This window comes from Brevibacillus sp. NPDC058079, assembly GCF_042885155.1.
In the GTDB taxonomy this organism is placed as follows: Bacteria; Bacillota; Bacilli; order Brevibacillales; family Brevibacillaceae; genus Brevibacillus.
Window position 1 is genome coordinate 282,733 of record NZ_JBHVSO010000007.1, and the last position, 97,858, is coordinate 380,590.

At 37.6% G+C, this 97,858-nt stretch carries 103 protein-coding genes and 6 tRNA genes (1 of these 109 cut by a window edge); 69 read left to right on the forward strand and 40 right to left on the reverse strand.

Annotated elements, in window-relative coordinates; genetic code table 11:
• From ACFVS2_RS21730 to ACFVS2_RS21790, 13 genes are all read right to left on the reverse strand, one after another.
• Nucleotides 1–110: the 5' end (the start) of a hypothetical protein gene (locus ACFVS2_RS21730; protein ID WP_390237577.1), read on the reverse strand. Its footprint begins 280 nt before the window's first position; the window shows 110 of its 390 coding nt (coding positions 1–110); the start codon lies at nucleotides 108–110; its stop codon lies off the left edge, out of view.
• A gap of 30 nt (nucleotides 111–140) precedes the next feature.
• A complete protein-coding gene (locus ACFVS2_RS21735; RefSeq protein WP_390237579.1) occupies nucleotides 141–347 on the reverse strand; it encodes a DNA translocase FtsK in 207 nt (68 codons plus the stop codon).
• A 303-nt stretch (nucleotides 348–650) separates the two neighbouring features.
• Nucleotides 651–947 (reverse strand): hypothetical protein, encoded by a 297-nt coding sequence (locus tag ACFVS2_RS21740; RefSeq protein WP_390237582.1) that lies wholly within the window; start codon nucleotides 945–947, stop codon nucleotides 651–653.
• 45 nt (nucleotides 948–992) lie between these two features.
• Entirely contained in the window at nucleotides 993–1,493 is a 501-nt protein-coding gene (locus ACFVS2_RS21745) for a hypothetical protein (protein ID WP_390237585.1), read from the reverse strand.
• A 40-nt stretch (nucleotides 1,494–1,533) separates the two neighbouring features.
• On the reverse strand, nucleotides 1,534–1,698 hold the full coding sequence (locus ACFVS2_RS21750) for a hypothetical protein (RefSeq protein WP_390237587.1): 165 nt from the start codon (nucleotides 1,696–1,698) through the stop codon (nucleotides 1,534–1,536).
• 48 nt (nucleotides 1,699–1,746) lie between these two features.
• Nucleotides 1,747–2,136 (reverse strand): hypothetical protein, encoded by a 390-nt coding sequence (locus ACFVS2_RS21755; RefSeq protein ID WP_390237588.1) that lies wholly within the window; start codon nucleotides 2,134–2,136, stop codon nucleotides 1,747–1,749.
• A gap of 38 nt (nucleotides 2,137–2,174) precedes the next feature.
• Nucleotides 2,175–2,336, reverse strand: a complete 162-nt coding sequence (locus tag ACFVS2_RS21760; protein WP_390237590.1) for a hypothetical protein — start codon at nucleotides 2,334–2,336, stop codon at nucleotides 2,175–2,177.
• A gap of 110 nt (nucleotides 2,337–2,446) precedes the next feature.
• Nucleotides 2,447–2,713, reverse strand: a complete 267-nt coding sequence (locus tag ACFVS2_RS21765) for a hypothetical protein (protein WP_390237592.1) — start codon at nucleotides 2,711–2,713, stop codon at nucleotides 2,447–2,449.
• 217 nt (nucleotides 2,714–2,930) lie between these two features.
• Complete coding sequence (locus ACFVS2_RS21770) at nucleotides 2,931–3,434, reverse strand: BC1872 family protein (RefSeq protein WP_390237594.1); 504 nt, start codon at nucleotides 3,432–3,434, stop codon at nucleotides 2,931–2,933.
• A 32-nt stretch (nucleotides 3,435–3,466) separates the two neighbouring features.
• Complete coding sequence (locus ACFVS2_RS21775) at nucleotides 3,467–3,844, reverse strand: nucleoside triphosphate pyrophosphohydrolase family protein (RefSeq protein WP_390237597.1); 378 nt, start codon at nucleotides 3,842–3,844, stop codon at nucleotides 3,467–3,469.
• Nucleotides 3,845–3,874: 30 nt separating this feature from the next.
• Nucleotides 3,875–4,066, reverse strand: coding sequence for a hypothetical protein (locus ACFVS2_RS21780; protein ID WP_390237600.1), 192 nt, complete (start codon nucleotides 4,064–4,066; stop codon nucleotides 3,875–3,877).
• A 119-nt stretch (nucleotides 4,067–4,185) separates the two neighbouring features.
• Nucleotides 4,186–4,641: a hypothetical protein gene (locus tag ACFVS2_RS21785; RefSeq protein ID WP_390237603.1), complete on the reverse strand. Its 456-nt coding sequence runs from the start codon at nucleotides 4,639–4,641 to the stop codon at nucleotides 4,186–4,188.
• A gap of 17 nt (nucleotides 4,642–4,658) precedes the next feature.
• Nucleotides 4,659–5,189, reverse strand: a complete 531-nt coding sequence (locus ACFVS2_RS21790) for a hypothetical protein (protein WP_390237605.1) — start codon at nucleotides 5,187–5,189, stop codon at nucleotides 4,659–4,661.
• Between the two features lie 210 nt (nucleotides 5,190–5,399).
• On the opposite strand from ACFVS2_RS21790, the gene ACFVS2_RS21795 reads away from it, so the two are divergent.
• Entirely contained in the window at nucleotides 5,400–5,864 is a 465-nt protein-coding gene (locus tag ACFVS2_RS21795) for a hypothetical protein (protein ID WP_390237608.1), read from the forward strand.
• Between the two features lie 82 nt (nucleotides 5,865–5,946).
• Here ACFVS2_RS21795 and ACFVS2_RS21800 read toward each other — a convergent pair whose 3' ends face one another.
• The 3 genes from ACFVS2_RS21800 to ACFVS2_RS21810 all read right to left on the reverse strand — a co-directional run bounded on the left by ACFVS2_RS21800 (nucleotide 5,947) and on the right by ACFVS2_RS21810 (nucleotide 8,820).
• A complete protein-coding gene (locus ACFVS2_RS21800) occupies nucleotides 5,947–6,318 on the reverse strand; it encodes a hypothetical protein (RefSeq protein WP_390237610.1) in 372 nt (123 codons plus the stop codon).
• A gap of 58 nt (nucleotides 6,319–6,376) precedes the next feature.
• Nucleotides 6,377–8,119: a single-stranded-DNA-specific exonuclease RecJ gene (recJ, locus tag ACFVS2_RS21805; RefSeq protein WP_390237613.1), complete on the reverse strand. Its 1,743-nt coding sequence runs from the start codon at nucleotides 8,117–8,119 to the stop codon at nucleotides 6,377–6,379.
• Nucleotides 8,120–8,253: 134 nt separating this feature from the next.
• Nucleotides 8,254–8,820, reverse strand: coding sequence for a metal-dependent hydrolase (locus ACFVS2_RS21810; protein ID WP_390237616.1), 567 nt, complete (start codon nucleotides 8,818–8,820; stop codon nucleotides 8,254–8,256).
• Nucleotides 8,821–9,270: 450 nt separating this feature from the next.
• Between ACFVS2_RS21810 and ACFVS2_RS21815 the strand changes: the two genes are divergently transcribed.
• Complete coding sequence (locus tag ACFVS2_RS21815; RefSeq protein WP_390237618.1) at nucleotides 9,271–9,600, forward strand: DUF2085 domain-containing protein; 330 nt, start codon at nucleotides 9,271–9,273, stop codon at nucleotides 9,598–9,600.
• Nucleotides 9,601–9,730: 130 nt separating this feature from the next.
• On the opposite strand, the gene ACFVS2_RS21820 is transcribed toward ACFVS2_RS21815, so the two are convergent.
• The 3 genes from ACFVS2_RS21820 to ACFVS2_RS21830 all read right to left on the reverse strand — a co-directional run bounded on the left by ACFVS2_RS21820 (nucleotide 9,731) and on the right by ACFVS2_RS21830 (nucleotide 11,698).
• Nucleotides 9,731–9,862, reverse strand: a complete 132-nt coding sequence (locus ACFVS2_RS21820; protein ID WP_390237620.1) for a hypothetical protein — start codon at nucleotides 9,860–9,862, stop codon at nucleotides 9,731–9,733.
• A gap of 5 nt (nucleotides 9,863–9,867) precedes the next feature.
• Nucleotides 9,868–10,551: a helix-turn-helix transcriptional regulator gene (locus ACFVS2_RS21825; protein ID WP_390237622.1), complete on the reverse strand. Its 684-nt coding sequence runs from the start codon at nucleotides 10,549–10,551 to the stop codon at nucleotides 9,868–9,870.
• A gap of 463 nt (nucleotides 10,552–11,014) precedes the next feature.
• Nucleotides 11,015–11,698, reverse strand: a complete 684-nt coding sequence (locus tag ACFVS2_RS21830) for a dTMP kinase (RefSeq protein ID WP_390237624.1) — start codon at nucleotides 11,696–11,698, stop codon at nucleotides 11,015–11,017.
• Nucleotides 11,699–11,976: 278 nt separating this feature from the next.
• On the opposite strand from ACFVS2_RS21830, the gene ACFVS2_RS21835 reads away from it, so the two are divergent.
• Nucleotides 11,977–12,321 (forward strand): hypothetical protein, encoded by a 345-nt coding sequence (locus tag ACFVS2_RS21835; protein WP_390237626.1) that lies wholly within the window; start codon nucleotides 11,977–11,979, stop codon nucleotides 12,319–12,321.
• A 39-nt stretch (nucleotides 12,322–12,360) separates the two neighbouring features.
• Here the strand turns inward: ACFVS2_RS21835 and ACFVS2_RS21840 are convergent, their stop codons facing one another.
• The 4 genes from ACFVS2_RS21840 to ACFVS2_RS21855 all read right to left on the reverse strand — a co-directional run bounded on the left by ACFVS2_RS21840 (nucleotide 12,361) and on the right by ACFVS2_RS21855 (nucleotide 15,468).
• Nucleotides 12,361–12,690, reverse strand: coding sequence for a helix-turn-helix domain-containing protein (locus tag ACFVS2_RS21840; protein WP_390237628.1), 330 nt, complete (start codon nucleotides 12,688–12,690; stop codon nucleotides 12,361–12,363).
• Between the two features lie 13 nt (nucleotides 12,691–12,703).
• Nucleotides 12,704–13,624, reverse strand: coding sequence for a hypothetical protein (locus ACFVS2_RS21845; RefSeq protein WP_390237631.1), 921 nt, complete (start codon nucleotides 13,622–13,624; stop codon nucleotides 12,704–12,706).
• An 86-nt stretch (nucleotides 13,625–13,710) separates the two neighbouring features.
• Nucleotides 13,711–14,463 (reverse strand): S1 RNA-binding domain-containing protein, encoded by a 753-nt coding sequence (locus ACFVS2_RS21850; RefSeq protein WP_390237633.1) that lies wholly within the window; start codon nucleotides 14,461–14,463, stop codon nucleotides 13,711–13,713.
• Nucleotides 14,464–14,487: 24 nt separating this feature from the next.
• The gene (locus ACFVS2_RS21855; RefSeq protein WP_390237636.1) at nucleotides 14,488–15,468 is read right to left on the reverse strand and encodes a response regulator; all 981 of its coding nucleotides are present in this window, start codon (nucleotides 15,466–15,468) and stop codon (nucleotides 14,488–14,490) included.
• 264 nt (nucleotides 15,469–15,732) lie between these two features.
• On the opposite strand from ACFVS2_RS21855, the gene ACFVS2_RS21860 reads away from it, so the two are divergent.
• From ACFVS2_RS21860 to ACFVS2_RS21885, 6 genes are all read left to right on the forward strand, one after another.
• Nucleotides 15,733–16,224 carry a hypothetical protein gene (locus tag ACFVS2_RS21860; RefSeq protein WP_390237639.1) on the forward strand — a complete coding sequence of 164 codons (492 nt, stop codon included), beginning with the start codon at nucleotides 15,733–15,735 and terminating at the stop codon, nucleotides 16,222–16,224.
• 17 nt (nucleotides 16,225–16,241) lie between these two features.
• Nucleotides 16,242–18,710 (forward strand): SF1B family DNA helicase RecD2, encoded by a 2,469-nt coding sequence (gene recD2 / locus ACFVS2_RS21865; protein ID WP_390237642.1) that lies wholly within the window; start codon nucleotides 16,242–16,244, stop codon nucleotides 18,708–18,710.
• A gap of 95 nt (nucleotides 18,711–18,805) precedes the next feature.
• The gene (gene lepB / locus ACFVS2_RS21870) at nucleotides 18,806–19,369 is read left to right on the forward strand and encodes a signal peptidase I (protein ID WP_390237645.1); all 564 of its coding nucleotides are present in this window, start codon (nucleotides 18,806–18,808) and stop codon (nucleotides 19,367–19,369) included.
• A 218-nt stretch (nucleotides 19,370–19,587) separates the two neighbouring features.
• Nucleotides 19,588–21,954, forward strand: coding sequence for a DNA topoisomerase (locus ACFVS2_RS21875; protein ID WP_390237647.1), 2,367 nt, complete (start codon nucleotides 19,588–19,590; stop codon nucleotides 21,952–21,954).
• Nucleotides 21,955–22,130: 176 nt separating this feature from the next.
• Complete coding sequence (locus ACFVS2_RS21880) at nucleotides 22,131–22,991, forward strand: hypothetical protein (protein ID WP_390237650.1); 861 nt, start codon at nucleotides 22,131–22,133, stop codon at nucleotides 22,989–22,991.
• Nucleotides 22,992–23,006: 15 nt separating this feature from the next.
• Complete coding sequence (locus tag ACFVS2_RS21885) at nucleotides 23,007–25,157, forward strand: type IV secretory system conjugative DNA transfer family protein (RefSeq protein ID WP_390237653.1); 2,151 nt, start codon at nucleotides 23,007–23,009, stop codon at nucleotides 25,155–25,157.
• Nucleotides 25,158–25,249: 92 nt separating this feature from the next.
• On the opposite strand, the gene ACFVS2_RS21890 is transcribed toward ACFVS2_RS21885, so the two are convergent.
• Complete coding sequence (locus ACFVS2_RS21890; RefSeq protein ID WP_390237655.1) at nucleotides 25,250–26,014, reverse strand: P-loop NTPase family protein; 765 nt, start codon at nucleotides 26,012–26,014, stop codon at nucleotides 25,250–25,252.
• Between the two features lie 143 nt (nucleotides 26,015–26,157).
• Entirely contained in the window at nucleotides 26,158–26,694 is a 537-nt protein-coding gene (gene hpf, locus ACFVS2_RS21895) for a ribosome hibernation-promoting factor, HPF/YfiA family (protein WP_390237658.1), read from the reverse strand.
• A 161-nt stretch (nucleotides 26,695–26,855) separates the two neighbouring features.
• Between hpf and ACFVS2_RS21900 the strand changes: the two genes are divergently transcribed.
• Genes ACFVS2_RS21900 through ACFVS2_RS21910 form a run of 3 tightly spaced genes read left to right on the forward strand, consistent with a single transcriptional unit; the run spans nucleotide 26,856 to nucleotide 28,127 of the window.
• Nucleotides 26,856–27,128 carry a hypothetical protein gene (locus ACFVS2_RS21900; protein ID WP_390237660.1) on the forward strand — a complete coding sequence of 91 codons (273 nt, stop codon included), beginning with the start codon at nucleotides 26,856–26,858 and terminating at the stop codon, nucleotides 27,126–27,128.
• Entirely contained in the window at nucleotides 27,121–27,864 is a 744-nt protein-coding gene (locus ACFVS2_RS21905; protein ID WP_390237662.1) for a cation diffusion facilitator family transporter, read from the forward strand. The genes ACFVS2_RS21900 and ACFVS2_RS21905 overlap by 8 nt, the downstream gene beginning before the upstream one ends.
• Nucleotides 27,858–28,127 (forward strand): hypothetical protein, encoded by a 270-nt coding sequence (locus ACFVS2_RS21910; protein ID WP_390237664.1) that lies wholly within the window; start codon nucleotides 27,858–27,860, stop codon nucleotides 28,125–28,127. Before ACFVS2_RS21905 ends, ACFVS2_RS21910 begins: the two co-directional genes overlap by 7 nt.
• Before the next feature lie 15 nt (nucleotides 28,128–28,142).
• On the opposite strand, the gene ACFVS2_RS21915 is transcribed toward ACFVS2_RS21910, so the two are convergent.
• A complete protein-coding gene (locus ACFVS2_RS21915) occupies nucleotides 28,143–29,459 on the reverse strand; it encodes a replication-relaxation family protein (RefSeq protein ID WP_390237667.1) in 1,317 nt (438 codons plus the stop codon).
• 400 nt (nucleotides 29,460–29,859) lie between these two features.
• Complete coding sequence (locus ACFVS2_RS21920) at nucleotides 29,860–30,099, reverse strand: hypothetical protein (protein ID WP_390237669.1); 240 nt, start codon at nucleotides 30,097–30,099, stop codon at nucleotides 29,860–29,862.
• 431 nt (nucleotides 30,100–30,530) lie between these two features.
• On the opposite strand from ACFVS2_RS21920, the gene ACFVS2_RS21925 reads away from it, so the two are divergent.
• From ACFVS2_RS21925 to ACFVS2_RS21975, 11 genes are all read left to right on the forward strand, one after another.
• Nucleotides 30,531–31,439, forward strand: coding sequence for a helix-turn-helix domain-containing protein (locus tag ACFVS2_RS21925; protein WP_390237671.1), 909 nt, complete (start codon nucleotides 30,531–30,533; stop codon nucleotides 31,437–31,439).
• Nucleotides 31,440–31,681: 242 nt separating this feature from the next.
• A complete protein-coding gene (locus tag ACFVS2_RS21930) occupies nucleotides 31,682–33,247 on the forward strand; it encodes a CpaE/TadZ family protein (protein WP_390237672.1) in 1,566 nt (521 codons plus the stop codon).
• Between the two features lie 13 nt (nucleotides 33,248–33,260).
• Nucleotides 33,261–34,079: a Flp pilus assembly protein CpaB gene (gene cpaB, locus ACFVS2_RS21935; protein ID WP_390237675.1), complete on the forward strand. Its 819-nt coding sequence runs from the start codon at nucleotides 33,261–33,263 to the stop codon at nucleotides 34,077–34,079.
• A gap of 94 nt (nucleotides 34,080–34,173) precedes the next feature.
• Nucleotides 34,174–35,583 carry a CpaE/TadZ family protein gene (locus ACFVS2_RS21940; RefSeq protein ID WP_390237678.1) on the forward strand — a complete coding sequence of 470 codons (1,410 nt, stop codon included), beginning with the start codon at nucleotides 34,174–34,176 and terminating at the stop codon, nucleotides 35,581–35,583.
• 53 nt (nucleotides 35,584–35,636) lie between these two features.
• The gene (locus tag ACFVS2_RS21945) at nucleotides 35,637–37,022 is read left to right on the forward strand and encodes a TadA family conjugal transfer-associated ATPase (RefSeq protein ID WP_390237679.1); all 1,386 of its coding nucleotides are present in this window, start codon (nucleotides 35,637–35,639) and stop codon (nucleotides 37,020–37,022) included.
• Between the two features lie 126 nt (nucleotides 37,023–37,148).
• Nucleotides 37,149–38,090 carry a type II secretion system F family protein gene (locus tag ACFVS2_RS21950; protein WP_390237682.1) on the forward strand — a complete coding sequence of 314 codons (942 nt, stop codon included), beginning with the start codon at nucleotides 37,149–37,151 and terminating at the stop codon, nucleotides 38,088–38,090.
• 16 nt (nucleotides 38,091–38,106) lie between these two features.
• Nucleotides 38,107–38,985 (forward strand): type II secretion system F family protein, encoded by an 879-nt coding sequence (locus tag ACFVS2_RS21955; RefSeq protein WP_390237684.1) that lies wholly within the window; start codon nucleotides 38,107–38,109, stop codon nucleotides 38,983–38,985.
• A gap of 127 nt (nucleotides 38,986–39,112) precedes the next feature.
• Nucleotides 39,113–39,298, forward strand: coding sequence for a hypothetical protein (locus ACFVS2_RS21960; RefSeq protein WP_390237686.1), 186 nt, complete (start codon nucleotides 39,113–39,115; stop codon nucleotides 39,296–39,298).
• A gap of 85 nt (nucleotides 39,299–39,383) precedes the next feature.
• Complete coding sequence (locus tag ACFVS2_RS21965; RefSeq protein ID WP_390237688.1) at nucleotides 39,384–39,920, forward strand: TadE/TadG family type IV pilus assembly protein; 537 nt, start codon at nucleotides 39,384–39,386, stop codon at nucleotides 39,918–39,920.
• A 5-nt stretch (nucleotides 39,921–39,925) separates the two neighbouring features.
• The gene (locus tag ACFVS2_RS21970) at nucleotides 39,926–40,489 is read left to right on the forward strand and encodes a hypothetical protein (protein WP_390237690.1); all 564 of its coding nucleotides are present in this window, start codon (nucleotides 39,926–39,928) and stop codon (nucleotides 40,487–40,489) included.
• Complete coding sequence (locus ACFVS2_RS21975; RefSeq protein ID WP_390237692.1) at nucleotides 40,476–40,937, forward strand: prepilin peptidase; 462 nt, start codon at nucleotides 40,476–40,478, stop codon at nucleotides 40,935–40,937. Before ACFVS2_RS21970 ends, ACFVS2_RS21975 begins: the two co-directional genes overlap by 14 nt.
• Before the next feature lie 103 nt (nucleotides 40,938–41,040).
• Here ACFVS2_RS21975 and ACFVS2_RS21980 read toward each other — a convergent pair whose 3' ends face one another.
• The 4 genes from ACFVS2_RS21980 to ACFVS2_RS21995 form a co-directional block, all read right to left on the reverse strand.
• Entirely contained in the window at nucleotides 41,041–41,346 is a 306-nt protein-coding gene (locus ACFVS2_RS21980; protein ID WP_390237695.1) for a YopX family protein, read from the reverse strand.
• A 104-nt stretch (nucleotides 41,347–41,450) separates the two neighbouring features.
• Nucleotides 41,451–42,122: a TlpA family protein disulfide reductase gene (locus ACFVS2_RS21985; protein WP_390237697.1), complete on the reverse strand. Its 672-nt coding sequence runs from the start codon at nucleotides 42,120–42,122 to the stop codon at nucleotides 41,451–41,453.
• A gap of 118 nt (nucleotides 42,123–42,240) precedes the next feature.
• Nucleotides 42,241–42,435, reverse strand: coding sequence for a hypothetical protein (locus ACFVS2_RS21990; RefSeq protein ID WP_390237699.1), 195 nt, complete (start codon nucleotides 42,433–42,435; stop codon nucleotides 42,241–42,243).
• Nucleotides 42,436–42,439: 4 nt separating this feature from the next.
• Nucleotides 42,440–42,685 carry a hypothetical protein gene (locus ACFVS2_RS21995; RefSeq protein ID WP_390237701.1) on the reverse strand — a complete coding sequence of 82 codons (246 nt, stop codon included), beginning with the start codon at nucleotides 42,683–42,685 and terminating at the stop codon, nucleotides 42,440–42,442.
• Nucleotides 42,686–43,053: 368 nt separating this feature from the next.
• Here ACFVS2_RS21995 and ACFVS2_RS22000 point away from each other — a divergent pair, with 368 nt between their 5' ends.
• The 12 genes from ACFVS2_RS22000 (at nucleotide 43,054) to ACFVS2_RS22055 (ending at nucleotide 59,972) form a co-directional block, all read left to right on the forward strand.
• Nucleotides 43,054–43,584 carry a hypothetical protein gene (locus ACFVS2_RS22000; RefSeq protein WP_390237703.1) on the forward strand — a complete coding sequence of 177 codons (531 nt, stop codon included), beginning with the start codon at nucleotides 43,054–43,056 and terminating at the stop codon, nucleotides 43,582–43,584.
• A 223-nt stretch (nucleotides 43,585–43,807) separates the two neighbouring features.
• Nucleotides 43,808–44,542 carry a sigma-70 family RNA polymerase sigma factor gene (locus ACFVS2_RS22005; RefSeq protein ID WP_390237706.1) on the forward strand — a complete coding sequence of 245 codons (735 nt, stop codon included), beginning with the start codon at nucleotides 43,808–43,810 and terminating at the stop codon, nucleotides 44,540–44,542.
• 126 nt (nucleotides 44,543–44,668) lie between these two features.
• Nucleotides 44,669–45,856, forward strand: a complete 1,188-nt coding sequence (gene clpX, locus ACFVS2_RS22010) for an ATP-dependent Clp protease ATP-binding subunit ClpX (protein ID WP_390237708.1) — start codon at nucleotides 44,669–44,671, stop codon at nucleotides 45,854–45,856.
• A 339-nt stretch (nucleotides 45,857–46,195) separates the two neighbouring features.
• Nucleotides 46,196–46,612: a hypothetical protein gene (locus ACFVS2_RS22015; protein WP_390237710.1), complete on the forward strand. Its 417-nt coding sequence runs from the start codon at nucleotides 46,196–46,198 to the stop codon at nucleotides 46,610–46,612.
• A 114-nt stretch (nucleotides 46,613–46,726) separates the two neighbouring features.
• A complete protein-coding gene (locus tag ACFVS2_RS22020) occupies nucleotides 46,727–47,035 on the forward strand; it encodes a PrgI family protein (protein ID WP_390237712.1) in 309 nt (102 codons plus the stop codon).
• Nucleotides 47,035–48,033 (forward strand): hypothetical protein, encoded by a 999-nt coding sequence (locus ACFVS2_RS22025; RefSeq protein ID WP_390237714.1) that lies wholly within the window; start codon nucleotides 47,035–47,037, stop codon nucleotides 48,031–48,033. The genes ACFVS2_RS22020 and ACFVS2_RS22025 overlap by 1 nt, the downstream gene beginning before the upstream one ends.
• An 18-nt stretch (nucleotides 48,034–48,051) precedes the next feature.
• Nucleotides 48,052–49,977 carry a VirB4 family type IV secretion system protein gene (locus ACFVS2_RS22030; RefSeq protein WP_390237716.1) on the forward strand — a complete coding sequence of 642 codons (1,926 nt, stop codon included), beginning with the start codon at nucleotides 48,052–48,054 and terminating at the stop codon, nucleotides 49,975–49,977.
• 25 nt (nucleotides 49,978–50,002) lie between these two features.
• Complete coding sequence (locus tag ACFVS2_RS22035) at nucleotides 50,003–52,966, forward strand: hypothetical protein (protein WP_390237719.1); 2,964 nt, start codon at nucleotides 50,003–50,005, stop codon at nucleotides 52,964–52,966.
• Nucleotides 52,967–53,165: 199 nt separating this feature from the next.
• Nucleotides 53,166–55,742: a peptidoglycan DD-metalloendopeptidase family protein gene (locus tag ACFVS2_RS22040; protein ID WP_390237722.1), complete on the forward strand. Its 2,577-nt coding sequence runs from the start codon at nucleotides 53,166–53,168 to the stop codon at nucleotides 55,740–55,742.
• A gap of 104 nt (nucleotides 55,743–55,846) precedes the next feature.
• Entirely contained in the window at nucleotides 55,847–56,320 is a 474-nt protein-coding gene (locus ACFVS2_RS22045) for a hypothetical protein (protein WP_390237725.1), read from the forward strand.
• A gap of 147 nt (nucleotides 56,321–56,467) precedes the next feature.
• Nucleotides 56,468–57,193, forward strand: a complete 726-nt coding sequence (locus tag ACFVS2_RS22050) for a hypothetical protein (protein WP_390237727.1) — start codon at nucleotides 56,468–56,470, stop codon at nucleotides 57,191–57,193.
• Between the two features lie 286 nt (nucleotides 57,194–57,479).
• On the forward strand, nucleotides 57,480–59,972 hold the full coding sequence (locus ACFVS2_RS22055; protein ID WP_390237729.1) for a transglycosylase domain-containing protein: 2,493 nt from the start codon (nucleotides 57,480–57,482) through the stop codon (nucleotides 59,970–59,972).
• A gap of 62 nt (nucleotides 59,973–60,034) precedes the next feature.
• Here the strand turns inward: ACFVS2_RS22055 and ACFVS2_RS22060 are convergent, their stop codons facing one another.
• Both ACFVS2_RS22060 and ACFVS2_RS22065 read right to left on the reverse strand, forming a co-directional pair.
• Nucleotides 60,035–60,484 (reverse strand): hypothetical protein, encoded by a 450-nt coding sequence (locus ACFVS2_RS22060; protein ID WP_390237734.1) that lies wholly within the window; start codon nucleotides 60,482–60,484, stop codon nucleotides 60,035–60,037.
• Nucleotides 60,485–60,577: 93 nt separating this feature from the next.
• On the reverse strand, nucleotides 60,578–60,805 hold the full coding sequence (locus ACFVS2_RS22065) for a hypothetical protein (protein WP_390237736.1): 228 nt from the start codon (nucleotides 60,803–60,805) through the stop codon (nucleotides 60,578–60,580).
• A gap of 1,993 nt (nucleotides 60,806–62,798) precedes the next feature.
• Here ACFVS2_RS22065 and ACFVS2_RS22070 point away from each other — a divergent pair.
• The 16 genes from ACFVS2_RS22070 to ACFVS2_RS22145 all read left to right on the forward strand — a co-directional run bounded on the left by ACFVS2_RS22070 (nucleotide 62,799) and on the right by ACFVS2_RS22145 (nucleotide 74,220).
• Nucleotides 62,799–62,883: transfer RNA gene (locus ACFVS2_RS22070), tRNA-Leu, on the forward strand.
• 79 nt (nucleotides 62,884–62,962) lie between these two features.
• Nucleotides 62,963–63,154, forward strand: coding sequence for a hypothetical protein (locus ACFVS2_RS22075; protein ID WP_390237739.1), 192 nt, complete (start codon nucleotides 62,963–62,965; stop codon nucleotides 63,152–63,154).
• A 2-nt stretch (nucleotides 63,155–63,156) separates the two neighbouring features.
• Nucleotides 63,157–63,230 (forward strand) — tRNA-Gly (locus ACFVS2_RS22080).
• Between the two features lie 292 nt (nucleotides 63,231–63,522).
• A complete protein-coding gene (locus ACFVS2_RS22085; protein WP_390237742.1) occupies nucleotides 63,523–63,876 on the forward strand; it encodes a hypothetical protein in 354 nt (117 codons plus the stop codon).
• A gap of 48 nt (nucleotides 63,877–63,924) precedes the next feature.
• Nucleotides 63,925–64,320, forward strand: coding sequence for a hypothetical protein (locus ACFVS2_RS22090; protein ID WP_390237744.1), 396 nt, complete (start codon nucleotides 63,925–63,927; stop codon nucleotides 64,318–64,320).
• Between the two features lie 25 nt (nucleotides 64,321–64,345).
• A complete protein-coding gene (locus ACFVS2_RS22095; RefSeq protein ID WP_390237745.1) occupies nucleotides 64,346–64,813 on the forward strand; it encodes a hypothetical protein in 468 nt (155 codons plus the stop codon).
• A gap of 51 nt (nucleotides 64,814–64,864) precedes the next feature.
• Nucleotides 64,865–65,086, forward strand: coding sequence for a hypothetical protein (locus ACFVS2_RS22100; protein ID WP_390237747.1), 222 nt, complete (start codon nucleotides 64,865–64,867; stop codon nucleotides 65,084–65,086).
• Nucleotides 65,087–65,114: 28 nt separating this feature from the next.
• On the forward strand, nucleotides 65,115–65,279 hold the full coding sequence (locus tag ACFVS2_RS22105; RefSeq protein ID WP_390237749.1) for a hypothetical protein: 165 nt from the start codon (nucleotides 65,115–65,117) through the stop codon (nucleotides 65,277–65,279).
• Nucleotides 65,280–65,413: 134 nt separating this feature from the next.
• Nucleotides 65,414–65,489: transfer RNA gene (locus ACFVS2_RS22110), tRNA-Thr, on the forward strand.
• A 660-nt stretch (nucleotides 65,490–66,149) separates the two neighbouring features.
• Nucleotides 66,150–66,223: transfer RNA gene (locus tag ACFVS2_RS22115), tRNA-Gly, on the forward strand.
• 1,052 nt (nucleotides 66,224–67,275) lie between these two features.
• A complete protein-coding gene (locus ACFVS2_RS22120; RefSeq protein WP_390237751.1) occupies nucleotides 67,276–67,590 on the forward strand; it encodes a hypothetical protein in 315 nt (104 codons plus the stop codon).
• Nucleotides 67,591–67,934: 344 nt separating this feature from the next.
• Entirely contained in the window at nucleotides 67,935–69,275 is a 1,341-nt protein-coding gene (locus tag ACFVS2_RS22125) for an RNA-guided endonuclease TnpB family protein (protein WP_390237753.1), read from the forward strand.
• Nucleotides 69,276–70,436: 1,161 nt separating this feature from the next.
• Nucleotides 70,437–71,102 carry an adenylate kinase gene (locus ACFVS2_RS22130; protein WP_390237754.1) on the forward strand — a complete coding sequence of 222 codons (666 nt, stop codon included), beginning with the start codon at nucleotides 70,437–70,439 and terminating at the stop codon, nucleotides 71,100–71,102.
• 393 nt (nucleotides 71,103–71,495) lie between these two features.
• Nucleotides 71,496–72,161, forward strand: a complete 666-nt coding sequence (locus ACFVS2_RS22135) for a hypothetical protein (protein ID WP_390237756.1) — start codon at nucleotides 71,496–71,498, stop codon at nucleotides 72,159–72,161.
• 49 nt (nucleotides 72,162–72,210) lie between these two features.
• Nucleotides 72,211–73,071 carry a TIGR02452 family protein gene (locus ACFVS2_RS22140; RefSeq protein ID WP_390237758.1) on the forward strand — a complete coding sequence of 287 codons (861 nt, stop codon included), beginning with the start codon at nucleotides 72,211–72,213 and terminating at the stop codon, nucleotides 73,069–73,071.
• Nucleotides 73,072–73,239: 168 nt separating this feature from the next.
• A complete protein-coding gene (locus ACFVS2_RS22145; protein ID WP_390237816.1) occupies nucleotides 73,240–74,220 on the forward strand; it encodes a stalk domain-containing protein in 981 nt (326 codons plus the stop codon).
• Nucleotides 74,221–74,374: 154 nt separating this feature from the next.
• On the opposite strand, the gene ACFVS2_RS22150 is transcribed toward ACFVS2_RS22145, so the two are convergent.
• The gene (locus ACFVS2_RS22150) at nucleotides 74,375–76,036 is read right to left on the reverse strand and encodes a nicotinate phosphoribosyltransferase (protein WP_390237760.1); all 1,662 of its coding nucleotides are present in this window, start codon (nucleotides 76,034–76,036) and stop codon (nucleotides 74,375–74,377) included.
• Nucleotides 76,011–76,826: a ribose-phosphate pyrophosphokinase gene (locus ACFVS2_RS22155; RefSeq protein ID WP_390237762.1), complete on the reverse strand. Its 816-nt coding sequence runs from the start codon at nucleotides 76,824–76,826 to the stop codon at nucleotides 76,011–76,013. The genes ACFVS2_RS22150 and ACFVS2_RS22155 overlap by 26 nt, the downstream gene beginning before the upstream one ends.
• A 98-nt stretch (nucleotides 76,827–76,924) precedes the next feature.
• Between ACFVS2_RS22155 and ACFVS2_RS22160 the strand changes: the two genes are divergently transcribed.
• The 6 genes from ACFVS2_RS22160 (at nucleotide 76,925) to ACFVS2_RS22185 (ending at nucleotide 83,555) form a co-directional block, all read left to right on the forward strand.
• A complete protein-coding gene (locus tag ACFVS2_RS22160) occupies nucleotides 76,925–77,218 on the forward strand; it encodes a hypothetical protein (protein ID WP_390237764.1) in 294 nt (97 codons plus the stop codon).
• 34 nt (nucleotides 77,219–77,252) lie between these two features.
• Nucleotides 77,253–78,308, forward strand: coding sequence for a ketoacyl-ACP synthase III (locus ACFVS2_RS22165; RefSeq protein ID WP_390237767.1), 1,056 nt, complete (start codon nucleotides 77,253–77,255; stop codon nucleotides 78,306–78,308).
• Nucleotides 78,309–78,554: 246 nt separating this feature from the next.
• Nucleotides 78,555–78,627: transfer RNA gene (locus ACFVS2_RS22170), tRNA-Met, on the forward strand.
• Between the two features lie 1,042 nt (nucleotides 78,628–79,669).
• Nucleotides 79,670–79,742 (forward strand) — tRNA-Ile (locus ACFVS2_RS22175).
• A gap of 1,173 nt (nucleotides 79,743–80,915) precedes the next feature.
• The gene (locus tag ACFVS2_RS22180; protein WP_390237768.1) at nucleotides 80,916–82,532 is read left to right on the forward strand and encodes an RNA-binding protein; all 1,617 of its coding nucleotides are present in this window, start codon (nucleotides 80,916–80,918) and stop codon (nucleotides 82,530–82,532) included.
• Between the two features lie 237 nt (nucleotides 82,533–82,769).
• Complete coding sequence (locus tag ACFVS2_RS22185) at nucleotides 82,770–83,555, forward strand: S1 family peptidase (RefSeq protein ID WP_390237769.1); 786 nt, start codon at nucleotides 82,770–82,772, stop codon at nucleotides 83,553–83,555.
• Between the two features lie 329 nt (nucleotides 83,556–83,884).
• Here the strand turns inward: ACFVS2_RS22185 and ACFVS2_RS22190 are convergent, their stop codons facing one another.
• Complete coding sequence (locus ACFVS2_RS22190) at nucleotides 83,885–84,304, reverse strand: hypothetical protein (protein WP_390237770.1); 420 nt, start codon at nucleotides 84,302–84,304, stop codon at nucleotides 83,885–83,887.
• Nucleotides 84,305–84,436: 132 nt separating this feature from the next.
• Here ACFVS2_RS22190 and ACFVS2_RS22195 point away from each other — a divergent pair, with 132 nt between their 5' ends.
• From ACFVS2_RS22195 to ACFVS2_RS22245, 11 genes are all read left to right on the forward strand, one after another.
• Nucleotides 84,437–84,763 (forward strand): hypothetical protein, encoded by a 327-nt coding sequence (locus ACFVS2_RS22195; protein ID WP_390237773.1) that lies wholly within the window; start codon nucleotides 84,437–84,439, stop codon nucleotides 84,761–84,763.
• A 465-nt stretch (nucleotides 84,764–85,228) separates the two neighbouring features.
• On the forward strand, nucleotides 85,229–85,780 hold the full coding sequence (locus ACFVS2_RS22200; protein WP_390237775.1) for a DUF3267 domain-containing protein: 552 nt from the start codon (nucleotides 85,229–85,231) through the stop codon (nucleotides 85,778–85,780).
• Between the two features lie 107 nt (nucleotides 85,781–85,887).
• On the forward strand, nucleotides 85,888–86,676 hold the full coding sequence (locus tag ACFVS2_RS22205) for a vWA domain-containing protein (RefSeq protein ID WP_390237778.1): 789 nt from the start codon (nucleotides 85,888–85,890) through the stop codon (nucleotides 86,674–86,676).
• 15 nt (nucleotides 86,677–86,691) lie between these two features.
• Nucleotides 86,692–87,180 carry a hypothetical protein gene (locus tag ACFVS2_RS22210; RefSeq protein WP_390237780.1) on the forward strand — a complete coding sequence of 163 codons (489 nt, stop codon included), beginning with the start codon at nucleotides 86,692–86,694 and terminating at the stop codon, nucleotides 87,178–87,180.
• Between the two features lie 123 nt (nucleotides 87,181–87,303).
• Nucleotides 87,304–87,663, forward strand: a complete 360-nt coding sequence (locus ACFVS2_RS22215) for a DUF6075 family protein (protein ID WP_390237783.1) — start codon at nucleotides 87,304–87,306, stop codon at nucleotides 87,661–87,663.
• Between the two features lie 10 nt (nucleotides 87,664–87,673).
• Nucleotides 87,674–88,024 (forward strand): BC1872 family protein, encoded by a 351-nt coding sequence (locus ACFVS2_RS22220; protein ID WP_390237785.1) that lies wholly within the window; start codon nucleotides 87,674–87,676, stop codon nucleotides 88,022–88,024.
• Nucleotides 88,025–88,051: 27 nt separating this feature from the next.
• Complete coding sequence (locus tag ACFVS2_RS22225; protein WP_390237787.1) at nucleotides 88,052–88,630, forward strand: hypothetical protein; 579 nt, start codon at nucleotides 88,052–88,054, stop codon at nucleotides 88,628–88,630.
• Between the two features lie 136 nt (nucleotides 88,631–88,766).
• Nucleotides 88,767–89,111: a hypothetical protein gene (locus tag ACFVS2_RS22230; protein ID WP_390237789.1), complete on the forward strand. Its 345-nt coding sequence runs from the start codon at nucleotides 88,767–88,769 to the stop codon at nucleotides 89,109–89,111.
• Nucleotides 89,112–89,598: 487 nt separating this feature from the next.
• Nucleotides 89,599–90,942, forward strand: a complete 1,344-nt coding sequence (locus ACFVS2_RS22235; RefSeq protein WP_390237791.1) for a hypothetical protein — start codon at nucleotides 89,599–89,601, stop codon at nucleotides 90,940–90,942.
• 142 nt (nucleotides 90,943–91,084) lie between these two features.
• Entirely contained in the window at nucleotides 91,085–91,912 is an 828-nt protein-coding gene (locus tag ACFVS2_RS22240) for a hypothetical protein (RefSeq protein ID WP_390237794.1), read from the forward strand.
• Nucleotides 91,905–93,002, forward strand: coding sequence for a hypothetical protein (locus tag ACFVS2_RS22245; protein ID WP_390237797.1), 1,098 nt, complete (start codon nucleotides 91,905–91,907; stop codon nucleotides 93,000–93,002). Before ACFVS2_RS22240 ends, ACFVS2_RS22245 begins: the two co-directional genes overlap by 8 nt.
• Before the next feature lie 35 nt (nucleotides 93,003–93,037).
• On the opposite strand, the gene ACFVS2_RS22250 is transcribed toward ACFVS2_RS22245, so the two are convergent.
• On the reverse strand, nucleotides 93,038–93,652 hold the full coding sequence (locus tag ACFVS2_RS22250; RefSeq protein ID WP_390237799.1) for a hypothetical protein: 615 nt from the start codon (nucleotides 93,650–93,652) through the stop codon (nucleotides 93,038–93,040).
• A 137-nt stretch (nucleotides 93,653–93,789) separates the two neighbouring features.
• Nucleotides 93,790–94,665 carry an ADP-ribosylglycohydrolase family protein gene (locus tag ACFVS2_RS22255; protein WP_390237802.1) on the reverse strand — a complete coding sequence of 292 codons (876 nt, stop codon included), beginning with the start codon at nucleotides 94,663–94,665 and terminating at the stop codon, nucleotides 93,790–93,792.
• A 182-nt stretch (nucleotides 94,666–94,847) separates the two neighbouring features.
• Between ACFVS2_RS22255 and dcd the strand changes: the two genes are divergently transcribed.
• Complete coding sequence (dcd, locus tag ACFVS2_RS22260; protein WP_390237805.1) at nucleotides 94,848–95,369, forward strand: dCTP deaminase; 522 nt, start codon at nucleotides 94,848–94,850, stop codon at nucleotides 95,367–95,369.
• Between the two features lie 210 nt (nucleotides 95,370–95,579).
• Here the strand turns inward: dcd and ACFVS2_RS22265 are convergent, their stop codons facing one another.
• On the reverse strand, nucleotides 95,580–96,236 hold the full coding sequence (locus tag ACFVS2_RS22265; RefSeq protein WP_390237807.1) for a hypothetical protein: 657 nt from the start codon (nucleotides 96,234–96,236) through the stop codon (nucleotides 95,580–95,582).
• Nucleotides 96,237–97,380: 1,144 nt separating this feature from the next.
• The coding region (locus ACFVS2_RS22270; protein WP_390237810.1) for a hypothetical protein at nucleotides 97,381–97,858 on the reverse strand (478 nt) is incomplete at its 5' end.

Consider the following 97,858-nt stretch of genomic DNA (forward strand, 5'->3'; position numbering starts at 1 on the left):
TGTAATTCGTTAAAAACTTCCATATCTCCAATGGCACTATTGACATCAAGGTGGGTATAGTTATGCTCGTCAACATCAATTTCAACCGCTAAAAGCGCCCTAATTTTCATGAGGATTCCTCCTATTAATCGATTGTAGACTTAAATATAGACTTCTCTTGGCTTCGACCCAAGGTACGGAGAAACTAATCCCTCTTTTTCCATGCGATCAACAATACGAGCACTGTTGATATAGCCAATTCTCAATCTTCTTTGCATCATGGTAACTGAGCATTGCTTTGTTTTTTTTACGATCTCAACAGCTTCTTGATACCGCTCTTCAAAATCCGAATACAAATCGCTGTTCATACTTGATTCCTCCTTAAAGTTTCAGTTGTGTGAAGTTAATTCACGCATGATTTTGAATCCTTTTTATAAGAGAGTTAACTGCCTGTTGTGTTCGTTTTTGCTGTTTAAGAATCGCACGAAATATCAATCGATTCATCCAGTTGTGCCTGTTCTCAGGACTATGTTCCTTACCATGGTTTACGATAGCATGAGTAGTAAATCCGACTCCTTGGAACATGACTCGTGATTGATTCATATCCATACACCTTCCTATTTATCAAATCGATTCTTTGTTAAGATCCATGTTTGATTCTTTGATATAACTCAAGAAATAGATGTTCTGATTGTTGCTGCCATCACAAATGGTTTGCCGTTCGGACCGTATTTCATTGCAGCAGCAACGTATTTCATATGCTCGTGGACTTTTTCGTTCATTTCGGACTTTGCGGGAATAATCGTTGTTGTGCAGTACATTGGCTGGCCTTCGGACTCAACATCTTGCCGCTCTTCCTGGAGATAAAATTGAGCAGTCATAGGCAGTTGCTCTCGCTTGCAAATCTCAATAATTTTCTTCATGAGAGGAGCAATTTCTTCGTCATAAACATTTTCTTTGTCGTACATGCTTTTTACCCTCCCATTTATCTAATCGAGTGTTGTGTGCAATGATTAACCTTTTTGCTGTTCCATTTTATCTATAACGTCAGATAGTTCTTTAGCATATGTGATAAAGGCGTTAGCAAAATCGCATTCTTCTTGTGTAATTTCCTCTTTATCCCTGATTTGTCGAACTAATGCCATTGCAGTATTAATCATTCCGTCGAATACATCCTGTTTTACAATCATACTTGGAGGAGTGCCTTCCGTAATATTCACTCCATACGAAACATCTGCATAATGAATGGAGTTTGAACCGTCACTGTATGCCAACGAATCAATGAAGGTTTCAAGTTTCTTTCGCTGCTTATCTGCGTCATCTGACTCCTTCCAACCTTCCTTGCTTCCGTCTGGTGCAACAAAAAAGGAGTGGAATCCATTTAAACGACTTTCTATAATCGGAGACACCAGCGACCCGAATAGCGCCAGAGCTGTACCATGAACGATTTCCAGTTGACTGATCGCGTATCGTGAGCCTGTCACAACAATAGCGTTATGTTTGATATCACCCACATTCAAACCTCCCATCTTACAAAGTGATTGTTAAATTTACTCAAACCTTGTCCAACTTAATAATGTTTTGCCAGTCATCGGGTAGTTGTGCAATTGTCATTTTTATACCAAGCGTTCTTTGCAATGTCGTTAAAGCTGACATTAAAGCCTCTTCTTCTAAAGGGTGCAACTCCTTTGAATCGAGGACAACAACAAAACCAACCATTTTGTCTCACCTATTTATTTAATCGATAGATTCGTTTAACAATTCATTCTACTCACCTATTAACATGTCGTCCTTAATCCGCCTGCCGTTATTTCCGTATACCCCTGCGGCCCATCTTGCCTTTTTTGTTGCGCTAAATGGTGCTCCAACCCGAATACACTCTTTTACAAACTCTTCTGCATCATCGTCATACGGCTTTCCATTGGAGTATAGATACCAATGTACTAACTCATGGAGTAGAAACTGCTTTATTTTCTCAGAACCCATTCTTTCATTAACTGACCTACTCATCCGAATGATCGGAATCTTACCAAGGATTACTTTTGCGCCAGTTCGCTTCCACCTGGCATCAACCAGCTCAATCTTTCCGGTGTATGGAATGTTCCAATGTATTTGAGCAAGCTCATTAGCTGTAGAGTACAGCTCGTCCAGTTCCAATCTTTCAGTCCTCCCATTTGAATAAATCGATTGATGTGTTAACTCAAGTCTGCATTATCGATCAATTTTTGCGCTTCCATCATCGCTTCTTCTTTAGTCTCATAGCTTGTTTGGTGCCAGAGCGAGTTATACCTGATATCCTTTTTCTCGTGATGCATGTAGTAATACCACTTGCTGTCAGTGTTTTGGTAAACAATCACTTCAAAATTCCTTCTTTTTCCGACCCAGTGCGGCTTACTACATCTATCGGATCGCTTTTCTGTAAACCTCACTTCATCACCCCATTTAACAAATCGATTGTTTTGTGATATCACTCAGAACGAATTGTCATTGCCATAAACGACGACCTTCTGTATATGATGTTTTTGCATTCAACATACTTAGTAGGGGAGTGGTCTTTAGGTAAGATATAACTGGTGCAAAGCATTTCACCGTTTTCTTCGGTTTCATCTTTTAGCTTGAAGGATGCAATCATCGGAATATCTTCCTCTTGGCAAATCTTCAAAATCTGAGAAATCAATGGAGCAATTTTTTCGTCATATACCCTTTCTTTATCGAAAAACTCTTTGTTATCCATTGAAGGCACTCCCATTTATCAAATCGATAGTTCGGAGAGAGTAGCAACAGCTGCTCTCTCAAAATTCGTGGATTCAAATTCTTCATGATTTATGACCAGTTGCATATTTCAACATTGTTGAAGTGTCGTTTTTATGAAGGGGAGTGGGGGAGAGATTGAACGTAATATCTATCCGTGCCAATAGTTATTCACGCACCTTCCCATAACGACAGTGTTGTTAAGCCACCATTCTTAATGCAACTTGACATATTGCTATTTGAGCTGTTCCTGCGAACACCTCAATCTTAGGACTGAGTGGATCATTATCTACATATGCAAGGAACCGCATATCCTCTGGTGAGTTTGGGGACTGAGGGACAACTGCAATGAATAGCTTTTCCACGACCATCCATGCATCTGCTATGTTTTTGAGTGGGTTCCAGTCAGAAGATGCTTTCCAGAAGTGATTTTCTACATCGATAAAGTAATCGCCGACATCAAAGAGATTTACTCTATCCATCCACTTTGTAAGTTCTTTCTGCCGAGTTGTCTCTTCATCCGTGCCCGTGTAATCAACATGGATAAACTCCCATCCCATCACCTCTGTTGCAAGCACTTTAATGATTTGCTGCTCGGTCATTGGTGCTCTTTCTCCGCAAGTCGAACAGTAAGCGCCGCCTTCATCCATATCTGTGAAACGAACCCCTTCGCAGTCTGGACAATCTATTCGATCATTCTTCATGAATTCTCATCCTTTCCTGAATTACCATATTGCTAAATTTTCTTGCCCCCATGACGCTGTGGGCGAGATGCGTTATAAGTCATCTTCTCCACGATTGCTTGCTCCAGATCGATTCCGTACCAACCACATACATCCATGACGCGGATCACAATGTCTGCCATTTCTGATGGGATACCGCATGGCTTCCAATCAGCAGTAAGTTGGTTTTCGCCAAACACAATTCCTAACTCGTCCTTCTTTTCGTACCAAACTTCTGTTGGTTTCTTATTGGCTCGATAATCTTCCAGAGCCTCGGAAGCCTCTGAGTGTATCAGCGCGATGCTTTCTCCAAATGAACGTTCCTTGTCCCACCATCCTTTTGACACCGCGTTTCCGTGTGCTTCTTGCACAAGTTCGTTTATAGATTTCATCGGATATGCCTCCAAAGCTAAAATGGTTAATCAGTCTTCAAACTCCGCAATAAAAGTCTGTGCTTCCTTGTCATGAGGATTCCTTGCAGATGCACCATAAGCACAACATTTGTGAACGGAAGTTTTGCGCGCAACAGAGAAAACCAAGTCGTCACCGTCTTTTCCGCCACAATACCAACATCCGAAACCTTTTTGGATCGCCTCATCAATCAAACGTGCCACGCCCTTCACTCCTAAACTCTCTGAAAAATGCGAAACAAATTGAGTTTTAACGTTCTTTGCTGGATTATGATTTACTCTTTACTATGCACTTTTGATACTTTCTTTCGTTTGAGTGCCTTTTAAGATCGCGCATAATTTACGATTCCTCGTTTGTAAAGTGACTGGCAATGTTCAGATGCCTTCCAGAAAAATCTTTTCTGAGACTCGACATGTTTCGAAAACATACCATAATGCTTTGCACGAAGTTTCGCGTGTTGAATCCGATTTTCTAATTGCTCACTTGGTTCAGCTATTTTTTCATGGGCATAGAGCCAATCTGCTTCAAGAGTCCATTCTTCTTTTTTGAAATCAAGAACCGCCTGAATTTCACCGAAGTAGTTATACCACAAGTTGCACTCAATCATGAGTTCATGTGTTTCAGCAATGTCGTTGTCATGAACGCGGAAGTAACGTTTTAAAGCTTCTCGAAAACCTCGCAAATCCAGTCCCCAGCCTTCTTCAAGCAAATATCCATGAACAACTTTGGCGAGTGCTTCAAAAGATAAATCCTCGTATTTCTTTTTCCTCTTCAACATCGTCACCACCAATTCGTTTAGCTAACTGTAGAGAAGGGGCGTTGTTGGTTTGTAGGTGTTGACTTGGTTTGAGAATCGTATGTGGCTTTGCAGTGATAGTGCGCTCTTTCTAAGAACTTCACTTTCGCCTCCAATTCTTCATGGAAGGATTTCAAGGTATTCCGTTTCTTTCGAGCATTCACAACCTTTGGATCTTTGTTTGATAAGCGATCACCATTGGCGACCTTTTTATCATCTGCTTCAATAGATGCGAGTGATTTCACTTCGTTCTTTTCAGCCTCCGCATCGAGGTAAAGCTTTTGAATTAGGTTTGCTATGCTGGAGAAGTATTCCGCCCATGTATTTAGTTCTTTGGCTAAATTCCAAGCTTTTTGTAAATCCGTTTCATTTAGATTGGAATATGCCACCAAGGTTTCTTCGTACCCTTTAAAATTCAGTTGTATGCCATCTTTTTTGACATATTCGCTTGCCCAATGAGCCAACAACTGAAAGTAACTGAGTTCCTTACCATCAGTAGTTGTCAGTGGATGCAAAGGAGGTTTTGCCATCCGATTCACTCCTTTCTCGTAACATATAATTCATTCTATCACCACGGATGACTATAGTCAACGCGAAAAAGGTAAAAAATAATTTACTATTTCTTAGTCCGATGCGGTTGGAGTGTTGCCATTATTTGCAAAGAAACCGGAATACATAGAATAGGGTATTGTTTGAAATTTCAATGCTTCAAATTGATAAAAAGGAGGGATGAATTCAATATGAATCAAAACAAAGAAACTGGGGTTAAGAGGATGTTGTTTTCTATGTTATCGCTTTATTCTACGATTATTTACGCTGTAGCTCTTACGGTTGTCTTGTATTTGATCAGGGCTTGTACAAATCTTGATATGAAAATGGATTCGGTGTTCGGGGCATTCGTGTTTGTTTCTGTCGTAACGATTCTAAATCCACTCACATTTCTCATCGATATTTTCTTTTCGATCATAAGTGAGATGGTATCGTTTTTACCAAAAACGTTTTTTTTGTTCACAAGTAAACTCGTAGAATGTTTGTTCTTAATTTGGGTGATTAGTAAAGTGGATATGGCAATCGATGCTGTACAATTTTCTTTGTATGCTCAAATCGTTTTTGCCTTTGCTGTTCACTTTTTAACATCATTGATGACAGGACAAAAAGATCTGACATCACATCAGACCAAAGATCATGAGAATAATCAAGACTGAAAAAAGAGCCAAAAAGGAAAATCCTTTGGCTCTTTTCATTTACCTTCGCTATGGTTTTAATCAGGAAAGGGGAGAGGTTTCATTATTCGTTTTCATAAAGAGCTTTTAAACGCTCATATTCTTGTCGTTCCTGTTCTTTAACGCGCTTTTCCTGTTCTTGCAAATAACGTTCTGACTCACGACGTTTCTCTTCTTCAAACTTGGAAATATCCTCTTCGGTAATAATTCCTTTTTCATGTAATTCTTTGCGCAAATAGGTGTGTTCAAGTACATATCTCCTTGCCAGTGTGTCGTTATACACAATGATTTCTTTATCGTCAGAACAGCCATCCTGTTCAAATACAAAGATGCCTTTATCACTTGTCACAATGGTAATTGCATCGGCAAACTGTGCCATATGTGTGAAAGCAATTGTTTTTCCTATGAGTTCTTCTTCTTTTGATATGAAATACATAATTATCTCTTCCTTTCAAGTAGGGGGAGTAGGGCAAAGATTTCTTACGTGGATGAAGTTAAGATGCAGATCGAAGATTATCATCGTTGACAACGAACTGTACCGTTACCTTGTTGTTCCAAACATTTAATTCAGGATAGCCAATGGCTTTAACGACAGATGGTTCACCCATTTTTCGATACTGTTCAGACATACTCCACATGACGAGATCCAAATCTCCACTTTTAAGTTTTACATGTTGTTTCATATCACCCATGAAGAACTGTTTCTCAACCTTAAAATTATTGATTGCAAGAACGGGTTTTGGAAAGGCTTCTCCAAATGGTTCAAGTTCTTTGAGATTCTCCACAACATCAACAGTTAGTTCGTTTGGTTCAAATACAAGCTCGATTCGATGGATTTTTTCGAAATCTTCTTCTGTAAGAACTGCCTCAGCAAGTTTATTCATTTCTTCTTCAAATGGGTTTAAATTTTCTTCTTCCAGAGAAAGACCGCAGGCTTTCGCGTGACCACCATATCCTTTCAGAAGATACTTGATTTTATCCATCGCTTGTTTCAAGTGAAACCCATCAATTCCACGTCCCGAACCTTTAATAAAGCCATGTTCTTTCGTAAAGACGTAAACAGGTCTGTTATATCTCTCTTTAAGACGACCAGCTATAAGTCCAACAATACCTTCATGAAAGTCTGGATGATAGACAACGTTTATGTATCGAAGTCCTTTTCCACCTGGGTTACGCAATCCAGTTGATTCATCAAGTTCACCTTCAATCATGGCTATGGCAATATCAGTTTGCTCAACCGTCATTTGCTTTCGTCTTTCGTTGACTTCTCGCAGGTATCGAACAGTATCCTCGATTTTTTGGTCATCATCTTCGAAAAACATTTCGATAGCTCGGCGTGGATCACCATCTAAACGTCCGATTGCATTCACCATAGGAGCATAAATCATCCCAATCGTGTAATGCGCATTGATGACTTTTACTTCTGTAACGCTACGGAAAATGCGGAAAACAGACCGTTCTTCTGCCGAAATCTTTTCTAAGCCTTTAGCGACAATGATACGATTCTCATCGATTAGTGGTACAACGTCAGCAACCGTTGAGAGAGCTACAATGTCCAAGGTTTTGTATACAGTTTCAAGTTCAAGCCCCATATTCCAATACAGAAGTAGCATGAGTTTAAAGGCTACACCAGCTCCGCACAAACCTTTAAAAGGGTATTCACAATCGAGTCGTTTTGGATTAACAACAGCATCAGCGAGAGGGATCGTCTCCCCTTGATCGTGGTGATCAGTAACAACGACTTTCAAGCCTTTTTCTTTCGCGTAATCAACACCAGCAAAGGCAGAAATCCCATTGTCGACCGTAACAACGAGTTTTGTTTCAGGATACATCGCAAGCATGTCGTCAACACCAGTGGGGCACATTCCATATCCATGTACAAAACGATTGTTTGTGAAAAAGGAAACCTTTGCTCCTGCTTCTTTGAGAAGCATGGTCATAGTTGCGGTACTTCCTACACCATCACAGTCATAATCACCATATACGGTTATATGTTCTCCATTTCGAATTGAATCTTCAATGATAGTAACAGCGAGTTCCGCATCTTTCATTTTTCTGGGATCATGCAAGTCTTTGATGCCACCATACATAAATTTCTCAATGTCTTCTGGTGTATGAATGCCTCTACTGGCAAGTATTTTTAGCGAAGTGTCATTGATTCCCGATAGTGCGGGATGTGTTTTCAAATGAGCGATGTCAATGGGTCGTTTTCTAAACCACTTGACCGTATTGACCATAGTATCCCTCCTGACGTATATTGACTATAGTATATATTATAAGATAAAGACGAATTTATGTAAAATATGTTTTACCCAATACAAAAAGAATGATTGCTATCCGCAAATCATTCCTTTCCCTTCGTTTATATAGATTATTGAAGAAGACTTTTTAGTCCTGTAGAGAAGTTGCCTGTACTAATCAAGACTGCAATGAGAATCATTAGAAATGTTACGAGTATTTCACCAATGCCACCCGTTTTAAGAGAAGCCAGTCGATAATGCTTTTTGCTCAAAGGAAAGAGAAGCGGAACACCGCTTTTAGTAAGGCTATCCAAGAAAATATGACTCAGGGCACCAATCATGCAACCTGCTAATAGAGTGAGACAAAACAATAGAGCGATGCCATCTAAGAAGTAATGGGTAGCAAGTGCGCATAACGTTGTGAGAGCAACAGTAATAAAAGGTGCGTGAGTCGCTCCTCGATGCCCCATTGTGGCATTCGCTAAGAAAGAGAGAACTGGTAGTCGTCTTCCGAGGTAGCTACCACGATGGTCAATATCAGGCAAAAGTGAACCAAAAACAGATCCAGCGATGAATAAGCCTGAAATCATGATAGGTGAAAGTTGCTGGTGCTCAATAATCGGTAGATGCTGAATAATGTACTGGTTGGCGGCGATACCGAAAGTTAAACCACCAACAACGTGAGCAGGATACTTCAATGAGGAACCCCCTTTACCGTAAGTTTTCATACACTATATGCAAAAGGGATTCGAGTTATAGAGAGGGTAGAACAGTCAGACAAAATTGAGTGCAAAGCAGATATATTTCATCATGAACGATATATAAGATGAAAAATAAAATAGAGGGGAGAGGGGAGTCTTGTTTTTTATTGGATTAACAGCGTGCATGATTGCCTGGATTGCAGGAGGAGTATTTCTGTATAAAGGGGATTACCTATTAGGAGGAAGTATAGTCGGGTTTGGAATTCTTTTGTTTATAGGAATGGTCATTTATTATCAAAGATCGATAAAGAAGAATAAAACAAACAATGTGGTTTGTGATTGTTTACCCATTGATATTCCTAAGCCCGATTGTGATTTTATTCCTGACTGCGACAAGTCACCTGATTGCGATTGCAGTCCAGATTGTTCTACGTGAGGTGATTCCATGTGAAAATAGATTTGAATTGGATTCCCTGTCATCGACGTCCTGATCGCTCGTTTTACTTAGGTGGCAAAAAGATGCCATTGTGTGCAAGATGTGCATCAATTTTAGCTGGATATACACTCGCACCGATTCTTGTAGGGTTTCATGTCATGACATCTTATTATTTGATCGGATTCCTTTTGTTGCCGATGTTGATCGATGGATTTACGCAATTATGGAAGTGGAGGACAAGTAATAATGCGCTTCGTTTTCTAACGGGGTTGAGTTTTGGGGTCAGTCAAGCTCTATTAATTTCAAATGTGGTATGGCTATTACTCGATACTCCCAGGTGAATCGAGTGAAGAAAACGGGAGACATAAATTAGAGAAAGAGGAACGAAAAAAGTAAGATTCCAAGTGTGAATAGACAAAAAAAGAGGCTTTGCTTTTAGCAAGCCTCTTTTTATATAGACAAATACAAGTGTTAGAACAACATCGTTTTGATATAGTAAGCGACAATAATACCCATTGCAAGCATGAGCAAATCAGCTACTACTTCAATGACGATGTTTTGGACGAAATTCTTTTGCTTAAACTTTACCAACAACCCTCTCATTGAAGTCACCACCTTTTAGAAGTATTCAGCGTATAAGGCTCAAACCTTTCGCCAATTTTTTTATAAATCTTACTGTAGTCGTTGTTGAATTCCTGTTTTAGTTCTTCTACAGCATGGGAATTAATTGTATTTCGAGATAGTTTGGGTTCCTTTTTGCTGATTTCTTTTTCTTTTTCTTCCACATGTTGCTCAACATACGTTTTAATCATTTGTTCATACTCTTTTTTTGAGAATGTTTCTTTTGTATTTTTGTGGAAGTATTCTTTTCCAGTTGATTTAATAGCTTGACGTTTCATCGAGTTATCGACGACTTCTAAATGAAGCACATCAACGAATACAGAGGAGTCTCGACCAATCTTAAATGGCTTGACCCATGCGTTCTCTCTGAGTTTGAATAGCTTATCAATCGGTTCACCGAGCACATGACTTACCTTCAATACAAAGTCAACACCTGGCTTCATAGCGTTGCGGATGACGGCGTTTATATTCTGTCTGGAGATACCTGTTAGCTTTGCCAGATCAGAAATGAGCAACCCCTTTTCTTTTAGCACTTGTGGTAGGAGCATCTCAACCACAATTTCATCATCTTCTATGATATACAAGCCCTTTTCTTTCAATTCTTCTAAATTCGCAATCTTTTGCTTTCCGTTCGTTTTCAGTTCTGCGAAGTAATCGTTTTGTTCTCTCATGTTTTTCCATCCTCCAGATGCGTTAAAAATCATATATAGAATACCGTTTTGGTAATATCGTTTAGATACAAGTAGAATTGGTAGTCTTAGACCTACATACAAGCTACCACGCATTATTGAATGTGTCAAGTATTTTTTACCAAACTAATTCCAATAAATTGGCAAAAAAAAGAAGCCTAACAATTTAGGCTTGTACAGAAGAATCAGATTCGTTTTTAGGGTTGTTGAAATAGGAAGTAAAGAGTGAATCCAAGAACAAAAAAAATCGTTCTTCGAATTATCTTTTGTTTGCTGAGTATCTTTTTTGATAAAGATATGAGTTGTATAGATTTTTCAAGCATTTTGATAGATTCCTCCTCAAACCATTTCTTATAAAACTTATCACTTTTTCTCTTTAGTGTCAATTTTATTTTACAATTTAAGATTGCCATTCAGTAATAAAAACGCATGGGTTCATGCGTTTTTATAAGAGGTGGGGGATGAGGTTTTTGTAGATCTCCTCATGAATGGATTCAATGCTACGCATAACAATAGATTCTGTGCATGCGATACGTGTCCATCCATAGTGATTCGCAATCTCAGAGGCGTTATCGTAACATTTTCGCAAATACTCGAAATTGGATTCGTGTATATCTTTGCTTTCGCTATTGTCAATTTTGTTTAGACGATTCCTCATCAACTCAAAGGAGACATCAACAGGCACATCCAGTAAGAATACTTGATCGGGAATAGGAAGTTGGCATTTGATATATTCCAGATCATACAACCAATCTAAATAAGCTTTTCGCTCCTTGGTGTCTTCGATCTTTACTGCTTGATGAATCATGTTTGACGTTGTATATCGGTCTGCCAAAATAATACCGCCAGATTCATAAAAATCTTTCCAGTCTGCATGAAATGAAGCACATCGATCTACAGCATAAAAAGTAGACGCCATATATGGATTAACTGATCCTGGATCTAAACCAAACGCACCCTTTAAATACATTTTGACTAAAGAGGACGATTCGCTCTTGTAATTAGGATAGTCAACTTTCCTTACTGTATAGCCTTCTTTTGATAGTCGGTCATGTAGTAGTTCTGTTTGTGTTGCTTTACCACTTCCATCAGACCGAGAGTCAATGACAAATACCTTTCCTTTTTTCACAATGATCCTCCTATGAGAAATAATAAAGGGTTGTCTTATAGTAAGACTTCCTGTCCTTTATTTTCTTGTTTATATTGTAGGGTAAGAAAAAATGAAATGATGAGACGTAAATTCAATATCATATTGCATATAGTCAATATACCATATTTTTTGTTTATAGTAAATTTGATTACCTGTAGGATGAGGTCAATAATTCAAATTGAATAATCAAGCTGTCTTTTCCTTATGATGTAAGAACATTTTTGAAACAAACATCGAGGGAAAGGAGAGGAAAGGTGATGAAAAAAACATGGTGGAAACCAGTTATTATGTTCTTTTTTATTGGATTAATCATTTGCTTAAATACAACGCAGTCTTTTGCAGGTGAGAATGAGAAGTTAGTAAATGCATGGAATGCATTCATAGTAGAATATCGCCTCATTTTGGCTTACTTTTCGGGATTTGGTGTATTGACAAGTATCCTTATTTTCATTTATCACATGATTCAATTAGGTAATTTGTCATCAAATCCAGTTAAACGCAAAGAAGCCATGGGAAATATTATGATATCGTTAATATGCACATCTCTGTTGGGAGGACTTGCGATAATTACAACACTGTTTTATGAAATATTGCTTGTATAAGAAAAAGGACTGAATCTACAAAAGATCAGTCCTTTTTCTTTAAGCAATAGATCGAAGAAGATGATTGCGTAATTGATCATCAATTATTTGACCTTTAAAAAATAGCTTAGGATGATTCAATACATCTTCCAAATGGATCACCTGCTTTTCTTTCTTTTCTAACAGATTTGCAACTTCGAGAAGTTTGACGTACTCAATTTGAAGATACGGAGCAAGTTTTTCAAGCGTTTCTGGAGAAGGTCTACGATTTGCTCTCTCAATACGCGAGATGTGAGAAGCCGATACGCCGCTCATCTTGGAAAGCACTTGGATAGACAGTTTTTGTTCAATTCTGCATTGCTGAATATATTCATGGATGTTCATTTCCATATTTGTGCTCCTTTTACGGCGCAAACGTAGCTGCTTTAATTTCTTGCAGAACGTCTTTTTCTTCAATGTATTTTAAAAATGCTCCTGTTTCATACAATTCTCTTCCAATACGTTCGTCAGTCGAAACTCGAAAATTCTTGATTTCTGTTGTTTGATAAATGAGTTGACTTGTTTCAAGCGCTGTTAGATCACTATCCGCAAATACAAAGAGAATTGGCTCAGAGCCAGAATCATAATAGTATTTTTTCCAGGCATTAGTCGCCAGTAAGCTTTCTAATTTCTGAGCTTTTTCACGAAGATAAACAGGAAAATCATATTCTCGAACGACTTCCCCAATGAAATATTTGGTTTGTCCATTAACTTTCATGCACATCTCAAAAGAAGGAACTACATTTTTCTTACCTACCCGCAATTCTGGTTCAGGCTTGAAGTGAGAAATCTTTGAACCACATGTTTCCATTACACGCAGATAGAATTCTGTCGTCAGTAAGTTTTTACTGATAATCTCCGAAGATTTCATATTAATGATGCTATACCAATCTGACGTATCTTCATTAGAGTAGTGCGATAGGAGGTAGCGACCTCCCAAATCCAAACAATAAATTTCGAAAGCATCTGGTGCAATTCGTTCTTCTTCATGGTCAGAGAGCATGAACTTGTTTAGGACTCGGTATTTTACGAGTTTGTCCAAACGATTCTTGAGATTCACCTTAGAGGATTCTTCTCCAAGAAGCTTGTAAATTTGTTCCACAGTCGCAAATTTGAATTGAAACAGAAATTTAGCAATAATAAGGTCGCGATCTCTTATTACGTTGTTGTTTTTCAACTTAATGATCTCGATTTTGCTAATATTCGGGGTAAACTTATTTTCAAATGTTTGTTTTAGGTCAGCAGGGATGATAACAATTTCCCCATCCTTTTGTTGTAGATACATTTCAGAACGCTCCTTTCGTTTTGGATTTTTTTTAGAGAGAGTGGGCAGAAAGACAAATCTTCCTGCCCACTATTTTCCTGCTATAATTACAGGACTCTGACAATTTTTCCACGAACACGTTTTTCATCTGGACGAACTTGAGTGACGCGGAAGGACACCTTCATGCCTTCTTCAATTTCACCCGTACCAGGGATCGGGCAGAGGGCATCAATTCCTGGAGCGATCATCACATAAACGCCCCAAGGCTTTACGTTGCGAACGACGCCAAGAACAACTTGATCACGTTCAAACATTTCAAATTCCATAATGGTTGGATTTTTGTATTTTTCAACAGCTTCGAAAATCAATCGATTGTTTGTAGAAACTTTCTTCAATTTCACGTTAACGGTATCGCCAATTTTCAGAACTTCACCGACAGTTGTATAATCGTCAGCAAAGTCTACATTTTTCAATAGACCTGAAACGCCTTCAATCTCAACATAAGCAGCATATTTGAGAATATTGATGACTTGTGCATTAAACACTTCTCCTTCTTTCAGGCGATCGATTATCGAATCTTTTAGAATTTCTTGTGCAGCTTTACGTGAGCAAATGACTACGCCACTATCTTTATCAATTTCTTTGACTACGAAGCTTACTTCTCGTCCCAAGAAACCTACGAGAGACTTCCAGTTGACTTCAAGATCAACCTCATCCCGAACAATGATTCCTTTTACACCATCCAGGTCAAGAATCAAGACATCTGTCCCCAGCTCTTGATTGTGTTGAACGACCTTTACCAGACCTTTCATAACTGTTTTTTCTTGCATAGCTTTTTCAAATTGAACGAATTTCTTCATAATGTAATCCTCCTTTAATTGGGTTTATTTTTTTGAAAACAGGTTTACAAGTTTGGCTATAAAGCCTTTTTTTTGCGATGGAACACTTGAGTCACCATCGTTGTCATTAATAACTGGCTCTACCAATTCCTCATCTATTTCATAAGAACGGTAAATCGGTTGAGTCAAAACTTTTCCTCTTGGTGGTTTAATCTGCATGTAAGAGTTTGGCTCATCACTTTGATGAGGTGAAAATGGTGGGGGAGCAGGTTCTTCCGATGTAGAGATTGCTGATTCGTCTTTTGTCTCTTCATTCGCATCCTGACGCATAGGTGTTACAAGAACAGGTTCTTGTTGAATGGTTTCCTCAATGAAATCCTCATGTGGTTGAATAGGTGACTCGTATGATTGCTCATCTTGATGAATCTCTTTATCCGCAGGACTTGCTTTTTGTGTAAGAGCGTTTTTTTCTCTTTCTTCAGCAATAAACTCTTCTGGAAATTCAATGAGATCTTCACTGTTTTCAATTACAAGCAGACGTTCACGACTTTCATCAGGCTTATCAGCCAAATGAAATTTCGTATTAGCGAAAAAGTCTTCTTCTAATCCGTTTGGTTCTACGGTAGTCAGTTCCGTTTCTGGCATCTGACTTGCAGACTCTTTTGAAAACATGTTCTCAATGGAAGTTAATAGAAATGCTGGCTGGAAAGGTTTTTTTAGATAATCCTTTGCACCTGCCGCCATCATCTCAGCCATGATTTCGTCATCATTACAACCCGTCACAGCGATGATTCGAGCATCTGGGTCTTTCGATAAGATTTGGCGTGTTGCCTCAATTCCAGAGATTCCGTCCATTTTGATATCCATCGTCACGAAGTCAGGTTTTAACTCAAAATAGAGAGTAATTCCTTCTTTTCCGTTTTTAGCTTCACCGACAACTACATATCCACCCGCTTCTTCCAACTTATTTTTAATGAGTTTTCGCATGAAATACGCATCATCAACTATTAGAACTCGTTTATCCACGACGATCTCCCTCCCTTCTTCCTTACTTCGCTTACTGTTTTAGTTTCTTGACTATTGTCAATGATTGTTTTATGTGATTTTGAAATCAATTATTCCGTAACTGTGTTTTACCTTGAACGATCAATTATGTAAAAAATAATTGACGAAATACAGTCGCTTTGTTACTATAAAATTACCTTTGTAATAGGATGAAATAAGAGTTGTAAATATAGTAAAAAACCAATAAAACAGGGGATATATAAGGGATAGATAGGAGTGATTATCTTGATTGGGAAAATGTATCGACCAACCAAAATAACAGTTTTGCATTCGAAAAGAGGGTTTCATTTTCAGCACAAATACAAATCCAACTTTGCAGGTATTCATGAATTTGAACATGACGTCTATCTGCATTTTGAGAATGGTGAAGAAGTAATCCATATGGAGTTAAATAATTTAATTGTTCCAGTCGTTATGGATAGGGAAGCGTTTGTAGCAGAATCCGCTGATGAAGTGAGGAGTCGCGTAACGAAGAAAAAGGTTGAGACTTTAAGGGAAATTACAAGACCAGCAAAAGAACAGATGAGTTCAAGCAATGATCGGCTCAAGGTTCAAATGTTGATTAAATCGGAACGAAACCCCGATGAAAATGAATTGCTTGAAGTTGTCATGAAGCCCGTTGTCATTGATAATCAAGAGTTTTTCTTACTTGAGGCTACCGCCGATACGCAAATCAACGTCGTGGTAAATACAACAGTGAAGCTCATCGAGCGATAGGAGGAGAAGTTAGGAGTATGGAAGGAGACAAAACGAATGCGGGGAAACCTATAAATCCAATAATTGCAACGTTAAGTGAAATTAAGCGAAAATCCATGCATGCAATGCTAACCCATGAAGAATTGGATAAATTGAAACAGCAATTATCCTCTTTGAGAAATAAAGCAAAAGAGTATGAAGATTCATCAGAACGAAGCAATCTATTAAGTAAAATTGATTATCTTGAAGCAGAAGTTATCCCACAAACGGTTAGGTTTGAAGTGAAGAAAGTAAGGAAACATTTTGAAGATACAGGGTATACAATTGCGGAAGCTCGTTTTACTCGCTATAAGTCTTCATTTGCTCCTGCATCTGAACTCATCATTGTTGGAAACTTTGTATCTATTTATGACGGTGATGAATTTGAAGCTGATGGTAGATGGATCAATCACAATGTATTTGGCTATCAATTTAAGGTGGATCTTGCAAAACGAATTGTCCCACAGACGAAGAAGGGTATTGAAACTTTTATTCGGCGCTATGTGAAAGGAATTGGAAAGAAAACTGCTCAAAAAATCGTAAACTATTTTGGGGAAGAAACATTGACCAAAATTGAGGAAAATCATCTGAATTTATTGCAAGTCGGAGGAATCAGCGAGGCAAGGGCAAAGGCAATTCATGAAAAGCTGTTTAAGCACAAAAAGTTTGAAGAAATTGCGATGTTCACTCTTACCTATGGTGGGGGGTATAAAACAGCTCTTCGAGTGTATGAAGAATTTGGAGAAGCGGCAATCTTAAAGATTCGGGAAAACCCATACGTTCTATGTTCAATTGATAAAATTGGTTTCTCTATTGCAGATAAGTTTGGATACAATTTAGGGTTCTCTTATCAAAATAAAGATCGAGTAAAAGAAGCGGTTGTCTCTTTTTTACAGTGGTGTTCAACTGCCAGAGGAGATTTATATGTTTCAAGTCAAGAGATTAAGAAAGTTCTCCCTGGGTTCTTGTTAAAAAGAGGTTCATATGAAGGGGAGCAATACCGTTTAGATAGCAACGACATCGAGACAGCCCTTAATGGATTAAAAGAACAAGATCGAATTGTCATCGAACGAAATGAAAAAGGAGAGTCATGTGTATACCTTCAAAATAACTTTTTCATGGAAAATCGCATTGTTACCCTGTTGAAAAAGTTAGTAGAGGAGCCGAAACCTGCTATTTGTTCTGAATCGGACATCAAAACCTTTATCGAGTATTATGAAAGAACGTATAACTTCACCTTTGCGGAGAAGCAAAAGTCTGCTATCTATATGGCGTTGACGAGTGGAATTAGTATTTTAACGGGTGGTCCAGGAACGGGTAAAACACAGACGATTAACTCTATTATCCAATGTGTCAAATTCGTTCATCAGTTGTTACAAAAGCCCGAAGCGATTATTCATTTGTTTGCACCAACAGGAAAGGCTTCAAAGCGTATGTCCGAACTAACAGGGATGGATGCGATGACTATCCATCGAGGAATTGGATTGGGACATGATGAAGATACAGATCGAGTAGTAATAGTAGAAGGAGATCTCCTTGTTGTTGATGAAACTTCTATGATGGATGCTTATGTATGTTATCGATTACTTGCTTCGGTTCATGAAAATACTCGTATCTTGTTTGTTGGAGACTATGAGCAGTTGCCATCAGTAGGTCCTGGCTTGATTCTTCGAGATCTTATCAATTCAGGAAAGATTCCAACGACTCGTTTGACTGAAATTTTTAGACAAGCGCAAGATAGTCAAATTGTAATGAATTCACATAGAATCATTTCGGGTCGCACAGATCAAATTACATTTGATAAAAGCAAAGATGATTTCTATTTCATTCAAAAACAAGATCGTATTACTGCACAAAGAGCGATCATTGAATGTGTGGAACGTTTTACCAAGAATCATGGTTACAAGTTGGATGATATCATGATTCTTTCTCCGATTCGCAAAGGTGATTTGGGAGTGTGGAGCTTGAATCGTCTGATGCAAGACAAGTTCAATCCTCAATCTGAACAAAAAGTTGAAATCAAACTGGATGAATTGAATGTTCTCCGAGAAGGAGATCGTGTCATTCACACAGTTAACAATAAAGATCTTAAAGTATTTAACGGTGAGGTTGGAAAAATCGAAAAAATTTGGGAAGATGTTGATGACGGTCTGCAAGTGAAGATCGAGTATGATGAAAAGAGTGTCATCTACGATCAACTTTCAATAGAAGAGGTTGAACTGGCGTATGTGTTGACGATTCATAAAAGCCAAGGCAGCGAATATCCAATCGTTATTATGCCAATCCACTCTTCCCAAGAGGATATGCTAACAAAGAACCTCATTTATACTGGTTGGACAAGAGCTAAGAAGAAAGTAGTGAATGTAGGGATGATATCCTCCCTTGAAGTTGCTATGAAAAATAACAACACTACTCGAAACTCATTAATAGAAGAAAAAGTAAGAAAAGAAGTGAATCCTGCCGCCTAATAGCCGTAATAACGGCTATTTTCTTATTTTTCTTTTACATGTTGGTTTTGTGGCATAGAATGAAGGAGCAAAGAGCCAAAAGGCAGGTGTTTGTCATGCAAACAGAAAATGAAAAGGAAGTTCTGACGCAAGAAGAACAATGGACATGGAAAGATTTATTTGGTAGGGAATTCTTCATAGGTGTCTGGAAAAAAAGTTATCGTTTTATGCGAGCGGCAATCATGTTGGGTATTTTATTTCATTTCTTTTCCCTTGGCATTGTACCAAGCGAGAGTATGTCTCCTACCTTAGAAAGAGATGATTTCATCTTGTATGCAAATACAAAAAATGTGGATAGGGGAGATATTGTCTACTTTGTCTATCCACTGGATGAGAAGCTGATGTACGTGAAAAGGATCATCGGTATGCCAGGAGATGAGGTCGAAGTAAGAGACGGAAGTGTTTATGTGAATGGCGAGTCGTTGCAGGAAGATTATTTACTGGAGAAGCCATTGTACAAATTTGAAAAAGTCCTTGTTCCACAAGGTCACTATTTTGTATTAGGAGATAATCGTAATAACTCAGAAGACTCTTCGCATTGGGGATTCTTAAAAGAAGAGAATGTAAAGGGGAAAGCACTTGTTTTGCTACTACCTATCACGAGGTTGAACATCTTCTAATAGAAGGGTAATCGATGTTGAAAAATAGCATCGCTTACACCTTCTTTTTTTATGGTTTAATTTCATTTCGAATAATGTTTAATATGAAAATAGATTAAGAAAATCATGCTGATTATTGGTTGAAGTATACCCTTTAATGTGAAAGAATTTTTTACAATCAATATTGACTATAGTATAATATAAATAACAATATTGACTAAAGGGGATGAAATCATAAAATGAAAGCATTACTAATTGCTGAGAAACCTTCATTGATGAAGGAAATAAAAGAGGCTTACAACAAATTTGGACATAAAGATCAAATTACTTTTAAAACATTCGCTGGACATACGATGACTCTTGTTGAACCACATGAATATAAGCCTGAGTGGGAAAAATGGAATTTGGCTGTATTACCCATGATTCCAGATGTATTTCGGTACAAACCTACCAAAGATAAACTTACAATGTACAAAGAGATTAAAGACGAAGTATTAAACGGTGGATATGATTATGTAATTAATGCGTGTGACCCTGGTAGAGAAGGTCAACACATCTTTTTTAGTTTCTATGATGCGATTGGAGCGAAACTTCCTGTAAAACGTATTTGGTTCTCGGATTTGACAGAAAACGAATTAAGCAGAGCATTGAATAACTTGCGTGACGAATCTGAGCCATCATTAAAAAACATGACCATAGCCTCCAAATATCGTGCGTATTTTGATTGGTTGATTGGATTAAATGGGACAAGGGCTGTAACAATGGTTGCAAACAAGAAAATTAACGTTGGGCGAGTAATGACTCCTGTTCTGAAACTAATTGTGGATAGGGAGATTGACATTCGGAATTTCGTTCCCAGGGATTTCTGGGAAATTGAAGCTAATTTTGGTGGAAAGTATAAAGGGATTTACTTCGATCACAAAAATGAAAATGAAACAAGATTTTTTGATGAAGCAAAAGCAAGGGCAATGTGTGGTAACTTCGCCGAGAATGGCACTGTGCTACATGTAGAAAAGAAAAAAGAAACGAAATATGCACCTGGACTGCATTCGCTACAGGAATTATCCAATGAGGCTAACCGATCGTTTGGTTACACGATGGCGGAAACACTTGAAATTGCTCAATCATTGTATGAGAAGCACAAAATCATAAGTTATCCTCGTACCAATTCACAATATATTACGAAGTCGATAGCGCAGGAATTCAAAAAGCATTTAAAACCACTATTGACCGTTTCGGAATTGAAGGATCTTGTTTCAGAAGTTATGAATGATGCATCGGTTCTGGATACTACTTCAAAAAACAAAAAGTACGTAGACAATAGTAAAGTAACGGATCACTATGCGATCATTCCAACGGATGTTACTCCAGACTTGTCAAAACTTAATACCAAAGAAAAGAATGTCTATTTATTGGTTGCCAAACGATTCCTTGCGATTTTCTTGCCTCCGATGGTGACAAACAAGACAAACGTTGTCACGGAAAGCAATGGTCATCGTTTTAAAACGACAGGTAGCGTTCTACAAGATCTTGGGTTTATGAAGTTGTACGACTTCAAAGGCTCAGACAACATTCTTCCAGATGTGAAAAAGGGAGAAGTTTTTGAGATTAAAGAAACCAAATTGATTGCAAAGAAAACAACAGCTCCAAATCGTTATAACGATGAGACTTTGGGTAAAGCAATGGAGAACCCAGGAAAGTTTATCGAAGACGAAGAACTGTCAAGTGTATTTAAGGACGAAAAAGGTCTTGGAACACCTGCAACAAGAGGTGAAATTGTCAAAAAAATTATCAAGTTGGAAATGGTAGAGTTAAAGGGATCGGGGAAAGTGAAGTCTTACTATGCAACGGACTTTGGCATTGAGATCATCCAAAGTCTACAAGGTAAAGACATTACGAAGCCTGAGCTTACGGCTACATGGGAACAAAAGTTGTCCCATATTGAAGAAGGCACCTATGATCCGAAAGATTTCTACACAGAAATGGTTAACTATACAAAATCGATGATTGATGATTTTAAGAATACGAAAGTGGCTGTCAGTCAAAATTCGGACAAAGAGATTTTGGGTAAATGCCCGAAATGTAGCTCAAATGTCGTTGAAGGTAAGTCTTATTATCTTTGCACAAAATACAAAGATACGTGTGACTTTCTAATTGGGAAAGAAATCGGAGGTGTGAAAATCTCTAAAACGGAGGCGAAGAAACTCATTACCGGAAAAGAAACCAAGGAATTCGAATTGACCTATAAATCGGGAGCAAAAAAGAAAGCTCGACTTGTGTTAAATTCTGAGTGCAAAGTTGTTCCTGTGGGAGCGGGAAGTTCTTCTACAGGTAGCTCAAGTGGGGGAGCATCTAAGGTAATCGGAAAATGTCCAAAATGTTCGAAGAACGTAGTCGTTAAAACAAACTTTTATTTGTGTGAGAATTATAAAAATCCTTGTGATTTCATCCAAAAGAAAGTCATTAGCAATATCGATATCACCGAAAAGGATATGAAAGATATCCTAAGTGGAAAACAGACGAGTGAGAAAGAGTTTCCATTTGGAAAAGCAAAACTTGAATGGAAAGACAATAAAATTAGCTTTGTCTTTCCACCAAGAGGATAATGAAGAACGAACTCTGCTACTTCGTAGCGGGGTTCTTTTTTGTGTTCGTTATGCTTCCTACAAATGTTGCTTATAAACAGAAGAGTTGAAATCTATCTTATATAAACGAGCCATACCCATATTGCAGCGGAGGGGTGGTTCACATTTCATCAATAATTCAAAAAGGGGGGAAATAAATGAAGAAGAAAATTCTCTTGGGTTTATTAACGGGTGGGATTATATGTGGAATTTCATTGAGTTTGTATATGTCATTTTCGGATAAAACATCTGTCGTTGATAATCCAGAACCATCAAAAGAGCAACCATCAAAGCCAACTCAAACAGGTAATAACTCTGAAACACCTGATGTGACGGAAAAACCAAAGCCACCAAACAAGGAAGATATTTACGAAAAGCCACCAGAGAAGCAGTTGAGAAGCATTGGATCAAGCGAAGCGGTTGGTTATGAAAATGAAGCAAGGAAAGCGTTTCGGAACTTTGAGTTTTTAAAAGGTGTTGAGGATCTGAAATCAATTGTAGATCAAGTAGAGAACAAGGAACCAGGTGAAAAACTGCATCAATTTTATTTTGAAGGATCTATGATTGCTAATCTTGTTCCGCCAACTGAAGAGCAAGAAATGACTGGCGATCATGGTGAAATGATTGAGTTTGATGGAATGGTAGGTATTTTAAATTCAATTAAAGATCCTGAGAATGCATTGCTTGGAACATTGGTATTAAATGATCGCTATCGAGCGGAAATCATTTTGGAGCAAGGCAGTCTTAATCCAATTTTTAGTGGTGGCGTTCGGATTCTCAATAAATCAACGGAAGCAACAGGAGATATTTATGTAGATGTTATCAACATGTATCCAAATGTGAAAACTCTTCACAAACTTGATTTTGAAATCGAAGGTCATCATCTGGTTAGCTATGTAATTGAATTTGCAGATGGGTATTCGAGGGTTTATACCGTTCTACCCGTAGAGGGAGTGAAGACTCCATACAAAACGATTCTACAATGGAAAAAGATATATTCATTAATTGAAAAGAAATAGAAAAGGGGGAAAAAGATGGACGAGAAACAACAAAAAATAGAAAAGTTCTTTGAAGTGACAGGAAAGAATTTTTTAACGATAATGGTTGCTACCTTTATGCTGCAATTGGCAAACTTTATTGCTGGATATGTATTCTTTAGCAGTAATTTTACTGTCATCCTCGTGACATTTGTTTTTGTCGTGATGGGGTTCTTGTTTTTCAAGGATAAAGCGTCTGAAGATCAAAAAAAGATTGGATTTTGGATCTTCAAAATAGCCTTACTTGTGTTCGCATGTTCTGTCGTGAATCATTTATTCTTGGGTATGGCGAATACATTAGGTTCTCAAAATACAGCAAAAGCATTATCGCTATTTCGAATGAGCTTTTTCGTAAACATCGGATTGTTAGTGGGGAGCGTTGCGTTCTTTCGCAGTGAAGCTGTAAAAGAAACTCTGAACAATGTTTATGAACAGTCAGTTTTAGAAAAATTGAAAATTGCTGGATTTTCAACTGAGGAAAAAAAGATGGGCGATGTTCAAATCGCGATTAATATGGAAACAAAGAAACCAGTCTTTCTCAAATATAAAGATCGTTTTTTGCACATGCTTATCCTTGGTCCTACGGGTTCAGGTAAGACCAGTCAAACGATCATACCAATGATTAACCAAGATATGCAAAATCTTGATTGTGGGATTACAGTGTTGGAGCCAAAGTCTGATCTTGCGGAAAAAATATATTCTATGGCAGAACATTATGGAAGGAAAGCTGTTTATTTCAACCCGATTTTGCCAAATTGTCCATATTTTAATCCACTGTATGGAAAAGAAGAGGACGTAATTGAAAATATGGCAACGACATTCAAAATGTTGAATCCTGACTCTCCACAATTCTTCTTAGATATGAATGAAGGACTCATCAGAAATGCTTTGAAAGTATTAAAGAGGTTATATGGTAATAAAGCAAATCTTATTGAGCTTTCTCGTTTGCTTCACAATTCAGGTGGTATGGGAAGGAAAATGGTAACTCAGTTCTCTCGTCTCAATACTGATAGTGCCGAGACGACAAAGGAAAATGCAGACATTGCATCTTGGTTCCTAAATGAATACTTCAATGAGAAAAGTAAAACCTATGAGCATTGTTCGGGACTTCGTTCTCAAGTGTCGAAGATCACTGATAATCCACACTTGAGAAGGGTGTTGAATCCTCCTAACGGTGAGAATGATGTCGATTTCGATAAAATTCTCGAAGAGGGTGGCGTTCTTGCCATCACGACTGCACAAGGAGCATTGCGTGACCTCGGACGGTTTCTTGGATACTTTATCATTCTCCAACTCCAATCTTCTGTTTTTAGACGACCTGGAAATGAGAATACCCGAAGACCACACTTCCTTTACATTGACGAGTTTCAAGTATACTCAAACCCAGGGTTTGCAGACATGCTGACACAGGGACGATCTTACCGTGTGGCTTCGCATTTAGCAACACAAAACCGAGCATTGATCGGGATGGGTAGTGGGCAGGATGGGAAAGACTTTGTTGAGCTGGTATCTACCAATGCTCGTAATATTATTATTTACCCTGGAGGAAATGCACAAGATGCTAAATATTACTCAGATCAATTTGGTGAAATCGTTAAGAGAGAGATCCGAAAAACCGTAAGTAGGAAAAAATTCAGTCCGCTTGGTGGATTTCAATCGGCTGGTTCTCCAAGTGAAAGCACGAGTGTAGTAGAAACAAAAGAAGCACGTTTTTCTCCAGCTGATCTTATTTATCGTGATTTTGGTGAGATTGTCTACTGTATTATTAAAAATAATAGTATCCAGCTTCCTGGAGTGGGTATCATTCAATATATCCCGAATGAATTGAATGATAAATTGGATGAAATGGTACAAGAATATAAGGAAACTGTATTTGCTAAACATGCTCATATGACACCTTCTTCTCTTGAACCAGAAATGGAAGAAGTTCTTGAAGCGGAACCAGTGATCGCTAAAAGTGTAGTAGAAACAGCTCCGTCAAGAAAAAATGATAAAGAACATCTTTATAAGGGGAAAGAAATTGTAAACCCTGATGAAGACTTTACTGATGATTTCGTGATTGGAGGGAGCGGGGAGGATCCAGCGGCTCAGACAAAAGGGGAAAATGAGTTTAGCTTTCCTACAGAAGAAGAAGATGATTTGATTTAGAAGAGGAGGTTCTTTAGAACCTTCCTTTTCTTTTTTTATCTTATAGGATTATAGGATAAAACGAAGATTTGTTTATGTATTCAAGAGGGGAGTCATGCGACTGCCCCTTCATCATGGCGTTCGATGAAATCCTCGTATACTTCTTCAATTGAGCGATTTCGTTTACTGAGTTTTACAATGACAAATGGTTGATTGATTAACGTTTCTTCTACATAATCCTTGAAGTTTCCTTGAATGCGAGCGCGGATATCAGTTTTCCAGTCTGATCCATGCATAGTTGCCAGAATTCTACTACCTGCCTTTAATCCAAAAGCAAGACTAAGAATATTATCGAGAGAAGTAATTTCTCCGATTATGAGGTTGCTCAGTGGTGTTTTATTAATGGAAGACAAGTCTTCTATACTAAGGTTATTCTTTATTTGGCAATCGGGTTTATTGCCGCTATCAACTTTCGAGATTTTAAGCTCAGAGTATCGTTCTAATACAATTGTTCTTTGATCAGGTCGAGACTTCAGCACGGAATCAAGAAGGACTTGCAGCAATGTCGTTTTTCCAGTCCCTACACCCCCAAGGATAAGTATGTTTTTGGAGAGAGAGAGACATTTTATAAGGTAATCAGCCGTTTCTTCTGTCATAAAACCTTGTTGAATCAATAGATCAAGAGTAATAGTAGGGGGTTCGTGTGTGGCAAAATAGATTTGCTTTAATGTTGGAAAATCTTGTGAATCCCTCAGATATGGAGACGAGAACAGTTTGATCAGTTCTTGATACAATGTTTGTTTATCAGCCATTCGAATATTCTCAATTATTTGTTGTTCTATAGGGCTGAGCCTTACAACTTTGGATGTCTTACTCATTAGTCAATTCAACCTCCCACATTATTTTTGTAACCTTGTTACAATGTAACATTATCATTGACTATAGTCAACTTAACAAGTTATTATTCCTTATTCAATAGAAAAAGCTTTGGGTTTTTACCCCAAAGCCTTTGTCGAGCAGTTTAATACACACTTTCGATAATGCCAAAATTACCATCTTTTCGTTTGTACAATAGCGCCATGCTATTGCTTTCTGCGTTAAAGAACATGAAAGTTTCATGACCGAGCATTTCCATTTGTAGGATAGCTTCTTCTTCCATCATTGGTTTCATATCAAATTGTTTACGCTTTGTAATTTTGGCGTGTTCATTGTCATCATCTTCGTTATTCGTAAATATTTGTGCTTCGTAAGGGAAGCGTAGAGAATCATGACTTCGGTCAGCCTTTTTGCGAGCAAGTTTGTTCAGTTTTTTCACCAACTTGTCTGTCGCCAATTCAATAGCAATATACAAATCCTCGTTTTTTTCTTCCGATTTTACGAATGTCCCATGAAGATAGAACATGATTTCGATTTTTTGTCCGTGCGTGAAGGATTCCATAATAACTTGAATTCGATTACTATCATCAAGATATTTATGCAGTTTTTCTAATCGCTGATTGACAGCATCCTTAATCCCCTTAGTAAGAGCAAAATTTCTTGCAGTTAGTTGTACGTTCATGACAAAAACCCCTTTCTCTGTTTGGACTAAAACTACATCGACATGACCACCTCTACTAAAAGGAGATCATAATAGATAATATTTGACTATAGTCGATAATATAACAGAAGTAGATGACAATATTGGTCTGATGTGATCAATAGCGAAAGGGGAAAATTAAAATGGAAATGATAATTAACGCGTTGTGCATTGTCTTGTTTCTCGCTTCAATAATTGTCTTTGGAATAGGGTTTAAGAAATTAGGATATATGTCTTCCGCCAGGTATAGACAGGCTGCTTTTAATCAAATTAAATTAGGCACAATTGGATATTCAATTACTTCAATTATCTTATCCATTCAAGTGAGTTTTTGGTTTGCGGTTCCCCTAATCGTTTTGATTTTGGCACTTTTGGGCTACGGATCTTTCGAAGCATGGAGGGAACGCAATGAGTAATGATAGAGCAACTGAAAATACACAAGATTCACAACACACTTCAGTGCATTTGGGGACTTGCACACATCTCTCTCACGATAGTCAAGATAAGGTGATAGGGAACAAAAAAGGCTTGTGGGTTGCCCTCCTTATTACCACTGGAATAGTAGGGTTGGAGTTTTGGGGGAGTTGGCTTACGAATTCATTGTCTTTACTGTCAGATGCTGGACATATGATAGGGGACTCAGTATCTCTTTTATTGAGTTTGATTGCGATATATATGAGTCAGCGAGCAACGAAGAGAATTCATGGATACACTCGATTTGAAATTGGAGCTTCTCTATTTAATGGTGTGACCTTGGTATTGCTTGCCTGCTGGGTTATATGGGAAGCGTACTTGCGATTAATAGACCCAAAACATATCCATGGCATTTTAATGGTTGGTATTGCGGCAATTGGCTTGATGGCAAATCTATTTAGTGCATGGTATATGTCTCGAACATCTGATGTCTCTACCAATTTGAATGTACGAAGTGCCTATCTACATGTTCTTATGGATGCTTGGAGTTCAGTAGGGGTGATTGTTTCAGGCATTTTCATTCACTATTTGAATTGGATGTGGATTGATCCTGTTATTAGTGCGATATTAGCTTTTTTAATTGCAAAAGGTGGGGTAAGAGTTGTGTACAATGTCTTTCAATTGATAGGTAAGAAAGAAGACGCTAAAGACATAGGAGGGAGTTGTAGACATTGCTAACTGTAAAGTATATTGGAACCATTGTCATTCTACTGTTGGTCATAGTTTTGTATTTGATAAAAGTGAAGAAAGAAGATCGTCATAAATACCGTTACATTTTATTTACTTCTATTGGATTTGGATTAATGGTGTTACCTGATGCAATCATTCAAGATAAAAGTGTATTGTCAATCATTTCAATGGTTGCCGCTATTTTCGTAGGAGTTGGGTTATTCCTCTACATTCGTGTAAGAAAAAGTGAAAAGAAGCAAAAAAAGCACTGAAACCAGTGCTTTTCTTTATGGAGAAGATCGATTTTGCTCAAGGTTCCCCTCGAACACTCGCTCTTCCAAACCGTTATTAGTGAAGTGATGCAAGTTTCCAAGCAGATCGAATTGAAAAACCGCCTCGTGGAAAGGCTTTTCTCGCAATCGCTGATATGTTGAGAAGAAAATATTTTTGAGTCCGATCAAATCTACCATTCTCAGGTCATTGTACATTTGGTCTTCCGTTTTCCCTACAACTAAGTAGACGATTTCCCGATTGAATCGGGATTTGAAATAACTATTATTTTTATCCATGTATGCTACTTTTGAGACAAGTGTTGTTGGTTCGAAAAAGTAGTCATCTACCAGGAACTCTTGGACACGTCCCTCGTCAATAAGGATTTTGTTATTTTCATTTAGTCGTCTCATATAGAGAGCATATTTTGTCCCTTGAAAAACAGGACGGACTTGTTCGCCATCTGAAACATGGAAACCATGTTTGTCTTCCAGAACTTTTTTAATTTTTGTTGTATATGGATCTTCCTCTTTACAAGCAGGGATCAAGCGATTGCTTAATAGAGATCGTAAATCCGCGCTGGTTCCGACATAGATTTCAAATTCGGAATCAAGAACATCCAGTAAACGTTCATAGATGGTGTACTTAATAAGATCAATTCGTTCTTTGATTCTTGATGTACCTTCCACAATAAACAAAACAACAATCCTTTTTTCCCGATAGGCGTACTCCCTTGAAGTTAGAAACTTTCGGTAGTTTTCCCATTTTTCATAGAGTTGTTTTTTACTCTCTGTAGCCATATCCATCTCCAAGAAGAAATCTGTGTCCAAGAGAGAGATCATTCCATCTGGGCGGATGTTAGTATACTGACTAACATGTTTCTCATCAAAATACTTATAATTGATATCTAATTTAAGTTGTTGAAAATCAATTACAAATTGATTGAGATGGATCTGGTGGTTAATGTTTTTAGGATAAATCTCAAGCTCAGAAGCTCGATAATACCCTCGCTTAACGACTTTTTTTTGAGCATCTAACACATTGGTAGGCAGTTCAAAGTAATGTCGAATGACTTCAACTCCCGATGGAGTTAAGAAATAAACCCGTTCACCGCCCAAGTATTCAACTTCTTTAATTAGTTCAAGAGATAGAAGCTCCTGAATTCGAGAAATTGTAAGGTCTTTAGATAGAGCCTCGTCAATAGGCGTCATTTGCTGAAAATGAAGCTGGTAAATCTGTTTTTCGTTTAAACAACGAAACTGGTAAATGGACATCAGCGTATCTACATCTCGTAGTGAAAGGGATCGCATGAGTTCATTGAGAGATTTTTTCATACCGTTTCCCTCCCTTAGTAATTTTGTTCTCTCATGAAGGTTAAAAGAAAATAGCCTCATCACATCGTATGTGAAAAGGCTATTTATTATAAGGTGAATTTCAAAATAGGCAAGAATAGGGTACTAACTATTGCCTAAATAAACGCTCGATAGGAACCTCTAAGTACGCAAAAAGAAACTTTCCAAGAGTTACATGAATAATTACGTTGTTCGATAATTTAGTGAAAAAGGACACTTTTCACTAAAGCATAGACAATAGTCTCAAAGTTAATTATGTTGCTTATATTTGAAGTCTGTTCTAATTGACTTTAGTCCATGTCTTTGCTATTATAGTCTCAGACGACCTAATTATCCAGTAATATCAAGGTTTTTTCATTTATACGTTGACTGAAAATGAATTCTAAGAATCACTTCGAAGATGTTTAAAGAAATAAGTATCGATAGCTTTTAGAATTTGACCTGTGGTTTGAAGTTCCATACGTTTTAATTGATATTCCAAATTCAACCCATTGTATTTTGATTCTACCATATCTGCAATTTTCTCGCATAATTCATAACGATTATTCGATTGAGTTTGCTCAATTGCAGTTTTAATGAGTTCCTTAGTGCGTCTTGTGAGTTTGTAATTCATAGTAGACATGATTTGATTCCTCCTTAGAAGTATTGTGATTCAAGTAAAAGTCCGACGCCAATCGAACTATATTTATCAATGACTATAGAACAATTATATCATTTTGTTGTCTATAGTCAATACCAATAAAGCGAATATTCCCTTTTAGTATTTGCCTTTTTAATAGCGATAAAGGCATACAGGGAAAATGAGTATGTAGTCAACGAGATCCGTCAATAATATAGTCAATGAGTTTGTGTACTTTTTGATGGAAGAAGAAATAAGAGGGGGTGAAACTGGAGGAATTAATTTTTATACAGATATAGATCATAAAAATTACATTGCATTTCTATGTGAATTTATCTACATAACGAACTATATTGAATAAATATTAATTAGTTAAATAGATGTCTTTAAAAATACTTATGGCGGGCAGAATTATTTAGTGGAGGATGATCAAGATGGCAGAGAATAGAAACAATGATAGAAAATTATATGACTGGGAAGTCAAAATGATCCAGAAGATAGAAGAATCTAATAATGATGAACATAAAGAAGTTCTTAGAACAATTTTAGCATTTGATGCTGATGGGTCCGACGCAATTACGGATGAACAGGTTGAAGAACTTACTAAGAAAATTGATAGTCTCACAGGTATTTTAAGCAGTGTTCGTAAGAGTCTGCATAGAAAACTAAAAATACTCGTTGAAGGCGATGGAAAACGATTAGCTAAATGGGAAGTTGACTTTATCAAAGAAGTAGAAGAATCTGAGAATGAAGAAGCAAAAGATTTGCTTAACAAAATGAATGCTGTGGAAGGTAATGAAACCGAAGAAAACGTAAATGACATTGAGCATGACATTGAATACGCGAAAATTTCAGATGAACTTCGTGGGAAATTTCAACGTAAAGCAAGGCTTTTGAGAAATAGGATAGAGCGTTCTATTTCAGAGAATTTTGGATCATTGATTAAACATTTGCGTGAAAGCAAAGGCTATTCATTGAAAGATATGCAAACAGCAACTGGAATTAGTTCTTCTTATATCAACCGTATTGAAAAGGGAGAAAGAAAAGCGCCAAGTATTCAAATCATCACAAAGTTGGCAGTAGCGCTGGATCAAGATGTAGCAGAATTGTTGAACGTAGCAAATAGTCAAGAACAAGTTGAATTGCAAACAGTAGAAGAGGTTCTTCTTGCTAATAACTTCATGGTTGGAGGCAAACGTGCTACAAAAGAAACGAGGGAAAGATTGGTTGACCTCATTTCTAAAATCACTAACAGTGATTGGGAAACAAATAAACATTTTGAAGCAATGGAAATTATGGAGGCTATTGATCGTTACAAAGAATCACTTGATAAAAAGAAATAATAGATATCAAACCGAACAACATACTTGAAGCATGTAGAGCTTATACTCTACATGCTTTTTTTATTTTTCCACTCCAAGTGCATATAATGAGAAATTCATGACAGTTGACAATATTCAATTGAGTGAGGAGTAAAACTTGATTGAACGACTAATTGATTGTTGAAGTAATACCTAAGTGAAATAATAACAAAAGAAAAAATGGTTTATAGTAGATGACATTATAAAGGGAGGTGTGAAACGTAATGCAAAAAGTGTTATTGGCGGTCGGCTTTCGTCAGCTCGAAGATTATCTTCAAAAAAAGCTTAAAAAAGAATTTTTGTTTGTAGGAGTAACAACATATCGTGAGCGTGTTATCCGAGCTATTGGTCAATCGACACCAGATATTATCGTGATTCGGGAAACGCTTCATGGAAACGAAAATATTCTCGATATCGTCTATGAAATTCGTGCAAAGTTCGATAACGTTCGAATCGTGTTTCTCGCTGGCAAACGTGAACCAGGAGACGCGTTGCTCGCCACGTTAGTTAACTATGGTGTTTATGACATTCTTTATGGCGAAAAAATTCCATCTGATGAAATCATTCGTTTACTGCGAAATCCTACTGAATATAAAGATGTACGACATTTGCAACCGAAACCCGTATTGGATGAACGGAAAAATAAAGTTCTGTTTGAATCACCCGATGTTCACACAGTGCAAAAAGAAGTGATTAAAGAGGTTGTAAGAGAGGTGTACATTGACAATGGTAAGGAAGAAGAAGTCCATGAACACAGCATAATGAGCCAATCAGAAGTTGACTCTGCCCCCGTCACTCCGTTAAAGGATGAATCCAAAGTCGTCATTGAAAAAGTGGTTGTAATAAAAGAAACTGCCCCAACAAAATCTATTGAAAATCCGATTATTAGAAAGCCAGAAGACCCAAGAGATAAAAGTGGAGGCATTTTAAACAAATGGTTTGGAGCAAAAGGGGAAGCTTCTCAATCTCAAGATCAACTAATAAACGGAGGAAAGCAAAAAATCCTTACATTTATGGGTTCTAAATCAGGGGTTGGAAATACATCTTTAGCACTAAATACAGCAGTTCAACTTGCGCAAAAGAAAAATCATGTGATCTACATTGAGCTGAATGAGCGAACACCAGCCGTTAATTATTGGTTTGAGTTGGGCATGCTTGACGATGGGATCGACAGTGCTTTAAAGGGATTGAAGGAAAGCAACTTTGAAAAGATCAAAAAAGCGATTGTTTGTTCGGCTACTCTGATGGAAAAAGACACCACATTGCAAAATAACTACAAGAAATTTCCTGAGTACTTGGACTTTATGTTTTTCTCAAATCGTTACCTGACAAGAAGAAAAGATGATCATGATGTAATCGATTTGTCTTTTACGAAAGAATTGTATTTCTATCTCTTATTCCAAATGGAGTACGACTATATTGTACTTGACGTATCTCCAGATTTAGAGAATGAAGCAACGATACATGCTCTGCAATATTCCAATAAAACAATCATCACTATTTCACAGGATGTCAGTGCAATTGGTAATGCCGTTTACATGTTAAATGAATTGAATAAATACGGTATTCAAGTCACTAAGAAAATGCAGTTTATTGTTAATCGATTTGAGAGAGCAGAGTTAGGTGTTAAGGAGATTGCTGATTGGATTCAGGTTGAGGATGTAATGACCGTTCCTTGTTTTAACAAAGAATTTATCAATGCAAACTTCATTGGACTACCGATCATCATTTATTCAAAAAATCCGCATGTAAAAAGTGCGTTTCAAAAATTAGAAAAGACTATTTTATAGGAGGTGCTTTCCGTTGAAAAAGAAAAGAACAATAATTCTCGGTTTACAGCTATGTTTGCTTGTTGTTACAGCCTTTAGTTTTATGACGTATACACAGAACGAAGTAAAGCCCGTTACTGCTTATGTATTTAATAAAGATTTAAAGGTAAATCAAAAAATCACTGCGGCGGATGTGAAAGAGGTGTCTGTCCCTCAGAGTGCAGTAACGCAAGATTTCTCCATGGATACAAAGGAATTCCTGGATAAATTTGTGGGAACCGATGTTTATGCTGGATCATTCATTTATGATAAGCAAATTAAGGAAGAGGGACAACTTGATCCATTTGAAAGCATGGATTTAACTAAATATCGGAAAATTTCTCTTCCGATTTCTTATGTAGAAGGGTTTGGCGGTAATGTGCAGCGTGGAGATTCGGTTGATCTTGTATTTACAGGAACGGGCAAAAAGAAAGATGAGAAGGGGGTCGAACAAAACTTCCAATACTCAAAAGCATTCCTGCAAGACATACTCATTTACAATGTAACGACTTCCGAAGGATATCAGTTCGTAGACCATTCTCAAGCAAACTTGAATGAAAAGTCCCAATCAGGTGAGCAAATTGATACCTCAGCAAGTTCGGATGAATTAGCAGTGGTAACACTCGCTGTAACACTTGATCAAGCCGAAGAGATTACAGCTCGTATGAATGCAGGGAAAATTCGATTGGTTTCTCGCTTCGATGAAAATGAATCTTATGAAACACTTGGTTTCGTTCTCGGAGAATATTCAAAAGTGTACTCAGCACCTGCAAATGCAGAAACAGGTAGAGCAACGATTAATCAAAAGCAATAAAATCAACCTAATGGGAGAAAAGGAGGTGTAGAGAAAACACGCTGTTTGCTTGAGTATTCACTTTTACATGTAGACAGCGTGTTTTCGTATCACTATGAAAAAGATCTTAGTAGCAAGTGGGCAACGCGAGATTGACCAAGCCATTAAAAAGTTTGAAAACTATGAGGTTGTTGATGCAGTTGAATATAAAAGAGAAATAATGGAAGCGATTGAGTTTCATCAACCTGAGATTTTGTTGATCGGAGAAGGGTTATCGGGTCAAGAATCATTGATGCAGATCATGTTGCAATTAGTGAAAAATTATCCAAATTTACGAATTGTTTACTTGGCTGGATATGTAGATATGCGCGATGAATCAAAAATAAGTGCGCTTGGCGTCTTGGTAATGGCTGGTATATACGATATTGTTCATGAGCAATCCATCACGCTTCAAACGATGCGAAATCTTTTGGATAATCCGAAAACAGAGGAACAAGTTGCCTATCTTACAAAGCGGATGAAAGATCATACAGCTAAGAATAAAAATCTCATTGAATTTGAAATTCCAGAAGATGAAACCAAACAAGATGAAGATATTTACAACAATCTATTTGTCGTCTCATCTATTAAACCAGGTACAGGTAAAAGCTTCTTATCAACAAATTTGGCTACAGCAATTGCAACTTATGGTGTAGAGATTAATGGTAGAAAACCGAAAGTGGCATTAATTGAAGCTGACCTTCAAAATCTCTCCGTTGGAACCTTGCTTCAAATTGAAGATGACAAGAAAAATCTGAAAGCGGTTATCGATAAGATTTCTACAATCATCAACGAGAATGGAAATCTCACAGGAGATATGAAACAAACAGAAGATGTCGATGCATTCATTAAAAGTTGTTTCAAACCCTATTATCGCGCAAAAAATCTTGAGGCATTGGTTGGTTCTCAGCTTACCTTTAGCCAAATCGAAGGGGTTAAGCCCTACCATTATGTGTACCTCATTGATAGCATCATCAAAGAATATGATGTCGTTATCATTGATAGCAACTCTTCTTTAACGCACGTCACAACGTATCCATTGCTTCATATGGCAAAAAGTTGTTATTACGTACTTAATCTTGATTTCAATAACGTTCGAAATAACGTTCGATACAAGGACATTTTGAAAGAAATTGGGATTATGGACAAGGTAAAGTACGTGCTTAATGAAGATATTGTGAAGGATAATACAGAATCGGTATCGATGGGGATGGATGTTGAAGATCTGATTTTTACAGCAGATCACTTGGATGACTCTGATTTCAAATTGGAAGCACGGGTTCCTATGTTGCCTAAAACTGTTTTCTTAAATCGTTTGTATGAAGGGACTCCAGTCGTCCTGGATAATAAAGGGTATACCTTGACAGCGAGATATGAATTGTTGAAAGTGGCAAATCAAATCTGGCCCATCAAAAATTTCAAGGAAATTGAGCAAGAGGTGGATAATAGCAAGGTGAAAAAGAAAAAGACAAAGTGGTTCAAATGATGTCTTACTTCCCCATATAGTTTTAAACATAACCAAAAGAAAGGATGGTGCTAATGGAGCAATCATTTCATTCATTCCGCAAAGACCTTGCAAAAATGAAAAATCTAAAGCAGGAAGGCGGAACGCTGTACGATTATGAAGAAGCTTTGGAGAAAGTCAGGGCAAAACTTGCCGAAAAGCTTGGAAGCATTTTGGAGAATCAAACCAATGAAGAAAAAAACGCACAAACAGTAAAAGACAAAGAAGCACTGAGGAATAAAATGGCGACATACAAAGGCTATATTAGTGATATCGTGTTTGCCGAAAATATTAGAGTGCGTAAATATGAAGAAAATAATATCCATGATTTTATCGATGAGATGGTACAAGAATTTGCTGGATATTCGATTCTTGCGCCTGCCTTTAATGATCCTGAAGTCTCAGATATTTTTGTTATACAGTGGGATCTCATCTTTGTCGAGAAAAATGGGAAAAACGTCAAATACCCGTACAAGTTTCGTAGTCCCAAGCATTTCAAAGATACACTTGAGCGTTTCTTGCGAGAAGCAGGAAAAGAAATCAATGACGGCGACCAAAAAATTGTAGACTTCGAATTGTATGGAGATCGCGGTTGTGCAACAGCACAAAAGGTTTCTCCGAAGGATTTTTCCTTAACAATACGGAAGCATGCCGAAGATCACATTACAAGGGATCAGATTGTTAATTGGGGCGTGTTAAACGAAAAAATGTCTGATTTACTCGGTATGTTGATCGCTGGGGAAAGTAATATCATCTACGCTGGACTAACAGGATCGGGTAAAACAACAACCATTCGTGCGATGCTTGATTATTACGTTACAAAGGCAAATAAACGTATGTTGGTTTGCGAGGATACACAAGAGTTGTTCCCTGAAAACGAGCATACGCTTCAACTTGTTTCTGTAAAAAGTGATGATTCTAAGCTTCGAGTTACACTTGGGCAATTAATTATTACTGCTCTACGTCTAAAACCTAAATACATTATCGTTGGTGAGGTGCGCGGGGAAGAAGCACAAGCCGCTGTAGAGGGTATGGAGACGGGTCACTCGACCATTTTCACGATGCACGGAGGAAATCCATGGAACATCATTAACCGCTTGGTAACAAAATATCTCATGGCAATGCCTTCTCTTGGAATTGATGTAGTAGAACGTATTATCGGAAGCTCATTGGACTATATCTGTATTCAAGATAACATTCCAGGGATTGGACGGAAATGTACGTCGATTTCAGAGGTAACATATAACTTCGAAACGAGACGTATCGAACTCAAAACCATTTGCCGTTACGATTTCAAGACAAAAGATTTTGTCTTTGAAGGAAAAATCTCCAGAGACAAAGCTGATACGATGATGAGACGTGGAATTACGTGGGAAGAGTTAGCTCCATGGATTGAAGATGAAGAAACGATGGCGGCGTAATCGGTGTTAAACCGAATACGCCCGTTTTTTTCTTTAAGAACATTGACTAAATGATATCATAATAAAAATGTTGATTATAAACGTTTTTAAAAAGCGTAAAATAACTCAAAAAAGGTAGGTGATTACATGCAGTTTCATTGGTTAATGTTTGGAATAACGATTGCTGTTTTTCTGATACCGCTGTTACTTAGTTTACGAGAAACAACCACATTGCAAAAAAGAAAAGAACAATCAAAGAATTTACTACGTGAAAACGTCTTAAAACAACGAATTGAGAAGATTGCTGAGGAAAAAGTTCGTTATTCTAAACGCTATGCAACAGAAACGCTCTGCTTACAGGCAGGGTTGCCAATGTCATATGCGGAGTACCTGATGATTTCTGGTGCATCTGCTATCGTTGTTGCAATCTTTGTCGGAATGATAATGAATAACCCCATTTTGGCGATTATTTTCCTTGTCGTTGGATACATGGTTCCTAAACAAGTGATTACCCTTCTCAAAAACAGACGCGTGGGATTAATGGAGAAGCAAATTGGATCGTTTATGCAAATGGCTATTAAACGTTACGAATCAACGCGTGACTTTGGTAAAGCCCTGGAACTATCAACGGTAGAGTTTAAAGGAGAAGAGCCTCTTTATACTGAGCTTCGAAAAACTGTGTTGGATATTAACTTGGGTAAGCCAGTGACAGAAGCAATGGATGGGCTTGCGAGACGAACAGGTAATAAGTACATGGGACGATTGTCTGATTACTATAAAATCGCATCCGCAATCGGTACAGACGAGATTCGCAAAAAACTATTAATGCAAGCATATCAACAATTCGAGGAAAATCGTGTCGCCAAACAGACAATGAAAAAAGAGCTTTCAACCGTTGTTCGTGAAGCTTATATCATGCTCGGATCGATCCCTATGTTTGCAGCTTATCAAATTATGACGAACGATAAATACATTGATTTTATGACGAATACATTCATGGGAAAAGTCGGGTCTGTTGTCATTATTTGCGTGTTTATGGGAGCGGTGTGGTTTGTAAATAACAAAATATCAGCTCCACTCGACGAATAGAAAGGAGGGAATTATCTTGCAATATATTTTTGCTGGGGTATTCCTCATCTTCCTTTTCTTCTTTACGAAAAACCTGTTGATGATGCTCTTTTCGATGGAGAACTATAATGTCCACCGAAAGCGATTGAAACAGTTAAAATTCCAAAAAAAGAAAGAGGATGCGGATATATCCGAAATCATTGATACCGTCACAAAGCCAGTTATTATGCATGTATTCTCTCGATATAAACCGAAGCGTCTTGATGAGATTGATGCGCAACTCAAAATGTCCAAATGGGATAAGCATTTTACCCCTATTCAATACCGTGCATTGAATTTATTGCTAAAAGCACTTGGTGTTATTGCATTTTTACTGTTAGCAAATGCGTCAATGACAATGGCATGTATTTGGGCTGTGGCACTGATCTTCGGTTTGGATTTTCTATTCAAAAATTCGATTAACAACCGAAAAGAGAAATTGATAGCTGACTTTCCAGACTTTATTCGTATTACAGAAGGCTATCTTTCTGCGAATGTACCTTTTTCTAAGGCAGTTTCGGAATCTATCAAATACGTGGGTGACGAGTGGAAGCCAATCCTTCAAAGATTTGTTATTGATTGTGAATTAAAAAACATCAATGAAGCATTGGAAGGTCTAAAGCGTGAAGTAGATATGTTTGAAGTTCGAGAATTCGTTGCACTTGTAAAATTGAATCTGGAGCAGGGTGGAGATGCAAAAGACAGCTTCTCTGCACAAGCAGATAAAATTCGTGAGATGCAGATGGATATGATTGCAATCAAGATCGGAAAGCGACAAACAATGGGTATCGTACTTCAAGGACCTTTATTGCTGTGTAATTTATTGGTGTTTGGATTGCCGACAGTAGGTTCTATGACAAGCTTTACATCTATGTAGGGGTTCGATTAGGGTCGATGATGATTAGACAATAGTCAATGAATAATATAAGGTCGATTCTCTTATAATCCTTAGTAGTCTGAAATAAGATAATTCATTAAGAAATTAAAAAAGGGGGTAGAAATTCATGAAAGAACTATTCAATCGTGCAAAATATGTTGTTGAGGGTGAAGATGGCGCTTCTAACGTGGAGATCATTGTTTGGATTTCTGTAGTATTGGTTATCGCAACTGCACTGTTCTTGTTCCGTGATGCTATTGCTGGTTTTATTGGTAAAGCAAAAGGACAAGTAGATGGTTTGAAAGTTAGCTAATCACAACATTGACGGAAATAAGCAAGGAGGGGGGATGGGTTCCATCTCCCCTTTCTTAAATTCTGTAGAAAGGGCGGTGTAAAAAATGAAACAACCTTCACTACGAGAACAATATAAAAAATTGACTCAACGGTTCCGCAAGGATAAAAAAGGGTCGTTAGCTATCGAGGTCGTTATTGGATGCTTTGTTTTCTTAATCGTTTTGTGTTTCTTAACAGATATCACATTGTTAGGATGGCGTTTCTCTGTTGTATCTCAAACGAATTCGTACATTGCACGTACTGTTGGATTACAAGGTGGAGCGTTATCTTCTGCACCAGATGGGTTTCCAGGTGGTGGAGGAGCTTATATTACGAAGAACCAACTAATGGCAAATATTGCGGCGAATTTCGAGAAAGCGGGAATTAAGAGTGATGAATATACGATAACGGTGAATGGGACAAATTTAAGCAGTGGAGTTGAAGCTGATTATCGTAAAGAGTTGAACATCGAAACAAAGGTGAAATACAAATGGGCGATGGTAAGCAATTTTATTCCAGGTGATATCGAGAACTGGATAAGTTCAAAACGATCAGTTACGTCTGAGTTTAAGTATCGCTACGATACGTGGGTAGGGGAATGATGAAGATGATACTATTCAAACAAGCGATTAAAAGTGCGAAGGGAAGTTTTAGTATTTTGTTTGTCATTCTCACATTCATTGGAGTTTTAATGGCAACAGCATTCGTAGATATATTAATCGAATCGTGGTCAATGCAAGAAGTTCAATCCATCATGGACACTGCCAGTGTATCAGCTTTGCGTATTGGGGTGGATGAAGCAAAATTGCGCGTTGGGGAGTTTAAAGTAAATGATAACGTTGTAAAACACGAATATGAAAAATTGGTTTCGATGCGATTTAATGATACGAAAAAGATAAAAAAGTTAAGTTTTTATCACACGGATGTTGATTTGTTTACGGAGAAGTGGGGGACAGGGATTACGAATAAAGCAAGACCACAAGCCTTGCTTGATAGTAGTGTGGTTATAGTGGTGGAAGGATCACCTATATTCGACTTGATCCCTGGAACAGCAGAAGTCTTTTATAACGCAAGAGCAAATTCGGATTTCGAAGTCACATATCTTGGAGAAACGAAAGATGGAAATATAGAATTGGCTATAAGGAGTGTGTCTCGAATTGTATATCGCTAATTATTTGGAGCAAGTGCAACAATCACTTGCTCATTTATATCAAAATCCATTAGTCGCTATTGTGTTTACAATATTTTTGGTTGTTGCGTCGGTTGTTGATGTGAAATCTCGTAAAATACCGAATGTATTCAATACAATATTTCTGTTAGCTCGCTTTGCTCTGATACCTTGGTTATCTTTTTCGATGTTTGACATCGTGGGTGCCATTGTTGCTTTTATTGCCTTGCTTATCCCAGCTATGGTTAAAATGCAGAAGATGGGCGGAGATATCAAAATGGCAGGGGTTATCGGGTTATATACCGGAGTATATTTAATTCCCGTTTTTATTGTACTTGCATGCATCTATTTTGCTCTGTATGTGGGTGCGAGTAAAAGGATGTTGCCGTTTGCTCCATTTTTCTTAGCGTCCAACTTGACATTGATGGCAATCTATTATGCCTTCCTATAAGAAACACACCACTCATAATTCAGGGTGGTGTGTTTTATACATAGAAGACTCTAATTTGAATTGATTTGATAGCCGTGATAGATGTTACCGATCACTTTCACATCTATCCCGAATAAACGAGATTTTTATAACGAGATAAGAAAGAGTTCCTTGGATCATAATCCAAAGCAAGGAGAACAAAGCCGTATTTGTCCCATTCTACAATCGCCAGATAGGATGGAATTGTTTCAACCAACATATGTGTTACTTGAACAACATCTCCAACATATATTTTTTGATTGCGGTTATCTACGCAACCTGTATAAGGCATTATTTTGATCGTCGAAAACCCCAAAACCCAATCCTGGTTGATTAGAGGGTAGTAAGCGGATACTCTTTGCTCGTCTAACATTAGCTTTGTAACGGTCATCATTATGATTCCGTTCCAGCAACGTACTCTAATGGAAACATAAGATCACTTCTCTCGTCATTTGCAGAAGTAAAGCCCTCTATTGAATAGAGAGCTTTAAATGATTACTCAAACACGCGCTTAGTCATATCAAGCAGGAAGTCTGCATCCGTACTGCCAACGTGTAAGAAGGAAATCACGCCATCTTTATTGATGAAATAAAGGGTTGGAGTCCATTTGGCTTTATAATCACGTACAAATGTATTTCCTTTATCGCCCGTAAGAATGTTCTTGTGTTCTGGAGAGTTAAGTTTTGTCAAGAATTCTCGTACTACACCGCTATTTTCCATTGGAAATACCTGAACAAGTGGAAGGTCGGGATGGTCTTTTTTGAACTTATCAATTTCAGGTTGAGTTTGAATGCAGGCACTACATGTTGTTTGTGCGATTTCTAAAATAAGATTCTTTCCTTTGAAATCACTAAGCTGAACTTCTTTTCCTTCCAAGTTGGTAAGTTTGAAGTCAGGTGCTTTTTGACCAATAAATCCTTTTGCGTAATTTCTGATGTCGTTATCAGGATACATCGTTTCGAAATCGATTTTTTCTGTAATGGCAGCAGAAGTTCCATCCGAATTTACGTTTTCTGCATTTAGGGTTTCTGTAGATGTTGACGCAGAAGTAGAACTTTGGTTTGTAGAATCTTTTCCTGTATTCAGGATATCCGTTTGCTCAGTAGAACAACCAGCAAGTGCAAACACACTCATGATTGCTCCGATGAATAAGGTTTTTTTTAACAATTTATAGCCCTCCTTTTATTAATTTCTTATGTGTTAAATAGCTTTTTTTCAAATCTCCCGAGTGAAAAGAGAGTTGGGTGTAATATATTGCGTCATCGATTGTTTTGAATGGTCGCGATTAGATAAACGACGTAATTGCGAAGTACAAAACTGCTAATTGGAGTCCTACCAAGACAAAAGAAACGGCTATCCCTATGACTGTCACCCATTTCAACTTTCGCCATTGCAGCGTCAACAAATTCCAAATCACATGAATGACAACTGCCCATGGTGCAACTATGAGATTGAACAATAAAGGGAAATTCCACCCCATGCCATCACCTCCTATTTATCACATCGATTATTGGGTTAAGTACATCATGTACTACTTCATAATCATCATCTTTAAGAAATACAACCATTCCAAAACACTGCATATCCTCTTCATACCAAGCAGGGTAAACCATTACTTCTCTTATAGATTCAATAACTTCACGAACCTTCCACATAGAGCCAATAGGATAATTATCATCAATGTGTATGTTAGATCTGATAATGTCGTTTACTTGAGCCTTAGTTGTCACTTTAAACACCTCACTTAAACGTTCGACCGTTTTTCTATATGATTTTCTTTCGCTTGCCTTCTGATATAAGAAAACTGATCGTCGGATAGGTATTGGATGAGTGTTTTTCTACCATTTATTTGTCATGTAATTACTTCGTTTTCTTGAAGCTTACTCATATCAGTGTATTCGTTCAATAATATTGCCCGATCAATTCTTAGTGTAAGCTCCATTTTGTTTCCCTCCCTATTCCCTCAATAAAATGATTATAGTAATATCATTGATTATAGTCAACGAATAATAGGTTTAGTCCTTCTTGAATATGATAAAGAAACTTTTAATCAGATAGGTTTCATTTGATCATGATTTTTTTAGAGGAGGAAACGTGGATGGAAAAAGGCGGGTTGTTAGGATTAACGTGTCTGGTATTTGAAGTTTCAAGCAGAATGTTATCGAAAAAACATCTTGAGATTAAAGAGTATTCGGGTAACAACTTGGATTTGGGAATTCCACAAGGGAATGGTCGTTTCAAGCTTGTGAAAGAAGATGAAATTATACGAGAATATTTGAATAAAGGATTAGGTATTTATTTGCGAGGGAAGGTATACTTTGCAGAGTCTGTGATCGATACAAGTGAGTCGTATAAAAAGTTTAAAAGAGAATTTGACAAAAGCCATGAGAAGATTGAGAAAAAATGTGTAACGTTTGCAGAGGGGTATCTTTTAAATGAAGTGTCCTCTCATCAAATTCCGATTATCAACAGTATAACCTCTTTATATGAAACGGGCCTTTTCACAGGTGAAAAAATGTTAGAAAAATTGAGTGCCTATTTGTCAGAAGAACAGATTGCCTATTTTTTGCATTTACGTTCTATGGAGAAACAAGTAAAACAAGATAGCAACGATCAAGCAGTTGCATAATCAAACAAAAAACCAGGGAACTCATGATGAGTTCCTTTTTTATTTGAAAAATAATAGTTATCAGCATAAACAATTGTACATAAAATATGGATTCCAAAACATAGCATCATCGATGCTGTCAACACCTATTTTGTCGATACAGATACGACAGAAACTCTATAGGAGGAAGTATTGCTTTTTTGTATTCTTATGAAAGAAAAAGACACGAAGGAGGCGTTTTACTTTGACACTATCAAATAAAGAACACGACGAAGTAATGAAAAACGAAAATATCGAGGAAGTTCTACGAAGCGAATTCGAGAATCAGGATGGTGTCGATATTTTCGCTGAGGAAGAGGATGCTTATGAAAAGTGCCATCTAACAGATGAAGAAAAAGATCAATATGCAAGAGAAAATGAATCGCTGGTGTTCTTTGTGGTGAAAATGTTTCAAAATTCAACTGTGGATTATGATGAGCTTGTTAGTATAGCAATGGTTGGATTTGCGAAAGCGTTGCATGCCTTTGACAAAAACCGGAATGTGAAATTCTCAACCTATGCAATTAACTGCATCAAGAATGAAATACTGTTTTTCCTTCGAAAAGAGCGGAATCATGTAAAAAATAGCATTTCTATGAACAGCGTCCTTTCGGTCGATAAAAACGGAAACAGTTTATCGTTGGAAGAAACAGTAAGTACGATGGATGTAGATGAAAGAAGTGTAGAGGATGGCATTGTACTCAATGGTGAAATTGAGTTATTACGAAAAGCACTAACCGATTTATCGAAAAAGGAACAATATATCATTACGTATCGTTATGGACTGGATCGTGGCATTATTAAAACGCAAAGAGAAATTGCCGATGCAATTGGAATGAGTCAAGCAAATGTAAGTAAAATCGAAAAAAACATTTTGGATAAAATCAAAAAAATCTTGAAAGATCGTTTCCAGATGACCGAGGAACTTTACGCATCGTAAACAATAACAAGGAGTATTTTTCGATTGAATCAAAAAATATTTCTTGTTATAATGACCGAAATTGACTATAAGCAACGAAATGCATAATATACATGTTAGTCAATAACAGTAGAGGAGGAATTAACGATGGAAAAACAGTGTTCTTTCTGTGGCAGAGAGGAAACTCTTCAAATGCCTGTAATTGAAGGGGCAGACGCATTTATTTGCAAAGAATGTGCGGAGACATGCGTTGAGGAAATGCAAACGCCCCAATATTCTCCTTCTAAAAATGGATTAAAGCCACACGAAATAAAGGAAGAGCTTGATCACTATGTAATTGGACAAGAAGAGGCAAAGAAGATTCTTTCTGTGGCAGCTTATAATCATTACAAGCGAATTAATTCGAAATCGAAAGTAGAAATCCAAAAATCGAACATTTTGATTACAGGTCCAACGGGTTCGGGGAAGACATACCTCATTGAAACTCTTTCCAAGGTGTTAGATGTTCCTCTGGTCATCGCTGATGCAACCTCCCTAACACAAGCAGGTTATGTTGGCGAAGATGTGGAGTCAGTTTTAGAAAAACTTTTGATTAAAGCTGACGGAAATGTCAGGAAAGCCGAACAAGGCATTGTGTATATCGATGAGATTGATAAGATTGCATCTTACGAAGTAAGTGGTCAAAAACGGACAAAGGATATTGCTGGTCAAGGTGTTCAAGAAAGCCTTCTGAAGATTATAGAAGGAAGCGAAATTCATCTTCAAGTAGGTAATCATTCAACGATGAAGCAAAGGGTTGTATTTAATACCAAAAATGTCCTGTTCATTTTTGGAGGAGCCTTTGTGGGCTTGCAAGAACTCATTAAGAAACGTATTACGGGTGTAACGAAAACATTAGGTTTTACAGCAACACCCGCTCAACAAGTAGAAAAGCAGGATAATGAAGTTACACAGCAAGACTTAGTTGAATTTGGTTTTATTCCTGAGTTTGTGGGGCGAATTCCTGTTACTGCAATGTTAAATTCATTGGATAAAAAAGATCTCATAAACATTCTTATTAAACCAAAAAATGCTGCTGTGAAGCAGTATCAAGCATTATTCAAAATGGACGGGGTAAAACTATCTTTCCATAAAAGTGCTATTGAGTATATCGCTGAGGAGGCTTTGAAAAAGAATGTAGGAGCGAGAGGACTAAAAGGGATTGTAGAAAAGAAGATGTATGATCTTATGTACTATCTCCCACAACAAAACCATATTGATAGCATTACGATCACAAAAGAAATGTTGGTGGGTAATTCCTTAATGGATTCCATTCAAGATCAACTTGCAAGTTAGTATCTGATTTTTGAAATTAGATGGGAATAGGTGAGTTAGGGGAAAAAATAGTGTGTAGATTTGTCTGAAACTATCAACTATATATGAATAATTTACCCTTTTAGGGCGCGAAAATATTCGCGCTCTTTTTTTGTGTTTACTAAAGAAAGCTTCGACAAAAGAAAATTATAAAAATCACTACTTGCGAGTAGAAGAATTACATAACAAAAAGATTGATGAAGTAGTTTTGAAGATCAAGCTGTTGCATATAGTAAATGATCAATGATTGTCATCATTTATTTAATAGCGAGATCAGGATGAACTACATTGCAAAAATAAATGGTAGAGGAGGTGAGTGAGATGGTAGCAAGTTTCAAGAAAAATACAGCATTGATGCTATTGATTGGACTTATTGTGGCGTTATTTGTTTCATTTGTACCGACAAACGTTGCATTTGCGGACGGAGATATTCCAAAAGTAATAGTCAATGACAATGGAGGCATTACGATCGATGGCGGTGGATTCAAACAAGATTCTGGGAAATCGTCTTGGAACCAAATTATTGAGAAATACCGTGGTTTCATTGTCGGTATCTCAGGTATTGCGGCAATCACGATGGTTGTGATCTTCATTATCCAATTCCTCAAATTGGGTGCATCCGCTGGAAACCCTCAAGCTCGTAGCCAAGCACTTACTGGAGTTTTGTGGTCTGGTATTGCCGCAGCAGGTCTTGGTGCAGTTTCTTTGATCGTAGGTCTTTTCTACAACGCAATTTAATAGTGAGTTGTGTTGCGAAAACACCTGAAAGTAGTTAAACGAACAATTTAAGCCACTGAAGGAGGTGAACAGTGTCAATGGCTTCCACAAGGAGGCTATTGACACTTTTTCGTTATGAGTAGTTATCAAGTTCCACCAGATATGAATGAAAAAGAAAAAGTAATTGGCGGGATTCTTAACATCAATCAGTTCTTTTGGGTGTTAGGAGGATTGCTTATCGGAGCGGGTGCATTTGCTTTATTTGCTCAGATATTCGGTGCTGCCATCAGTTTAATCCTGGCAATCCCAATTTGTCTTATTGGTACACCCTTCGCCATTTATAAGAAAAACGGTCTGACGCTGTACCAGTATTTAACGTACAAAAGGAAATTCAAAAACAAGGTTCATAAGTTGCCTAACATACGGAAAGAGGTGAAATTTTAATGCTACCAGTGATTATCGTACTTGGTTTTCTTGCCATGGTGGGAGGAATGGCATTCCTTGTCTTTCGACAACTTCAAAAGACAGACCCTACTAAAGTTGATACATCCGTTCAAGATTCTATTTCAACAGCGCAAGAGTTTCTCCCATTCGAAGATATTCGAGATGGAATGATTGTGCTTGGAGGACATAAATATCGCGCAGTTATTGAATGTTCTTCTACCAATTACAATCTGAAAACAGAACGTGAAAAAGAAATTATCGAACTTGCTTTTCAACGTTTTGTTAACTCTTTTACACATCCTGTTACTTTCTATATTCAAACAAAGGTTATTGACAACACGAAAATGCTTGAAAGTTTGAATGAGGAGATTCAGGAATCGGTTACAGCCTTTCCTCAATTAGAGCAATATGGGAGCCTCTATTTCAATGAAATGGCGGGTCTTAATTCTTATATTGGGAACAACAAGCAAAAGAAAAAATATCTCATTATTCCATTTGATGAGGCAATTAATCTGGGCGATCTTTCAGAAACAGAGAAGTTTGATTTTTCATCCAAAGAGTTATATAACAGAGCCTCTATTTTAGTGGACGGCTTGGGGACAATTGGCGTAAAAGCAAAAATTCTGGATACAAAGGAGCTTGCTGAGTTAGTTTTCTCTACTTATCACAAAGACAACTACACGCATGTAGAAAATGTGGTTAATGGTGAATTCCTGACGTTATTGACTGAAGGTGAAAATAACCGCATGGATACGATCACGGAAGACGCTCGTTTGGATTGGATTTTGTATGAATCTCAAATGAGAATTCAGAATGAATTGATGAATGCTCAAGTTCCTGATTTTATGCGAAATTCATTTGAAGAGGTTATTCGTGAATTGGATGCTCTACGAGATAAGACCAGTGGATATTATAAACAAAGAGATGTTGCTTATAATCAATCATTAGACGATGTTGACTCGGTTGGCAATGACTCGATTGTATTACAAAAAGGATAAAAAGGAGGGATGTAGCTAATGGGCATTTTTAATAAAAAGAAAGCACAAAAAACGATAGTTAATGAAGATCCAAAAGAAAATAAGGATGCGGGTGTTTTAGGAAGAGGCATACGTACAGTAAAAGACCTGTTTGCGCCACCATCTTTTGATCGTAGCAATGAAAATCATATGAAAGTGGGCAGTAAGCATGTTCGTTCTTTTGTAATGAATGGTTTTCCAGCAAGCGTTGGTGTTGGTTGGTTGGATCAATTGTTCAATTATGAAGGCGACATGGATACAGCCATTTATGTTGAGCCAACAGATGAACGAACAGCGCTTGATGAGCTGACGGCAAAAATCACACAATTTGAGGCGCAACTACAAATGGAAATGCAAAAAGGGAATATCAGAAACATCACTCGTTTGAAAAATATTGTTACACAACTTTATGACCAACGTGAGCGTTTGGAACAAAACTATGAAAATTTGTTCCATGTGCAAATTGCATCTAACTTGTACGCTGAGACAGCAGAAGAATTAGATAAAGAAACGCAAAAATTGGATAACAAATTGAAAGGACGAAAGATGTTCCATATGCCTGTGTATCTTAGACAGGATGACGGGTATAAGACGGTTCTACCGTTTGGGAAGACGTATCTTCCAGATAAATTTCGGAATTTCAATTCTGGTGCGCTAACCGCTTGTTTCCCATTTTACAACAGTGAAGTGTCTCATAAGACGGGGGTTTTCTGTGGAGTAAACCTTTCGACAATGACACCTGTTCTCATAGATTTTTATGATCGTAAGAAGCTCAATAATGGAAACTTAACAGTATTTGGTCAAGCAGGGTCTGGTAAAACCTTTTTTGTTTCTTTATTAACATTGCGTTCGGCTTTGAAAGGAGTTAGGACGGTTATCATCGATCCAGAAGGTGAGTACAAGAAATTGACTAAGGCTGTTGGTGGCAGTCACATTTACATTGCACCTGAAAGTAACACGCACATTAATCCTTTTGACCTGGAAGAGGAGGATCTTACAGAAGAAGATATCCGAGAAGGAAAACCAGAAGTAGACATTAAGAGCAAGGTTTCTGACGTTTTAAACTTGATTGGTGTAATGGCAGGCGGATTAACACCAGAACAAAGAAGCATTGTTTCCTACGTTATTACTGAATTATATCAAGAACGAGGATTTAATGAAGATCGACGTAGCTTATACAGTACGGATCCAATTTTTAATGAAGAAACGGGAGAGTTTTATCATGACGGAATGAAAAAGAGGATGCCAACATTCTCGGATTTCCATGAGAAATTGGAAGGGTTAGTAAATAAAGAGGGTAACAAAGATTTGAAAAGTCTTTCAAATGCTTTGAAGATGTTTAAAAAAGGCGGCGTTTACGATATGTTCGACTGCCAAACATCTGAAGACTTGAAAGATTTTAAGAATTCACCAATCGTGACATTCGATATCTCCCGTTTGGAAGAAAGCGTACTGCGTCCAATTGGAATGTACATTGCTCTTTCTTGGACATGGGAGAAATTCGTTAAGAAAAATCCTGAGATCAAGAAGCGAATCGTTTGTGATGAAGCTTGGATGCTTGTGAACAAAAACATGGCTGGGAATGAATATACGGCTCAATTCCTTGAGACTGCGGCACGTCGTATCCGTAAGCGGAATGGTGGACTCTTGGTTGCTTCGCAAAACTTTATTGAGTTTGCAAATAATGAGCAAGGAAAAGCGGTGTTGACAAACGCTGTTGTAAACATTTTCTTGCGCCAAGATGCAACCGATATTGATGCTGTTCAGGATACCTTCAAGTTATCTGATGGGGAACGAAACTTCCTTCTAACTGCGAAAAAAGGGGAATTGCTGATCAAGATGAACGGCGAAAGCTCTGTCGCATACGCGATGTCCTTCCCATATGAGCAGGAACTTATTTCGAAAGCGTATGTTTCGAAAGATTAAAAACTGAAAGAAAGGAGGTCAGTTCATGAAGTTTCAATCATTAAAAAGAGGATGTGCTACGTTGTTGGCACTCCTCTTTATACTCAGTGCATTTCTATCACCTGTAAAGTCAAATGCTCACGAAGCGTACTTTTTTCAAGTGTTAATTGACGAAAACCAATACCTTTATCAAGGCAACATTTTAGCAGATGATGCCGATTGGTTGGGCAGTGAAACCGGACACATGGAAGCTCAATTTGGTGACTTTTCGGAGCTGATTAAAAATCCGTATCGGAATATACCACAAAAAGGCAATAAGGTGGAGGAAACGAAAGTTTCTTCTCAGCAACCGTTACCATTTACATTTTCTCCAGAGGAAAAGGGAGATTCGTGGTTTGATGATAAACCCGTAAATGATGCATCCAAAGAAGATGTGGATCGTGCTTATTTTGTTAAAGACACATTGATTCCATCGCTGAACGATGCCCTGAGACTTTTGAACAACAACAAAGAATTTGAAGATATGGCTGAGCTTCTTGCCATGTCTTCAAAACTCGGAGACGCAGTAAAAAATGGATCGGGTCAAATTGGAGAATACTCTATTCGCAAAGGTAGAGCTTCATATAGTTCTTCTGAACCTACGATTGACAAGAAAACGGGTATTGGAAAGAACGATTATATCACCATTAGTAAAATGGATAAGAATACACCTGTTGAATATGAATTTGTCTATCAAGTTGTAAAAGGTTATAAGTCCAAAGGAAATTGGGACAACAAAGTTTATAATCCTGCTTACAATCATGATGGTGATGCAGAATATATGACATGGAACATGGTTATGTACCAAGCCGTGTATGCTTACAGTGCAAAGGGAATGACAGCAAAAGACGGAGCAAAAATTGCGAAACCAGGCGCATTGGAAGAGGCTGTTACGTGGCTGTTCGAAAGTCTATATAACGGAATTCGAAACTTGCTTGGGTTGTTTTCCTTGGGAGAATTGATTTATAACGATGGTATTCGGGGATCTTCTGCCTGGCATTATGGAGTTATGCCGATGTCTTGGGAGAAAAACGTAATGCTCTATCATTGGATTTTCCAAGCGATTGCGTGGACGATTATTAGTTTCTCCATTGCGAAGCTGTTAATAACTCGAAATATATCGACAATCAACCCATCTATGAGGGTTTCGTTGATTGAAGGGTTACAGGATCTTTTAATTACTGGTTTGATTCTGGCGTTTATTATGCCAATCATCAATTTGTTGATGAATTTTAATATGAAGATTGTGGACGTGTTTGCAGCAGTTGGACCTGATTTGGATAAAGTAATGGGCGTAAATAATTATTCAAATCTGCTTGCGGGTGTAATCATTCAATTTTTCTTCTTATTCATTGCAATCTATTTAAACTATACGTACATTATCCGTTCGATTACCGTTGCTGTTTTAACTGCAATGGCTCCCTTGTTTGTAATTACACTGTCCTTGGGAGGAAAATGGAAAGGTTTGTTTAGTCAATGGATGAAAGAACTTGTGTCTAATATCTTCTTGCAAAGTTTTCATGCTTTTATCTTAGGGTTTCTGTTCATCTCAACCATTTCTTCTCGTGGGATTGAGGCATTAGTTGTTTGCTTTTCACTTATTCCGTTAACAGAGTTCTTCCGTAGCATGATGATGGGTCAAGCGGGTGGAATCGCAAGTCGCGTGGGAATGGGAACTGTTGTAGCAGGTGCAGCTCTGATGATGGGTGCTGGAGACAAAGCGATGTCTATGGGTCAAAAACGTGTTCAAAATAGCAACGGTCAATCTGGTTCCCAATCTGGCTCACAAAATGGAGGAACAACGAATAATGCAGGTTCGGATTTGAAAACAGGAAACAGTGACCGCCTTCGCAATAACAATGGAGCTGTAGATTCCAGAACCATGAACCAAGATAGACGAAATGCAATGCTTGATAAGGAAGTTCCACTGGATATTGCTCAAAAGGGTAGTGATTCAGCAGACTTTAAGCAGTTTGTTGGTGGAGAAGTGCAGTCAGAGAAAGCCGTAAAAATGGCTGATTTTAAAGACAACCTAAAATCAGATTACTTGAGCAAAGAGGGTATTTCTGGAATGGTGCAAGGAGTTGGTAAAGCGGCACTTGGAGCAACGGCGATGGCTGCTGGAGCGGGTTATGCTTTAGCATTCGGTGCTGAGAACGCTGGTGCGGCAAATGCTGGAGCAAAAGTTGCTGGTTCAGGTGGAAGGCTCGCATACAGTAGCGGCAAATCTGGTATGAACAAGGTATCGTCTGATATCTCAACGGGTATATCCTTGAAAGCACCTACTGCACCTAACTCAACAACTCAAGGGACATCTACTCCTGCTACACCTACTCCTTCCAATCAGGGGGCAATGCTTGATCATTCAAGTGCGGTATGGCAAAGAAGTCTTCCAAATGGAGATTCACAAGTTCATCGAGATGGAACAGTATTAAGCGAGCAGGGTATCCTTCGTGCAAATGACGATTCCTATAAAAATGCCGTGTATACCTATGATGTGAACAAGTTGAATGAGGTTGATTCTGCGCAGATCCAATCCTATGCCAACACTTTCCGTAGTGGAGATGCTCAACAAATAGAACATCTACGTTCTCAAGGTGTTGAACGGGTAGCTATGAACGCAGACGGACAATATATGGTTTCCTACAATCAAGTGGGTAAAAACAAATTAGGCATTCAATCTGTACAAACGATGGGTGACGGACGAATTGTGGAAACCAAATCAAGTTCCCAACCAATGTCTACGAGAGTGACGTTTGATGTGACAAAGGCTCCACCTAAACCACAACATGCGAATGCAGAGCCACAACGTTCTAAAATCGTTGACCCAAATGGTAATCCATTCATGGTTTCACCTGGAGGGGGTAACTATCCTCCAAAATCCGCAACACCAACAATAGGTGTACATCGAGTTAATCAAACAACCGGAGGAAACAGAGGTCAAAACTCGAATCCGAGCGCAATGGCATAATAAAATGGGCTGTTCTACGAGTAGATTCACTACTTGAGGAACAGTCCATTTTTTTGATTTCTTCAATAGAAAGAAGCACGTTTGATCAAGGAGACTTCTTTTTTAAGAATCGGTTCTCCATTTCAATTCGTTATGATTCAACGACTTTTCGAGTACAAGAAAGGATACGAAAAATTTGGAAGAAAGGGGGAGAAATCCTGTGAACTACAATGGTAACGAACATGATAATCCAATGGGCGATGTGGCAAAAGATGTCGGGGATAAAGCCGCTGACGTTGGAAAAAAAGGAGCAAAGATGCTTGCAAAAAAAGCAGGTTCAATGGTCAAAAAGGCAGTGGTTGCTGCTGCAAAAAAAGCTGCTGCTGCTCTTGGTAAAGCTATTTTATCTGCCCTTGCCGCTGTCGCCCCTTACGTTGGTATTGCCCTTTTAATACTTTTTGTGATTGTTGCTGGTTGGTATATTTTGTTTGAAAGTAGAGGGGCAGAGAGCAATTATTCGATGGGAAGAGAAGCCGAAAACAAGACCTCATATAATGACAAGGGATACTTTTCAACATCAGAAATGTCAGGGAAAAACAAAGCCATTGTTGAATTTTATAATTATTTCGGGACAAGAGCTTACCGTCAAATTATAGGAGAAGATAATACGAAACTTGAAAAACCAGAGGATACAGAAGTTAGGGACTATTACAAACAAGAGAAGTTATTCTCAATAAATCCAAACTTTCTCTTTGTTTTAGATGAATTCATCTTTAAAGGAGAGTTTCGTTATCCAGAGCAGTTTGTCAAACCTGTTCATTACGATCCAGATAAATTGTCGTTGAAGCAACTCATAGATGAAAAAGGTAACGTAGTTGCAGAATCGGTTAAGTATGACCCTAAAACTGGATTAAAAACGGAGGAGAAAGAAAAGTCTGTTCATGATTATGGAGTGGGATCAATTTTCAAATATAAAGAAGACGAAGTTCTGCGAACCGTTGAAGGATTTTACACGCAAAAAGAGGTTTATGACAAAGGCTGTGATTGTGTAAGAACTGATTCCATTAAAGAACCATTTAATGAAATCATGCATGAGTATCCTCAAAAAATATGGCTCATTGATAAGGCTATAACATTTGCAATGGATGTGAAGTTGGCTTATGAAAAACAAAAAGTAGCAATCGAAGGATTGAAAAATGGAAAGACTAATGATCCAAAAACCGATTTAATTAAAGTCTGGTACATGGACTACGATGTGTACAAAACAGTATGTAACAAAAATGGGTGTTATGAGGTTTTTGTGAAAACTGTGCCGTTGTACAAATATCGGGAAGGTTACGTCTATGAAACAAAGCCAGTTCCCGTACCGCATAAAAACGAAGAAACAAAGTATGGCTTAAAGTACGTAAAAGATTACATGTATTTCTTTAATACCTGGGTTCCTGAATCAGTTATGAAGGAATTTGATTTTCATGCGCGTACAGGTCAGATTATAAATACCGATTTGGATGTAGGTTCAAAGCTCGACAGCGAAAACTTCCGAAGGGCATTGCAATATTTAGATATCATTCAACAGTATGCGGAAGATTATGGCGTAGATCCCTACATTATTGTGGCATTAATTTCTCAAGAATCAGGCGGGAATCCAAATGTAGAAGATGGGCTAATGCAGATTGTTGGTGATGGCTATCGAGCTGTAACAGCCAAAAATGTGCGAACGGGTCAAACAGATACATTTGCAGTCAATAGTGAAGAAGATCGACGAGATCCAGAAACAGCAATCCATTGGGGTATTATGTATTTCGCCAATAAACTGAGTAGGTTTGACGGAGACAATCTGAAAGCTCTCCAATCCTACAACGTTGATGTGAGTGGTTATATTATGGAGCATTATCCCGAAGCATGGGCGACAACAGATTGGATGAACTATCGAGAAGAAGCTCGTCTTTACTATGGTCAAAAGGAAGGCTATGGAGTAACGCGAAGCGCGAGTTACGATTGTGCTCCCGACATAGCAAAAGAATCTGGAACGATCTATGGTGATGTTTGTTATATAGAACATGTTCTTCGTTATTATGCTGGAGATGCAATGGATGGCTTGGAAGGACACGATAAAGACACACCAGATAACGGAGTTGTAGACTTCTTCAAACAGTTGTTCGGCATTAAACAAAAAGAATATGCCGAGGACGAAAAGAGAAGTAATTTCGAACATCATATGGGTCAGATGGAAGTAGATTGGACAATAAAATCTGCAACAACATTCGATAAAAAGATACTATTCTCCGAGGTAGGTAATACAGAAGAGATGAACTTTTGGGATGATGGATTCTCTACTACCAATGGAAACTTAACCGCAGAACAATTCAGCAGCATGGTTCCTGGTTCAGATGGTTACATTTCTCCACTCAATCTTCCAAACGTTCGAGTTAGTTCTGGATTTGGTTCTCGTATTGATCCAGTCACTCATCAAAAGGGAGCTTTCCATAAAGGAGTCGACGTTGCTGTACCAATTGGAACACCACTTTATGCAATTGCAGATGGAACGGTAGAAGCGGCAGGACCTGCCAGTGGATTCGGTCTATGGGTGGTTATTCGATTAGACGATGGAGCAAAGACGGTTTATGGTCACATCGATAGCTATACGGTGAAAGTAGGAGATAAAGTTAAACAAGGGAAGTTGGTTGCGTTTTCGGGAAATCGTGGAAAATCGACTGGACCGCATCTTCACTTTGAATATTATTTGAATGGGAAGCCAATTGATCCATATCACATTGTCATGCGGAAAGCGAAATAAGCGAATTAGATTGGGGTCATCCTCAATCTTTTTTGTTTTTTCTTATAAGTGTCATCGAACCTCACTATAATATAAAATCCAAATTTCCGTAGGAGGTGAGCATCATGAAAAGAAAAATGAATCTGTTGGTGATTGTAGCAATCGTGTTTGCAATGCTTCTTTCTTTTACTTCCGTTGCCTTTGCTCAATCTCCACAAGGACAAATACAAAGTTTCTCGACTCAAGGGATAGAATCATCTTCGCAATCGGGAAAGTTGGATCAAATTAAAATTACTTCTGATCCAAAAGTAAATAATGGAGTGCCAAATGTCCAATTACCGAATGTTCAAATTCAGCAGGCTGAGAAGTGGGTAGAACGTAAAGGCTTTGAAGTGGTTGGATTACTGCAAAAGTTTGTTCAACCATTTGCCATTGCCATCTTCATTATTTGCGCGATGCTGTCCCTTGTGGGTTCTTTCGGCAACTCAAATTTAGTAGGAAAAGGCATTGTGGGAATGATCATCTCAGTTCTTATGTATGCAATTGTCTTATCAGCTCCAGAATTTATTGACTATATAAATGCCTGGTTAAAGAGCTAATCATACAAGATGAAACGAACAAGAGTCTTAGCTGAGCTAAGGCTTTTTTGTTTATACCTAAGACGTGGTTCGAACCATTTTTTATATCGACAATAGACCACTTTTGATAATATGGCGCTTATAAAGGATGTAAAGGATGTGGATGAAATGAAAAAACAAGTACCTGAAAAGGGATATGTCTTTCTTTCCGTTCAGAATGTTGGGGAAGATAATCATTCGTTAAACGGGGTAATTATCAAAACAAATCTGGATTTCAAAATCATAGATGTCATGGAAACAGTGGTATTTACAAAGGAGACAGTAGAGTGGATAAGCAAGACGATTGAGAATCCACTTGATTATCGATTTGTAAGTGCTACTTATGAAGATTTTGCTATGTTTTCAAAGCAACTTGAAAAATACGTGAATGAGTTGCCAAGAGATTTTGTGCGGATTGTAAAGAGCCGATTCTGGAATATACAAAGCGAGGTTGTGTATCGATTAAAATGTCCAGCTGATTTTCGATTGGAGCAATTGAGTGAGCTATATGGATTAACAACTAATTCGCACCCAATGATACATGTGCGCGAATGTTTGCAACTTGTAGAAATTGCGAGAGCGTACTGGTTCGATAAAATGACAAATAACAGAATCATAGAAGGTGGATACGAGAAATTGCTTCGAGCTAAATACGCGACGCAATCAACAGACAAACTTATGGATGTAGCGTTTCGAAAAGGATATAAATTAACGTTTGTTAAAGGCTTATTTTGGGGAGATCAGGTTATTCATTTAACCGCTAACAAAGAAGGAAGTAGCTTTGATTTTGTTGGAGAAAACGTGCAGTCAGTGCTTACCGAACTAAGGCTTAAACTTTTTCACGAGATAAATTGAATATGAGTTATTGGTTGATTTATTGCCGCTTATAATAGACTATCCTGATGGATTCCTCACGTGAGGAATAGGAAAATACTTCATTTACATGAAGAAGGAGATGTGGGCAAAATGCAAAAAGCAATTGTGTTAGTTACGAAAGAGTTTTTCTCAAGTAATAAAATTGCAGTTATTGCTTCTTGCATGATGATATGATTGTTTTTGCTTTGTCCCGTCGAAAAAAGCGGCCCAGGGGGTTTCCCCTGGGCTTGTTTTATGCCCATTAACAACGTAAGGAGGGATGCACATGAAATCAGAGTATAATGCGGAGAAGAAAAAGAGTAGATGGATAGAAAAAACTAAGAAAATCATGGTAACTCTCTTGGCAACTTTCTTTTCAGTTGTGTTCTTAACTGGATTGGGAACATGGATGGTATGGTTAAAGTTTGGTGATGATGTGATGGCGTTTGTTGATCAAGCCAATCAAAAAGTCTTGATGATTAACAACGGGACGTTTAATGGTCATATGGAAACAACAATCTATGATCATACTGGAAAAGTGATTCAAGAATTGGCTGATCATGAATACGAATATGTAACGAAAGAGAAAATCAATCCTTGGATCAACAAAGCATTTATTGCAATAGAAGATGAACGTTTTTATCAGCATGAAGGAGTTGATTATAAGGCAATATTACGTGCGGCATGGGTACTTATAAAAAACAAAGGGGAAATTACGCAAGGTGGAAGTACCATTACACAGCAATTAGTGAAAAACGTGTTCCTTACTAACGAAAAAACGTATATGCGAAAAGCAGAGGAAATATTGATTGCATTCCAATTAGAAAAGAAATTTTCAAAAGAGGATATTATGGAGTTTTATGTGAACAACATTTACTTTGGTAATGGAAATTATGGGGTAGAAACAGCAGCTAATCATTATTTCAGCAAGTCATCATCAGAGTTGACGCTCGCAGAGGTGGCATACCTCGTCGCGATTCCTAATAATCCCTCCTATTATAATCCTTTGAAATTTGAAAACCACACGAATCAACGTAAAGAACTCATATTAAGAAAGATGAGAGAACTTGGATACATTTCAAATATTGAATATGAAAAAGCTCTTGAAGAAAAAATCAAATTGAAAGTGAAAAAACGCAATGGCTCGATAGAATCTTATGTAGTAAATTACGCAATCTCCAGTGCAACAAAGGCATTGATGGAAAGAAAGGGATTTGAGTTTCAATATGATTTTGAGTCAGATGTACAAAGAAAAGAGTATGAGGAAAAATACAATTCACTCTATGAAGAAATTAACAAAAAGATTCGTAGTGGGGGATACCGTATTTATACGACATTAGACATGGAGAAACAAGCAATTGTTCAAAAATCCGTAGATGATGAGTTGTCGAAATTTACTTTGATAGATATAAAAACAGGTCGTTATCAAACTCAAGGAGCCGCAGTTGTGCTTGATAATAAGAATGCCGCTGTTGTCGCTATCGTGGGAGGTCGAAGTCAAGAAGGAGTAGTTGATTGGTTTAACCGTGCTTATCAAGCCTATCGACAACCAGGATCTGCAATCAAACCTCTTATTGCGTATACACCTGCTTTTGAACGTGGTTTTCTGGGATCGACAAAGGTTCAAGATAAACCGATTAAAGATGGGCCATTAAATGCTCAACGTAAATACTATGGATCGGTTTCAATTCGTTTTGCTACTGAATTATCGTTAAATACAATTCCGTTTCAGTTGGTTCAAGAGTATTCAGCCAAAACAATGTTGGGTTATTTAAAAAAGATGCATTTTACGAAATTGGTGGATGCAGATGATCACGCAGGAATTGGTGTTGGTGGTTTTACTTATGGAGTTACCCCTCTTGAAATGGCGGGAGGTTTTTCAACACTTGCTCGTAACGGAAAATACATTGAACCATCCGCGATTATGAAGATTGTAGATCATGCAAATGAAACTATCTATGAAAATAAATATGTTTCTACATTGGTCTATGACAGCGGAAGCGCTTATGTAATGACAGATATCTTGAAAGGTACGTTGCAACAAAGAAGAGCATCTGGATATGGATTAGGTGTACCAAATATGCCGACAGCGGGAAAGACTGGTACAACAAACGACTCGAAAGATGGTTGGTTTGCTGGTTACACACCTTATTATACTGCTGTAACCTGGGTGGGAAATGACCAGCCTACTTCAATAAGTAAATTATATGGAGCGACGTATCCAGGGCATATGTGGAATGACTTCATGACAGAAATTCATAAAGGATTAAAGCCTATAGATTTTATAGTTCCAAGTGATGTCAAAGAAAGATATGTTAGCTACATGGGCAAAGTATCTGATGAGCCACATGGCGGATGGAAGAAGGAGTGGGTTCCAGATATATATCTAAAGATGCATGATAATCTTAAAAGAGGGGAACCAGTGCAAACATTATCGCAAAACGAAAAACCTATCAATAAAGAAGGAATGCTAAAGAAAGAAAGTACAAAAAAACTTCAAACGATAGATACTAAAGTAAAAAATGATCCAACGGGAAAGTCAGTTCACTTTGAGAGGAGTCATTCAAGCGGCGAAACATATTCGTCTAATGAGTCGAATGCTCCAGTAGAACTGTCTCAAGCTCAAGAGATGGAGGAAAGGGAATCATCTTTTCCACGAATAGAAGTAGGAAAGCAATCTGATGAACAAATAATAGAGGAGGGAGTGAGCCAACCGATCCTCTCACCTGTAAAGAAAGAAGATTTAGATGAGAGCAATTCTATGACTGAGAGAGGGTAAATCCCTCTCTATTTTTTTGTAAAAAAAAGAATAGCCATAAATTAGCTATCCTTTCTATCTTTTCAGTGCTCAATCAATGTATTATCAGCAAACTTCCACGACAATTTCTTTGTTTCATGGTCATGTTTTGATCTGTAGATATTAATAGTAACTTCTTTCGCCCCATGATTCATCTCTTTGACAAAGGCACTGTATTGGAGGGCAAATCGCGATACATCCTCTGATGTGCCGTCGGCTACAACATTCGTTGTTACACTCGTATCAGATTTGTTAGTTGATATTGTTTCGTATGCAACCGCATCGATGTCGGCACTTTCTGGATCTGGAGTAATTTTTCTTTTTTCGGAGGAGGGGAGGATTGTTGAATCGGTGTTTTGTGACACATCTTTTTCCCCTGTGTTATTTATGCTCGATGATCCTGAATTTGATGCAAAGAACTGCCCAGCCAAAATGCTTCCCATGATGACCAATCCGATAACAGATAGCCAAAGCCATTTCATTTGTTTTTTCATTCAAAAAAACTCCCTTCGTTTTGGTTCAGACCAAGCTGTTTTACGTAATTATTAATCACAGAAATACCTTTGAACGCGGTCTTGAAATATTCGTTATTCATCCGCGTAAACATGCGGTTTTAGTAAGCGGTGAGCTTCGTTAGCAAAAAAGAAATCAAGTTCTCGTTCTTTTAAATGTGGTGGAATTTCAACGCCCCAATACGATGCGTAAGCAGAAAGCATTCTCTTCCCGCCACCTCTTCCAACACTACCTAAAACAAATACGTTTCTCGGATGTTTATCTATTCCCGTACTTCTTGGAACTAATTTGGATTTAAACAATTTTGATCAGCCTTTCTATGGGATTTTTTATTAAGACATAACTTAGTGACTGAATGACTTAGTTAAATTTTGATGATTATTGTAGAAAGTACAGTTTTTGTTAACATTTTTCTGCTTCTGTAAGGATACATCAATTTCTATCAGATCAAATCGAGCTTTATTCAAAAGACTCTCCTTTCTATCAGATCAAATCGAGCTTTATTCAAAAGACTCTCCTTTCTATATTTCATTGTATAAAGACAAGGAATGAAAGGGGAGCGATTATCGGTTGAACCGCGTTGAATCAAATGTTGAAGGGTAAAACCCAAAAGAGAGAATAAAATGTTGACAGAAAGTTTTATGCTACGTATACTAAAAATACAAACGTTGACTATAGACAACGTTATAAAAATATTGACTATAAATCAAGTGTTTAGTAATAAATGTTGAACGTGCTATCTATAATGACTGTACTTTTCAATAAAAACAAACTCAATGTATGAGGTGCAATCAAGACTACATTATTGACATATAAATCTATCGCAGATGCCAGTCAAGGCATCAGCAGTTGTCTTGATACTCTTTCCTTATATATGTAAATTTCGAGGTGCAACACAAGACTACATTATGGATGGATTTGTTTTTTGGGGAACCCTATAAAACAATTCTGAACAAATATAGTTGGTGAGCGAACGGTTTAACCAGCAAAGTCTTGTGAATCATTTCCTCGATGTCACTTTGAACATGTCCCTGTGAGGTGCTTGTTAAGACTACATTACAGATATTCTAAAAATTCTCGAATTGATTTCGCTATCTGATTTTTGTTGTCGTATCAAGGAAGTAACCGAAGAAGAAAGAGCGGAAGAGGAGACGATTCCGCTCGCAATGGAAGTAATCAAGATAAGAACCAAACATTTGTCGAGGTAGGAAAGGTTCCCTGCACGCTGTTTATTTTGACAGTTATCAGAGATGGAGGATACGCCGCCCTCCCGACAACTCATTGAATCCATTTGGTCTTAACGTTATTTCCTTGCAGGTGAACATGGTGTGTATTTTTTGCTTTTGCGGTTGAAGTCAACAAAGGGTGGCTCCCGTCAAACTGTCTCTCGTGCTTTAAGAGTGGCTAATAGCTTTTGACCTTGGCAGTGGGTAAAGGATAACTGCAAAACCGTATTTATCAATTCGAGTTGAGCTTAGGTGAGTCGTGCAGAAGAGAGGATGAAGTTGTCCCTACCTGTTGTGATTAGACTACAGGCTCAACAGATGAAAGCTACCCTGGGGAAAGAACCTTATCTCCCTCAAGAGTCCAAATCGACAGGGAGGTTTGGCTTGTTGGGATTGAATCCTGACAAAATGGTTGATTGATTTGTGATCAGTGATCAGTGAAAAGTCACGAAATCAAACACTCTCCTCTACGGAAAGTCCTTGCAGTGAACAGTGGGAACTTGCCAAAACAAGACAGCAAGGACAAAAACTTGCTTTAGGGTGTTGAGAAATTGGAGCCACGCTTGGCAAGTGCGAATCCTCCCTAAAGACATCTCACCGAAGTAATAAGACCTTGGCGTGATTACCCTCAGTAAAACAGAGTAAAGAAAGCGTTAGCGGGGCATAACTCGATGTTGGATCTACGTGTCTACGAGCGGCATCGAGTATGGGGTTATAGGGTGAGAAAATCAATATTCCCAGCCAACATCGTTGGTTATGGTGATTCTCAATCGCTTTTGAAGAAGCGGGAGAAGTGGAACAGGGACGGTTGACTCAAGTAGAGTCTAAGCACCGTCTCCCGTACCACTGATTACTACAAGAAAAGAGAGTGTTGAAATGAAAAGAAACGAGAATTACATGAATGATGATTATTTAAAAGAAGTTCAAGCAAAGTGGAAGAAACATGAAGTTCAAAAGATGAATCGCGAAAATTTCCTTATTTATGGGGTTCCTGCTTTTCTGATGATTGGGATGCTTGTATGGTCTAAGTTTCTGTAATCTCACGAAAAGGTTACTTTTCGTGTAATATGCGGGGGTGGCGGAATGGCAGACGCATCGGACTTAAAATCCGAGGTCATCGTGACGTGAGGGTTTAAGTCCCTTCCTCCGTACCATTTCCATAATTGAGGTAGGAAATGGAATCAGATTTTCTTGAAGTAGAGATGGTATCAATACCGAGAGGAGTGGGTTTCTTTGGAAAAACAAGGTTATACCCAACAAGAATTAGAAGCTATCTTTTTACAGGACACGATTGATATCCTGTATGGTTATGATGGATGCAACTCTATTGACTCTCTAAAAGATTTAATTGATGAAACCAGAGTTCGTCTTATCAAATTGAAAAAGGGTCAAGTGAATAAAGTTGACTTGGGTATTGATGAATAAATGCGGGTGTAGTTCAACGGTAGAACGTTTGCCTTCCAAGCAGATCGCGTGGGTTCGACTCCCATCACCCGCTCCATATTTTTCTTTCAAGTGCAGTTAGCAGGAGTTTTTACGTTGATTCCTACTAAGTGCGGTTGAAATGAATGTAAAGCAATAATCGAAGTGTGATTGTTTGAATAAACTATGAAATAGAAGAAATAGATACTATCACGGTCAGTGATGAGAGAGAAGAGACAATCAAACAAGAATTGTCTCTTTTTTATACAGAGATGTGTCGGAACGCTTGGTTAGTGAGAACTTCCTTACAGGTTCAAATCCTGTCGTTCCCGACAAAGGGAGTGAAACAATTTGAACTTGGGAGGCTTTAAATGAGCAACGAAAAGGCAAAAAAAGACAGTGAGATTGGAACAATATTACTGCTTCTTTTATTTATTATTCTCAATGTTTTTTTGGGAATTAATTTCATTGATGCTATTAATGCCGAGGGAGAGACTGTTCAAATTCAAAATATAACAGTTGTAGATCGCTATACAACACCAGGAAGAACAGGAGTATACACCATTGTTTTTCGATTAGATGACATGCAGAAAGTTAGAGTAGTGACTACACAAGATCTTTTTGAATCTTTACAGGTTGGAGATCAAGGAAATGCCGTTGTTGAATATGGTTATACATTTGGTCCTGATCAAACATTGAAACAATGGAATCCCATTTCAAAATAGATATGTTAGTTTTCTCATTAAATATGGTTTGGAAAGTTGAGGGTTATCATGAGTAGAGAGAATAAAAGCAATGAAACACTTGATATTTTGGGAGTAATATCTGGGAGCTTAGTGATTGCCGTTTTAGTTGTGAGTTTCTTTCATTGGTCAAGTATTAAAGACGTTTTAACAAGGAATGTTCTTCCGATTGATCGATATCAACAAAATGTAACAGTGATAGATCGTTATACATCACCAGGTAGAGACGGAGGATATACGATAGTTTTTCAAATCGATCCAAAACAAAAGGTTAGGGTTCGGTCAACTCAAGACCAATATGAATCGATGAAAATTGGTGATGAGGGAAATATGGTCATTAAAGATTTCGTAGGATTTCAAAGCTTGAAAGAATGGATACCAGCAGATAAGATTCCTGATTCTGAGGATGCGTTTATCAAATTATAGGAAATTTTTGATGGAGGGGATTATTTTGCAAATTAATTGGGGTGTGCAAAACATAGTTGATCACTTTGGTTCCAATCGGATCATCTGGCTTAAACAGTGTCCATTTTCTTACAATAAATATATGGTCGCAACAAAAAGAAACGAACTTGTCACCTACTACTACGTGTATACACATAATCACAATATTGATGAAGTTGTGGAAGTGAAAGATGGTCACTTTTCCCACTTGTTTAGAGAGGGATTTCTTGAAGGCTATCAAGTCGACGCAGAGAAACCAGATTCGAAAGCTGTATACATGAAAGAAAGAAAAAAAGAAAAGCAAGGAATCCTGTTTATGATGCTCACATGTATGATTCTATTTACATGTTTCATAGTTTCTTCTACGGAGATTGCGACGAAAATCATCTTGATAATCTCTGGAATACTTTCGTTGGTGTTTTTTTGTGTGGCACTAATAATGTCACAAAGTTTAGTTGTAAAAGAAACCAACTAATTTTTTTACGATCAAACAGTATATAAACTGATATCAATGAGGTGGTATGTCATGTTTTGGAAGATTTTCTTTTTTGGTATGTTGCTACCGTTTGCAACAATTACTGTATTTTTTATCAAAGCGCTGTGGAAAAGATTAAAGGTGCGTAAGCCAGATGACTTCCCACCTAATCAAGTTTATCCCGATACAGATGACTTGTTGAGCGCGGGGTTTTTCTATGCGGTAGGACTTGCGATTCTTTGTATTTCCGGCTCTTACGCTTTTCAATCATAAATTCGAGTTTGTGAATGGAGGATGTTTCATGAAAGAGAAAATGACAGATGAAGAAATTGAGAAATTCATTGAACTCCTTCGGAAGTGGAAGGACGATGACCTTACTTGGGGAGAGTTTTGTGACCTTAGAAGTTTCAGTTACCGTTTTGGAGATACGATAGAGAAGTATTTTTGGAATTGGACAAGTGAATAGGTATATAAGAATAAAAATGAGAGCAATAGTCAGGGTTGATGTCTTATAGAACATTCTACTTTGAATATTAGAAAACTCCTTTGTAATGATATAAGAATTCAACCTTGCATCGATTTACTTGAGAGGTGCAAGATGCTGGCGTAGCTCAATCGGTAGAGCAACTGATTTGTAATCAGTGGGTTGGGGGTTCAAATCCTCTCGCCAGCTCCAATCATTATGATCGGATAGGGGTAACTCCTCTTGACGATCCCAATCAGTTTGATGCAGTTTAGTACGTTTATAAGTGTGGATAGGGTAGATAGTAGCACATGGAAAGAGGCTCTCCACCAAGAGCGTTATTGAGGCGAAACTACCCGAAACCTTCATTGGGCGTGAGGCTCCGTATGAAAATGGTGGAAAAAACTATGCCACGGTTCAAACTGTTTTTAAGACTTCGATGCAATTTCCAGTGCGTTTACAAGGTGGATAGATATGCAAAGTAGCACAGGGATAGAAACCCTCCTACCAGGGCGTTATTGAGGCGAACGTATAACGAAAATTCAATGAGCGGTAGCTCCGCATAGAGAAAGATGTAAATGGTAGGTATCATAAAACTATTCCACGTTCGAAGCTCCATACATATGTTCCTGTCGAAGTGAAATGTAGCGGGTAATATCCTGGTGATAGTCACTCCTTAGACGGATATTAATCAGCATATGTTGGCTTGCAAAGTGTAAGCAGAAAATTGCACAACTGATGTGAGCAATCTTTGACCTAAACACAAGCTGTAAAAAGTCAGCCAGAGGCTCATCTTCTCTGAGTTGAGACTTGCCAGCAATCGACCTCCAATCAGTATTGGTTCACGAATAACTAATTCGTGGGCTGATATCTGCGGGTGTAGTTCAATGGTAGAACGTCTGCCTTCCAAGCAGATCGCGTGGGTTCGACTCCCATCACCCGCTCCACTTTAAACTTATTGGTATAAAAACGGTATTGATGACTGTGAAACGGAGGATAGTCAATGTTAGAACTTCTATTCTATATGTGTATTTTGCTTGTAGTTGTATTTGTGATGATATTCATCAAAGTACCACTTATGGTAAGTATAGCGCTGATCCTTGTAGCACTCATCATTCTTGTGACGATTGCGCGATTAATGATTTCTAACTTATTTAATAGATAGAAATCGATTGAATCAGGTTTGCAAAGTAGATTTCGACTTCAAACGCATACATACATCTAAACATAGGAAAGCCATCAACGGAGATTAGTTAGGGGATGGCATAGAGCGGTGAGGGGGAGTATTCCGCTTCGGAGAAGAGACAGATCATCTCTTTTCTGACACCTTGTATGTAGGTGCAGAGGCAAGTCGTCAAGCGTGGGGACGATATGGTGTGGTGGTAGAGAGGCGAATTCCACACAAATTTGGAGAGAAAGAATGATCAATTTCTCATCCAAACCGCTGTCTATAAATGCGGAATGGTGGCATAGTCGTCGAAGGTTCTGTTGGGACGACAAGTACGGTGGTGAGGGAGTAATCCGTACACAATCAAGATTGGATTAAAGAAGTGGTGTTTCGCTACCAAATGAAAGGCGAGTTGTAGAGATTGTGGTGCGAATGGTAGCCCACAGTAAGAAATAAAAGCCAAACGAATGACGGGATTCAATTGAGTACAAACAAAAAGCGTTGCGAGGGTGGCATGGTTATCTGATTGATCCAATAAAAAGTTTCTCTATGAAGAGAGATATCGGTTGGGCGTAGCTACTCAATCAGGTTGGTTGGCAAGAATGCAAATTGAACCATGGCAGGGAGTGCGTAGGCATACGCCAAAGGAGCGAGTTGACCTGGAGATATTGACCAAAGGGTTCGCTGTGTAGCAACAATTATTGTGTTTATTTCGATAACGAATTAATGTGAACATACTACTATTTAAAGGACTAACGAATCACGTCCTTGTGACTGAAAACGCCGAAAAGATTTCTGCATCTTTCCACTTTACTGATATGGATGGTGTATATGAGAAACTACAAAACGATATTTATTATTGTGGGTGTAGCAATTTTCATTGCTGCTCATGTAGTGCTATTAGTAATTGGTCTGTCCCACGATAAAGATAATAAAGACAGAATAACTTCGTTTCTATCAGAAAGAAATGAATCCGTGCTGGTAATTGAACGTAGAGACAAAGATGGGGGAAGTTTTCATGGTGGATTACTTTCTCATCTTTGGGAACCTACGGAGCATTATTGGGTGTCAACAAAAAATAAGATGTATTCTTTGATTCTTAATAAAGAACAAATCGAAGTAAAAACAGAATGGGTATCCAGCTAAAAGGTTGGATACTTTTTAAATAGTATTCTTATGTAAAAAATCTATGGGAAAAGGATGGCGGAAAACAGATGATTACAAGGAAATGATAATACAATCTATGTGGGCAAGCAGAAGATCTCAAAAAGAAGAGTAATTTGGAGTGCGGTGATTGTTATTAGGCAACATCCTAAAAGACTTGGTTCCTTCCAGGTCTTTTTGTATTTTGACAATAAGCAATAAAATTATCCAAAAATACTATAGACAAAATAATAATGAGTGATAAAATATTGTCTATAGACAACGAGACTGGTTAGGTATACTTAATAGCAAAAGCATCAAAGTTTCTGGTAAAGGGATTGATTTAAGTGTCTTCTATCACAAAAACAATTACATTAGAAATTAACAAGCCCATAGATGTAACCTGGGATAAACTTAGCGAAGTTTTAAAGGTTCTTCGTAATCAAACAAGGATTATAATGAACAAAACCATGCAATTAATGTGGGAGTTTGATAATTTTTCATCCGAATACAAAAGTAGCTATGGTATATTTCCGAAAGACAAAGAAATTTTATCTACTTCTGATGGTAATGCGGTTACGATTGCAGGATATGTATATGATCGTTTAAAAAATCAACACATCATGTATTCAGCAAATGCTTCCCAATCTCAGCAAAAAGCAATAAAGAAATGGAAAGCTGATCAAAAGGATGTAAGGAATGGTCTTAAATCAATTGCTTCTTTTAAAGAGAATCTTCCAATTGAGTTACATAATAAGAGTATTGCATTAATCAGGGACAATAAAGGGTATGTTGCTGAAATAAAACTACTGAATAAAGATGGTATTACCAAATTTGAAACGACATCTTCTTCGCTTAATCTGAATATCAAAGCAAAAGACCCATCAACAAAAATCGTATTAAATCGTCTCATATCTGGTGAGTACAAAATTGGTGGCTCACAAATTATTCAGCGTAAGAAAAAATGGTTTTTAGCTGTAAGTTACACATTCGAAACAAAACAGCTTCAAGATTTCTCAAAAGAGAATATTTTAGGAATTGATATGGGCATTGTCTATCCCGTTTATATGGCAGTAAACAATTCATTGGCAAGAGAAAAGATTGAAGGCGGAGAAATTGAACATTTTAGAAAGAAAGTAGAGAAACACAGAATAAGTCTTTTAAGACAAGGGAAGTATGCGGGGAAAGGTCGCACAGGTCATGGGCGAGCGACAAAATTAAAGCCGATTAATGTGTTGTCTGAAAAGGTGTCAAATTTTCGAAATACCGCTAATTACAAGTATGCGAAGTTTGTTGTTGAATTTGCAATTAAAAATAATTGTGGAATCATACAAATGGAAGACCTAAGCGGTATTGGAAAAAATGATAGTAGATTTTTAAAAAACTGGTCGTATTATGACTTGCAACTAAAGATAATGAATAAAGCAAAAGAGAATGGGATTGAAGTTCGAAAAATAGATCCGAAATATACAAGTCAACGATGCAGTTGTTGTGGTTACATTATTGAAGAAAATAGACCCAAAGAAGAAAAAGGGCAAGCATACTTTAAGTGCATTCAATGTGGTTTTGATTCAAACGCTGATTATAATGCAGCAAAGAATATCGCTACAAAAAATATCGAAAAGATTATTCAAGATCAAATCAAATTACAGAAACAAAAACTTGTCCACTTTAAAAAATATGCATAAAAATACAAAGACTGTGTTGCGAACCCTCTATGTACATCAAATCCCCGAGGGGTTCGCAATTAAACAGGAATAAAGACATCCAGGTTGTCTTTAAGTCGAGAAGGGTGCTTATGTAATTAAAAAAGCATACCGCTCGATAAGGTAATTTCTCTTTAATGAGGAATTGAAAATTCACACACAAAAACCGTGTGAACGATCATCATTCATAAAATATGCATAAAGCGCGAATAGGAAAGCAGTTACAATGTATATTAAGAGCTTGGTTGATTGCTGGAGATGGGAAAAATGATTGCTGCTGTTACAATGTATATTAAAACTTGGTTGATTGCTGGTATATACGCGACGCCTACCTACGTTCGATCATTTCTCACAATGTATATTAAAAGCTTGGTTGATTGCTTGAACGTGAATCTGACAACACGTTTCCTTGTGTAGAAGTCAAAAAGCATATTCAGAAGTTTCGTTTGGTTACTGAATAAACTGTGTAAATAGGTTTGCTTTTATAAAATAGTTTTAAAGGCATCCAGGTTGTCTTTAAGTCGAGAAGGGTGCTTGTGTAATTAAAAAAGCATACCGCTCGATAAGGTAATTTCTCTTTAATGAGGAATTGAAAATTCACACACAAAAACCGTGTGAACGATCATTCATTCATAAAATATGCATAAAGCGTGAATGGGAAAGTAGTCACAATGTATATTTTAAACCTTGGTTGATTGCTGGTAGTAAAATATCAAAAGCCAGTTCTATATCGCGCGTCACAATGTATATTATAAACTTTGGTTGATTGCTGGTTCATGAAGAAGTTCGGTTATACGGACAGTCGCTTGTCACAATGTATATTATAAACCTTGGTTGGTTGCTGGCTGAACGAGGTAAAAAACCAATTAAACAAGAACTGGTCACGATATATTTTGAAAGCATAGTTAATCGCTGGTATCTCCCATGCAATTTAATTTAACTATTTCTGATGCCTGAATCCTTATAATACATTGGATTAGCATGAAAGTTTGATATGGAATTTTATAGAAAGAAACAAAGGGTGACCTGAGAAAAGTTGCAAAACAATACGGAATTAGTGCAGCTTCAACTCGACGGCTCTTAGAGAGAGTATTCTTCATAGCGAAACAATACAATTTGAATGGAATAGTTGGAGGGAGATACATGAATATCATTCTTGTAGGGGCACCTGGGGCGGGAAAGGGAACGATATCCACATTCCTCAAGAGAGAGTACCAGATTCCATATCTATCGACAGGAGATGTATTCCGAGCTGAAATACAAAAAAGAACAGAGCTTGGCTTATTAGCTAAACAACTAATTGATCAGGGTAACTTCATACCAGACGATATCACGATTCGGATGGTGAAGAAGGCTCTATCTGAAATGAAAGAGGGATTCTTACTTGATGGGTTTCCACGAAATCTCCCTCAAGTGCATGCTTTTGAAACTTTTTTGCAGGAAACAGGTATGCAATTGGATCTTGTCTTGCATCTTGATGTTAATGATAGCATTATTCTAAATCGTTTAATGCATCGTCAAGTCTGCCCGTCTTGTCAGGCAACTTATCATAAAATAGACATTCCTCCTAAAAGAGAAGGATTGTGTGATTATTGTCGATCAAATTTGATTACACGAGAAGATGATAAGCCTGAACATATAGAGAACCGTCTCAATATCTATCATTCTACTACGAAGCCAATTATCACTTACTACAAAGAACGAGGATTGCTTTCAAGCATAAAAGTTGATTGCTCTGTACAAGAACTATATGATCGCGTGCAAGTTGTATTGAAAAAGGAGCGATTGATAGGTGGAGAGCAATGTTAGAGGATGTCGCAGAGTTTATCCGATCAGGCCCAGGTGACTTAGTTTTATTTTCATTATTCTGTGCTACTGCGATTTGCTTCTTAGTCATTGTGGGTATTGGAAAACTACTTAAAAAGATATACAGAGTTTGTTACAAAACCATAACTGGCGGTTATCCAGTGGAGCAATCAAAGGGATACAATGGTCATGGCTCGGTAGGCTCAACAGGATCGCATGGCGTATTCGGCGGGATGGGTGGTGATTCGAGCCATGGAGGGAGTTCTTCTTGTGGCTCATCTTGTGGTTCATCATGTGGAGGAGGAGGGGATTAAACTCCTCCTCTTTTTACTTGGACAATAATAGATAACAAATGATATGATATTGACTATAATCAATATTATCGGAGGTATTAATTTGGACATTCGCATTCGGATTTTAAATAAGTATATTGAATTTAAGCAGTTTTTAGATGAGATTAATATAGAAGATTTGAACAGTTTAACTCGTCATGAATTAATAGAGTTACAAGAGCAACTACGTGATGTGAAGCATAGATATTTGAGTGTTGAAATTGGAAAAATCATTGAAGCGAAAAAAGTAGAGGAATTTCCTCAGATTTTAGGAATTCATCATTATCCTGATTTGAAAGAAATTGATTTTTTGAGCGAAGAAACAAAACTTAAATTAGATAAGCACCTAATTCATTTTCGTGTGGGAGAGCATTTTAATAGTTTTTATAAATTTGCGCAAAGCAACGAAAGGCTTGAAAAATTAGAGAATTTTTTGGTTGAGAAAGGAATTGCTGAACGATTCTATATTTTGTTATGCCCTCATTGCTCTCAGGGTTATTTGACCGAACCACTATTAAAGAATGAGTTTGAGTTACTTGAAAAAGATATTAAAGCAATTGAAAACGACGAAGAATTTGAGATGTTTGAATGTGACGGGCGGATCGATAGGTATTGCATGACTTGTGAGGATTACGCGGATCTAACGAAGTTGAAAGATGAAGAACGATTTATTGTAAAAGATATTCTTAAAATGGCGAAGGAAAGAGATACGACCTATGATCATGTCTAAATGTCGATGACCTTGCCATGTTAACCTTACAATAGGAGGAGATCGGGATATGAGTAAGCGAGAGAAAATGGTTGAGATTGCAGAAGATACCTTGAGAATCCTTGAATTGGGAAGTTATCAAAATTCAAAAGGGAATCAAGTGGAAGTTGCGAATATACTTGAAAATGCAGTTCGTAATTCTGTCTTGTATCGACCTGATATGGAATCGAAAATTGAATATGATACAAAACAAATCTTAAAGTATTCACCTTCCTTTCAAACGGTTATTGAAGTGACCTCGGAAACTTCATTGGAAGCAACAAAGAGGTTAACAAAAGAACAAGCAAACTCTGTCGTATGTTTGAATTTCGCATCTGCGAGAACCCCTGGTGGTGGATTTAAGAAAGGGGCATCGGCGCAAGAGGAAAGCATTGCAAGATCATCAGGGTTATTCCCTTGTATTTCACAAATGCGAGAGATGTATGATCACAATCGTCAGGTGCTTACTGGGTTCTACTCTGATTATATGATTTTCTCTCCAGATGTTCCTGTTTTCAAGGACGATACAGGGAAACTCTTAGATGAGTTCTATACGGTTTCCTTTATTACAGCACCAGCAGTTAATGCTGGAGTTGTAAAGGACAAAGCATGGAATGATCGACATATGATCCTGGATGTCATGAAAAGAAGAATCGAGAAAATCCTTTCCCTTGCGATCCTTCATCAACAAGAAGTAGTAGTGTTAGGGGCTTTTGGTTGTGGTGTATTTAAAAATGAACCGAAGGACATTGCTACGTTGTTCAAAGAAGTGCTGGAAGATGAACGTTTTAAACATTCTTTCAAGAAAATCACTTTCGCGGTTTACGATCCAAGCCCTACAAAAGAGAATCTTTTGCCCTTTGTGCAGGTATTATCCAATCGAAATCTATAATACGATCAAAGACTCAATAAGCCTCTTCCATTTAGGAAGGGGTTTTATAGTTTCCAAAATTTAGATGAAGGTCAAATCTAAACAGTCGAAAGAAATTATAGAGGAAAAAACATATGAATAGAATGATGATAATAAACAAAAAAGAGAGGTAGGTGTATAGAAGTGAAAATGAAAAAAATGTGGGTAGGAATACTGGCAGCAATTATATTGTTTGGAGCAATTTCTTCCCCTGGTTTTGCTAAGACAAAAGGTGATTTTGACGTATCTTTATCCGACTATAAGGTAGATCGTGATAGTTCAGTTGAGTTTGAGGTTCCTACGGGGAATGCTTATTTAGTAAGTGGTAAAAACATCAAAATTACATTCTCTTCCCAATGGCAAATGCCTAAGAAGATAGATGACGATGATGTTTTGATAAATGGGAAAACGCCAAAAGATGTCAAGGTTTCAGGACAAACGATCACCATCGTTACACCAAAGGGCGTTTCTGGAGATGAAGATTTTAGCATCGAAATTTCAAAAGATGCGGGATTGAGCAACCCTAAGAAAGCAGGGGAATATACGTTGCGCGTATATGCTGAATTGGAGGAGAAGTCAAAACAAAATGGAAAGTCGAAGGTGAAAGAAGTTCGGAAATCGTTCCAATCAGAAAACATTTCTATTGAAGACCCCAATAAAAAACCAACAACTCCAACAAAGCCAACCAATCCTCATCCAATTCCAACAACACCTGAACAATTGCAAGGTGGTACTGAGGTCATTGTTCGAATCGGATCAACCATTGGGTATTATCAAAAACCGAATAAAACAGGAAAAGGAATGGTGACAAAAGTCGGTAAACTTTCCGCCGCACCATATCTGAGCAAGGGGAATAGCATGATTCCTTTCCGTTTTATTGCTGAAGGATTAGATTCAACCATTGGCTTTGACGAAAAAACAGGAATTATTGGCGTACACATTAATGGTAAATATATGGAATTCAAAGCTGGTGACAAGACGGCAGTGATTGAAGGTTTACCCGTTCAAATGCCGATTGCACCAGAAATCAAAGAGAAACAAATCATGCTTCCACTGCGATTTGTTGTCGAGAAAATGGGAGCAAAAGCCATTTGGTTCGATGAAACACAAACCATTTTTATCACAAAATAAAAGTTGAGAAGACGGAAGGTTGCTTTTTTAGCGACCTTCTTTTTTACGTTATGAAGAAAGATAGTTTAGTAAGAGTGAAACATGACTCATTCACTTTTGAGATGCAAAAAGGAAGCCACCTTTCAAGTTAGGTGACTTCCTTTTAAAGAAATACTTATAGTTGACTGTGAAGAATCTGACGAATTTCACTCAAGTTTTGATCGCGAACGAGTTTTCCATCCACGAAAACATCTTCAAGTAGATCAACGTCAGCATATTGTGCATGTTCATCGATAGAAAGGTTATCGATATATCCAATTGATCCTTCTTTATCAACAACTGCAACCATTCCTTTTAGGGACTTCTTCATACCGTTGTCTGTTTTTGGATCTTTATAAATTTGGAATTCTTCACCGTTGATGACAACGTGGGTTGCTTTTACGGCAAATCCAAATGTATCACGGGTATTGTATTGGTAGGTGTAAGAACCAATACCAAGTACAACGTTGCTGGAAGCAAATCCTTTGTCCATCAGACCCTGCAAAATGAGAAGTTGGCGCTCAAGAGTAATAGAGTCACCGTAGATCGCACCAATGTGGCTATCAAGGACTTTGTAGCCTTTGGAGTTTACTGTTCCACCAAAAATTTCCCAAAGGCATTCGATCAAACCTTTGCGCTCATGTTCTGTATCAGCCTTTGGATCACCCACCAAGATCAATACGGGATTACCAGAGTCAGGGCGAATAACTACTTTCCCATCTCGAACCAGGATTTGATCTTTTAAAGATGGATATACGTGTGTGACTAAGTGCCAGAAATCCCACGTATCGCTTACGATAGAAACGATGCCCGAAGGATGAACCTCAGAGATCAAGCGGTTGATAACAGCTTTTTCATCTCTTCCGTTTGCGCACATAACGCTGTGTTCGGTCGCATTTACGGATGTTCCGACAATCTCTTTTCGGATATTCGCATTGTAGAAGCGAATGAGGTGCATAATCGCAGGAATCGTGTCTGTTCCTAAGAAGGATAGCAAATGCCCAGCTCCACCAGCCATTGTCGCGCCCAAGGATGCCATTCCACGCATGGAGAAGTCATGTCCTTGAAACGGAACAGCGCTTCTGTCATCACATGTGAGGTCAGCATACTTCATGAATACCTTCAAGTATTCAAAAGCAATGGTGGCATCGGTGATCGGCAACCAGTTCTCATTGGAGAACAGGGTTTCAAAGTAATTCGTAACCCAAAAGAATTCATCAATTGTATTCACTACGGTCATTACTGGAACTTTGATCGGAACAAGCGTTCCTTCCTTCACTGCTTTGATTTTCAATGGCACATATCCAAGATCGTGAAGAGCTGCAATGTGATCGGAATCCACATCCTGAACGCCTTGTTCCAATAAATCTTCCGACAAGTTTGCGATATTTCCAGGATTAATCAAAGTGAAGTAGATAAATTCTTTATACCCATAGACAACTTCTTCTTTCGGACGATCAAAGAACATCACGTTGAAATAGTCGATCAGGTATTCTTTTGCAAAAGATTGAATACCAAATGCTACAACCTTATTGATGCTATTCAAGCGGCTCGATCTTGGAATCCAAGTGGAATACACTTTTTGTGTTCCCTTTGGATACTGAACGCGATGAGCGATCTTGTAAAAGTCGCAAAGCAATAAAGGATTATAGTTATAAGTATATTGAGGCTGGAATTTTGGGTTGTTAATGACTGGCATAATGGTAGTCATAAAATGACATCTCCTTTTTAATTGTTTGTTTGCTTTTTGAATATATGGATCGTCAGAATGATTAATTGTTAAAAGCTTTGAAAACAATCATTTTATCATGCGTATTTCCATCTAAGATGGTATCGGTTGTGATAATAGTGTTGATGACATCTGTATTCAAGAGATCACCTTTAAAGATGGTCTTTTCGCAATGAGTAACAAGCAAATGCACTTCGGAAGCACCAATTTTTCGTAGCTCGGTGCCACTTAGCATAAAAGTACCTCCCTTGGAGCATAAATCGTCAACAATGATTACTTTAAAGCCCGGTTTCTCTACATTACCAACTACTTGCAACTGTTTGATATGACCACTTTGGAAGTCTCTTTCCTTGTAGCCAACGAGTTGTTTCACTCCACTTACTTTTCCGTATCGCTTCTGAGCACCAGCATCAGGGAAAAAGAGGTAATCTCTTTCTTTGTCAAATCCAACAATTTCCATTGCTTTAGTGAGCAAGTTTAGCGTGGGGTATTCTGGAATGCATCGATCAATTAAAGCAGGTGTGACATCTGAATGAGGTTCAATCACCCGAACAGATTCAAATGCCAGATCGTTAATGAAGGAAGCAATATATTTCAAGGTAAAAACTGAATCGCCTTCCTTCCGATCCATTCGGCTGTATGGCATGTAAGTAATGAGAAGAGATGCTTTTGCTTTACAATCATCCAAAAAACGTTTGACAAAAAATAACTTCATAAGATCGGTATCGTCTTCATACTTAAAAACAACGATATTTTCTTCTCCAGTTTGAATTAAACTCAAAATCTGCTTTCCATCAACTAACGTTTCAGCATTTGGAAAGGTATTGAATGTAAGTGTTGTGCCGTTAATTGAAATCATGTTTTTCAACTCCTGGTTTATTATCAGTACATAATACTATAAGCAAATATAATTGAAAAAATGACTATAAGCAATAATATTTAAAACGATCCTTATACATGTTTGTTGAATTCGGCAACATGAAAGGAACCTTTAATGTAAATCAAGCAACCAAAATCTATCGCATCAATTTAGAGGGTTTTGCGGAGCCAGAAGCGACTGAAAAAGCAGTAGATGGGTTAGAATTAAAGTTGAAGAATATACAAGTCTCGGAATGGTCAATTGTTATTGATTGCAGAAAACTCTCGACGTTTAAACCAGAGATATTGCCAATTTTTGAACGGTGTCAGTCAAATTTCACAGGTAAGTTTGTCAACACCGAAGAGGAAATGACGAATATCATAAACGCCTAAATTCTATAATAGAAAACGATTATTAGGAGAACCGTTGAGAAATCGGCGGTTTTTTATTATGTCGGAAATCATCATAGAGAAAGGGGCAGTAGTATTGTCAGTCATAATTAAAAGCACAGCGATTTATCATCCTGAGCATAAAGTAAACAACGAAGAGTTAGTAGAGGAGTTTAAGGAGTATGGGAAAGATATCGGTTATTTTTTAGATGCCATAGGTAGAAAAGATCGATATCTGGATAAGCAGGGCGCAGAAACATCGGTAAGTATGGCAATTCAAGCAACGAAAAAGCTTTTAGAGAAAGAACGAATAAAGGGGAGGGAAATTGACACCATTGTATTCTCATCGGGAACACCAGAGTATATCATCCCTGCCAATGCTGCTTTCATACACAAAGCGATTCAAGGGAAGCCCGAATGTACCGTGTATGACATGAATGCAAACTGTGTAGGGATGGTTGTTGCAATCGAACAAGTCATTCGCACTATGCAAAGTAATCCAAAAATCAAACGTGCAATTGTGGTTGGTTCAGAACAAATGAGTCAGTACGCCAAAAAAACAGATGAAATCAATCGCGGTGTATTTGGTGATGGCGCATGTGCCGTTTTGCTTGAACGAACAGATGTGATGAATCGAGGATTTATCGATTCTGCCTACCATACAGATTCTGTTGGAGTGGAGGATATGCGTTTGCCAGGATGTGGTTTGTCTAAGGCATTTCAAGCAGGAACATCCATGGAAGATCGAATGATCGCAATGATTTCAGGTTATCAATCTCTTCGTCTTGCACCAGATTCAAAGATTCTAATGGAAAACTTGTTATCTACACATGGATACACGAAAAACGATGTCCAAAGATACTTCATTTCTCAAGTAAGTGTAAAAGCAGGTCAATTATTTAGCCAATTACTTGATGAAAAATTGGAGAAGTTTGTTTATGTCGGAGATCGTTATGGATACACAGGAACAAGTAGTCCACTATTTGCTTTGCATCATGCTATTGATAATGAACTGATCAAGGAGAGAGATTTGTTTATTCTTTGGTCAGTAGGAGCGGGTCAAACTACATGCGGCATGTTGTTTAGAAGATAAGAACGTTACTTTACAAAAGGGAGTTTTCCCCTTTTGTTACATAGAACAAGACTGTAGCGAGTAAAATATATAAAGTATATTGACAATAGTCAATAATCATAGTAATATTGTCTCAAGATTAGATGTATAATATTTTTGCTTGCGTATATACACCTGTATCGATGTCAGTTGAATAAGGAAGACTGAAAATCTGTTGGCAGTTATGACTTCGGAGGTTCAAATCTCATCGGGTATTCCATAAATTCTGGATCCTTAGCTCAGAAGGGAGAGTGTGCGGCTCATAACCGCGTGGTCACAGGTTCGAACCCTGTAGGATCCACTTAGATACAAACATAGAGAGGAGATTTTAAGTGGCAGAGTCATTTTCGTATTTAATGAATAAGGCGCTAAGTTCACAACCTCCAAGAACCATAGTTTTATAAGATACAGAAGAAATTCGATTTCCAGAATCAAGTGTTCATCTGATCTCTCCCAAAATTGGTTGTAAATGCGGGGATCAGGATGAGGAATCAAACGAATAGATCGTACTTTTGGGACTCTAAAAGCCTAAAGCAGTCGATCATTCTTGGTTAGTTGAGCTAATCTCCCTTGCTTCGGGATTGGTTCCAGGGATTCTCCGTGAGGAAGGTGGATGAGTGTCGATAGTGACATTCTCCGCAAGAACACACTACATAGCAAGTGTATGTGTTGAGACTTCATGGAAACACTTCATTGGTGGGGATGAAGATGACATAAGAAGTGAACAGGCATTAGAAGCTAATGGAGCCTAATGCCAATCATACAGGCTTTGGTAACTTACGAGTTCAAAGCCTTTACATACCGCTCCCTGCTCCTTAAATGTGAAATGTGCCTATTTTGGAGAGTAGAATGTGGGAAAAAACTTGGGATAGGTCTTGGCGAAAACCATACAGCTCACGGCACATGGTTGTATGTACCGCGAAGTCCCAAGCAAGTCGGAGTTAGCGTTCACCCCTCTGCATGAAAAGACAGTGCGAATATTGGTGCCTACTGTTTACACAGTACGCTTAACCAATACGTTCCTACTGCTACTAAGGTGGAGATAGCAACCATGCGGTTTGACGACTTGTATTTTTAACAAAGAAACTTACAAAATGATGAACAGAGATATCTATACGACAATTATCTCCCAGAAGGTAGGAAAACCTGCCCATTTTAATATGGCGTTGGGTGGAATGGTCAAACACGCCTGACTGTGGATCAGGTTGGGGAACCCCTTGGGAGTCTTAGAGTAAACTTTTTCTACATGATGTTTGAAATGCGATTCTGTGATTCCCGTTTTACGATTCACATTCGTTAATACCATCAGGTAAAAAACTGAAAATAGTAGTTCTATATATTCTGGATCCTTAGCTCAGTTGGTGGAGCGGGCGGCTCATAACCGCATGGTCACAGGTTCGAACCCTGTAGGATCCACTATTTTGAAAATGAAGCAGAGAAGTTTCACCGAAGATTTGTTGTTCAAGAGTGAAATTAATCTGCTTTTTTATATGAGATTTTTTTAGTGGCAGTTAAAGTTGAAATGAATTTTGCAGATGGAAAGGGCGTTAGAATTGAGCAAAACCGATTTGATTGAAACTGAAGAATTAGAAAAAAAGGAAAAGGGTTGTCCCAGTACAGTGATTCTCTTTTGATTAATGCTTGCTCTATTGATGTTTGTAATCAGCAATGTCATCCATCTTAAAAATCAAGAGGATAATCAAGAAATCTTGAATACCTACTTCGCTCCAAAACAAGAAACAGTCATCTCTTTTGGGTGGAATAAATTATTAGATAGGTATCAGGTGACAACTAATAAAGGTGAGTATCTCTTCTTCATTGAAGATGGAAAAGTAAAAGATCTGACGGAAATACCAAAAAAGACGGATCAATAATAGGAGAATGTCGAGAAAAATATGGGTAACTGGGAATAAAAGAGAAACTCAAATCTATATTAACATTCTCAATACAATTTGCGGGGTGCCAGTAAGACTACATTGCTTCGTATCCAAAATCGTATCCAAAATAATGAAAACATGCTATTCGCCAACCTTGGCGAACCTATGTCTTACACTATTTTCCCTGCGAATAAAAGTCTTCTAAAGCAAGCAATTGTAGATATTTAAAAAAATTGACAATAGTCAAAAGATGAATTACAATATGACTATAAGCAATGCAATCGAATAGAATCCTGCTTTGTGGGGTGCAGTTAAGACTACATTACAAACTATTTCAATTTGGTGAAAACATTGACCGTTCGGCAATTGTGCCGAACAACCGTTGTCTTAACATCCTTTTCCCTACTTGAGCAATTAAGCAGAGTCAGCATACGAGGTGCTGAAAAGACTACATTACATTATTGGGTATAGTGAACGCCGAAAGGCATGCTGTCTTTTCCCCTTTTCCTTGTATGTTCTTGCTTAATGAATAGAAGTGAAAGGAGAAGTTAATGCTTCTCTTTTTGTTTTCTCTTTTAATACATATACAACTCTAATGGAGTTGTTAACATAACCAGATTCAGGCTTACAGTTTTAACTTTCATGCTACATAGCCAACATAATCAGTTCATCTGATCATGAGGCAAATCAAAATTTCGAGGAGGATGATCCTATGGTAGCAATCAATAAAGTACAAGAAATGACAGGAATGAAAACAACGACTCATGAAGGTGGAGTTGCCTACCTATTGTCTTTTAAAGAACAATTGGTAGAATTCTTCTCGCTTGGTCTATTAAACGGAAACTTTTATCAAACGCAAGCGGAAGTATTGAAAAACGGGAAAAGCCTTTTCGAGAAGGCGTTGCGTGAATGTCCTGAATTTGCAACGAAAGCGGCTGTCTACGGAAACAACATAAACAGTTTGAAACTTGTCCCAACGATCTGGTTGGTATATTTGTCTACACTGGAGGACAAAGCCCTTTTTAAAAAGGCGTTCTCACGAATCATCCGTAATCCTAAGATGCTTCATGACTTCATAGAGATCGCACGTAAAGGCGGAATTCGTCAAGGTCTTGGTCGTGGAGTCAAAAAAGTCGTGAATGATTGGCTGAAAGAGCACCTCAATGAATATCAAGTTTCTCGCAATAAGGGGAAACTTGATGAAATCATTAAGGTGACTCGTCCAAATAGCAAAGAAGCTCCTGAAGAATTTCAGTGCTATATGGAGTATATCTCAAAAGGTAAACTAACCGTCTCCCGAGCTAAAGCTCTTAAAGAAGTCATTGAGTTCATGGAGCAAGGGACGCTTAATGACACGGTATTTGCCCTCATTGAAGCAAACCGCTTGCAACTGGAGGAGCTGAAACACGCTACGGCAAACTTGGATCACATTCAAAAAAGGAGTCTGTATTCGGCAATGTATAAAGGTTTGAATTATTCAGCATTAATTTTAAACCTTGTGGCATTAGAGAGAGTATTTGCATTGAGAACGAATGCAGATAATTTTGGAAGGGTCGACAAAGTGATTCAAAAAAATGGAAAACAAATGCGCTTTGCCCAAATACAAGTTGTGGAAACAGACATTCCTCAAGATCTCATCGAGACGGTTGTTCAGAAAATAGAGGATGTTGAAATGTACCGTAAGTCCAATATGTTACCATTTGCATTGCTCAATGCAGAAAAAATGGTAGTTACGCCAGAGTTTAAGCGAGCCATTGGTAACATTCTTCGTAAAGTAGCACAACAAACGTTTGAGATTGATAATTCCCTTAGTTTGTTGGTAGGTATTGATACATCAGGTTCTATGCAGAGTAACTCAGTAACGGACACTGGTTCTTTGTTTGCGAGTGATGTTTCAACGATTTTTGGAGCCATGCTCAAGAAGTCACACGCTAAAACCGATGTACATGCTATCGCGACCTATATCAAGCCTGTTGACCTTGCTAAGCAAGAGGATGTGTTTGATATGGCTCGTAAGATTGCAAGGACGGATGTTGGTTATGGAACATACTTTGAGCAATTGATGAATGTTTACAAAGGACAGAAGTACGTTATCCTAATCACAGATAATGAGCAGGCGGATAATCTGGAGAGACGTTGGATCGGAACAAATAAGCCAGAAGGAGCGAAGCTGATTGTATGGAAACTTTGTCCGAATGGTATCACGATCTCCAAAGACCGTTCTGTTGTCCAAGTAGCGGGGTATTCTGATCGGCTCCTTGGATTGGTGAAAAACATCATTGAAGGGAAATCTGGTCAAGTTTCAGAGGTTGAGAAACTTGTGTTGTAACAAAGGAGGATCGGTAGAAATTCTGCCGATTCTTTTTAGTTTGATCATATCATCCAGAGGGTAAATGAAAGGTATCAGGTGTGTTTTGTTATCAGAATTCCAAGATGTTTGTAGATGAAAAAGACTGTTAAAAAAATAATGAATCAGATATATATTGCATAGAATATTTCAACTTTTAAACAAACAAGGTGACTGTTTTTGTCAGAAATGAAATCAGTTTAATAGGGGGAATATTAGATGAAAAGAATAGTTTCGTTTACTCTTGCTATGGTATTGGTGTTGTTCTTGTTTGTACCAGCAACAGAAGCAGTAGCGCAAGAAGTGGATACGAAAAGCGACAAGACCGTTGAAGTATACGGTATTCCAAACAAATCTAATGTTTTTAAAATGTATGTAGATGGTGAACAACTGGAGGTTAACATTGACAAACCTCATATCAGCAAAACGGTACGGATTTACAAAAACTATATTTCTTCGTATGGAGTTAAATACTTAGGCTTTGCAGGTACTGGTTTTTTTATAAAAAATGGGTACATCATTACCGCAGAGCACAATATTGAAGAAGATGTAGAATTTCAAGTCGAAGATGGAACTAATAGAGTCCTTATGAAAGCAGATCTTGTTGCTGTGGATAAAAAGAGAGATCTTGCTGTTTTAAAAACAACCGTAGTAAATCATGTTTACTTTGAAATTGCTGATCACGTTTCTCTTGATACAGAAATAAATATGGTTGGTAATAATTTTGAACGTAAAGAAGAATTTCATGAGGTTTCAGGAAGTATAAGCTCATTATCAAAACTGATATGGCTTGGCTTTGATAAAGACAATATTCTAAGTGAAAACTACCGAATTATCACAACTTGCAAACCATATCCTGGTTACAGTGGAGGGCCTGCATTCAATCAGGAAGGGAAAATTATTGGTGTAACGATTGGACACCGAAATGAATCGGGATACGGTATCTTGGTAAAGTTCTCGGATTTAAAAGCCTTTTTAACAGAAAATCGAATTGAATATATGTAGGGAGATTCGTTTCAATTTGATAGAAAAGGGACACATACTATAAACATAGTGGTGTCCTTTTTTATTTTGCGTAATAACAGCCTCATTGTAGAATCTCAATCGCGCAGTTGCTAAAGTAAAAGCTCTTCCTGTGAAACGAAATAGTACCACATATGCAGGTACTTGGTGCAATGCAAGATTTGAATGTAGCTCCGATTGAACCAGAAATACCATTGGAACAAACTTGAGTAAAATGAGGATCTTTTAGAGCGTTTGAATGGAATTGCCATAACACAAAAAGGGACGCATTGGCTATTGATGTCTATACGTCCCTTTCCCAGTTTCAATCGTCATGCGAATACCTCTGTACAGATTCGTTCATTTGCGAAAAGAATATGATCACCAGGAAGAAGTATCTGTTGATACGTTGTATGCTTCTCCTGTTCTTGAAGGAATTTCGATAGATTCGTTTTTGTTATACTATATTGCTCACTAAGTATGAACGGGTACTGCTGTTCTTGTAGCGCTTGAATCATTTGAGTTTCGAAAGTGTTTTCATGAACATAAAAAACTGATCCGATTCCTTCGGACATGCTCTCTTGAATACTTGATATTTGGCTAATTTGGTCATGAATAGGGGTATTTGCAACATAAAAAAGAGATAATTCTCCATGAATAAGAGCAGAGATTTTTTTTGCTGTGGCTATACTCAACAAATTGAATTTTTGTTCATGAGTGATAAATAAGACTTTATTCCGTTTAATTTCCATATCGATAACCTTCCTTTCTTCCATCCTAAGTCATTCGACCAGAGTTACGTTGTCAATTATATGGTGGGTACATATCATTTATTAGTTTCATTTAATTGAAAACTTGTTTTTATCAAGAAAGGAGGAGAAAACATGGTACAACTTCTATTAGAACGTTTATCCAGCTTAGAATTATTGAAAAATGAAATTATTGAAAACTTGGAAAGTCTTCGTGAGGATGAAAAACGAATGAAATTTGAAGACTCTACAAGAGTAGACAATTATCTTCAAGGAGCAGAGAGCCTGGTTGTATTTATTAATGTTTACAAGAAAACGCTGACAGTATTTATGAATGCCCAAAAAGCACGATTCACTTTTGACCAATATCAAGAACATATGAAAGAACATGATAACGAGCTTCAAAGATTGTGTGGTCAATACACGTTCTTGAAAGTGGAATTGTTTCAACCTGTAGAGTAAAAGAAGAATGGTTGGTTAGATCTCTACTATCTCATTTTTTGTTGTTAATGATAATGGGGAAAAGAGAAGTCTTTTATCGACATATGAGAAGGGCTTCTCTTTGTTTTAGACAGCATTCTGTGTTATAAAGCATTGGCTGGAAGCGTAACATACAAGGTGTTTGCATGCATGCACAAACACTTGTTTTGTAAAACGCTGAGTATCCCTCATATTCAGTAGAAACCAGCTCATATTTTTGTGTTTTATTATCCCCCGATAGTAAAAACACAGGAAGACAAGAGTATTGTTATCGATCAAGTCGATATTCTTCGTTCCCCCACAAAGAATAGAGATTTAATTTGATCGATTATCGTTTTGCTTATTTCCCCCAATAAGTGAAACAAACGTATGAACAAATGTGACTGTTAGCTTCTCCGTTTTGGGGAAGCTCTTTTTACATAATAAATGGTAAGGAGGTAGTGAGAGTTGAATAAAATTGGGGAAATCCATAGAGGAAATGCCAGTATTTCAACTGGGATAGTTGTTGGCGGAATAGGGACGTTTCTGGTGTGCTGGTTATCGATGATTCTTTTAGGTTTAGACATTCCGGAGTATTTGCAGAAAGATAAAATATGGGAGGTTCTGCTAATCATTCCGACAATGCTCTTATCTTTTGTTATACATGAGTACATTCATGTTGGATTCTTTCTCTTATTCGGAAGAGGTAAGGCACGGATTAAGGTAAGCCGTGAAAAATCTGTAGGAGCGGTTGTAATTCATCAAGTAAACGAAAAAGTATATTACAAGCGATGGGAAATGCTTGTGATCCTTTTATCACCGTTGGTGATATTGACAAGTGGGTTTCTACTTATGTTTCCATTAATATCGATGCCATTTCTTTTGTTTGCGAATATCGCATTAAATGCGATGGGGAGTTCAATTGATATGTACGTTTCCTTTCAGTTGCTAACCAAACATCATTCAAGAGTGAAAATCAATTTCGATGCTTTAACTATCAAAATGAATATCTATGAATGAAAAGGTGGTTTTACTTAAAAACAATTGACTATAAACAATGTTAAGTGTATTGTTGTCTGTAAAGAAACCAATTTGATTAGGCAAGATGCCGAAAGGGGACAAAATAAATGAGCTTTTTGAAAAAAATGTTTGGTGGAGGCAATAATCAAGGAAATCAAGGTTTTTCAAATTCATCACAACAAGGTTTCGGAAATACCCTCCATTTGACTAAGGAACAGGCGGTACAAACGCTTAATCTTCGAAAAGAAACATTCACTCTCGTTCTTCAAAAAAGCGGTGCTATTAGTAGTCGAGCAAGGGTTGCCGTCGTAATGGATATGTCAGGTTCTATGCGTCCTCAATTTAAAGACGGTACGGTTCAATCTGTTCTTGAAAGACTGCTTCCAGTAGCACTTCGTCTTGATGATAACGGAGAGTTGGATGTATGGCTCTTTGATGATGGATATAAACGACTGGAATCAATTTCTGAACGTGATTTTTATCAATATGTAGATCGCGAAATCATGGGGAAACGAGAGAATCAATTATGGGGAACAACGAGTTATGCACCCGTCATGCAGGATGTTTTTCAAAAGTATGTTGTGGAAGAACCGTCGCATCTCCCAACATTTGTCATTTTTATTACAGATGGAAATAATGATGACAAAAGAAATACGACAGAAATGATGCAGGAAGCATCACGTTACGGCATTTTCTGGCAGTTCATTGGTATTGGTCATGAACGATTCGAATTCTTGCAAAAACTTGATGATCTTACTGGTCGTGTGATTGATAATGCGAACTTCTTCAAACTTAATGATATTAATGTCATCTCAGATGAAGAATTGTACGCTCGCTTAATGAATGAGTATCCTGGTTGGGAGCAATTGGCTCGACAAAAAGGAATCCTGCGATAATTCATAAGATCTACTATGAGTAAAAGACTGATTGTCTATCTTGTAACCATTGTTGGGATCATCGCATTGGCGTTTGGGGGAATTCCTTATTTACAAGCAAATTCTCCAGCGCATACGTATGACAAGAAGAGTCAGGTTCATGTTATTGAAGGCGTCTATGGTATGGATTTGCCGCCTGTGAAAATAGGTAAGTTCGCTCCCGTTGACCTAAAGGATCTAAAGAGGGATCATCGAGAATTTGCAAAAGACATGATAGACGAACGTGGTGTTTTTCAAAAAGATGAGGTGGTCTTACTTTCATTAGGAGTTGAATCTCCTCATAAGAAAATCACATTTGTTCGGCAAGAGATACGAGCTAATGAGGTACGTATCTATGTAAAAGTAGAAGAAGGTAAAACAGATGGTAAACAAGAAGAACCATCTTATCTGTTAGGGAAAATCGCATTGCCACCATTCATGCCGTTAAGTTTTATCGATGAAAAAACAGGGAGCTTACTCTATTAAGTGAGTTCCCTGTTTTTGTTTTATAGAAGCCAATCTAACGAGTTCACCACTTTTTTGCTTTTTATTTCTCAAGAACCAACTGCATAAGATAGAGGGAATTTTATATTAAAGGGGTGCTTTTATATGGCATTAATTTTTATTAGTAAGCAACACGAAGAAACATTTATCTATTCCTTAAAAAAGGCAAAAGCATCAACAGGAAATAGACCACTTCAAGTTGCGCTGTATGTCTTGACGGCATTACCAAATTTGAAAGACAGACTTGAAATTCTTGTTAATTTTCAAGGTGGGTATCTCAATCCTGACGGCGTGAACCATGCTAATTTCTCTCAAGGGGAAAAAATCATGATTAGATTGGCAAACAATCTATTCAATGGAGTAGAGATGTTAGGTGTTCCCACATCACCATTTAATCAAATGGCTAATGTTGACAAAGAAATGAAACGAGTCTATTTATCCGCGTTGGAATACCGTTTCTTTTAGGAGGATAGAAATGCGTAAAGTTGTGATTGATAAACAAATCGCTACTCATGTATTAAACATGAGAGATCGGATAGTTGATGCTGAAAATTCAATTGGTCTTACAGAGGATTTCGGGGGTGTTCGCGCCTTTGAGCCATCTCTGTCCTTAGATCATGCGATGGAAGCAGCTACAGCTATTGGTTTATTTGAAGAGGGATATGCCCTTCACTATATGAAGGGAACATATACCCAAGTATGGGCTTGGCAGATTTCTCGTGTAGATGATCGAGGTGTTCTGCAAGGTTTTGCTCACGGAGAAACACCTGCTATGGCAATATGTAATGCTTGCTTATCTAAAGTCGGAATTGTTCCAGGTTTATAACTCAAATAGTAGAAAGGTGGATGCTGCATGGCACGGTTTGTTATAGTTCGCACAGACCTTAATAAAGCTGAGATAGTTGATTCTAAATTGGAAGTAATACAGCAGATAGAGGATTACAAGAAGAAGGGTAATCAATTGGATTCATTGCCTTTTCAAATTTTCGAACTTGGCAATCAGTTGGATGTTAAGCATTTTGTACAACATAATGCAAAAGTTGGTGATATTGTTCGTTTTCGAACAGGATTGGTTTGCAGGGTAGTTCCTGATGGAGAAGCTGTCCTATATATTGATGCAGAGAAAATTACAGAGTCCGATGCAGCTTATTATTTAGAGAACGATGCATGCTTCATTGTTCCAGAGGATCAGTACGTTCAACCAAATGGAACTCTTCGAATGGCGATCTTAACTGATAATTTGGCGGGTTGTCTTCGTCACGGTTATTATGCGGTGTGCAATGAGAATCCAGATTGGCTGGTTTATGTCTCGGAGAAAGGTTTATATCAAATCGACGATCTTTTCTATACACAAGACTTCAATCCAAAGCTTTATGTTGGTAACACATGGACACTAAAGCAAAGGCAGCAAGTTCAAAAGATGGCAGGATAGAATACAGAGTAATCACACTCGTTCTTTTAGTGAGACATCTTGTGTGATAACTGAATAAAAGAATAACTTTCACCCCGACGTGGGGGTTTAAATCAAACCCCTCCACGTCGAAAAGGGGTTGAGAGGAGAATCGTCTTTGAACAAAGAATTTGAAATCTCTTATTATCAGGAATCGAGTAATACATGTGGATATCATTCTCTCGACGAAATTAAAAAGGTTCTGAGAATTGATGAGATTCCTAATGATCGAGTAATCCTATTGGTAGATGAATGTGTATACATTAATCAATTTGGCTCAACCGAAGACGAAGTTGTGTACGAAATAACTTACTATGATCTAACCAGTCAAGCCGCTGGTTTCACTTCACTGGAAGAAATCAAGGAAATCCTGGAACTTGATGAGATTCCAGATTCCAGTGTCATTCATATGGGTAATGGCGAACTTGTCCTTATCAGTGAAGTTAATTCGGATGGTGAATAATAAGAACGTATTGCAAATAAATCGTTTACAAGACATCTTGGTAAAACGCATAAAAGAATAGCCAAATGCAAAAGAGACAGGGGATCTAAATTCCTCTGTCTCTTTGTTATGAAGCAGAAATTTGTGACTATAATATAGCATCAATACGTAATCTTGAGAATTAGTCAAGTTTCTATCCTATTAGGTGGCTGTTAGAATCTTTCGAGTTGAATCTCGTAAAGATTCCAGACTAAGAATTTATGACATGCATAAACTTCACTAATTCTTAATTAGAATTACCTTCTATTCTTTTTCAGACTGCATGCACTCCTTGTTAAATATAAGGGGTGTATTTCTGTTCTCATAGAATATCGCCAAACAAATAGTGCGTGTTTTTTGATAACGAAGTGATTGGAGAATTAAAAAAGCTATGCTATAATGAATTCGTGGACTATAGACAACGATAATAAACAAATTGACTAAAGTCAGGGAAGGAGGGTGTAAAGGAATGCATGCGTTGTCGGACATTTTGGATACAACAGGATTATTCTATTATATGACAATGAAGGACTATGAGCGTAAGGATCATAAGAAAAAGAAGATCCAACCACATATTGTCCGTAGAGTATATCCAACAGAAAAAATGCGTTTGGTTCAGAGTGAAAATAAAACGTATTCAAGCCAGTTTGATTTCAAATTGCTCCGTAAGCACATGGGTGGAGTGGTGAAAGTTGAATCCTACGATGAACTATTTGGGTTCTTATCTCAACTCCCCATTGGTGAATGCATGATACCATCTATCCCTCTGAATACTTATTTTCCTTGTAAGTTTATCTTTGGAAATTACGCTTGGATTAGTCAGAATAAGAGTGGTCATTATCGCTATTTCTCTAAAAAGAAAGGTGGAGAAGTAGTCAGTTTTGATTTTCTTGACCTGGTTGAGATCATGTATGGAATTTCGACGATGGAAGCTATAGATAAGGTCTTGGAGATCTATTCGATTCGATTTATGGAGGAGGTTTGGAAAAAAGAACAAAAAGAAAAATACCTTCGGAATTATCAATTCATCAAGTCTGAGCTTCAAAATGAACAGCGGTATCCAGGATTGCATCGGTATTTAAAAGAATTTATTCCGTTGTTAGAATCAATGAATGCGTTGGGAACGCTCCATATCCACAAAAAAGAGTATTCCTATCACGGTCAAAACTTGTTTTTCGCTTCGAACTCCCATATTGCGAATTTCTTAGGTATTTACACATCTTCGAAAGTTGTGAAGTTGTTGAACCTATTTGCGTCTTTGGGCTTCATAGAAAAAGCTCCATCTAATGAGCTACATCCATTGTTTTTAAAAGAGTCAGCGAGAATTACAGAACAAAGAGGGCTTGGAAATATGGTGAGCTTTTACATTGTTCACTCCTTTGAGGAAATTGCTCAGAAAGCCGAAGAACGAGCTATTTTGTTAGAAAAAAACGGTATTCGCTATTCCAACCTGAGCAAAACGGTACTGAGCAAAGTGTTTGGAATCGATTTCGCAGATACTGTATATGTGCAAACTGTCCAAAAGAATAAAAAACGACAAGGAAAGCGACTTGAAGTAGTGCAACACCAACTTGAGTTGAATTTTCTTGGAGTTATCAGACAAATGCAATACGTGACAAAAAGTATGGTGTTAGAAAAACAAGTAGGAGAATTAACAGAGAAACAAAAGAAACATCACTTGAATCAAATTTGGACATATCTGATCGAGAGGTATGAATGCAATTATTCAAAACCAACAACAGAATTAAAAAGCAAACTACAATTGAAAACTTCGGAGTACGTAGCGATCCCAAGAGATCCTTCTATTCTTTAAAAATAAATGTGTTGAGTGTGATTCTACATCACAAGACAATCCGCCACCCAACTTCGAGTGAAGAGGTGGTAATGGGTTGGGTGAAAGTTCCTTGAAATTACTGAAAGGGAAGACGAAGCCATTAAATAGAAAGGAGGACAGGATGATTATTGATGTAAAACGAAATACTCAAAATAAATCGAGTTATGTGATGACATCGTTCTTACTTGGATTTTCTGTTTTGCTTCTACTGGCAACTTGGCACTTTTTAACCTTGGTTGTATTCGGAGAATCTTCTTATTCAGTAAGACAAGAGTATGTGAAATGGAGCTATTTCCATTCTTCTTTATCTCAATTCACGATAATGATTGAAAAAATACGCTCATATTGGAATTGTACAATATTCGTTGGAGTCCTTGTCGTTGCGCTTATTTCGATTCTAAAAGCATGCAAAGGAATAGTGTTATGGGGAAGGTTATTTTGGAGTAATGCGTTTTTTATAATCCTGTATAGTTTTGTCCAAATTTTGGCTCGGATAGCGGATTGGTCTACAACATATCTCGTTACGTTCAACATTAATGAATTTCAATTCATGAATCTACTTGCTGATGTAAAGCCAAATTTATTCCAAGTTATATACGGAATAGTTGTCGTAGTTTTGGTTGGCGTTGGAATCATGAAACTCTTTCGCTTTATTACGATCATCATGATGGCTTTTGCTTTTCCTTTTGCCTATTCATTAGGAATGATTAGTGGACATTTTGTTTGGAAAACGTGTATGCGTGAAGGAGGGTGGTTTCTAATAGATGTTGGGATGGGTGTTGGATTGACAATTACCTTACTATTGTCCCTTATGAATCAATGGAATCCAATCATTATTTTTGTAATGTTACTTGTTATTGATCTATTGTCGAGTTTCTTACATGAAATAAGTGAGGCACCTGCGTTTGAAAAATCCAAATCAATGGAGGGCGATTCAGTATATGAATAAGTCATTAGCAAATTTATTAATACGAAGTAGTTATTATGGCAGTCCGATTGAGGAAAAGCGCTTGCTAAAAGATGTTTTGGAAAATAGCAAACGAGAACGGAAGAATCTCACCAAAGAGGAGATAGAAAAAAGAGGGCTTCAAGTTTACGAGAAAAAAAACAATCGTGTTTCAGATCTATTAGAAGAAGCAATCAATGAAGGTTTGATTAAACGTTATACAACAAACGATGAACCGAAGGTCTTTATTACGAAAGAAGGATTAGACTATTTATTCAATTTCTACACCAATCATCAATCATATGATTTTGAATTATATGAGAAAAATTTGAATGATGTTATGCGAGAAAAACAAGGGCTTGAGTTAAAACGTCTTCAAACTGCGGCATTGTATTGGAGAGGCTATAGCGTAGAAGATGCCGCTCACATATACCTCAAGCATAATTGTTATCGCGAAGAGATCCAGGCATACCATCACTATTTGCTACAAGAGTTTGGAGTTAATTTTGAAGAAGATATGTATATTTTTCACATGATTCCAAAGCTTTTTGTTCCGATTGATTGGGTTAATGAAAAAGTTTCGCTTACCATTGAAGGAATAGAAACTCCTTCCAATTTGATTCTGACAAAGCCATATCCCAATAAAAGATACACAGTAGCAGGTCTAAAGATAGGAAAAGTGAAAACAGCGGCAGGTTTTTATCCAATCATTGCGAATAAAGATACGTTTCCAAAGGAACTTGACGTTACTCTTCACTGGACAGTTGGGAATACAATGAAAGTCATTCATAAGATTCATATTGACTTTGAAATGTCCGATCACGGAGGGAATTTATTCTCCAGTGAGCAACATCTTTCCCGTAGCAGCAAATTGAATGAACTTCATCTAACAACTTATGTTCAGCCTGATAGATCATTCTGGAGAGAGAGACAACATAATCTCTCATTAGCCAACGGTTTTGAAGAACTACTGATTGAAGAGAGGGTTGCATTAACACATTTTCCAATTGAATTACATGCCGCATTTCATGGAGATTGTTATTTTCAAAAGTGGCGCGAAACGAAGTCTCGTACCAAAGAAAAAGACCTTTAGCGTGAACTCGCTAAGGTCTTTTTGTACGGCAGGCATTACATTTCATATTTGTCAAAAACTTCGTTCAGACGTTTATTAAAGACCGAAAATTTTTGCCAGATATCGATAAAGGTATCTTGGTTCCAATCCTCTTGTTTGAAAATGACATCCCACCATGCCCAACACTTATCGCCCATGTCGTGAGCATAGGCAAGTCTCCAACCTGCTTCCTTTACTGTTTCTTCAATATCCTTCCACAATGCATTGAATTCTTCGACGAGGGTGTTTGCCTTCGCATCATCAATCAACGTGTTGTTTCGAATAAAATCAATTTCCAACTCACTAAGATCAGTAACTCCGTCCAAACGTGCTTGAATATATGACCGAGAATTTTGGGGGAAGTAAAATGAAACAGAGGTGTGGAAACCTTTCTTGTGCAGGTCTGCCCCTATTTTACCATCATGTTCGTAGACTTCATCTGTTCTTTCTTCAACGAAAGCACGAAATATAGGTGGAATTTTAGCATACTCAGGTTGATCATACTTTTGCCATACCAGGACTCCATTAACGTATATATCAGCATCATCTGTTTCAATATGAACCGAAGTCATTTTATCATTCGTATCTTCTACCGTAACAGATGTGCCATTCAAAACGATTTCCTTTTTCACCAAAAATCATCCTCTCAAAAAGTAATTAATAAACATCCTATTTTGTAAAATTCTTAGATTTTATGCCAGGAAAGTTACTTTTACAATGGAAACTAATAAGAACAGTATCAATCATGATGGAACGAAGGAAGCATTATTTATGACGAACGAAAGATGTAGGTTTTATGAGCACATTCATCAAGGATATCCGTTCCTCGAATGGAAAGCAAATGGTTGGGAATCGCATCAAAACCATAATAAAGACCAGAAATACCTCCTACAAGTGATGCAATTGTGTCTGCATCGCCACCTTCGTTTACAGCTCCAAGAATTGCTTCTTCCAAGGTATCAGACTGACAAAGCCAGTAAAGCACCCATGTTAGTGTGTAGAAGGAATAACCATTTGGCGGGACATGAGGTGTTTGAAGATAGATGTTCTCATATTTGGTGTTTCTCGTGGCAGCTATGATTGATTCTTTCAAGGAGAACTCTTGTAAAATCAAAAAGGCAATCTTGTTGTAAACCAAACAAGATTCAGTAGAAGTGGGGTGCAGATGAGTCATTTCTGCTTGATAGACCGTGTATTTCTGAATCTCCTCCCAGTTGTTAAAAAGAAGAGCAACAGGTAGCGTTCTCATTAGTGCTCCATTCCCTGCTGTGTTTCCATTTAATTTAGCATCCACTCGTTTTGATGTTTGATTCCAATTCCCGCTGTGGAGGAGGTATGCATAGAATAACGTCTTCCCTACATGCAAAAAATTAAAACGTTCGCGATCAAAAGCCTTTGTCAGCCCTATCACGGGATCTTTCTCCAATAATCCTCGTAAGACAGCAAGGGACAATCTGGTATCATCGGTGCCAGAACCTTCTAACCTCAAAAAATAGGGAATTCCCCATATACCACTCTTATACTCTATGACTCTGCCATAACGTTTTTGAATCATTTTCTTGCTAAAACCTTCTACAACTGCTCCAAGCGCATCTCCAATTTGAATGCCATAATAGGCACCTTTGATTTTATTCTCGATGTTCACTGTTGTTACCTCCTCGTTTATTTGTTTTTAAGAGATAATAGGTAATTTTCTCGTTTCAAATCAGTATCAAGTAAAATTTGAGGAGTTTGACTGTTGCCTTTGTCATCGAAAATATAAGCAGACAAATGCATACGATATGAAACATTGAGAAATAGAAAAAACGAATGAGGAGGAGAAAGTGCATGATTTTATCGGGCAAAGAAATTCAGAAAAGATTGGGGACAGATATTCATATTTCGCCATTTGACCCAAAACAAGTAAACCCAAATAGTTATAACGTAAAACTTCATAATGAATTGATGGTATATGATGAGGTTATTTTAGACATGAAAAAAGATCATAAAACCAAAATGTTAGTGATTCCAGAAGAGGGCTTACTTTTGCAACCAGGGATTCTGTATTTAGGAAGAACCGTCGAACATACATTGACTGACAATCTCGTTCCAATGCTTGAAGGTCGTTCTTCCATTGGACGATTAGGGATTTATATTCATGTCACAGCAGGGTTTGGAGATGTTGGTTTCAATGGTTACTGGACACTTGAAATTTCTGTTATTCAACCTATTCGAATTTATCCTAACGTTGAAATAGGACAAGTCTTCTATCATACGATTGAAGGAGAGTTTGAGAAATATAGGAGTGGAAAGTACCAGAACAACAAAGGAATTCAAAGTAGTCAGATGTATAAAGACTTTATAAAATGATGAGATATTCCCTGTGTAAATTCTTTGATTCGATTGAAGATACAATGATCATTCAAAAATTTTTTCTTCAAGCGGATGATCTATGTTTAGAAGATCTGATGGTATTATTGGAGCACTGTAATGAAAGAACTCGGTTTCGGTGGATTACGATTTACAGTAGTTTAGTACAAATACAATAAAGACACATCCTGTGGAAAGGACGTGTCTTTTTCAAAGAAAATCATCAATTGCTTCACGATTGTATAGACGAATGCAAAAATAACAGAGAACAAGAAAGACAAAGAATATCAAATAAGCTAATAAATAACTTGGAAAATGGACAGCTATGTTAGAAGACCATATGCATATAAATGCCATAAATAAACAAATCTCATAACCAAGAGAATGATTCTTTTTTGTACCAATTTTAATATTGGGGAATCCCCATTCTTTTTTATGTATTACGAAAGAAATGATAAAAGTAAAAAGAACCCAAAACCATTCAGGAGTTATCATTCCAGTAGCTATCGTATCGGAAGCGATTGCTAAATTGTATTTAGAGGTGACGATGATGATAAGATAATCTAAAATGACTCCAATACCATAGCTTAATATGATAATTAATGCAGAATCCATCTTTCGGAAAAAGAAAAATCGATATAGTAAGAAGGATCCCAAAAAAATTTCCACAGGCGCATTTAAAATGTGAAATAGAGTATTAATTTTCATTAGTTGAGCTAAACCCCAAGATATGGGTGTCATCAACAGGGTAGATATAAGAATTTCTTTTTTATAATGGGCTGGATTCAAACGAAAAATAGTTAAGCCGAATATATAAAAAGCCAACCAAACGAAAAAGAAAAAGAAAGCAAGTTGAACGTTATCCAAGGTAAATCCTCCATCGTAATAGCAATATCTAAACAGGTTTGATTCAATTTGCAAATTAAGAAAACCAAATATTGCTTAATTAGATTAACACTGAAATAAAGCTTCTGCAATGTGAAGATAGTTGCGGTTTCTATGTAAAATAAGGAAAAAACAATTTATAGGACGGGATCTCTATTGATAATTTGGACGAGCTTTCTTTGGTTATTTTGACGCTCTTTCATGAGTTGGAAAAAGCAATGTTTTTTCGCTCATGTTAGGAGCGTATTCCTCTTGTTAAACAAAAAGACACGCGGTGTATAAATGCGTGTTTTTTTAAAGAAGATCGATTGATTCATTATCATATAGACGAATACAAAAATAAATAAGAATCAGATAGACAATAAAAATGAGATAAGCTACTAAATGACTTGAGAAATGCACGGAAATATTCGAAGACCATATACATATAAAAGCCATATACAAGCATAATTCAAAGCCAAGAGTATGGTGTTTCTTCCTGCCTTTTATAATTATCGGAAATCCCCACTGCATTTTGTAGATCATATATGTAATCGCAATAACCGAAATAACCCAAAACCATTGCGAGACAATTATCCCTGTAGCAATCGTATTGTATGCAATGTAGAAATTGTAATTAGAAGAGATCAGGATAATAAGGTAATCCATAATAACGCCAATTCCGTAACTAACTACAATAATTAAAATAGCATCCATTTTGCGCAAATGCAGGAATCGGTAAATCAAGTAGGATGCAACTAAAACTTCAATTGGGGCTTGTAATATATGAAACATAGGATTGATCTTCATTAGTTGATTAATTACCCAGGATAACGGAGTGAGAATGAATGAAGAAACAACTATCGTCTTTATATTTCGAAAGGGATGTATCCGAAAAATAGCAAATGCAAACATGAAAAAAGAGATCCATACAAAGATATAGAATAAAGCAAGATGAAGATTGTTCAAGGTTAATCCTCCGTTGCACTATCCGTCACCGAATAACGATCAGGTCATTATAAGAGGGGGAATAGCCAAATATTTCTTATTTAGATTAACATTGAAATGAAGGTTCGGCAATGTGAATATAGTTACATGTTATATGTAAAAAAGGAAACATCCAGTTTTGGAATGTTCCTTTTTTTGTTTATTTTACAACTTTTATACTCAACTCGTTGGTTCCCAGACTCAGCTTTCTCTTTAAATCATCGTTGACTGTTAAAGTAATAATGTCTCCAGGTTTTACGTCTTTGTAGGAATACGTAACAATAGTTGCAGCTCCTTCTTCGTTAATTTGCGGAGACATTGTTGTTGAAACAGATGACGATAGTTCTGATGACAGCTTCCCCTTAACACTTTCTGTTTCAGGAAGCACGGAGTATTTTGCACGCTCTTCTGTAAAGACAATATCAAATGCCGCTTCTCTGATTTCCAAAATACCGCTTTGTGGAAATTGGACACTATTTATCGTTACGGTATATTTGTATTCCTTGTTGACTAACTCTTGGATTTTATCAGCTGGGAGGAGAAGTGTTACATCTTTTACATATTGCTTGTAATAATCTACCTCTTCATGCATTTCTTCGATCTTCTTGGATTGCTCATCCATGTATGTCTTTATCTTT

What these genes read in the sequence shown, in the direction of transcription:
- ACFVS2_RS21735 (WP_390237579.1), bottom strand. Translation starts at nt 347, where the DNA reads ATGAACAGCGATTTGTATTCGGATTTTGAAGAGCGGTATCAAGAAGCT.
- ACFVS2_RS21740 (WP_390237582.1), bottom strand. Translation starts at nt 947, where the DNA reads ATGTACGACAAAGAAAATGTTTATGACGAAGAAATTGCTCCTCTCATG.
- ACFVS2_RS21750 (WP_390237587.1), bottom strand. Translation starts at nt 1,698, where the DNA reads ATGGTTGGTTTTGTTGTTGTCCTCGATTCAAAGGAGTTGCACCCTTTA.
- ACFVS2_RS21765 (WP_390237592.1), bottom strand. Translation starts at nt 2,713, where the DNA reads ATGGATAACAAAGAGTTTTTCGATAAAGAAAGGGTATATGACGAAAAA.
- ACFVS2_RS21770 (WP_390237594.1), bottom strand. Translation starts at nt 3,434, where the DNA reads ATGAAGAATGATCGAATAGATTGTCCAGACTGCGAAGGGGTTCGTTTC.
- ACFVS2_RS21775 (WP_390237597.1), bottom strand. Translation starts at nt 3,844, where the DNA reads ATGAAATCTATAAACGAACTTGTGCAAGAAGCACACGGAAACGCGGTG.
- ACFVS2_RS21785 (WP_390237603.1), bottom strand. Translation starts at nt 4,641, where the DNA reads ATGTTGAAGAGGAAAAAGAAATACGAGGATTTATCTTTTGAAGCACTC.
- ACFVS2_RS21790 (WP_390237605.1), bottom strand. Translation starts at nt 5,189, where the DNA reads ATGGCAAAACCTCCTTTGCATCCACTGACAACTACTGATGGTAAGGAA.
- ACFVS2_RS21795 (WP_390237608.1), top strand. Translation starts at nt 5,400, where the DNA reads ATGAATCAAAACAAAGAAACTGGGGTTAAGAGGATGTTGTTTTCTATG.
- ACFVS2_RS21800 (WP_390237610.1), bottom strand. Translation starts at nt 6,318, where the DNA reads ATGTATTTCATATCAAAAGAAGAAGAACTCATAGGAAAAACAATTGCT.
- recJ (WP_390237613.1), bottom strand. Translation starts at nt 8,119, where the DNA reads ATGGTCAATACGGTCAAGTGGTTTAGAAAACGACCCATTGACATCGCT.
- ACFVS2_RS21820 (WP_390237620.1), bottom strand. Translation starts at nt 9,862, where the DNA reads ATGAGAGGGTTGTTGGTAAAGTTTAAGCAAAAGAATTTCGTCCAAAAC.
- ACFVS2_RS21825 (WP_390237622.1), bottom strand. Translation starts at nt 10,551, where the DNA reads ATGAGAGAACAAAACGATTACTTCGCAGAACTGAAAACGAACGGAAAG.
- ACFVS2_RS21835 (WP_390237626.1), top strand. Translation starts at nt 11,977, where the DNA reads ATGAAAAAAACATGGTGGAAACCAGTTATTATGTTCTTTTTTATTGGA.
- ACFVS2_RS21840 (WP_390237628.1), bottom strand. Translation starts at nt 12,690, where the DNA reads ATGGAAATGAACATCCATGAATATATTCAGCAATGCAGAATTGAACAA.
- ACFVS2_RS21845 (WP_390237631.1), bottom strand. Translation starts at nt 13,624, where the DNA reads ATGTATCTACAACAAAAGGATGGGGAAATTGTTATCATCCCTGCTGAC.
- ACFVS2_RS21850 (WP_390237633.1), bottom strand. Translation starts at nt 14,463, where the DNA reads ATGAAGAAATTCGTTCAATTTGAAAAAGCTATGCAAGAAAAAACAGTT.
- recD2 (WP_390237642.1), top strand. Translation starts at nt 16,242, where the DNA reads ATGGAAGGAGACAAAACGAATGCGGGGAAACCTATAAATCCAATAATT.
- lepB (WP_390237645.1), top strand. Translation starts at nt 18,806, where the DNA reads ATGCAAACAGAAAATGAAAAGGAAGTTCTGACGCAAGAAGAACAATGG.
- ACFVS2_RS21875 (WP_390237647.1), top strand. Translation starts at nt 19,588, where the DNA reads ATGAAAGCATTACTAATTGCTGAGAAACCTTCATTGATGAAGGAAATA.
- ACFVS2_RS21880 (WP_390237650.1), top strand. Translation starts at nt 22,131, where the DNA reads ATGAAGAAGAAAATTCTCTTGGGTTTATTAACGGGTGGGATTATATGT.
- ACFVS2_RS21885 (WP_390237653.1), top strand. Translation starts at nt 23,007, where the DNA reads ATGGACGAGAAACAACAAAAAATAGAAAAGTTCTTTGAAGTGACAGGA.
- ACFVS2_RS21890 (WP_390237655.1), bottom strand. Translation starts at nt 26,014, where the DNA reads ATGAGTAAGACATCCAAAGTTGTAAGGCTCAGCCCTATAGAACAACAA.
- hpf (WP_390237658.1), bottom strand. Translation starts at nt 26,694, where the DNA reads ATGAACGTACAACTAACTGCAAGAAATTTTGCTCTTACTAAGGGGATT.
- ACFVS2_RS21900 (WP_390237660.1), top strand. Translation starts at nt 26,856, where the DNA reads ATGGAAATGATAATTAACGCGTTGTGCATTGTCTTGTTTCTCGCTTCA.
- ACFVS2_RS21905 (WP_390237662.1), top strand. Translation starts at nt 27,121, where the DNA reads ATGAGTAATGATAGAGCAACTGAAAATACACAAGATTCACAACACACT.
- ACFVS2_RS21915 (WP_390237667.1), bottom strand. Translation starts at nt 29,459, where the DNA reads ATGAAAAAATCTCTCAATGAACTCATGCGATCCCTTTCACTACGAGAT.
- ACFVS2_RS21920 (WP_390237669.1), bottom strand. Translation starts at nt 30,099, where the DNA reads ATGTCTACTATGAATTACAAACTCACAAGACGCACTAAGGAACTCATT.
- ACFVS2_RS21925 (WP_390237671.1), top strand. Translation starts at nt 30,531, where the DNA reads ATGGCAGAGAATAGAAACAATGATAGAAAATTATATGACTGGGAAGTC.
- ACFVS2_RS21930 (WP_390237672.1), top strand. Translation starts at nt 31,682, where the DNA reads ATGCAAAAAGTGTTATTGGCGGTCGGCTTTCGTCAGCTCGAAGATTAT.
- ACFVS2_RS21940 (WP_390237678.1), top strand. Translation starts at nt 34,174, where the DNA reads ATGAAAAAGATCTTAGTAGCAAGTGGGCAACGCGAGATTGACCAAGCC.
- ACFVS2_RS21945 (WP_390237679.1), top strand. Translation starts at nt 35,637, where the DNA reads ATGGAGCAATCATTTCATTCATTCCGCAAAGACCTTGCAAAAATGAAA.
- ACFVS2_RS21950 (WP_390237682.1), top strand. Translation starts at nt 37,149, where the DNA reads ATGCAGTTTCATTGGTTAATGTTTGGAATAACGATTGCTGTTTTTCTG.
- ACFVS2_RS21960 (WP_390237686.1), top strand. Translation starts at nt 39,113, where the DNA reads ATGAAAGAACTATTCAATCGTGCAAAATATGTTGTTGAGGGTGAAGAT.
- ACFVS2_RS21965 (WP_390237688.1), top strand. Translation starts at nt 39,384, where the DNA reads ATGAAACAACCTTCACTACGAGAACAATATAAAAAATTGACTCAACGG.
- ACFVS2_RS21970 (WP_390237690.1), top strand. Translation starts at nt 39,926, where the DNA reads ATGATACTATTCAAACAAGCGATTAAAAGTGCGAAGGGAAGTTTTAGT.
- ACFVS2_RS21980 (WP_390237695.1), bottom strand. Translation starts at nt 41,346, where the DNA reads ATGACCGTTACAAAGCTAATGTTAGACGAGCAAAGAGTATCCGCTTAC.
- ACFVS2_RS21990 (WP_390237699.1), bottom strand. Translation starts at nt 42,435, where the DNA reads ATGGGGTGGAATTTCCCTTTATTGTTCAATCTCATAGTTGCACCATGG.
- ACFVS2_RS22000 (WP_390237703.1), top strand. Translation starts at nt 43,054, where the DNA reads ATGGAAAAAGGCGGGTTGTTAGGATTAACGTGTCTGGTATTTGAAGTT.
- clpX (WP_390237708.1), top strand. Translation starts at nt 44,669, where the DNA reads ATGGAAAAACAGTGTTCTTTCTGTGGCAGAGAGGAAACTCTTCAAATG.
- ACFVS2_RS22015 (WP_390237710.1), top strand. Translation starts at nt 46,196, where the DNA reads ATGGTAGCAAGTTTCAAGAAAAATACAGCATTGATGCTATTGATTGGA.
- ACFVS2_RS22020 (WP_390237712.1), top strand. Translation starts at nt 46,727, where the DNA reads ATGAGTAGTTATCAAGTTCCACCAGATATGAATGAAAAAGAAAAAGTA.
- ACFVS2_RS22025 (WP_390237714.1), top strand. Translation starts at nt 47,035, where the DNA reads ATGCTACCAGTGATTATCGTACTTGGTTTTCTTGCCATGGTGGGAGGA.
- ACFVS2_RS22030 (WP_390237716.1), top strand. Translation starts at nt 48,052, where the DNA reads ATGGGCATTTTTAATAAAAAGAAAGCACAAAAAACGATAGTTAATGAA.
- ACFVS2_RS22035 (WP_390237719.1), top strand. Translation starts at nt 50,003, where the DNA reads ATGAAGTTTCAATCATTAAAAAGAGGATGTGCTACGTTGTTGGCACTC.
- ACFVS2_RS22045 (WP_390237725.1), top strand. Translation starts at nt 55,847, where the DNA reads ATGAAAAGAAAAATGAATCTGTTGGTGATTGTAGCAATCGTGTTTGCA.
- ACFVS2_RS22050 (WP_390237727.1), top strand. Translation starts at nt 56,468, where the DNA reads ATGAAAAAACAAGTACCTGAAAAGGGATATGTCTTTCTTTCCGTTCAG.
- ACFVS2_RS22055 (WP_390237729.1), top strand. Translation starts at nt 57,480, where the DNA reads ATGAAATCAGAGTATAATGCGGAGAAGAAAAAGAGTAGATGGATAGAA.
- ACFVS2_RS22060 (WP_390237734.1), bottom strand. Translation starts at nt 60,484, where the DNA reads ATGAAAAAACAAATGAAATGGCTTTGGCTATCTGTTATCGGATTGGTC.
- ACFVS2_RS22085 (WP_390237742.1), top strand. Translation starts at nt 63,523, where the DNA reads ATGAGCAACGAAAAGGCAAAAAAAGACAGTGAGATTGGAACAATATTA.
- ACFVS2_RS22090 (WP_390237744.1), top strand. Translation starts at nt 63,925, where the DNA reads ATGAGTAGAGAGAATAAAAGCAATGAAACACTTGATATTTTGGGAGTA.
- ACFVS2_RS22100 (WP_390237747.1), top strand. Translation starts at nt 64,865, where the DNA reads ATGTTTTGGAAGATTTTCTTTTTTGGTATGTTGCTACCGTTTGCAACA.
- ACFVS2_RS22105 (WP_390237749.1), top strand. Translation starts at nt 65,115, where the DNA reads ATGAAAGAGAAAATGACAGATGAAGAAATTGAGAAATTCATTGAACTC.
- ACFVS2_RS22120 (WP_390237751.1), top strand. Translation starts at nt 67,276, where the DNA reads ATGAGAAACTACAAAACGATATTTATTATTGTGGGTGTAGCAATTTTC.
- ACFVS2_RS22130 (WP_390237754.1), top strand. Translation starts at nt 70,437, where the DNA reads ATGAATATCATTCTTGTAGGGGCACCTGGGGCGGGAAAGGGAACGATA.
- ACFVS2_RS22140 (WP_390237758.1), top strand. Translation starts at nt 72,211, where the DNA reads ATGAGTAAGCGAGAGAAAATGGTTGAGATTGCAGAAGATACCTTGAGA.
- ACFVS2_RS22145 (WP_390237816.1), top strand. Translation starts at nt 73,240, where the DNA reads ATGAAAAAAATGTGGGTAGGAATACTGGCAGCAATTATATTGTTTGGA.
- ACFVS2_RS22155 (WP_390237762.1), bottom strand. Translation starts at nt 76,826, where the DNA reads ATGATTTCAATTAACGGCACAACACTTACATTCAATACCTTTCCAAAT.
- ACFVS2_RS22160 (WP_390237764.1), top strand. Translation starts at nt 76,925, where the DNA reads ATGTTTGTTGAATTCGGCAACATGAAAGGAACCTTTAATGTAAATCAA.
- ACFVS2_RS22180 (WP_390237768.1), top strand. Translation starts at nt 80,916, where the DNA reads ATGGTAGCAATCAATAAAGTACAAGAAATGACAGGAATGAAAACAACG.
- ACFVS2_RS22185 (WP_390237769.1), top strand. Translation starts at nt 82,770, where the DNA reads ATGAAAAGAATAGTTTCGTTTACTCTTGCTATGGTATTGGTGTTGTTC.
- ACFVS2_RS22190 (WP_390237770.1), bottom strand. Translation starts at nt 84,304, where the DNA reads ATGGAAATTAAACGGAATAAAGTCTTATTTATCACTCATGAACAAAAA.
- ACFVS2_RS22195 (WP_390237773.1), top strand. Translation starts at nt 84,437, where the DNA reads ATGGTACAACTTCTATTAGAACGTTTATCCAGCTTAGAATTATTGAAA.
- ACFVS2_RS22205 (WP_390237778.1), top strand. Translation starts at nt 85,888, where the DNA reads ATGAGCTTTTTGAAAAAAATGTTTGGTGGAGGCAATAATCAAGGAAAT.
- ACFVS2_RS22210 (WP_390237780.1), top strand. Translation starts at nt 86,692, where the DNA reads ATGAGTAAAAGACTGATTGTCTATCTTGTAACCATTGTTGGGATCATC.
- ACFVS2_RS22215 (WP_390237783.1), top strand. Translation starts at nt 87,304, where the DNA reads ATGGCATTAATTTTTATTAGTAAGCAACACGAAGAAACATTTATCTAT.
- ACFVS2_RS22220 (WP_390237785.1), top strand. Translation starts at nt 87,674, where the DNA reads ATGCGTAAAGTTGTGATTGATAAACAAATCGCTACTCATGTATTAAAC.
- ACFVS2_RS22225 (WP_390237787.1), top strand. Translation starts at nt 88,052, where the DNA reads ATGGCACGGTTTGTTATAGTTCGCACAGACCTTAATAAAGCTGAGATA.
- ACFVS2_RS22235 (WP_390237791.1), top strand. Translation starts at nt 89,599, where the DNA reads ATGCATGCGTTGTCGGACATTTTGGATACAACAGGATTATTCTATTAT.
- ACFVS2_RS22240 (WP_390237794.1), top strand. Translation starts at nt 91,085, where the DNA reads ATGATTATTGATGTAAAACGAAATACTCAAAATAAATCGAGTTATGTG.
- ACFVS2_RS22245 (WP_390237797.1), top strand. Translation starts at nt 91,905, where the DNA reads ATGAATAAGTCATTAGCAAATTTATTAATACGAAGTAGTTATTATGGC.
- dcd (WP_390237805.1), top strand. Translation starts at nt 94,848, where the DNA reads ATGATTTTATCGGGCAAAGAAATTCAGAAAAGATTGGGGACAGATATT.